Below are 113,153 nucleotides of genomic sequence, written 5' to 3' on the forward strand. Positions count from 1 at the left end.
ACCGACCGCGCCTACCGCATCGGCCAGACCCAGCCCGTCCAGGTCCACCGCATCATCGCCGAAGGCACCGTCGAAGACCGCATCGCGGAACTGCTCGACATGAAGCGCGCACTGGCCGACGCCGTCCTCGGCTCGGGCGAGACCGCGCTGACCGAACTGACCGACCGGGAACTGGCCGACCTCGTCTCCCTGCGCAGGCCGTCATGATCACCGCGCGGGAGGACCGCCGCCGGACCTTCGGTTCGGTGCCGCCCGGCGCGGAACCCACCACCTGGTGGGGCCGCGCCTGGACGGAAGCGCTGGAGCGGCTCGCGGACTCCGCCCGGCTGGCGCGCGGCCGCACCTACGCCGCGTCCGGGCAGGTCGACGCGATCACCGTCACCCCCGGCCGGCTGGTGGCGTACGTCCGGGGCAGCCGCCCCCGCCCCTACCGCACCGAGCTGGCCCTGACCGAGTTCACCGACCCCGAGTGGGACGACCTGCTCGGCTCCCTCGCGGCGGACCCCTCCGCACTCGCCGCGCTCGTGGAGCGCGAGGTACCGCGCTCCCTCGCCGACCGGATCCTGCCCGGCCCCCGGGAGCTCCTCCCGCGCTGCTCCTGCCCGGACACCGGCCGTCCCCCGTGCAAACACGCGGCCGCCCTCTGCTACGGCGCGGCCCGGCTGCTCGACCAGGACCCCTTCGTGGTGCTGCTGCTGCGCGGCCGGGGCGAGCGGGAGCTGCTGGACGAGCTCACCCGCCGCAACGCCGCCCACGCGGCTCGCGAACGGCCCTCCTCCGCACCGGACTTCCCGGGTGTCCCGGCCCGTACGGCACTGACCCGGGCACCCGCCCCGCTGCCCGCACCGCTCGGCCCGCCCCCGGCCGTCGGGACACCCCCGGCCTGTCCGGCCGACCCGGCCGCCCCGGACCCGATCGCCCTCGACCAGCTCGCCACGGACGCGGCGGCGCGCGCCCACGCCCTCCTCGGGACCGGGACGGATCCCCTGGCCGGGCTGGACCTGTGGCAGGACGCGGTCCGGCTCGCCTCCGCGCACCCGACAGCCGGACTCACCGGCACGGCCCGCCGCCTCTACCGCGACCTGGCCCGTGCCACCGGCCGCAGCACCACCGACCTGGCCCGCGCGGCGGCGGCCTGGCGCCAGGGCGGCCCCGCCGCACTCACCGTCCTCGAAACCCCCTGGGACCCGCCCGCCGGCCCCTTCGACCGGGCCCGCCCGGCCCTGCTCGCCGCCGGCCTCGGAGCCTTCCGCCCCCACCGCAACCGCCTGACCTCCCTCACCCGCCAACTCCGCCTGGGCCGCGACGGCCTGTGGTACCCGTACGAGTCCCGGCCCGCAGAAGACGACTGGTGGCCGGCCGGCGAGCCGTCCCCCGACCCCCTGTCCGCCCTCGGCCACCCCGTACGCAGCTGACCGCGTCGAACGGAATCAGCCTTATGCGAAAGGGAATTGACCGGGTGTGAGCAACGGTGCGCATGCGAAGCTGTGGCCATGACCTTCGAGGAAGAGTGGATACGCGCCAAGGGCGAAGCCGTCATGCGGCTCGCCTCCACGGACGGTCCCGACCCCGCCCCGGGGCCTGCGCCGGGACCGAGCCCGTCGGCCGGTGGAGGGGAGCTCGGCCTCGCCGACGGACCGGTCCGTTCCTCGGCCTCCGGCATCCGCGCGGCGAACGCCGAGGCACGGGGCAAGACCTCCCTGGACGACGCGGAGGCGGTCGGCAAGGCACACACGGGCTGGGCCGCCGGCCCGGCCAGCGATGACTGCGTCAGCGCCTGGCAGCGCCGGCTGCGGGACCTCGCCGACCTGGTCGATGCCGCGGCGGACGCCCTGACCGGCGGCGCGAACGCCACCACCGCCCAGGACCAGGACATCGCGAACCGGTTGCGCGCGGCCGGCGGAGTACTGGAGGACGCCTGATGGTCTCGGTACCCGAACTCGACCGGGCGGACCCGCAGAAGTGGCGTACCGCGGCCGATGACGCGGTCGCAGTGGCGAAGCAGTGCGACAGCCTCGGCACGTACGCGCGCGAGGACGTCGCCCGAACCGTCGACCGGTGCTGGACCGGCGAGTCCGGCCGCGCGGCCACTGCCGCCTTCGTCAAGCACGCCGACGACTACGAGGCCGCGGCCGTCGCCCTCCGCGGCATGGCGAAGGCCTACGACGCCCTCGCGGACGCGATCTCCGCCGCCCAGGGAGACCTGCGCAGCGCCCTGGCGTACGCGCGCAGCCACGAGCTCAAGGTCGACGACAGCGGCAGGGTGCAGCTCGCGAAGCCGGTGATGGTCCCGGCGGGCAGCACGGAGCACCTCGTCCCCGTCAACCACGCCCAGGGCATCATCACGGAGGCACTGCGCAGGGCCACGGAGGCCGACACCGAAGCCGCCCGCGTCCTGCGCACCGTCGAGGGCCTCACCGCCGTGTCCGATCCGAGGCTGGCCAGGGAAGCCCTCACCCCCGGCTCGCCCCTCGCCATCGCCCTGGCGCTGTCGGGCGGCACGGACGGCCTGCACCCGATCAACGTTTCCCCCGCGCAGTTCCGGGCGGTCGACCTGGCGGCCGCCGAGACCGGCATCAGCCGGAAGCTGCTGCTGGCCATCCTGTGGCAGGAACAGCAGTGGTACCAGAACTTCAGCCCCGGCCTCGGCGGCCCGCTCGCCCAGGCCGGCCGCATCTTCGACTGGGCGCTCCAGCAGACGGTCAAGCCGGACAAGTCCCTCGGGATCACCCACATGAAACCGGACACCGCGCGGGAGGTCATGAACGCCAACCGGCGGGCGTTCCTCCTGAAGGACGGCACCTTCCTGGGAGACCTCGATGACGCGCAGCTCACCAAGTACATCGAGGAGAACCCGAACGAGGACATCCGGCTGAGCGCCTACCACCTCAAGGGCCTGCAGCAGAACTCCTACGGTTCCGACACCGACAAGCAGCTGTTCGTCCTCTACGCGGCAGACACCCCGGACGTCCGGGAGAAGAACGAGCGGCACGGGGACGAGTCCGGGCCCCGCGGGGGCGACATCAAGGTCCGCGGACAGAACTGGGACCGGCTGGAGCCCCATCTCGACGACGCCATGGCCTGGCACGCCCTCACCGACGAACAGCGGGCCACGGCCCTTCGGCAACTCGAATCGCAGACCCCTGCCGGACACCACGTGTCCGTCGACCCGATCTACCACGAGGGCGGCGGCCCGCACACCGGGACGGGCACGGGCGAGCCCGAACCCGGAACTCCCAGTCCGAGCCCGGGACCCGCACCGACACCGCCGGGGAGCAACTGATCCATGAAGCGAACGACGGGCCTCGCCGCCGTCCTCTGCGTGCTGTCCCTGCTCGCCGGGGGATGCTCCCTCGGCCGGGACGGAGGGCGGCCCCCGTTGCGTCCGATGCCGGCCGAGGTGCCCACCGCTCCGGAGTTCGCCACGGCGGAAGACGTCGTCGCGGCGATGGAGAAGGGCGGACTCACCTGCTCGGTGCTGCGCCACAACGCGAACGACTTCGGCTCGGACATCGACTGCCTGGTGAAGTACGAGGGCATCGAGGTGGAGAACCAGATCTCGGTGCTCGGCACCGGGCGGTTCAGCCGTGACGAGGTCGGGGATTCGATCCAGAGCCGCCGTTCGGGACCGTACGGGCAGACGCTCGTCGCGGCAGGCAACTGGTACATCCGGGTGCTCCCCCGGGAGTACGCCTGGCACGTGGCCCGGTCGCTGCCCGGGGCCGTCGTGCTGGGGCCCCTGGACCGGAAGACGGCGCCTGGCGTTCAGTCATGAAGTAGGCGCGGCTCCGTACACGATGGAGTGAAATGCGTACCGGCCATATAACCCATTCGTGTCTACGGCGTTGTTTCCGGTGCGGGTGAACGCCCGCGAACTCGTGCAAAGGCAGGGAAACATGCGTCAGGGTCGTCGGAATGGCTTGATCGCGGCGGTCGTCGTGGGTGGTGCGGTCTCGGTCGGAGCCGGCGGGTTCGCCTTCGCCGACGCGGAGGCCGGTGGCAAGACGGAGCGGTCGCCGGGGCTGCTGACCGGAAATCTGCTGCAGCTGCCCGTGGATGCGCCGGTGAACGTGTGCGGCAACACCGTGAGCGTGGTCGGGCTCCTCAATCCCGCGGCGGGCAACCAGTGCGCCAACTCGGGCGGCGGACAGTCCTCCGGCGGATCTTCGTCGGGAGAGGCGAGCAGTACCTCCGGCAGGGCCGGCGGAGCCGTCGCCGAAGGCACCGCCAAGGATTCCCCGGGTGTGATCTCGGGCAACGCCCTCCAGCTGCCGGTCCAGCTGCCCGTGAACATCAGCGGGAACTCGGTGAACGTGGTCGGAGTGGGCAACCCGGTCTTCGGTAACGAGTCCGGGAACGTGACGACGCCCGCCAAGCCGGAGCAGCCCGTGCGCCCGCCCGTCGTCGTGCCGCCCAAGACCCCGCCCAGGACCCCGCCCACCCCGGTCGTGACGCCCCCGGTGACCACGCCGCCGCCCGCAGCCACGCCCGAGCCGGTGCGGCCCGCGGGTTCCTCGCTCGCGCAGACCGGTGGCGAAGGAGCCGGCTACCTGCTGCCGGCCGGCGGGGCCCTGCTGCTCGGCGGGACGCTGCTGTACCGCAGGTTCCGGGTCAACCAGGTCCCGTAACCGGGGGATTGCGCCAGGCGCCCAGGATCGCGTCGATCCGGGGCGCCAGCCGGGCCCGGGCCTGGAACCGCGGCACTCCGGCCATCAGGAGCTGGTCGTACTCGGTGTCGTCGTGCCTGACAGCCGCCCGCACGGCGACCGAAACGGCGAGCTCGTCCAGGGCCCGGCCGGCCGCGGTGCGGCCCACCCGGCCGCTGCCGCGCGCGGAGGCATGGGTGGCGATGGCCAGCGCGCGGTCGGCCGGGCAGCCGGGGAACAGCCGGAGTATCTCCGCCGTGAACGCCAGGGTGAACCGGCTGTCCTCGGCGGCCCGCCGGAGCCGGGCGCGGTCCCGCTGCCGGGCCCGGACCTCCGCGTCCGCACGGCAGGAACGCTCGGCGCGGGCCAGCGCGGCCGGCTCCACCAGAAGGCCCTGGCGCTCGTAGCGGCGGCGCCGCTTGTTGAAGCGCACCACGACCGCCGAACAGGAACTTCCCTGCCGGGCCCGGCGGGTGAGCGCGGCGTTGCCGCGCGGCAGGTAGACGAGGTGCCCGAGGCGGGCGCAGCTCAGGCAGCGCGGCACACCGGACTCACGCACCAGGTGCGGCAGCGGGCCGTGCCGGCACTGAGCGCAGTGGATCTGCTTGAGCGCTTCGAACACCACGAGGTTCATGGAGAGGTGATACCGCCGAAGGGTGCCTATATCACCTCGACGTGGTCCCCGGTGGGATGTTCGGAAAGTCGGCCGATACTCCTGGTGGTCGTCGTACGGTGTGACGATGCTCAGGACGATGTGGTCGGCGGACGTGGTGGTCGACGAGTTCACCCTGCGCCCTGGAGAGTCCACCGGATGGCATTACCACCTGGTCCCGATCCTGGCGGTCGTCCGCTCGGGAACGCTGACCCGGGTGCTGCACGACGGCTCCGTCGAAGTCAGCCCCGCCGGCGCGATGTTCGTGGAAGCCGCGGGTCGCGATCGCGTGCACATCGGCTGGAACCACGGTGCAGAAACCATCCTTCTCCAGGTCGCCTACGTCCTCCCCGAAGGCACCCCGCTGACCGTGGACGCGCCGCCCCCGCCGTGCTGCACCGCTGCCCTCCCGCCGTCGCGCCCGCCCGAATCCCCGTGGCCGACGGCCCGTACGGCATGACATGCTGACCCGGCCGGGAGGGGCGTAGCTCAATGACCAGAGCGCCGGTCTCCAAAACCGGGCGATGTGGGTTCAAGTCCCGCCGCCCCTCCCGGTCCAGGTCCTCGACGCGGACCGCCGCTCAGACCAATCGGCGTATCTCCCCGCGCACCCGGTAGAAGCCGCCCGAGGCCGCGTGCAGCCCGTCGACCACGTACCGCGCGCCCGCCTCCCGGATGCCCCGCGGGAACTGCACGTTCCACCCGTGCTCGAAGCCGTCCGAGATCACCTGCACCCGCAGCCGGCCGCCCTGCTGTACACACTCCACCACCACACCGCCGGCCGGCGCCGCGGCCGCCCGCACCGTGGCCACCGCGGCGGCCGAGGCCGCCGGCCGGTACACCGGAAGAGCCGCGGCCGACTTCACGTCCACCGCCGTCGGTACGGAACCCTGCTGCGCGGCCGCGATGGCGGCCTCGCTCGCGTCCACGCACAGCAGCGAGCCGTCCGTGGTGACCAGGTACAGCCGCTCGTCGAGGTACTGCATCGACAGCGCCGATCCGCTGCCCGTGCCCAGCTTCCACAGCCGGTTCCCGGCCGCGTCGAAGCAGTACACCGAGGAGGAGTAGTCACCGGCGAACACGTGCCGGCCGTCGGCGGAGGTGGCGCACGAGTACACCGCGGCGTCGCACCGGTACGTGGCCTCGATCGCACCCGTCGCCTTCGAGAGCCGCTGCACCTTGTTGCGGCCGGTCCCGGCGAACACGCTGTGCTCCTCCTGCCACCCGAACAGCACCCCGCCGTCGGTCGCCGTGTGCCACACCGTCGCGCCCCCCTCGGCGGCATACGCGGTCACCCCCTGCGAGTGCCCGTGGTAGACGGCCCGGTCGTCGGCCCGCACCATCCAGGCGTTGCTGCCGGCGGACTTCCGCGACCACTGGAACTCCTCCTCGTGGTCGATGACGGTCAGACCGCCGCTGCGGTCCGACACGTTCAGCACGCCCTCGCGGATGTCCAGCCAGAAGATGTCCACGTCCGGGGCGATGTCGTAGGCGCCGAACGGCACCTTCGCCGACAGGTCGTAGACGGTGCCGTCGTCGCATCCGGCGTAGATCCAGAAATCGTCGGCGACCAGGCACTTCACCCCGTCCGGCAGCGAGTACCGGGCCAGCACCTCGCCGCCGTGGCTCAGCGTGTAGACGTCCCCGGCCTGATTGCCCACCCAGCAGCGGTCCTCGTCCACATGGATGCCGAAGGCCGAGGCGCCGGTGCGGAACCGCCACAGCACCGGGGCAACCGCCCCGGCCGTGGAAGGCGCCGAGGTCACCTGCCTCCGCGTCACCGCCCGGGCGGAACGCTGCCCCCGCACCGCCGGCGCGTACCCCTTGCGGACCTTCTCGCCGATCTTCTTCGCGGCGGCCGCCCGCGCCTTCTCGGCCGTCGGGAACGAGGAACTCTGCAGCTGGCCCGCCGCGCCGATGCGGCCGTAGCGCACCGACACCGCCGTGCCGTCCACGGTGACCTCGTAGAACTTGTGGGCCCCGCCGCCGTCCTGCGACAGCTCCAGATACGTGGTCTCGCGCGCCATGACAGACCTCTCCCCAATGGCCGGACCCGACGGCCCTTTCCCGTCGGTGATCCCTCGTCAAGAACGCTAGGGGCAGGCACTGACAACGCCCGGGCTTGCGGACAATGGGGGTGTGCCGACGTTGGAACCGATCACCTGGGAAGGGCTGGCCGAGCGGATCGCCGGACGGCTCGCGGACCGCCTCGACCGCGGGGAGGCCGAGGGCGGGCGGCTGTGCGTGGCCGTGGACGGCGCACCCGCCGCCGGCACCGGACCGCTCGCCGAACTCCTCGCCGGAGCCCTGCGGCTGCGCGGACGCCCGTCCCTGGTGATCCCGGCCGAGGGTTTCCTGCGGCCGGCTTCCCTCCGCTTCGAGCACGGCCGCGAGGACGTCGACTCCTACCTCGGCGGGCGGTACGACACGGCAGCGCTCTGGCGCGAGGTCTTCGGTCCGCTGGAACCCGGCGGCAGCGGCCGGGTCCTGCCCGATCTGTGGGACCCGGTCACCGACCGGGCCACCCGCAGCCCCTATGCCGAACTCCCGCCGGGCGCCGTGGTGATCCTGCACGGCCCCCTGCTGCTGGGCCACTGGTTCCCGTTCGACTTCGTCGCGCACATCGCGCTCTCTCCGGGTGCCCTGGCCCGCCGTACTGCCGAGGCCGACTGGTGGACGCTCCCCGCCTTCGCGCGGTACGAGGCCGAGACCGGTCCGGCCGGGACCGCGGACACGCTGATCCGCGCCGACGACCCGCGCCGCCCGGCCTGGACGGGCCTGCCGGACTGACCGGCCGCACCGGGCGGACCGGTTGAACCGGCTGAAACGGCTGAAACGGCTGAACCGGCCTGCGGCGAGGGCCCGTCCGTGACGAAGGTCCGGGCTGGGCAACAGCCCGATCCCGGGTCGGTGACGAACGGGATCCGGCCATCGACCTGGCCGATTACCGCCCGTTACCGTGGTGGTGACGATTCGGTGGGCGAGTCGGTCGGCGATGCGGCGGCGGGTACCCGCCGAAGGCTTGGCAGAGGGAGACGGCAATGCGCGGACGTGGTGGAAGAGTCCTGGCCCGGAGCGGGTCCCGCCGGGCGGCGATGGCGGCCCTGGCCCTCTGCGGAACCCTGGCACTCGCCGGCTGCCAGGGGGACGACGGCGGCAACGGCGCCGGCGCCCCGGCCCCGGGCGCCGCCTCGCCCTCGGCCTCGGCCCCGGCTTCCGCGGCGCCTTCGGGCGCGCCCGCGCCGTCCGTACCGTCCGCGCCCAAGGGGACCCCGACGGGGACCGTCTCCAAGCCCGTGCAGGCGCCCAAGTCGACCGCCACCCCGGCCGGCAAGCCCAAGTCCCCGGCACCCGGGGCGAGCTGCGACCACAAGATGCCCATCTCGCCCGACGAGATCGCCGTCCACCGCTACACGCCCGAGGGCGGCTTCCACAGCCTGATCGTCCGGCACGGCAACTGGGGCTGCGGGACCCCCGACTCCGACGGCGCGCCGTTCGAGGAGGTCGGTGTGGAGACCTTCCTCCCGATCGCCGACGGCGCCGCCATCACGGCGGTCACCCCGATCGTGGAGAGCACCGAGAACCAGAAGATCACCCTCCAGCAGCTCATCGACTGGCTGGATGCCCACCCGAACCAGGGCCTGGTCTTCCGCTACCACCTCGGCGCCAAGGGCGCGATCGACAAGCTGGACCAGGTCTTCACCCCGTAGTTCCGCGCGCGGCTCACACCGGGCGGCCGCCCAGCCGGGTCACGGCGAGGCCCCCGGCCCGGCAGCCGGCCCGGGCGGCGGCCACCGGTGAGGCCCCGGCCAGCCGGGCCGCGAGGAAGCCCCCGGTGAACGCGTCCCCCGCGCCGGTGGAGTCCACCGCGCGGGCGGGCTCCGCCGGGACCTCGGCCGTCACCGCACCCCCTTCCGCCACCAGTGCTCCGGCAGCCCCCCGGGTGACCACGACCAGCGGGAACCTCCGGCTGAGCGCGGCGGCCGCCGCCGCCACGTCCTCCGTACCGGCCAGCAGCCGGGCCTCGTCCTCGTTCGGAAGCAGGACGGACGCGCCGTCGGCCGCTGCGAGGAAACGTTTCGCCCCCAGGGTGGCCAGGAACCCCGCCGAAGCCGGGTCCACACTCACCGGCACCCCGCGGTCCCGCGCCGAACCCAGTGCCCGTTCCGCCAGTGCCCGGCTGCTCTCCCCGAAGTACAGGTACCCGGACAGGTGCAGCTGGGCCGCCCCGTCCAGCAGGGCCGGGTCCCAGTCGGCCGGGCACAGGCGTAGCGCGGCCCCGCTGTCGGTCAGGAAGGTCCGCTCACCGTCCTTGTCGACCAGCGCCACCACCGTCCCGGTCGGCTCCACCGGATCGACCAGCAGGTGCGCCCGCACACCGGCCGCCGTCAGCGCCCGCTCGTGCCACGCGGCCCACTCCTCGCCCACCCGGGCCAGCAGCCGCACCTCCGCCGCGCCCCGGCCGGCCGCCGGATCCCCGCGGGCCGCCCAGCAGGCCGCGTTCGCCCCCGCGCCGCCCGGCAGGATGCGGATCCGCGCGGCCGTGTCCGTGGCCGGCGCCAGGGGGTCCGTGTGCACCGCCACGACGTCGGTCACCACATCCCCGACCACCACCAGGGACCCTCCTGCCGCGGACCCGTCCACCGGGGAACGGTTCACCGGGCCGCCCAGGCCGCCGCGATCCGGGCCCCGAGGCGGACGTTGCCGCGCACCGCCGCCAGGTTCGCCTCCAGCGAGGCGCCACCGGTCGCCCGCACCAGGAAGTCCAGCAGGAACGGGGTGACCGCCTGCCCGGTGATGCCCCGGTCCCGGCAGGCGCCGAGCGCCTCCGCCAGCACCCGGTCGTGGAGCGCGGGGTCCAACTGCTCCGGTTCCGGTACCGGCCGTGCCACCAGCAGCGCCGAATCCGGGCCGCCCAGCGCGTCCTGAGCGGCCATCACCCCGGCCACCTCCGCCGGGCCGTTCACCGTCCAGTCCACCGGCAGTCCCGAATCGGCCAGGTAGAACCCCGGGAACCGGTCCGTCCCGTAGCCGAGCACCGTCACCCCGAGCGTCTCCAGCCGCTGCAGCGTGGCAGGCACGTCCAGGATCGACTTCACCCCCGCGCAGACCACCGTGATCCGCGTCCGTGCCAGCAGCGGCAGGTCAGCCGACTCGTCCTGGGTCTGCGCCCATTCCCGGTGTACGCCGCCCAGCCCGCCGGTCGCGAAGACCCGCAGCCCCGCCCGGGCGGCGAGCAGGGCCGTCGCCGACACCGTCGTCGCCCCGGTGACCCCCGCCGCGACGGCCGGCGCGAGATCCCGGTGGCCCAGCTTCCGTACGCCGTCCCCCGCCGCGATCCGCTCCAGCTGGTCCTTGTCCAGCCCGGCCCGGGGAACCCCGTCGAGGACCGCGACGGTGGCCGGTACCGCGCCCTCCGCCCGTACGAGGTCCTCCAGTTCCAGGCCCACCGCGAGGTTGCGGGGGCGCGGCAGACCGTGCGCCAGGATGGTCGACTCCAGCGCCACGACGGGCTGCCGCCGCGCCAGTGCCTCACGTACCTCTTCGGACAGGACCGGGATCTCGGTGTGCTGTGGCATGTCCCCATCCATGGCACGGCGGCCCGGCCGCCAAACGCCCCCCGCGGCGGGCTGTCCGAGAATGATCAGGGCGGAGGTGGGCCCCGAACGCCGGCGGCATCGACAGGGTGACGTGCCCGGCACGCCGATCGTGGACGAAGTGGTCACCCTGCCCGGCGGTGCGCCCCGGCTAGGGTGACGCGCCATGAGCACCAGTGATCACACCGCACCCGCCTCCTTCGCCGTCACCGTCCCCGACCTCCCGGACTCCGAGCTGGAGACCGAGGAGCTCGACCCGGCCCAGATCGTCTCCGGCAGCCCGGTGGTGACCGGGAAGGTGCTGTGGGAGTCCGCGGACGGCACGCAGGTGCGCGGAATCTGGCAGATCACCCCGGGCGTGGTCACCGACACCGAGGCGGACGAACTGTTCGTGGTGGTCAGCGGGCGGGCCACCATCGAGGTGGAGGGCGGTCCGACGCTGGAGGTCGGCCCCGGTTCGGCCTGTGTGCTGCGCGAGGGCGACCGGACCACCTGGACCGTCCACGAGACGCTGCGCAAGGCCTACCACATCAATCTGTGACCGGCCGGAAGCCGTGACCGGCCGTCAGTCCGTGACGGGCCGCCGCCGTCCGGTGAACAGCAGCAGGGCCGCGAGCGGGACGAGCAGGGACGCTCCGATGACGTTCAGCCAGCCGTAGCCGGCCTGGGCCACGACCAGGCCGGCCGCCGCACCGCCCAGTCCGGCGGAGGCGTTCATGGTCAGGTCGGAGAGGCCCTGGACGGCGGCGCGGGCGGGTTGCGGCACCGAGTCGGTCAGCAGGGCGGACCCCGCCACCAGGCCGGCCGACCAGCCCAGGCCCAGCAGGAACAGGCCGGCCGCGGCCTGCCCGTGCGAATCCCCGGCCGTTCCCGCGAGGAGGGCCGCGAGGCTCAGCAGACCGGCCGCCAGCCCGATCACGGACAGCCGGCCGATCCGGTCGGCCAGCCAGCCCCACACCGGGGAAAACGCGAACATGCCCGCGATGTGCCCGCTGATCACCAGTCCGATCAGATCCAGCGAGGCGCCGTGGTGGTCGCGGTCCAGCGGGGTCATCACCATGATCGACACCATGGCGGTGTGGCACACCGCGACCGTCAGCAGCGCCAGCCTGGCCCGCGGCGACTCCTTGACGGCCGCGAGTCCGGCCCGCAGCGACCGGGCCTCGGCGGACTGTCCGGCGGGCCCCGCCAGGGCGCGGGCGGTGAGCAGCGGATCGGGCCGCAGCAGTACGGCGACCAGCGTGGCGGTCAGCAGGAAGATGCCGGCGGCCCACAGGAACGGGCCCGCCGTGCCGGGTATGGAGGTCCCCTCGAAGCTTCGGCTGGCCGGGGCCGACAGATTGGGGCCGAGGACGGCCCCCAGCGTGGTGGACCAGACGACCGTGGAGATCGCGCGCGCCCGGTGGTCGGGCGCGGCCAGGTCCGCGGCGGCGAACCGGGCCTGCAGGTTCGCGGAGGACGCGGCGCCGAAGGCGGCCATGCCGAGCAGCAGCAGCGGGAAGCTCGACGCCATGGCGGAGAGGACCACCACCAGCGCGCCCGTCGCGCCGATCAGGTAGGCCAGGACCAGCCCCGCCCGTCGGCCGCGCCGGGTCATCAGGGCGGCGAGCGGCAGGGACAGCAGGGCCGTGCCGGCCACCGACGCGCTGGAGGCCAGCCCGGACAGCGCCTCGGTGCCGCTGACCTCGGTGGCGAGGACGGGCGCCAGGGCGATGCTGATCGGGACCCCCAGGCCGCCGATGATCTGGCTGGCCATGAGCACGGCCTTGGTGCGGCGCTGGAGCCGGGGGAGGTCCTCGGGCGTCACGGTTACGGCCTTCCGCGCGCCGGCTGCTGCTGTGGTCACCCGGGCAGTCTCGCAGCCATGGAGCCACCGGCGGAACGGGATATCCCGCTGCCGCTGCCGTCGGCTGCGCCCGTGCCGGTGCACGCCCGGCGTCGGCCCGGGGTCCTCGCGGGGTCGGGGCGGAGGGAGGCTGCGCGCGCCCTCGCGGGACCGGGGTGCCGTGTGCCCACCCGTGCCGCCCTGCGGCACGCCTGCCCACACGGTGGCACGCCTGCCCACACGGCGGCACGCCTGCCCACACGGCGGCATGATTGCCCGCGCGGCGGGAGGGGTGCGGAGCGGCCGGTCAGAACAGTGGTTGTGGCAGCACGCCCTCCAGCGCCAGCAGGGCCCGCTTCGTCTCCAGGCCGCCCCCGAAGCCGCCGAGCCCGCCGTCGTTCTCCACGACCCGGTGACAGGGGACGACCACCGGCAGCGGGTTCGAGCCCATGGCCGCGCCCACCGCCTGGGCCGCTCCCGGCTGCCCGACCCGTGCGGCCAGCTCGCCGTACCCGACGATCGACCCGTACGGCACCGAGCTCGCCAGCTCGCGCAGTACCAGGCGGTTGAACCCGGCCGAGAGCCGCCAGTCCAGGGGCAGCTCGAACCGCCTCAGCGACCCCGCGAAATAGGCCGCCAGCTGGCGTATCGGCTCGGCGAGCAGCACCTCCCGGCCCGGGTCCGGACGCCAGGCACCGGCGCCCAGCCGGGACACCAGCGGACCGGCGAGGTCCGGCCGGTCCGGGTCGGCATGGAACTCCACCCGGACCAGACCCTCCTCGGTCGCGGCGAGGAAGAGCGGACCGATGTCACTTGGGACCACGGTCCATTCGAGGTGCGGCCCGCGGGGCCGCTCGGTGCTGTCCACGCCTCCACCGTACGGCCCGCCGCCGACGGGCCCGCCGCCCTGTGGACACCGGTCGGCGGCCCGCCCGGCCTCAGGCACTCCCCAAGGCCTCGCGGATCACGTCCGGAGCGTTGGTGATGATCCCGTCCACCCCCAGCTCCCGGACCTTCCGGGCCACGTCCGGCTGGTCCACGATCCAGGTGTCGATCTCCATCGGCCGCCCGTGCGCCCCGAGCAGGCCGTGCACCGCCGACACCCACTCGGCCGAGATCGTGGTGTGCCACGGGTTGATCCGGTCGGCGAACGCGGCGTACCCGGCCAGGTCGGCGACCGCCGGGGTACCCAGGAAGGCCGTGATCACGTCGGGCCGCAGCCGGTGCAGGGTCCGCAGGCAGTCCGCGTTGAAGCTCTGCACCACCAGGCGTCCGCTCACGTACCGCTGGTCCAGCCAGCCCGTCTCTTCCAGCACCCGCAGGGTGTCCTCCTCGATGCCCGGGTACAGCTCCGGCTTCTTGATCTCCAGGAGCAGCCGCTGCCGGTTCTGGCGCACCCGGTCGAGGTACTCGCGCAGCGTGGGCACCCGGGCCCCGGCGTACTCGGGGCGGAACCAGCTGCCCGCGTCGAGGCCGGAGATCTCCTCCGCGGTGAAGTCCTGGACCCGCCAGGGGCTCCGGTCCGGGAACAGCACCTCCACGTCCGTGGTACGGGCCAGGGTCTCGTCGTGGATGACCACCAGTTCGCCGTCCTTGGTGCGCTGGACGTCGTTCTCCACCCAGTCCACGCCCATCTCGTCGGCGAGGTCCACGGCGGCCAGGGTGTTCTCCGGGGCGTACGCCGAGGCCCCCCGGTGGGCGTAGAGCACGGGGACGGCCGGCTGGAGCCGTGCGGCGGCCTTCGGGCCCGCCGCCGGGGCGGTCCCCGCGGCGCTGCCCCGGGAGGAGGCGGTGGTGGTTCCGCCCGCCAGGGCGAGGGCGAGCCCGAGCAGGGCGGCCACCGCCGTGGCCACGGGTCGTACGTACATGCGCGATCCCCTCCAGACGTGACTGGTGCACTTGATCCGGATCATGGGGTTGGTGATCAACGGGCCGCCACCGAACTACGACAAACGGCCCAGAGTGTCACCGGTGGGCCGGACCCCTCCGCACAAACGCCTGAGTGTCAGTGGCGGGTCGTACGGTGGAGTCATGCGGCCCGTATCGAAGATCCAACGCACCGTGGCGCCTTTCGAGGTCGTCAGCCCCTACCGGCCCAGCGGCGACCAGCCCACGGCCATCGACGAGCTGGAGAAGCGCGTCCGCGCCGGCGAGAAGGACGTCGTGCTGCTCGGCGCGACGGGCACCGGCAAGTCCGCGACCACGGCCTGGATGATCGAGCGGCTCCAGCGGCCCACCCTGGTGATGGCGCCGAACAAGACGCTGGCCGCCCAGCTGGCGAACGAGTTCCGCGAACTGCTGCCCAACAACGCGGTCGAGTACTTCGTCTCGTACTACGACTACTACCAGCCCGAGGCGTACGTCCCGCAGTCCGACACCTACATCGAGAAGGACTCCTCCATCAACGAGGAGGTGGAGCGGCTCCGCCACTCCGCGACCAACTCCCTGCTCACCCGGCGCGACGTCGTGGTGGTCGCCTCCGTCTCCTGCATCTACGGCCTCGGCACCCCGCAGGAGTACGTGGACCGGATGGTCCCGCTCAAGGTGGGTGAGGAGATCGACCGCGACCAGCTGCTGCGCCGGTTCGTGGACATCCAGTACACGCGCAACGACCTGGCCTTCACCCGCGGCACCTTCCGGGTCCGCGGAGACACCATCGAGATCTTCCCGGTCTACGAGGAACTGGCCGTCCGCATCGAGATGTTCGGGGACGAGATCGAGGCGCTGTCCACCCTGCACCCGCTCACCGGCGAGGTGATCAGCGAGGACGAGCAGCTGTACATCTTCCCCGCCAGCCACTACATCGCCGGACCGGAGCGCATGCAGAACGCGATCCGCGGCATCGAGACCGAACTCGCCGCGCGGCTGACGGAGCTGGAGAAGCAGGGCAAGCTGCTGGAGGCCCAGCGGCTGCGCATGCGCACCACCTACGACCTGGAGATGCTCCAGCAGATCGGCTCCTGCTCCGGCATCGAGAACTACTCGCTGCACCTGGACGGCCGCGAACGGGGATCCGCGCCCAACACCCTCATCGACTACTTCCCCGAGGACTTCCTCCTCGTCATCGACGAGTCGCACGTCACCGTGCCGCAGATCGGCGCCATGTACGAGGGCGACGCCTCCCGCAAGCGCACCCTGGTCGACCACGGCTTCCGGCTGCCCTCGGCCCTGGACAACCGCCCGCTGAAGTGGGAGGAGTTCCAGCAGCGGATCGGCCAGACGGTCTACCTGTCCGCCACCCCCGGCCCGTACGAGCTGTCCCGCTCGGACGGCTTCGTCGAGCAGATCATCCGCCCGACCGGGCTCGTCGACCCCGAGGTGGTCGTCAAGCCCACCGAGGGTCAGATCGACGACCTGGTGCACGAGATCCGCACCCGTGTCGAGAAGGACGAGCGCGTCCTGGTCACCACCCTGACCAAGAAGATGGCGGAGGACCTCACCGACTACTTCCTGGAGCTCGGCATCCAGGTCCGCTACCTGCACAGCGACGTGGACACCCTGCGCCGGATCGAGCTGCTCCGCGAACTGCGGGCCGGCGAGTACGACGTCCTGGTCGGCATCAACCTGCTCCGCGAGGGCCTCGACCTGCCCGAGGTCTCCCTGGTGGCCATCCTCGACGCGGACAAGGAGGGCTTCCTGCGCTCCGGGACCTCCCTGATCCAGACCATCGGCCGGGCCGCGCGCAACGTCTCCGGCCAGGTCCACATGTACGCCGACAAGATGACCCCGGCGATGGAGAAGGCCATCGAGGAGACCAACCGGCGCCGGGAGAAGCAGATCGCGTACAACACGGCGAACGGCATCGACCCGCAGCCGCTCCGCAAGAAGATCAACGACATCGTCGCCACCATCGCCCGCGAGGAGGTCGACACCGAGCAGCTCCTGGGCACCGGGTACCGCCAGGGCAAGGACGGCAAGGGCGCCAAGGCGCCGGTGCCCTCGCTCGCCGCGCACGCCCCGAAGGGCGGCAAGGGGGCCGCCAAGCGCGGCAAGGCCGCCGCGGAGCAGGTGCTCACCGACCGGCCCGCCACCGAACTGGCCGGACTGATCGAGGAGATGACGGAGCGGATGCGGGCGGCCGCGGCCGACCTCCAGTTCGAGGTGGCGGCCCGGATCCGGGACGAGGTCAGCGAACTGAAGAAGGAGCTCCGGCAGATGAAGGAGGCGGGCCTCGCCTGAGTGAGCGCGGCTTCAGTAGGGTGGCCCGGTAGGTGGCGAACGAGAGGGGACAGCGCGTGACGGTCAACATGACCAAGGGCCAGGCCATCAGCCTCGAGAAGTCCGACGGGGGGTCGCTGAGCGCGGTCCGGATGGGCCTGGGCTGGCAGGCGGCGAAGCGGCGCGGACTGTTCGGGTCCCGCACGCGGGAGATCGACCTGGACGCCTCGGCGGTGCTGTTCGCCGGCCGGGAGCCGCAGGACGTGGTCTTCTTCCAGCACCTGACCAGCAACGACGGCTCGGTCCGGCACACCGGTGACAACCTGGTCGGCGGTGTCGGCCAGGGCGGGGACGACGAGGCCATCCTCGTCGACCTGGCACGGGTGCCGGTCCACATCGACCAGATCGTCTTCACGGTGAACTCGTTCACCGGCCAGACCTTCCAGGAGGTGCAGAACGCCTTCTGCCGGATCGTCGACGAGGCCAACGGCCAGGAGCTGGCCCGGTACACCCTCGACGGCGGCGGCCAGTACACCGCGCAGATCATGGCGAAGGTGCACCGGGTCGGTTCGGGCTGGAAGATGACGGCCCTGGGCAACCCGGCCAACGGCCGGACCTTCCAGGACCTGCTGCCGGCGATCATTCCGCACCTTTAGCGGCACCACCCGGTCACCACCGGAACCTGATGACCGGAACCTGAAGCACTCGAGGCAACACCGGCACCACCGGCACCACGGCACGGCGCGGACGAACGACGGGGGAGGGGCTGCACGATGACGGCCGAACTGGTCCGGGGGCAGAACCACCCCTTGTCCCGGACCGATGTGGAGATCACGGTCACGGCCGGCACCCCGGTGCTCGCCCTGGCCGCCTTCGGTGACGGGGCGGGCCTCCTCCCCGGTCCCGGCGGGCTCGCGCACCCCGGGGCCCGGTCCCTGGCCGGACTGGAGGTGCCCGAGGCCGCCGGTGTGGGACACCGCTTCACGGTGGACCTCGACGCCGTGCCCGCCGCGACCGAGCGGGTGCTCGTCCTCCTCGTGCTGCCCCCGGGCGGCCCGGGGAGGTTCGGCGCGGTCGCGGCACCGCACGTGCGCGTCGGGGAGCCCGGCGGGTCCGGGATCGCCGAGTTCACCCTGACCGGGCTGGACAGCGAGTCCGCCGTGGTGGCCGTGGAGCTGTACCGCCGCCAGGGCGCCTGGAAGGTCCGGGCCGTCGGCCAGGGCTACGCCGGGGGGCTCGGGGCGCTGCTGGCCGACCACGGGATCGGCGGCGGCGCCGCGGCCGAACTCGCCGCACTGGTGGAGACCTCGGCCGGAGTCCCGGCCGCCGCGGACCCGGTGCCGGTCTCCGGAGTCCCGTACGCCGGCACGCCCGGACCCGTGCCGACCGGGGCCCAGGCCGGCGTCCCGGCCCCGGCCGTACCGCCGGCCGCGGAGCCCCCGGCCGAGGGGCCCACCCTGGTCGCGGACGGAGGGAACGGCTCCGGCAGCAACGGATCCGGTATCGACTACACGCATCCCGGCCGTACCCGCACCCAGCCGCCCCCGCCCCCGCCGCAGGCCCCGTCCGCGGCCCCCGGGGAGCCGCCCCACCCGGTCGCCGGGGACGCCACCGGCTGGTCCATGGACGAGCGGCTCTACAACCAGGTCTGGGGGATGTTCGAGGACCTCGCCCGGGCGGTGGCCGCCTACCGCAGCGCGATCGACTTCGCCGACTCCCGGATGGACCGCGAGCTCGACGAGGCCCTGTCGGACCCCCGCGACCGCCTCGGCGGCTCGGGCAACGCGGCCCAGGACGCCGCCCGCGCCCGCCGCGAGGAGCTGGCCGAGCAGGCCCGGGCCGTACTCGACCGCGATCTGGCCCAGCTCGCCGCCGAGCTCGAAGTGGTCGAGCCGGCCCTGCCCAGCGCGTACGCCCGCTGGGACAATCCGGTCTGGCACGCCCACCGGATGACCGCCCCGGACGGGGACGGTGCGATGGCACTGCGCCTGGGCGACCTGCACCTGCCCGAGCGGCCCGACCTGCGGATCCCGATGCTGGTCAGGCTGCCCCTGCAGCGCGGCCTGTGGATCGACAACGGGCGGACGGGCTCCGAGGCCGCGATGGCCATGGACACCGACCGGCTGCGACGGGCGGCGCTGGACGCCGCCGTCGCCCACGTCGCGCGGGTGCTCGCCGTGCAGCCGGGCGGCCGGCTCTCCGTCCACGTCATCGACGCCGCCGGGGCCGGTGCCGCCGCGCTGGAACCGCTGGTGCGGTCCGGGGTGCTGGCGACCCCGCCCGCCGCGGGTGCCCAGGCCGTCACCGACACACTGGAACGGCTCACCCGGCGGGTCGACCTGGTCCAGATGGCCATCCGGGCCGGTGCATCGGAGTCCCTGCCGCCCGACGTCGACACCGACGAGCAGCTGCTGGTGGTCCACGACTTCCCGCACGGTTTCGACGACCGGTCGGTCACCCGGCTGCGCTACCTCGCCGACGAGGGCCCCGCGGTCGGGGTGCATCTGCTGCTGGTCGCGGACCGCGACGAGGCATCGGCGTACGGACCGCTGCTCGATCCGCTGTGGAAGTCGCTGATGCGGCTGTCCCCGGTGCCGGACGACCACCTCGCCGACCCGTGGGTCGGCCACGCCTGGACCTTCGAGCCGTCCCTGCCGCCCCGCGGCAGCGGCATCCTCGACCAGGTCCTGGCGGAGACGGCCCGGGCCCGGGGGTGAGGGTGTAGCGGCCAGCCGAGGGCGGTTCTCCGTGGCTGTTTCCGGCCGCGCCTGACCGATCGCTGACCAGTCCTTGGGTAAACCTTTACCTCGGCAAGATCCTCCCGTAAGCTTGTGCGTGCGGAGGGGAGTATTCCTGCTGTTTCCTGCGCGGCGTTCCCGTCAGTACGGACCGCTTCCGGCCGAATTCGAACGAATTCCGCCGGGTCGGCCCCGGGGCGCCGGCCCGCGGTCCCGATACGGGCCCGGGGTGGAAGAGACCTCCGGCAGCGATGACGCTGACCTTGTTGAGCCATCTGCCGGAGGCGTGAGCAGTAGTGGACGTTTCGTGGACCCTCTGGATGCTGACCATCGCCGGTCTCTGCATCCTCATCGGCGCCGACTTCTTCATCGGCCGCAAGCCCCATGACGTATCCATCAAGGAAGCGGGCACCTGGACGGTCGTCTGGATCGTCCTCGCCGTCCTCTTCGGCCTGGGCCTGCTGGTCTTCGGCAACGCGCAGGCGTCCGGCGAGTTCTTCGCCGGCTTCATCACCGAGAAGTCGCTCAGCGTCGACAACCTGTTCGTCTTCGTCCTGATCATGGCGAAGTTCTCGGTGCCCTCCCACCTCCAGCAGCGGGTGCTGCTGGTGGGCGTACTGATCGCGCTCGTCCTGCGCGCCGTCTTCATCGCCGCCGGCGCCACGATCATCACCAGCTTCTCCTGGGTCTTCTACATCTTCGGTGCGTTCCTGATCTACACCGCCTGGAAGCTCATCCAGGAGGCCCGGGCCGACGAGTCGGAGGAGGAGTGGGAGGAGAACCGCCTCCTGAAGTCCGTCGAGAAGAAGTTCGGCGTCGCCGACCGCTACCACGGCACCAAGCTCTTCATCCAGCAGAACGGCAAGCGCATCCTGACCCCGCTGATGGTGGTCATGCTCGCCATCGGCACCACCGACGTGCTGTTCGCCCTGGACTCCATCCCCGCGATCTTCGGCCTGACCCAGGACCCGTACATCGTCTTCACCGCCAACGCCTTCGCCCTGATGGGTCTGCGCCAGCTGTACTTCCTCATCGGCGGCCTGCTCAAGAAGCTGGTCCACCTCAGCTACGGCCTGTCCGTCATCCTCGGCTTCATCGGCGTGAAGCTGGTGCTGCACGCCCTGCACGAGAGCGGCGTCCACGTCCCGGAGATCTCCATCCCGGTCTCCCTCGGCGTCATCTGCGCCGTCCTGGTCGTCACCACCATCACCAGCCTGATGGCCTCGAAGAAGCAGGCGGCCGCAGAGGCCGCCCGCGAGACGGACGAGACGGGTGAGAAGGCCGAGAGCGTCGAGGCGTAACCGGCGCGACGGGCCCGACACGCCTGACAGCTCCACCGGCCCGCGAAGCGCGGGCTACGCGGGGGCGGCCGCTTCGGCTGCCCCCGTTCGCGTTGCCACGACGGCCGGACTGGTCTCCGGCAGCAGGGCGAAACAGCCGAGGCTGAGCAGCGCCACCCCGGCCAGGTACGCGGCCACCCCCCACGGCGGGCCCGAACCGTCCGCCACCGCCGTGGCCACGATCGGGGTGAGCGCACCCCCGATCACCCCGCCCAGGTTGTACCCGACGGCCGCCCCGGTGCAGCGGATCCGGGGCTCGTACAGCTCCGGGAGGTACGCCCCCACCACGGCGAACATGGTGACCATCCCGAACAGTGCGCCGGTGAAGCCCAGGGTCATCAGCAGTGGGTCGGCGGTCCGCAGCAGGGCGACGAACGGGAACATCCACAGCGCCGAGGCGGTGCAGCCCGCCAGGCACAGCGGCCGCCGCCCGTACCGGTCGCCGAGGACCGCGATCAGCGGGGTGGCCAGACCCTTCAGCGCCACGGCGATCATGATGCAGGCCAGCACCACCGTCCGGTCCACCCCCAGATGCTCGGTGGCGTAGGCCAGGGACCAGGTGGTCACGGCGTAGAACACCGCGTAGCCGACGGCCAGCGCGCCACCGCTGAGCAGCAGCAGCCGCCAGTGCCGGCGGAACACCTCGGCCAGTGGCGCGTTCGCGGTCTGTCGGCGTTCGGCGAGCTCGCGGAACTGCGGGGTCTCCTCGACGGCGTGGCGCAGCCAGAGGCCGGCCAGTGCCAGCAGGCCCGCCGCCCAGAACGGCACCCGCCAGCCCCAGGAGGCGAACTGCGCGTCGGTCAGGCCGGCCGACAGCCCCAGGGTGATCCCGTTGGCCAGCAGGAAGCCGACCGCCGGGCCGACCTGGGGGAAGCTCGCCCACAGCCCGCGCTGCCGCTCCGGGGCGTGCTCCGCGGTGACCAGGACCGCGCCGCCCCACTCGCCGCCCAGACCCAGACCCTGCACGAAGCGGAGCAGCACCAGCAGGACGGGTGCTGCCGCGCCGATGCTCGCGTAGGTGGGCACGCAGCCGACCGCGACGGTGGCGAAGCCCGTGAGGAGCAGCGAGACCAGGAGGACCGGGCGCCGCCCGTAGCGGTCGCCGATGTGGCCGAAGACGGCCGAGCCGAGGGGACGGGCGACGAAGCCGACGCCGAAGGTGGCGAAGGCCGCGAGGGTGCCGGCCAGCGGCGAGAAGGTCGGGAAGAAGAGCGGGCCGAGGACCAGGGCGGCGGCGGTTCCGTAGACGAAGAAGTCGTAGAACTCGATGGCGGTGCCGGCCAGTGAGGCCGAGGCGAGCCGGAGCATCGAGGGGCGGGGCGCGCCGGCCGGCGCTGCGGACCGGTCGGGCGGGGCGGGGGAGCCGGGTGCTCCGGCCGACGGGAAGTGATCATCGTGCATGGAGGTCCACTTACCCCTTCCCCCGCGCCCTGGCGGCAGGTTCGGTCGTCCTCGACCGGAAGGAGTGCACCGTATCCCGGGGTTGACGGGGGACCGTCGGCTTCCCGCCATGCCCGGTGCGGTGGCGGCCGGTCCGCCCGCCGGGTGGGCGGGGCGGACCGGCCGGGGCGGATCACCAGCCGCGCTCGTGCCACTCCGCGAGGTGCGGACGCTCGGCGCCGAGGGTGGTGTCGTTGCCGTGGCCCGGGTAGACCCAGGTCTCGTCCGGGAGCTGCCCGAAGATCTTCTCCTCCACGCCCTCGATCAGGCTCGCGAAGGCGGCCTTGTCGCCCCAGGTGTTGCCGACGCCGCCGGGGAAGAGGCAGTCGCCGGTGAACACGTGCGGGTGCCCGTGCGGGTCGTCGTAGACCAGGGCGATCGAGCCGGGGGTGTGGCCGACCAGGTGGCGGGCGGTCAGGGTGACCCGTCCGACCGTGATCGTGTCCCCGTCCTCCACCGGGACGTCGGTGGGCACCGGGATGCCCTCGGCGTCGTACCGGCCGGCGTAGGTCCGCGCGCCGGTGGCGGCGACCACCTCCTGGAGCGCGCCCCAGTGGTCCCCGTGCCGGTGGGTGGTGACCACGGAGGCGATGCCGTCGTCGCCGATCAGGTGGAGGAGGGTGGCGGGCTCGGCCGCCGCGTCGATGAGGAGCTGCTCGCCGGTGGTACGGCACCGCAGCAGGTACGCGTTGTTGTTCATGGAGCCCACGGCGACCTTGGAGATCATCAGGTCCGCGAGCTCGTGCACGTCGGCGGGACCGCCGACCTTGACCGCTCCGCTGTACGTCATGTCGGAATCCTAGAGCGCGGGGAGCTCGGGCAGGCCGTCGCCGGCCTCGACGGCGAGGTGGGCGCCCTTGGTGCCGCGGCCGGCCAGCCAGCCGAGCAGCTCGTCCTTGGGGCCGCTGAGGGTCACGGGGGTGCCCTCGGACCCGCCGGTGCGCGCGATCGGCCCGCCCTCCGGGAGGGTGAGGGTGACCGGCGGGACGTCGGGGCGTCCGGACCAGCGGTCGGCGAGGAAGGCGATCTCCCGATCGGTGAACTCCTCCGGGAGGTCGGAGAGCTCGTAGCCGATGTTCAGGTCGACGTGGTGGAGCTCCACCTCGACGAGCCGGCGGAAGGGCACGTTGGCGGCCAGGTCGGTGACCCCGTTGCGCAGCTCGACGGTGCGCTGCCAGTCCTGGTCGGGCTCGGTGGTGGCCAGGAAGCGGGCCCCGGAATCACGGAGGTCCCCCAGGTGTTCTTCCAAGGACCGGCCGGAGTCGCGCTCGATGTCCGCGTCGCGGGCGGCGGCGCTCTCGTACATGGGGCGGCCCTCGAAGACGTTGACGAGGGCGTCGGCGTTGCGCGCCAGGTGGGCCAGGATGTGGCCGCGGGTCCAGCCCGGGAGATGTGACTCCTCGGAGAGGGAGGCGTTGTCCAGTTTCGCGACCGCGGTCAGCAGTCGTTCGGTGGCTTCACGTACAGAGGCCAGGTCGTGCACATGATCAGTCATGGATCCGAGCCTAGTGGTCGCGAGGCCCCGGCCACACGATCGGGTGAAGCAGTCTTGCGCGTGCCGTAAATCGAATGTGCGTGCTATACGCTCGGAAGTCCAGACCCTCCCCCAGCTACCGCTGGGGGTGCCCCAGCGCAGAGGCGCCCCCCATACCCTGGACAGCCGGGGGCCCGTGCCCCCGCTCTCTCAAGAAAGGTGCGGACCGGCGTGACCGACCGTCTCATCGTTCGTGGCGCTCGCGAGCACAACCTGAAGAACGTCTCGCTCGACCTGCCCCGCGATTCCCTCATCGTCTTCACCGGACTCTCCGGCTCGGGCAAGTCCTCCTTGGCCTTCGACACGATCTTCGCCGAGGGCCAGCGCCGCTACGTCGAGTCGCTCTCCTCCTACGCCCGCCAGTTCCTGGGCCAGATGGACAAGCCCGACGTCGACTTCATCGAGGGCCTCTCCCCGGCGGTCTCGATCGACCAGAAGTCGACCTCGCGCAACCCGCGCTCCACCGTCGGCACCATCACCGAGGTCTACGACTACCTCCGCCTGCTCTTCGCGCGCATCGGCAAGCCGCACTGCCCGGAGTGCCGCCGCCCGATCTCCCGGCAGTCGCCGCAGGCCATCGTCGACAAGGTGCTCGCGCTGCCCGAGGGCAGCCGCTTCCAGGTGCTCTCCCCGCTGGTGCGCGAGCGCAAGGGCGAGTTCGTCGACCTCTTCTCCGACCTGCAGACCAAGGGTTACAGCCGGGCCCGGGTGGACGGCGAGACCATCCAGCTCTCCGAGCCGCCGACGCTGAAGAAGCAGGAGAAGCACACCATCGAGGTGGTCGTCGACCGCCTCACGGTGAAGGAGAGCGCCAAGCGCCGCCTCACCGACTCCGTGGAGACCGCGCTCGGCCTCTCCGGGGGCATGGTCATCCTGGACTTCGTCGACCTCGCCGAGGACGACCCCGAGCGCGAGCGGATGTACTCCGAGCACCTCTACTGCCCCTACGACGACCTGTCCTTCGAGGAGCTGGAGCCGCGCTCCTTCTCCTTCAACTCGCCCTTCGGCGCCTGCCCCGACTGCACCGGCATCGGCACGCGGATGGAGGTCGACCCGGAGCTGATCGTCCCGGACGAGGACAAGTCCCTGGACGAGGGCGCGGTCTCGCCGTGGTCGCTCGGCCACACCAAGGACTACTTCCAGCGGCTGATCGGCGCGCTCGCCGGCGAGCTGGGGTTCCGTACGGACATCCCCTGGGCCGGGCTGCCGCAGCGCGCCAGGAAGGCCCTGCTGTACGGGCACAAGACGCAGATCGAGGTCCGGTACCGCAACCGGTACGGCCGCGAGCGGGCCTACACCACGGCCTTCGAAGGCGCCGTGCCCTTCGTCAAGCGACGGCACTCGGAGGCCGAGAGCGACGCCAGCCGCGAGCGCTTCGAGGGCTACATGCGCGAGGTGCCCTGCCCCACCTGTGAGGGTTCCCGGCTGAAGCCGATCGTCCTCGCCGTCACGGTGATGGAGCGGTCCATCGCCGAGGTCTCCGCGATGTCGATCAGCGAGTGCGCCGAGTTCCTCGGCGAGCTGAAGCTGGACGCCCGCGACAAGAAGATCGCCGAGCGGGTGCTGAAGGAGGTCAACGAGCGGCTGCGCTTCCTGGTCGACGTCGGCCTGGACTACCTCTCGCTCAACCGCGCGGCCGGCACCCTGTCCGGCGGCGAGGCCCAGCGCATCCGGCTGGCCACGCAGATCGGCTCCGGCCTGGTGGGCGTGCTGTACGTGCTGGACGAGCCCTCGATCGGCCTGCACCAGCGGGACAACCACCGGCTGATCGAGACCCTGGTGCGGCTGCGGGACATGGGCAACACCCTGATCGTGGTCGAGCACGACGAGGACACCATCAAGGTGGCCGACTGGGTGGTGGACATCGGTCCGGGCGCCGGCGAGCACGGCGGCAAGATCGTGCACAGCGGCTCGCTGAAGGAGCTGCTGGCCAACGGCGAGTCGATGACCGGGCAGTACCTGTCCGGGAAGAAGGAGATCTCCATCCCGGACATCCGGCGGCCGGTGAACGGCGAGCGGAAGCTGGTCGTCCGGGGTGCCAAGGAGAACAACCTCCAGGACATCGACGTGGCCTTCCCGCTGGGTGTGTTCACCGCGGTGACGGGAGTCTCCGGGTCGGGCAAGTCCACCCTGGTCAACGACATCCTGTACACGCACCTGGCGCGCGAGCTGAACGGCGCCCGGTCGGTGCCGGGCCGGCACACCCGGGTGGACGGCGACGAGCTGGTCGACAAGGTCGTGCACGTGGACCAGTCGCCGATCGGCCGTACCCCGCGGTCCAACCCGGCGACGTACACCGGTGTCTTCGACAACGTCCGCAAGCTGTTCGCGGAGACGATGGAGGCGAAGGTGCGGGGCTATCTCCCGGGCCGCTTCTCCTTCAACGTCAAGGGCGGCCGGTGTGAGAACTGCTCCGGCGACGGCACCATCAAGATCGAGATGAACTTCCTGCCGGACGTGTACGTCCCCTGCGAGGTCTGCCACGGGGCGCGCTACAACCGGGAGACCCTGGAGGTCCACTACAAGGGCAAGTCCATCGCGGAGGTGCTGGACATGCCGATCGAGGAGGCCCTGCACTTCTTCGAGGCGGTGCCGACGATCGCCCGGCACCTGCGGACGCTGACCGAGGTCGGCCTGGGGTACGTGCGGCTGGGCCAGTCGGCGCCCACCCTCTCCGGTGGTGAGGCGCAGCGCGTGAAGCTCGCCTCGGAGCTGCAGAAGCGGTCCACGGGCCGCACGGTCTACGTGCTGGACGAGCCGACCACCGGTCTGCACTTCGAGGACATCTCGAAGCTGATCAAGGTGCTGTCGGGGCTGGTGGACAAGGGCAACTCGGTGATCGTCATCGAGCACAACCTGGACGTCATCAAGACCGCGGACTGGGTCATCGACATGGGCCCGGAGGGTGGTTACGGCGGCGGCCTGGTGGTGGCCGAGGGCACTCCGGAGGAGGTCGCCGCGGTCGGCGCCAGCCACACCGGCAAGTTCCTGCGGGACATCCTCGGGGCGGACCGCGTGCTGGACTCCGTCCCCGCCGCCCGCCGCGCCCCGGCGAAGAAGGCCGCGGCCAAGGCCCCTGCGAAGAAGGCGGTTTCGGCCAAGACCCCGGCCAAGAAGACGGCTGCGGCGAAGAAGACGACCACCCGGTCGCGCACGGCCTAGCATCCGGCCGGGGCGGTCGCGGACGGCGGAACACCGTCGGCCCGCGGCCGCCCCGTTCGCGTGTGCGGGCGAGGCGGGCGAGGCGGACGCGGGCCGTCTCCCGGGCCGTGCCCGGGGTCGTGCCTCAGGTGGCGACGCCCACGGCCTGGCGGGCCGTGGCGGGGTCCGTCAGCGCGGTCAGCAGGGCGTCCGCGACGTCCGCGCGGGCGATGGTGCGGCCGCCGCGGACATTGGCGCCGATGGCCCGCCGGTAGGTCCCGGTGCGCGGCTTGTCCAGGAGCATCGGCGGGCGGATCACCGTCCACTCGGTGGCGCTCGCGCCCATCGCCGCCTCCATCACGGCGAGGTCGGCGTAGAGGTCCCGCAGCAGCCGGCGCAGCAGCGGGTAGACCAGGGCGCGGGTGAGCACCGACTCGCCCTCGGGCAGGACCCCGACCGGGGCGGCGCTGACCGCGGAGACCCGGCTCACTCCCGTCCGGTCCATCGCCGAGACGATGGCCCGCAGCGCCGGCCCCGCGATCGGGGCCGCCTTCGCCTGCTTGTTGCTCGCCGCCCCCAGCGCCGAGACCACCGCGTCCCGGCCCGCGAGTACGGGGAGCAGCGCCTCCTCGTCGGTGACATCACGCACCACGGCCACCTCCAGGCGCTCCTGCGGCGGGATCTCCAGCCTGGCCGGGTCGCGGACCACGGCCGTCACCTCATGGCCGGCGGCCAGTGCCTGTCGTACGACCTGCCGCCCGACACCGCCGGTGGCCCCGAACACGGTGAGCTTCATGGTGGTCCATCCCTTCCCGGGTGGTGAGTGAGTACTCACTCACCCCTGTGGAAGGTATGGTGAGTGAATGCTCACCCCCTCGTCAAGCCCGCAGCCGCAGCGTCCGACCCCCGAGCGCCTGCTGGACGCCGCCGAGAAGCTGATGCGCACGGTCGGCCTGGCCCACACCACCACCAAGGCCATCGCCCGCGAGGCCGGCTGCTCGGAGGCGGCGCTCTACAAGCACTACGCGAACAAGGAGGAACTGTTCGTCAGGGTGCTGATGGAGCGCACCCCCAATGCCGGGCCGCTGCTCGCCGCACTCGCCGCCGATCCGGCGGAGGGCGCCGTCGAGGAGGGCCTGGCCGAGATCGCCCGACACGCCTCGCTGTTCTATGCCGACGCCATGACCATGGCCGCCTCGATCTTCGCCGAGCCCTCCCTGCTGTCCCGCCACCGCGAGGGGATCCGGGCCCGGGGCGTCGGCCCGCACATGGTGCGGGAAGCGCTCGTCGCACACATCGAACGGGCCCGCGCCCGCGGGGTGGTCGGGCCGGACGCCGATGTGCGCACGGCCGCCGCGCTGCTGCTCGGTGCCTGCTTCCAGCGGGCCTTCTTCCTGCACGCCGCGGGGGAGGAAGTGGTCGATCCGGTCGAGCGGTTCGCCCCGGCCGTGGCCCACGGGGTCTGGGCCGCGATCCGCTGAGCCCGCTGCGATCCCGCTGAGCCCGCCGCGCCCGCCGGGGGAGGGGCCGGCCGCGAGCCCCGAGGACCGTACCCGGGCCCCGCGGGCCGCACGCCCCTACACGCGGGCGGGGTCCGCGAGTTCCTCCGCGTACGGCGGCTCCGCGCCCGGACGGGTGCAGGTCAGGGCCGCGGCGCGGGCCGCGTACGCCAGGGTGGCTGGCCAGTCCACCGATTCCGGGCCGTCGGCCAGCCGGTGCAGCAGGGCGGCGTTCACCGTGTCCCCGGCCCCGATCGTGTCCGCCACCGCGACCCGCTGCGCCGGAACGAAGTGCTGCTCACCCGACGCGGTGCGCACGGTCAGCCCCGCCGCGCCCCGGGTCAGTACCACCGCCGAGGCCCCGGCCGCCAGCCAGTCCTCCGGCCGACCTCCCAGCCAGGCAGCGTCCTCCTCCGACAGCTTGAGCACCGACACGTACGGCAGCCAGGACCGGAACCGGGCCCGGTACGCGTCCGGCGCCGCGATCAGCGCCGGGCGGATGTTCGGGTCGAGCAGGGTGAGCAGGCCGCGCGCCGACTCCCGGCGCAGGAGCGCCTCGTACGCGCTCGCGCCCGGCTCCAGCACCAGCGAGCAGGTGCCCAGTGCCAGCGCCCGGGTCCGGGCGGGCAGCGAATCCGGCAGGGTGAACAGCCGGTCCGCCGTGCCCTCCGTGTAGAAGCCGTACGCCGCCGACCCGTCCGGCCCCAGCGAGGGCACGGCCAGCGTGGTCGGCTCGGGCCCGCGCTGCACCAGCGACAGGTCCACCCCGGCCGCCCGCAGTCCGGACAGCAGGGTCTCGCCGAAGCCGTCGGTGGACACCCGCGAGCAGAAGGCGACCTCGGTGCCGAGCCGGCCCAGGGCGAGCGCGGTGTTGTACGGTCCGCCGCCCGGCCGGGGCAGCAGCGCGCCCGCCGGCCGGTCCACCGGTACCAGATCGATCAGGGCCTCGCCGGCTACGACAATCACACCGGGGAACGTACCGCACGGAACGGGCGGAGCGGAGGGATAGGTACCGCTCGCGTCCGGCGTCGGCGCCGCACGTATCGTCGGGGTGTTCGCGCACCACCGCCGCACCGTTCCACCGGGAGATCCCATGCCGTCGCAGCCCGCCGCCCGCCGTACCGTGCTCAAGGGCGCCGCCGCCCTCGCGGGGGCCGCCGGCGCGGGCGTGACCCTCTCCGCCTGCTCGACCGCGACCAACAGCGGCGGCCGCACCCCCGCCACCCCCACCGCGCCCGTGGAACTGGGCGCGGCGGCCGACGTCCCGGTCGGCGGCGCGAAGCTGTTCCGGGAGGAGAAGCTCCTGGTGAGCTGCCCGGCCGAGGGCCAGTACAAGGCGTTCAGCGCCCAGTGCACGCACGCCGGCTGCGTCCTCGACAAGATCGAGGACGGCGAGGCCAACTGCCCCTGCCACCGCAGCCGCTTCGACGTCACCACCGGCAAGGTGCTCAGCGGCCCGGCGAGCGACCCGCTTCCCGGCGTCCCGGTCCGGGCCGAGGGCGGCACGCTCATCGCGGGCTGACGGCCGGCACCCCCGACGGCTGCCGCTCCCGGAACGCCCGCTCGTCGGCGTCCGCCAGCCAGAACAGGACCGGCGGGAGGACGAGCTCGATCACGGTCAGCACCACCTGGAACGAGTGCGGCCACCCGTGCACGGCCAGGGACAGCAGCCGCCCCGCGGCGCCCAGCAGGAACACCGCCGCGAGCCACCGCACCACGCGCGCCGGAACGGGATCCTGCCGGGCCGCCCACAGCCAGGCCAGCCCGTACCCGGCGAAGACCGCGCCGAAGAACCGGCCCAGGCTGTCCAGGGTGGGGCCGGCGTCGGCCCCGCCCGGAACCGCGGCATTGCCGGCGACCACGTGGAACAGCCCGATCGCGGTGCAGGCGAGGCCCATCGCCCACGCGAACAGCCGGAGTGCCTTGGCCATGACTCCACCCCACTTGGTTGACGTGTGTCTACTTAGGCTCAGGGTAGGTCCCCTTGGTAGACGCGTGTCAAGTAGTCTGGGCGGGTGCCGCCCCGCCGACGCCTCACCCCCGCCGACCGCCGTGCCCAGCTGCTCGCCGTCGGCGCCCGGTTCTTCGCCGCCGCCCCCTACGAGGAGGTGCTGATGGAGGAGGTCGCCCGGGAGGCCGGTGTCTCCCGAGCCCTGCTCTACAAGCACTTCCCGAGCAAGCACGCCCTCTTCGCGGCGGTCTACGGGCAGGCGGCCGACCGGCTGCTGGAGGCGACGCTGTTCGACCCCGGCGCCACGCTCGTCGAACAGCTCGCCCAGGGCCTGGACGCCCACCTCGACTACTTCACCGCCAACCGCCACGCCGTCCTGGCCGCGAACCGGGTGCTGGCGGGCGACCCGGTCATCCAGACGATCATGACGGACGAGCTCGACGCCCTGCGCTCACGCCTGCTCGGGGTGCTCCCGCTCGCCGACGAACGCACGCACGACGCCGTCTCCGCGGCGCTGAAGGCCTGGCTGGTGTTCGTCCAGGTGCTGTGCGTGGACTGGCTCACCCAGGAGACCTGCACCCGCGCCGAGCTCCGGGACGCCTGCATCGGCGCCGCGGTGGGCGCCCTGCGCCCCCTGCTCCCCGCGGACCCGGCCCCGGACTGGCCGCCCGCCGGTCCCGCATAGGCCGGCCGCAGGCCCTACTCCCAGTCCCAGCCGATGCCCAGGATGCCCCGCCGGACCGCCTGGTCCACCAGGTGCACGCTCCGGTGCGGGCCCGTCGCCGTGAGCTCGGCCAGGCCGGCGCGCGGCGCGGCCGGACCGGTCTGCCGGAAGCGCACGCAGCGCACCGGCAGCGCCGCCTCGTCGAAGCGGACCTGGAGCACGTACTGGCCGCCGGCGTAGCCGAAGCCGCGCAGGTACTCGCCGCTCACCCCGCCGGTGCCGTCCTCGAAGCCGTAGCCGAAGACGTACGTGTCCCCACTGCGCAGGCGGGTGTCGAAGAGCAGCTCCGCCACCACCACCCCGGCCTCGGAGTGCCGGCGGACCCGGCCCGTCCGGCAGTTCTCACCGGGCCGGACCCGCACCCGGGAGGGATCACAGCCCGGGTCGCCGTGGTGCACGGCCAGGTAGCGGTCGACCCCGTCGCGGTGGGCCCGTACGACGTGCCGGGAATCGCGCTCCCGGAGCTCACGGAGCGGACCGATCCGCACCCGCTCGTGGTGCCCCAGGGTGTGCAGACCGCCGTCGGCGGGCAGCCCCAGCCCGTCCAGCAGTTCCTCCACGGCCGCCCCGACCCCCAGCAGCGCGCGGTACGGGCGGGCGGTCGGGCGCCCCGGGTCGGCGGGGGCGACCGCCGGGGAGAGCAGCCGCACCAGCGAGCCGGCCGGCAGCTCCAGGATCTCCTCCAGGGCCCGGACCGCTTTCAGGGACTCGGGGCGGTGCGGCCGCCGGGCGCCCTGTTGCCAGTAACTCAGGCTGGTCACACCGAGCTTGATGCCGCGCAGGGCGAGCCGGTGCTGTACGCGGTGCAGCGGCAGCCGGCGCGCGGCGATCGCGGCGCGCAGGGCCGCGTGGAAGGGGCCGGCCCGGAGCAGCCGGGCCAGTTCGCCGCGGTCTCCGAGCCGGTGCTCCGGGGTCCCGGCTGTCCCTGGCATGGCGGCTCCCGCCCCTCGTGTGAACGTTCACGCCGGGTGGTGCGGGAGGGCGCGCCGGTGGCACCCGGTACCCAGGTGGCGGGACGGCCCGCGTTCACACCGCGGGCGGCTCGTTCACAGTGCGATGTCACGGCGTATTGAAGCGTGTTGACCTGATCGCGACAACACCCTGATGCTCTCGTGCACAGCGTCCGGACGCGCTCCTCCATCCCCGACTCCCCCGGCCCCACCCGGGGGACCCCCACACGGGAGGAACGCCATGCGTACCCGAAAGAGGCGGCTCTCGCCTGCCGCCTTCCTCTCCGTCCTGCTTCTCGCCCTGTCCGCGGGCACGGCCACCGCCACCGCCACGACGACCGCCGCCGAGGCCGGTCCGGACGGCGCGCTCGCCTGGAAGCGGCTGAACATCACCATGCAGGCCCAGCAGAAGACCAACTGGTGCTGGGCGGCCGGCGGCAACACCATCGCCACCTGGTACGGCCGCAAGCACAGCCAGAACCAGTTCTGCAACGCCGCCTTCAACCGGCAGCAGGGCACCGAGTGCCCCAACAACCAGGCCACCCTCGGCAACGTCCAGAACGGGCTGAGCTGGGCCGGCATCAACCCGGGCTCGTACGTGACCGGTTGGCTGCGTTACCCCACGGTGCAGACCGAGATCGACGCGAACCGCCCGGTCGAGACCCGGATCCAGTGGTCGGGCGGCGGCGGCCACATGCACGTCATCTACGGCTACGACACCGCCGACAACCGGGTGTACTGGGGCGACCCCTGGCCCTCCAGCGACCGCTACAACTGGGCCTCGCACGCCTGGTACGTGAACAACAGCTCCTTCTCCTGGACCCACTCGCTCTACCGGATCGGGGCGTGACCGCCATGGGCCTTCGTGCAGCCGTTGCCGGCGCCGCCGTCCTCGGTGCGGTCGTCCTTCCGGCGGTCGCGGTCGGGCAGGCCGCCGCCGCGCCCGTGCCGCAGCCGTCCGCCGTCACCGTCGAGGACCGGGCCGCGGCCCGGGTGGCGGCCGGGGCGCCCGGCACCCTGGACACGCTGTCGCGGTTCTTCGCCCGGGAGGGCAAGGTCTCCCCGGCCGGGGCGCGGCCCAGGATCGAGGGCGAGACCATACCCGTCCACTACCTGTCGCCCGAGTTCGTCGCGGGGCGGGCGGGCGCGCCGGTGTCCCGGCTGGAGTTCCTCGTCAGCGGGGCGGTGTCCTCCGACGGTCAGCAGGCGGCGCTCTGGACCGCGAAGACCGGGGCCGGTGCCGCGGCCGGGTGGGAGGTGGTCAACATCGCCACCGGCGACGACGAGTTCCGGTACGCCCGCGCGGGCGCGGAGCGGTTGCCCGGCGGGACGGTGTTCCGCGAGCCGCAGATCGACGCCTGGTACGTGGCCGGGGCAGGGCGGATCCTCCCGCTCGACGAGGACGCCGTACGGGCGGTGGGCGAGCGCGGCACCACGCTGGACGCGTACCGGGCCAGGGTGGTCAAGGCGTACGGGGACAAGCTGCCGGGGTCGGCGTACGCGCGGAGCGGTGAGGCGGGCGGGTACGGCGCGGCCGCCGGTCCGGCCGCAGCTCCTGCCCCGGCCCCCGCCGCGGTCCCGGCCCCGGCGGCCGGGCCGGAATCCGGCACGCCCTTCGGCGCCGGTGCCGGTGCTGTCTCCGTCGGAGCGGCCGTGGCGGCCGGGCTCGGTGCGATCGGGATCCGCCGCAGCCGCCGGGCCCGGACCACGGTGTAGCCGCGGGGCGGGAGAGGAGTGAGACATGCCCCTCCCCGCCCCTTTCCCGGAACCGGGCTCCGCCCGGACCCGCAGCCAACCGCCGGCAGGGCCGACAGGAGTGCCCGCCGGGCCGGGCGAAGGATGCCCTGCACCATGGCCCCACAGCCCGAGCGGGGTTCCGCAGCCGCGAGGCGGCTCCGCCCGGCACCGATCCGACGCCGCTCGGGCCGGAGTGCCGGGCACTCCCACCCGGCGGGGTGGCGGAAGTGCCTTGGTCCGGGGATCCGCGGCGCCCGCGGTGGCTCTGCCCGGGCGGAGCTCAAGCGCCGCTCGGGCTGGGATCGCTCCGCAAGCCGGCCCGGCGGTGCGCCCCGCCGCGGCCCGCGTGGGAGGGGCAGCGCCCGCCCCGCATGCTCCGCGCGGGCTCGGGACGGCGAAAAGCGGCCCGCCGGGCAGCCGCGGTGTCGGTGCCCGCCAGTAGGGTGGTTCGCATGGCCGACCCTTCCAGCTACCGTCCCCAGCCGGGGCAGATTCCCGACTCCCCGGGGGTCTACCGGTTCCGCGACGAGCACCGCCGGGTGATCTACGTCGGGAAGGCCAAGAGCCTGCGCCAGCGCCTGGCGAACTACTTCCAGGACGTGGCCGGGCTGCACCCGCGGACGGCCACCATGGTGACCACCGCCGCCTCCGTCGAGTGGACCGTGGTCTCCACCGAGGTCGAGGCACTCCAGCTGGAGTACTCCTGGATCAAGGAGTACGACCCCCGGTTCAACGTGAAGTACCGGGACGACAAGAGCTATCCGTCCCTGGCCGTCACGCTGAACGAGGAGTTCCCCCGGGTCCAGGTCATGCGGGGGGCCAAGAAGAAGGGCGTGCGGTACTTCGGGCCGTACGCGCACGCCTGGGCGATCCGCGAGACCGTCGACCTGATGCTGCGGGTGTTCCCGGTGCGGACCTGTTCCGCCGGGGTGTTCAGGCGCTCCGCGCAGATCGGCCGGCCCTGCCTCCTCGGCTACATCGGCAAGTGCTCCGCGCCCTGCGTGGGCCGGGTCAGCCCCGAGGAACACCGTGAACTCGCCGAAGAGTTCTGCGACTTCATGGCAGGCCGGACCGGCGCGTACCTCTCCCGGCTGGAGAAGGAGATGCACGCGGCCGCCGAGGAGATGGAGTACGAGAAGGCCGCCCGGCTGCGCGACGACATAGGGGCGCTGCGCCGCGCCATGGAGAAGAACGCGGTGGTGCTGGCGGACGCCACCGACGCCGATCTGATCGCCGTCGCCGAGGACGAGCTCGAAGCCGCCGTACAGATCTTCCACGTCCGCGGCGGCCGGGTCCGCGGCCAGCGCGGCTGGGTCACCGACAAGGTCGAGGCCGTCGACACCGCGGGCCTGGTCGAGCACGCCCTCCAGCAGCTCTACGGGGAGGAGAGCGGCGAGAGCGTGCCCAAGGAGGTGCTGGTGCCGGCGCTCCCGGAGGACGACCAGGCCCTCGCCGAATGGCTCGCCGGGCGGCGCGGCTCCCAGGTCAGCCTCCGCATCCCGCAGCGCGGCGACAAGAAGGCGCTGATGGAGACCGTCCACCGGAACGCCCAGCAGTCCCTGGCCCTGCACAAGACCAAGCGGGCCAGCGACCTCACCACCCGCTCCCGCGCCCTGGAGGAGATCGCCGAGGCCCTGGACCTGGACGGCGCCCCGCTGCGCATCGAGTGCTTCGACATCTCCCACCTGCAGGGCGACGACGTCGTCGCCTCCATGGTCGTGTTCGAGGACGGGCTGGCGCGGAAGAGCGAGTACCGCCGCTTCCAGATCAGGTCGTTCGCCGGGCAGGACGACGTACGGTCCATGCACGAGGTGGTCTCCCGGCGGTTCCGGCGCTACCTCCAGGAGAAGCTCAAGACGGGGGAGTGGAGCCCGGAGGAAGGGGAGGAGGCCCTCCCCGAGGACGACGGCCGCCCCAAGCGGTTCGCGTACCCGCCGCAGCTCGTCGTGGTCGACGGCGGACAGCCGCAGGTGGCGGCCGCCCAGCGGGCCCTCGCCGAGCTCGGCATCGACGACGTGGCCGTGTGCGGCCTGGCCAAGCGGCTGGAGGAGGTGTGGCTGCCCGGCGAGGACGACCCCGTGGTGCTGCCCCGCACCAGCGAGGGGCTCTACCTGCTGCAGCGCGTCCGTGACGAAGCGCACAGGTTCGCCATCCAGTACCAGCGCAACAAGCGCGGCAAACGCCTCAAGGCGGGCCCGTTGGACGAGGTGCCCGGCCTGGGTGACACCCGCAAGCAGGCCCTGATCAAACACTTCGGTTCGGTGAAGAAGCTGAGAGGGGCCACAATCGACCAGATCTGCGAGGTGCCGGGGATAGGCCGCAAGACGGCCGAGACCGTCGCCGCGGCCCTCGCAGCCGCCACCCCCGCGGGTCCCGCCGTCAACACGGCGACAGGAGAGATCATGGAAGACGAGAGGCCCGCAGCCGCGGAACCCTCGTCCGAACGGGGAGCCGAACAATGACCACGCACGACGGAGACGGAGCACAGGTGAGTACGGGCACGACCATGGAGCCCGGCGAGGCCGCCGAGGCGGCCATCCCCGAGCTGGTGATCATCTCAGGCATGTCCGGAGCCGGCCGGAGCACGGCCGCCAAGTGCCTGGAGGACCTCGGCTGGTTCGTCGTGGACAACCTCCCCCCGGCCCTGATCCCCACCATGGTGGAGCTCGGCGCCCGCTCACAGGGCAACGTGGCCCGGATCGCCGTCGTCGTCGACGTCCGCGGCCGCCAGTTCTTCGACGCCCTCCGCGAGTCCCTCGCCGACCTCGACACCCGCGGCGTCACCCGGCGCACCGTCTTCCTGGAGTCCTCCGATGAGGCCCTGGTCCGCCGCTTCGAATCGGTCCGCCGCCCGCACCCGCTGCAGGGCGACGGCCGCATCACCGACGGCATCGCCGCCGAGCGCGACCTGCTGCGCGAGCTGCGCGGGGACGCCGACCTGGTGATCGACACCTCCAGCCTGAACGTGCACGAACTGCGCGCCAAGATGGACGCCCAGTTCGCCGGCGACGAGGAGCCCGAGCTGCGGGCCACCGTCATGTCCTTCGGCTACAAGTACGGCCTGCCCGTGGACGCCGACCTCGTCGTGGACTGCCGCTTCATCCCCAACCCGCACTGGGTCCCCGAGCTGCGCCCCTACACCGGCCTGAACCAGGAGGTGTCGGACTACGTCTTCGACCAGCCCGGCTCCAAGGAATTCCTGGACGGCTACACCGAGCTGCTCCAGCTGATCGCCGCGGGCTACCGCCGCGAGGGCAAGCGCTACGTGACCATCGCGGTCGGCTGCACCGGCGGCAAGCACCGCAGCGTGGCCATGTCCGAGAAGCTCGCAGCCCGCCTCGCCTCCGAGGGAGTCGAGACCGTCGTCGTACACCGGGACATGGGGCGCGAGTGACCGGACGGAGCCTGCGGCTGCGCCGCCTGCGCCTGCTGACCACGGGCCGTGACGACACGGCCCGGTCGGCGCGGCGCCGCGGCGCCCAGCCCAAGGTGGTCGCCCTCGGGGGCGGCATGGGCCTCTCGGCCTCCCTGGCCGCGCTGCGCCGCATCACCGGCGACCTCACGGCCGTGGTGACCGTCGCCGACGACGGCGGCTCCAGCGGCCGGCTCCGCGAGGAGCTCGGCGTCCTGCCCCCGGGCGACCTGCGCAAGGCGCTGGCCGCGCTGTGCGGGGACGACGACTGGGGGCAGACCTGGTCCCGGGTGATCCGGCACCGCTTCGAGTCGGAGGGCGAGCTGCACGGCCACGCCGTGGGCAACCTGCTGATCGTGGCGCTGTGGGAACAGCTCGGCGACCCCGTGCAGGCCCTGGACCTGGTCGGCAAGCTGCTCGGGGCGCACGGCCGGGTGCTGCCCATGTCGGCCGTGCCGCTGGAGCTGCAGGCCCTGGTCCGCGGTCACGACCCGGCCCGCCCGCACACGGTGGACACCGTGCGCGGACAGGCCACGGTCGCCCTCACCCCGGGCGAGGTGCAGTCCGTGCACCTGGTCCCGGCCGACCCGCCGGCCGTCCCGGAGGCGGTCGAGGCGGTCCTCGACGCGGACTGGGTGGTGCTGGGCCCGGGCTCCTGGTTCTCCTCCGTGATCCCGCACCTGCTGGTGCCCGAACTGCTCGACGCGCTGACGCAGACCAAGGCCCGGCGAGTGCTCTCGCTGAACCTCGCGCCGCAACCCGGCGAAACAGAGGGCTTCTCTCCGCAGCGTCATTTGGAGGTTTTGGCCCGACACGCCCCTAAACTCGCCCTGGACGTGGTGCTGGCCGACCAGGCCGCCGTGCCCGACCGCGAGTCCCTCGCCGAGGCGGCCAAACGCTTCGGTGCCGCGGTCGAGCTGGCTCCGGTGGCCAGGGAGGACGGCTCCCCCAAGCACGACCCGGAGCTGCTGGCCGCCGCGTACGACCGTATTTTTCGGATGCATGGAAGGATCGGCCCATGGCGATGACGCCAGCGGTGAAGGATGAGATCTCCCGGCTCCCCGTCACCCGGACCTGCTGCAGGAAGGCAGAGGTCTCGGCGATTCTTCGGTTCGCGGGCGGGCTGCACCTGGTGAGCGGACGGATCGTCATCGAGGCGGAGCTCGACACCGGAATCGCCGCCCGGAGACTGCGCAAGGACATCCTGGAGATCTTCGGACACTCCTCGGACCTCGTGGTGATGGCCCCCGGCGGGCTGCGCCGCGGCAGCCGGTACGTCGTACGGGTCGTCGCGGGCGGCGACCAGCTGGCCCGCCAGACCGGGCTGGTGGACGGCCGCGGCCGGCCCATCCGCGGTCTGCCCCCGCAAGTGGTCTCCGGGGCCACCTGTGACGCCGAGGCAGCCTGGCGCGGCGCCTTCCTGGCGCACGGCTCGCTCACCGAACCCGGCCGGTCCTCCTCGCTGGAGGTCACCTGCCCCGGTCCGGAAGCCGCCCTGGCCCTGGTGGGCGCCGCCCGCCGGCTCTCCATCGCGGCCAAGGCCCGCGAGGTCCGCGGGGTCGACCGGGTCGTCGTACGCGACGGCGACGCGATCGGCGCCCTGCTGACCCGGCTCGGCGCGCACGAGTCGGTGCTGGCCTGGGAGGAGCGGCGGATGCGGCGCGAGGTCCGCGCCACCGCCAACCGGCTGGCCAACTTCGACGACGCCAACCTGCGCCGCTCGGCCCGGGCCGCGGTCGCGGCCGGCGCCCGGGTCCAGCGCGCCCTGGAGATCCTCGGCGAGGAGGTCCCCGAGCACCTCGCCGCGGCCGGCCGGCTGCGCATGGAGCACAAGCAGGCCTCCCTGGAGGAGCTGGGCGCGCTCGCGGACCCGCCGCTGACCAAGGACGCCGTCGCGGGCCGGATCCGCCGCCTGCTAGCCATGGCCGACAAGCGGGCCCAGGACCTGGGCATCCCGGGCACCGAGTCCAACCTCACCGAGGAGATGGCCGACAACCTGGCGGGCTGAGGCCCCCGGCCGCCCCTCCCGGCACCCCGCCGCCGCACCACCCCGAAGGGCCCGTACGCGTCACGCGAACGGGCCCTTCGGGCGGATGGCGCGGTACGCCCCATTGACATGGCCATGGGCGGTGGTGAGCCTGTCGTGCGTACCGCTTCGTGGCAGTCGACGCCCAGGGGGGCACATGAGGCACCGCGCGAGATCGATCCTCGCGGCCGGCGCGCTGGCGCTGGCATCACTGGCCACCGCACCGGTGGCCGAGGCCCGGCCCGGAGGCGACGCGGGATCCGCCGCCGACCAGGTCCGGGTCTACGACGCCGACATCACCCGGGAACAGGTACCCCTCGTCCTGGCCGTCGGCCAGGACGCCCACGAGTTGGGGGAACGCGCACCCGAGAAGGGCACCGCCCGCGTCGAGCTGTTCCTCACCGCCGCCCAGGCCCGGGACCTCGGCGACCGGGGGATCAAGCTCACCGAACGCCGCCTGCCGAACGGCGCCACCGCCCGGACCAAGGCCGCCGGAGACGGCGTCTTCCGCCCCTACAGCGGCAAGGGCGGTATCCAGGAAGAGATCGTCAGGGCCGGCCAGGACCCCCGCGGCATCGCCAAGGTCGTCTCCATCGGCAAGACCGTCCAGGGCAAGGACATGCTCGCCGTCAAGGTCAGCAAGGACGCCCGCCGCACTCGCGACGGCGCGAAACCGGCCACCCTGTACATGTCCAACCAGCACGCCCGCGAGTGGATCACCCCGGAGATGACGCGCCGGCTGCTCCACCACTACCTGGACAACTACGGCAAGGACCAGCGGATCACCCGGCTCGTCGACTCCTCCGAACTGTGGTTCCTGATCTCCGCCAACCCCGACGGCTACGACTACACCCACGCCCCCGACGGCGCCCGGCTCTGGCGGAAGAACCTCCGCGACAACAACAACGACGGGAAGACCGCCCCCGGCGACGGCGTCGACCTCAACCGGAACTTCGCCTACAAGTGGGGCTGGGACAACGAGGGCTCCTCCCCGAACCCGTCCAGCGAGACCTACCGAGGCGGCGGACCCGACTCCGAGCCCGAGACCGTCGCCCTCGACGCCTTCCAGAAGCGCATCGGCTTCGAATACGGCATCAACTACCACTCCGCGGCCGAGCTGCTGCTCTACGGAGTCGGCTGGCAGGTGGCCACCCCCACCCCCGACGACGTGCTGTACAAAGCCCTCGCCGGCACCCCGGAGAACCCCGCCGTCCCCGGCTACCACCCGCAGCTCTCCTCCGAGCTGTACACCACCAACGGCGAGGCCGACGGCCACGCCGCCAACGTCAACGGCATGATGATGTTCACGCCCGAGATGACGACCTGCCAGACCGCCTCCGCGGCCGACCCGAACGACCCCTGGAAGCCCGAGGACTGCGCCTCCGGCTTCAACTTCCCGGACGACGAGAAGCTCATCCAGGCGGAGTTCGCCAAGAACATCCCCTTCGCGCTCTCCGTCGCCGAGACCGCACTGCATCCCGACAAGCCCACCTCCTCGGTGGGCCTGACCGCCGCCGACTTCACCCCCGACCCCTTCACCACCTCCTACGCACGCCGCGGCCAGGACCAGCCGGTCGCGGTCACCGCCCGCAAGTCGCTGCACGACAAGCGGCTCAACTACCGGGTCAACGGCGGCCGTACGCAGGACGAGGAACTCGAGCCCTGGAAGGGCGGCGAGACCTTCGGGGGCGAGGACAACCACTGGTTCGACCAGTACCGGGCCGAGGTGGAGGGCGCCCGCCCCGGCGACAAGGTCGAGGTCTGGTTCACCGGCCGCGACCACGGCAAGCGGGTCTCCAGCGAGCACTTCACCTACACCGTGGCCGACCGGCCCCGCGCCGACGTCCTGGTGATCGCCGAAGAGGGCGCCAAGGCCCGGCACGCCCAGGCCTACGTGGACGCGCTGCGCGCCAACGGCCGGTCCGCAGCCCTCTGGGACGTGGCCGTCCAGGGCACCCCGCACCCGCTCGGCGTGCTGTCCCACTTCTCCACCGCCGTCCACTACACCGGCGCGACCGCCCCGGGCGGAGCCGTCCAGCTCGCCCTGCGCTCCTTCCTCAACGAAGGCGGCAAGCTGATCGAGGCCGGTGAACGCGCGGGCGGCAACAGCCAGATCGGCCCCGCCGTCACCAACGACTTCAGCCAGTACTGGCTCGGCGCCTACGGCCGTACGGCGGTCAAGGGCGCGACCGGGTTCGCCGGCGCGGGCGGCCTCGGCGGAGCGGGCGGAGGCCTCGCCGACGCGGCCGGCAACCCGCTGGACACCCCCGGCTCCTTCAGCGTCACCTCGGACACCCTGCCCGCCGCGCAGTACCCGCAGTTCCGCAGCGCCCAGGCGGGCGGGTACGCCGGTGTGGTCAACCCCTACGCCCCGTACGCCGGCTCGTGGATGGCCGCGGCCACCCACGAGGACGACGACTGGAAGCGGCTGGTCCGCACCGTGGACCTCACCGGGGTGACCGCCGCCGACCGGCCGGCCCTCAAGATGGCCCTCAACTGGAACACCGAACCCGGCTACGACCACGCCGTCCTGGAGGCCCGTACCGCCGGCGGCGACGACTGGACCACCCTGCCCGAGGCCGGCGGCCGGACCGCCGCCACGGTCCCGGAGGAGTGCGCCGCGGGCTTCTTCCTGCAGGGCCACCCGTTCCTGCGCCGCTACCTCACCCTGGACGCCGGAGGCTGCACGCCCGCCGGCACCAGCGGCCAGTGGAACAGCTTCACCGGTTCCTCCGGCGGCTGGAGTCAGGTCTCCTTCGACCTGAGCGCCTACGCCGGCAAGAAGGTCGAGCTGGCGCTGGCGTACATCACCGACCCCGGCTCCGGCGGACGCGGCGTCTTCATGGACCAGGCGCGGCTGTCCACCGGAGGCACCGACCAGGCCGCGGAGGGCTTCGAGACCTCCCTCGGCGTCTGGTCGGCCCAGGGCTCACCGGCCGGAAGCCCCGACATCCCGGGCGACTGGACCCGTTCCGGTGAGCTGTTCAAGTCCTACGCCGCGGTCACCACCCGTGACTCGGTGCTCCTCGGTTTCGGCCTCGAACACCTGCCGGCGGCCGGTGACCGGGAGGTTCTGATCGGCAAGGCGCTCCGCTCCCTGCACCGCTGACCCGGGTCCGTACGGCGAGTGACCGGGACCGAGGTCCCGCCCGGCCCGCACCGGCTGTTCCGGTGCGGGCCGGAGGCGGCGCACCCCCGGGTCGTCCCGGGCGGTCTACGCGCATCGTCGATGTCACTCAACGCCGCACGGAGAGGTAGGGTCGTAAGCGGTCGGGGACATCCCATACAGATCGCCGGCAGGACAGGCCGGCGTGACAACGAGGAGATCGGTTCGTGACGATCCGCGTAGGCATCAATGGTTTTGGCCGCATCGGGCGCAACTACTTCCGGGCGCTCCTGGATCAGGGGGCGGACATCGAGATCGTCGGTGTCAACGACCTGACCGACAACGCCACCCTGGTGCACCTGCTCAAGTACGACACCATCCTCGGCCGCCTCAACGTTGAGGTCAGCCACACCGAAGACTCCATCACCGTCGGCAACCAGACCTTCAAGACCTTCGCCGAGCGGGACCCCGCGAACCTCCCGTGGGGCGAGCTGGGCGCCGACATCGTCATCGAGTCCACCGGCATCTTCACGAAGAAGGCCGACGCCGCCAAGCACCTGGCCGCCGGCGCGAAGAAGGTCCTCATCTCGGCTCCGGCCACCGACGAGGACATCACCATCGTCATGGGCGTCAACCAGGACAAGTACGACGCCGCCAACCACCACGTCATCTCCAACGCGTCCTGCACCACGAACTGCGTGGCGCCGATGGCCAAGGTGCTCGACGAGAACTTCGGCATCGTCAAGGGCATGATGACGACGGTCCACGCCTACACGAACGACCAGCGCATCCTGGACTTCCCGCACAAGGACCTGCGCCGCGCCCGCGCCGCCGCGGAGAACATCATCCCGACCTCCACGGGTGCCGCGAAGGCCACCGCCCTGGTCCTGCCGCAGCTCAAGGGCAAGCTCGACGGCATCGCCATGCGCGTCCCGGTCCCGACCGGCTCGGTCACCGACCTCGTCCTGGAGCTCGACCGCGAGGTCACCAAGGACGAGATCAACGCCGCCTTCCAGAAGGCCGCGGAGGGCCAGCTCAAGGGCGTGCTGGACTACACCGAGGACGCGATCGTCTCCTCCGACATCGTGAACTGGCCGGCCTCCTGCACCTTCGACTCCTCCCTGACCATGGTCCAGGGCAAGCAGGTCAAGGTCGTCGGCTGGTACGACAACGAGTGGGGCTACTCGAACCGCCTCGTCGACCTCACGGTCTTCGTCGGCGGCCAGCTCTGATCGTCGGAGCGGTAACCACGATGTAAGGCTCAGGGTCCGGGTGGCGCGAAGATGCGCAGCCCGGACCCTGTAGTTTGCCTGTCGTTCTTCGCCTGCACACATGGGCGCCTAAGGAGTCAGAAACAACATGAAGACGATCGACGAACTCCTCGCCGAGGGTGTGGCCGGCAAGCGGGTCTTCGTCCGCGCCGACCTGAACGTGCCCCTCGCGAACGGCGAGATCACCGACGACGGCCGCATCCGCGCCGTCCTGCCGACCATCGCGAAGCTCGCCGCAGCCGGCGCCCGCGTGGTCGTCGCCTCGCACCTCGGCCGCCCCAAGGGCGAGCCGGACCCGGCCTTCTCCCTCGCCCCGGCCGCCGCGCGGCTCGGTGAACTGCTGGGCCAGGACGTCGCGTTCGCGACCGACACGGTCGGCTCCTCCGCCAAGGAGACCGTCGCGGCCCTCGCCGACGGCCGGGTCGCCGTGATCGAGAACCTGCGCTTCAACGCCGGCGAGACCTCCAAGGACGACGCCGAGCGCGGCGCCTTCGCGGACGAGCTCGCCGGACTCGCCGACCTCTACGTCGGCGACGGCTTCGGCGCCGTCCACCGCAAGCACGCCTCGGTCTACGACCTGCCCGCACGCCTCCCGCACGCGGCCGGCGGCCTCATCGAGACCGAGGTCGGCGTCCTGAAGAAGCTCACCGCCGATGTCGCGCGCCCGTACGTGGTCGTGCTCGGCGGCGCCAAGGTCTCCGACAAGCTCGCCGTCATCGACGAGCTGCTCGGCAAGGCCGACCGGCTGCTGATCGGCGGCGGCATGGCGTACACCTTCCTCTACGCCAAGGGCTACGAGGTCGGCATCTCCCTGCTCCAGAAGGACCAGGTGGAGAAGGTCAAGGAGTACATGTCCCGCGCCGAGGCGAACGGCGTCGAGCTGGTCCTCCCGGTCGACGTCCTGGCCTCCGCGGACTTCCCCGACCTGAAGACCAAGGCCCCCGCCGACTTCGAGGTCGTCGACGCGGACAAGATCCCCGCCGACAAGGAGGGCCTGGACATCGGCCCCAAGACCCGCGAGCTGTACGCGTCGAAGATCACCGACGCCGCCACCGTCTTCTGGAACGGCCCGGTGGGCGTCTTCGAGCACCCCGACTACGCCGGCGGCACCACCGCCATCGCGCGGGCGCTGCTCGACAGCGACGCGTTCACCGTGGTCGGCGGCGGCGACTCCGCCGCGGCCGTCCGCACCCTGGGATTCGACGAGAACGCCTTCGGTCACATCTCGACCGGTGGCGGCGCCAGCCTCGAATACCTCGAAGGCAAGACGCTTCCCGGCATCGCCGCACTGGAGGACTGAACCACCGTGACTGACCGTACCCCGCTGATGGCGGGCAACTGGAAGATGAACCTCAACCACCTCGAGGCCATCGCCCACGTCCAGAAGCTCGCCTTCGCCCTGTCGGACAAGGACTACGACGCGACCGAGGTCGCGGTGCTGGTCCCCTTCACCGACCTCCGCTCGGTGCAGACCCTGGTCGACGGCGACAAGCTGAAGATCAAGTACGGCGCCCAGGACGTCTCCGCGCACGACTCCGGCGCCTACACCGGCGAGATCTCCGGCCCGATGCTCTCCAAGCTGAAGTGCACGTACGTGGCCGTCGGCCACAGCGAGCGCCGCCAGTACCACGGAGAGTCCGACGAGCTCTGCAACGCCAAGGTCAAGGCCGCGTACAAGTACGGCCTCACCCCGATCCTGTGCGTCGGCGAGGGCCTGGACGTGCGCAAGGCCGGCAACCAGGTCGCGCACACCCTCGCCCAGGTCGACGGCGGCCTCAAGGACGTCCCGGCCGAGCAGGCCGAGTCCATCGTGATCGCCTACGAGCCGGTCTGGGCCATCGGCACCGGCGAGGTCGCCACGCCCGACGACGCCCAGGAGGTCTGCGGGGCGATCCGCGGCCGCCTGGCCGAGCTGTACTCCCAGGACGTGGCCGACAAGATCCGCATCCAGTACGGCGGCTCCGTGAAGTCCGGTAACATCGCCGCGATCATGGCGCAGCCGGATGTGGACGGCGCCCTCGTCGGCGGCGCCGCTCTGGACGCGGACGAGTTCGTCAAGATCGTCCGCTTCCGCGACCAGTGACGATCGCTGTGAGTATGCGGTAAGGCGGATCCGTCGTACCCTTGCGGGGGCCGGAGGTGCTGAACCACCAGCCGTCGGCCCCCGCATCATCGAATCCAGGAAGTAGGGTCCAGCCGTGGTTATGGGGTTCTCGATCGCCCTGATCGTGTTCAGCCTGCTGCTGATGCTGCTCGTGCTGATGCACAAGGGCAAGGGCGGCGGCCTCTCCGACATGTTCGGCGGCGGCATGCAGTCTTCCGTCGGCGGCTCCTCCGTCGCCGAACGGAACCTCGACCGCATCACCGTCGTGGTCGGTCTGCTCTGGTTCGCCTGCATTGTCGCTCTCGGCCTGCTGATCAAGTCCAGCAGCTGACCCCAACTCGGGTACAGCGCGGTACACTCACGCTTCGCGGCACCATCACGCAGGGAGTTACGACCGTGGCAAGTGGCAACGCGATCCGTGGCAGTCGGGTCGGAGCGGGGCCGATGGGCGAGGCCGAGCGCGGCGAGTCCGCACCCCGCCTGCGCATCTCCTTCTGGTGCTCCAACGGGCACGAGACCCAGCCCAGCTTCGCCAGCGACGCACAGGTACCGGACAGCTGGGACTGCCCGCGCTGCGGGTTCCCGGCAGGTCAGGACCGGGACAACCCCCCGGCGCCGCCGCGCACCGAACCGTACAAGACGCACCTGGCGTACGTACGGGAACGGCGTACCGATGCCGACGGCGAGGCGATCCTCGCCGAGGCCCTCGCCAAGCTCCGGGGCGAGATCTGAGCGCGACCCGCACCGTGTGAACCAAGGGCCCGGCCCGCTGGAGGCATTCTCCAGCGGGCCGGGCCCCTTTGTGTGCAGTGTGGGCCTTTCGATCCTTTAGGTTGGTCCCTGGCGGGGCACAACAGGACGGAAGAAGTGGGTTGATGTCCGAGATGAACGCAGGCGGACGAACGAGCCTCAACCGGACGCCGGAGTGGCTTGCCCTGGGCAAGCACCGCGAGGCGCTGGGCCAGACGCATCTGCGGGAGCTGTTCGCGGCGGACCCGGGCCGCGGCACCGGCTACACCCTGCGGGTCGGAGACCTGCACATCGACTACTCCAAGCACCTCGTCACCGACGAGACCCTCGCGCTGCTGCGGGACCTCGCGGCGGCCACCGGGGTGGCGGAGCTCCGCGAGGCCATGTTCCGTGGCGAGAAGATCAACACGACCGAGGGGCGGGCGGTCCTGCACACCGCTCTGCGCGCCCCGGCCGACGCGGTCGTCGAGGTGGACGGCGAGAACGTCGTACCCGGCGTCCACGCCGTGCTCGACAAGATGGCGGACTTCGCCGACCGCGTCCGCTCGGGGGAGTGGAAGGGCCACACCGGCAAGCGCATCCGCAACGTGGTCAACATCGGCATCGGCGGCTCCGACCTCGGCCCCGCCATGGCCTGTGAGGCCCTCCGGGCCTTCGGCGACCGGGACCTGACGGTGCGTTTCGTCTCCAATGTGGACGGCGCGGACCTGTACGAGGCGGTACGGGACCTGGACCCGGCCGAGACCCTGTTCATCGTCGCCTCGAAGACCTTCACCACCGTCGAGACCATCACCAACGCGACCTCGGCGAAGACCTGGCTGCTCGGTGGCCTGGACGCGGAGGGCGACCACGCGGCCGTGGCCCGCCACTTCGTGGCCCTCTCCACCAACGAGGAGAAGGTCCGCGACTTCGGCATCGACACGGCCAACATGTTCGAGTTCTGGGACTGGGTCGGCGGGCGCTACTCCTTCGACTCGGCCATCGGGCTCTCGCTGATGACCGCCATCGGCCCGGACGCCTTCCGCGAGCTGCTGGCCGGCTTCCGGACCGTCGACGAGCACTTCCGCACCGCCCCGCCGGAGGCCAACGGACCGCTGATGATGGGTCTGTTGGGCATCTGGTACGGCGCGTTCTTCGATGCCCAGTCGCACGCGGTGCTGCCCTACAGCCATTACCTGTCCCGGTTCACGGCCTACCTGCAGCAGCTGGACATGGAGTCCAACGGCAAGTCGGTGGACCGCAACGGCAATCCGGTCGAGTGGCAGACCGGCCCGGTGGTGTGGGGCACGCCCGGCACCAACGGCCAGCACGCCTACTACCAGCTGATCCACCAGGGCACGAAGCTGATCCCGGCGGACTTCATCGGCTTCGCCCGGCCGCTGCCGGAACTGCCGCCGTTCCTCGCGGCCCAGCATGACCTGCTGATGGCGAACTTCTTCGCGCAGACCCAGGCGCTGGCGTTCGGCAAGACCCCGGAGGAGGTCCGTGCGGAGGGCGTCGCGGAGGAGCTGGTCCCGCACAAGACCTTCCGCGGCAACCACCCGACCACGACCATCCTGGCCCCGGAGCTCAGCCCGTCCGTCCTCGGGCAGCTGATCGCGCTGTACGAGCACAAGGTGTTCGTGCAGGGCGCGGTCTGGAACATCGACTCCTTCGACCAGTGGGGAGTGGAGCTCGGCAAGGTGCTCGCCAAGCGGGTCGAGCCGGCGCTGAGCGAGGGCGCCGAGGTGCCGGGGCTCGACGCGTCGACGCGGGCGCTGGTGGCGGCGTACCGGGAGCTGCGCGGCCGCGCCTGACGGGACGGCAGCCGATGCGCTGACAGGAGAGGGCCCCGCACGCGCGGTCTGCGCGTGCGGGGCCCTTCCTGTCGCGGGACGGCTCAGGACAGCGCGGGCGGGTACATCCCCGAGGGCAGCTTCGCGGCGGCCGACCGGTCCAGCAGCCAGAGCGTGCGGCTCCGGCCGTACGCCGCGGCGGCCGGGGCCTGGACCTGGCCGGCCCCGCCCAGCGCGATCGCCACCGCCCCGGCCTTGTCCTCGCCGGCCGCCAGCAGCCAGACCTCGCGGGCCGCGCGGATGGCGGGCAGGGTCAGCGAGATCCGGGTGGGCGGCGGCTTGGGCGACCCGTGTACGCCGACCACGGTGCGGGAGGTCTCCCGCGTCGCGGGGTGCTCCGGGAACAGGCTCGCGACGTGGGTGTCGGGGCCGACACCGAGCATCAGCACGTCGAAACTCGGGACCGGCCCGTGGTCCTCGGGGGTGGCCGCCCGGCGGAGCTCCTCCGCGTAGGCGGCGGCCGCCGCGTCCACGTCCGGGCCGTACGGGCCGTCGGACGCGGGCATCACGTGCACGCGCGCCGGGTCCAGCGGGACCGAGTCGAGGAGGGCCTCGCGGGCCTGGGTGTGGTTGCGCTCGGGGTCGTCGGCGGGGACGTAGCGCTCGTCGCCCCACCACAGGTCGAGGCGCGTCCAGTCGATGGCGTCGCGGGCCGGCGCGGCGGCGAGCGCCGCGAGCAGGCCGTTGCCGTTGCGGCCGCCGGTCAGCACGACGGAGGCGGAGCCGCGGGCCGCCTGCGCGTCCACGATCCTGGTGATGAGGCGGGCCGCGGCGGCCTGTGCCATCAGTTCCTTGTCCCGGTGGACGACGACCTGGGGTGTCGTCATGCCCATGTTGCTGCCGCCTTCTTTGTTTGTGCGGGTGGTGGTGCGCGCGGTGGTGCGGGTGTGGTGCCGCTGCGCGGAGCCTTTCCCCACCCCGCCCCTTCCCGAAACCGGGGCTCCGCCCCGGACCCCGCGCCCCTGACGGGGTTGCGGCAGAGCCGCGCCCCGTCAGGGGCGCGGGGAACTGCGCGACCAGCCCCCGCCGGCCCGCAGGTGCGGGGTCCGGGGCCGCGGCCCCGGTTTCGGGAAGGGGCGGGGAGGGGAAAAGAAGGCCCCGCAGGGTCCGCCACGGGGATGGCGGACCCCGGCGGCTACTTCGTGGCCGGCTTCTTGGCAGCCTTCGACCCGGTCGGCTTGGCGGAGCCGGAGTCCGAGGCCGGGGCCTCGGCTTCCGCCCCGGCCGCGGGGGCGGCGGTGGAGGCCGGCTGCGGCGCGGACGCCTTCGACAGCCTCGCCACGCCGAACTTCAGCGAGGCCGCGTACGTGTTGTCCGGGTCGAGCCGGCGGAGTTCCTCCGCCAGGAGCTCGGCGGTGTCACGCCGCTTCAGCGCCACCGCGCGGTCCGGCTGCCCCGGCATGCACAGCGTGGCCAGCGAGCCGTCGGCCCGGTCCAGGACGATGTCGCCCTCCTTGGTCTCCAGCCGGACCGCGGTCAGGCCGGGGCCCGCGGAGACGGTCCGCCGGACGGGCACCTGCAGCCGGTCCGCCAGCCACATGGCGAGCAGTTCGCAGCTGGGGTTCTCGTCCTCGCCCTCGACCGTGGCCGAGAGGACCTTCAGGTGGCGCTGGTCCAGCGCGGCGGCCAGCATCGAGCGCCACGGCGTGATCCGCGTCCAGGACAGGTCCGTGTCGCCCGGCGCGTACGCCGAGGCCCGGGCCCCCAGGTAAGCGCCCGGCTCCTCGCACGCGTAGGTGTCGGTGATCCGGCGCTGGCCCAGCGAGCCCAGCGGGTCGCCCGCCAGGTCCGAGGGAGCGTCCTCCGGCCACCACACGACCACCGGCGCGTCCGGCAGCAGCAGCGGGAGCACCACCGACTGGGCGTGGTTCACCAGTTCGCCGTAGAGGCGGAGGATAACCGTTTCGCCGGTCCCCGCGTCCGCCCCGACCCGGATCTCCGCGTCGAGCCGGGCGTCCCGCCGTGCCCGCGGAGACTTGCTGACCCGGCGGATCGCCACGATGATCCGCGACGGGTGCTCGTGCGAGGCGTCGTTCGCCGACTTGAGCGCGTCGTACGCGTTCTCCTCGTCGGTGACGATGACCAGGGTGAGGACCATGCCGATGGCAGGCGTGCCGATGGCACGGCGCGCCTGCACCAGCGCGGCATTGATCTTGCTGGAGGTGGTCTCCGTGAGATCGATCTTCATGGCCGGCGCCAGCTCCGTCCGTCTCGTGCGAGCATCTCGTCCGCCTCGACCGGCCCCCAGGTGCCCGCCGGGTACTGCGCGGGCTTGCCGTGCTTGTCCCAGTACTCCTCGATCGGGTCGAGGATGTTCCAGGACAGTTCGACTTCCTGGTGGCGCGGGAAGAGGTTCGCGTCACCCAGGAGCACGTCGAGGATGAGGCGCTCGTACGCCTCGGGGCTGGACTCCGTGAAGGACTCGCCGTAGGCGAAGTCCATGGTCACGTCCCGGACCTCCATGGAGGTGCCCGGCACCTTGGAGCCGAACCGCACCGTCACGCCCTCGTCCGGCTGTACCCGGATGACCAGGGCGTTCTGCCCCAGCTCCTCGGTCGCCCCGGACTCGAACGGCAGGTACGGCGCCCGCTTGAAGACCACCGCGATCTCCGTCACCCGGCGGCCCAGGCGCTTGCCGGTCCGCAGGTAGAAGGGGACGCCCGCCCAGCGGCGGTTGTTGATCTCCAGCTTGATGGCCGCGTAGGTGTCCGTCTTGGAGTTCGGGCTGATCCCGTCTTCCTCCAGGTAGCCGACGACCTTCTCGCCGCCCTGCCAGGCGGAGCTGTACTGGCCGCGCACCGTGTGCTTGCCCAGGTCCTCCGGGATCTGCACGGCGCTGAGCACCTTGAGCTTCTCCGCCACCAGCGCCTTGGGGTGGAAGGAGCCCGGCTCCTCCATCGCGGTCAGCGCGAGCAGCTGCAGGAGGTGGTTCTGGATGACGTCGCGGGCGGCGCCGATGCCGTCGTAGTAGCCGGCCCGGCCGCCGATGCCGATGTCCTCGGCCATGGTGATCTGCACGTGGTCGACGTACGACCGGTTCCAGATCGGCTCGAACATGGTGTTGGCGAAGCGGAGCGCCAGGATGTTCTGGACGGTCTCCTTGCCGAGGTAGTGGTCGATCCGGAAGACCTCGTCCCGCGGGAAGACCTCGTGGACGATCTTGTTGAGCTCCTCCGCGCTGGCCAGGTCGTGGCCGAAGGGCTTCTCGATGACGGCGCGCCGCCAGGAGCCCTCCTGCTGGGCGAGCCCGTGGTTCTTGAGCTGCTGGACCACCTGGGGGAAGAACTTCGGGGGCACCGACAGGTAGAAGGCGAAGTTGCCGCCCGTGCCCTGCTGCTTGTCGAGCTCCTCGATCGTCGACTTCAGCGTCTCGAACGCCGCGTCGTCATCGAAGTCGCCCTGCACGAACCGGCAGCCCTGCACCAGCTGCTGCCAGACCTCCTCCCGGAAGGGGGTGCGCGAGTGCTCCTTGACGGCCTCGTACACCTCCTGGGCGAAGTCCTCGTGCTCCCATTCCCGGCGGGCGAAACCGATCAGCGAGAAGCCCGGCGGCAGCAGCCCCCGGTTCGCCAGGTCGTAGACGGCGGGCATCAGCTTCTTGCGGGACAGGTCACCCGTAACGCCGAAAATGACCAGGCCGGACGGCCCCGCGATACGCGGGAGCCGCCGGTCCTGTGCGTCACGAAGCGGGTTGCTCGCTCCGTTCACTGACAAAATACTCAGTCCTCCGCGGGGGCGAGGCGCGCCAGCTCCGCCTCGGTCGACTTCAGCAGGTCGTTCCAGGACGCCTCGAACTTCTCGACGCCCTCGTCCTCGAGCAGCTGAACCACATCGTCGTACGAGATGCCCAGCTTGGCGACCGCTTCGAGCTCGGCGCGGGACTGGTCGTACGTACCACGAATGGTGTCACCGGTGACCTCGCCGTGGTCGGCGGTGGCCTCCAGCGTGGCCTCCGGCATCGTGTTCACGGTGCCCGGGGCGACCAGGTCCACCACGTACAGGGTGTCCTTGTACGACGGGTCCTTGACGCCGGTGGAGGCCCACAGCGGGCGCTGCTTGTTGGCCTGGGCCTTGTCCAGCGCGGCCCAGCGGTCGGAGGAGAAGACCTCCTCGAACGCCTCGTAGGCCAGGCGGGCGTTGGCGAGGGCGGCCTTGCCCTTGAGCTCCTTCGCCTCGGGGGTGCCGAGGGCGTCGAGGCGCTTGTCGATCTCGGTGTCCACCCGGGACACGAAGAAGGAGGCGACCGAGTGGATCTTGGACAGGTCCAGGCCGGCGGCCTTGGCCTTCTCCAGACCCGCCAAGTACGCGTCCATGACCTCGCGGTACCGCTCCAGCGAGAAGATCAGCGTGACGTTGACGCTGATGCCCTTGCCGATGACCTCGGTGATCGCCGGCAGGCCGGCCTTGGTCGCCGGGATCTTGATGAGCGTGTTCGGGCGGTCCACCAGCCAGGCCAGCTGCTTGGCCTCGGCGATGGTGGCGGTGGTGTCGTGGGCCAGTCGCGGGTCGACCTCGATCGACACCCGGCCGTCCTGGCCGTCCGTCGCATCGAACACCGGGCGGAGGATGTCCGCCGCGTCCCGGACGTCCGCCGTGGTGATCATCCGGATGGCCTCGTCGACCGTCACCTTGCGGGCCGCCAGGTCGGTCAGCTGCGGGCCGTAGCCCTCGCCGCCGCTGATCGCCTTCTGGAAGATCGCCGGGTTGGTGGTGACGCCCACCACGTGCTGCTGGTCGAGCAGCTCGGCCAGGTTGCCGGACGTGATGCGCTTGCGGGACAGGTCGTCCAGCCAGATCGCCACGCCTTCGTCCGAGAGGCGCTTCAGTGCGTCTGCCATGGGATTACATCTCCTACTGGTACTTGTACGGGCGTCAGCGCGCGGCGGCGGCGAGCGATTCCCGGGCGGCGGCGGCCACGTTCTCGGGCGTGAAACCGAACTCGCGGAACAGCACCTTGGCGTCCGCCGAGGCACCGAAGTGCTCCAGCGAGACGATCCGGCCGGCGTCCCCGACGTAACGGTGCCAGGTCAGGCCGATGCCCGCCTCGACCGCCACTCGAGCCTTGACGGAAGGCGGCAGGACGCTGTCCTTGTACGCCTGTTCCTGCTCCTCGAACCACTCCACGCAAGGCATCGAGACCACGCGGGTCGGGATGCCCGCGGCCTGGAGCTGCTCGCGGGCCTCGACGGCCACGTGCACCTCGGAGCCGGTGCCGATGAGCACGACCTGGGCGTCGCCGCCGTCCGCCTCGAACAGCACGTAGCCGCCCTTGGCGGTGTCCTCGTTGGCCTCGTACGTCGGCACGCCCTGGCGGGTCAGCGCCAGGCCGTGCGGGGTGCCCTTGCCGTACACCTTGGTGTGCCGCTTGAGGATCTCGCGCCAGGCCAGTGCGGTCTCGTTCGCGTCGGCCGGCCGGACCACGCTCAGGCCCGGGATGGCGCGCAGCGAGGCCAGGTGCTCGACCGGCTGGTGGGTCGGGCCGTCCTCGCCGAGGCCGATGGAGTCGTGCGTCCACACGTAGGTCACCGGCAGGTGCATCAGCGCCGAGAGGCGGACCGCGTTGCGCATGTAGTCGGAGAACACCAGGAAGGTGCCGCCGTAGATGCGGGTGTGGCCGTGCAGCGCGATGCCGTTCATGGCCGCGGCCATGGCGTGCTCGCGGATGCCGAAGTGGATGGTGCGGCCGTACGGGTCGGCCTCCGGCAGCGGGTTGCCCGTCGGCAGGAACGAGGAGTTCTTGTCGATGGTGGTGTTGTTGGAGCCGGCCAGGTCGGCCGAGCCGCCCCACAGCTCCGGGATGACCCCGCCGAGCGCCTGCAGCACCTTGCCGGAGGCGGCACGGGTGGCGACACCGGTACCGGACTCGAAGACGGGGAGCTTCTGCTCCCAGCCCTCGGGCAGCTCGTTGGCGTTGACGCGGTCGAACCGCTCGGCGTGCTCCGGGTTGGCGGTGCGCCAGGCGGAGAAGTCCTTCTCCCAGGCGGCCTTGGCCTCGCGGCCCCGGTCGAGCGCCTTGCGGGTGTGGGCGATGACCTCGTCGGCCACCTCGAAGGCCTGCTCCGGGTCGAAGCCGAGGACGCGCTTGGTGGCGGCCACCTCGTCGTCGCCGAGCGCCGAGCCGTGCGAGGCCTCGGTGCCCTGGGCGTGCGGGGCCGGCCAGGCGATGATCGAGCGGGCGGCGATGAAGGACGGACGCCCGGTCTCGGCCTTGGCCGCCTGGATCGCGGCGTACAGGGCCTTCGGGTCGAGGTCGCCGTTCGGCTGCTGGGCCACGCGCTGGACGTGCCAGCCGTACGCCTCGTAGCGCTTGCAGGTGTCCTCCGAGACGGCGGTCTCGGTGTCACCCTCGATGGAGATGTGGTTGTCGTCCCAGAGCAGGACCAGGTTGCCCAGCTTCTGGTGACCGGCCAGGGAGGAGGCCTCGGCGGAGATGCCCTCCTGGAGGCAGCCGTCACCGGCGATGACGTAGACCATGTGGTCGAAGGGCGAGGTGCCCGGCGCGGCCTCCGGGTCGAACAGGCCGCGCTCGTAGCGGGCGGCCATGGCCATGCCCACGGCGTTGGCGATGCCCTGGCCGAGCGGGCCGGTGGTGGTCTCGACGCCGGCCGTGTGGCCGTACTCCGGGTGGCCGGGGGTCTTGGAGCCCCAGGTGCGGAACGCCTTCAGGTCGTCCAGCTCCAGCCCGAAGCCGCCCAGGTAGAGCTGGGTGTACAGGGTGAGGGAGGAGTGGCCCGCGGAGAGCACGAACCGGTCGCGGCCGACCCACTCCGGGTCCGCCGGGTCATGTCGCATGACCTTCTGGAAGAGGGTGTACGCGGCGGGCGCGAGGCTCATCGCCGTGCCGGGGTGTCCGTTCCCGACCTTCTGGACCGCGTCCGCGGCCAGGATGCGGGCGGTGTCAACAGCCCGCCGGTCCAGTTCGGTCCATTCGAGCTCTGTGGTGGTCGGCTTGGTGCTCACCGTGGGTCAGGGCTCCTCTCCACATGTTTGGTTGTCCCGGTGACGAACGGTGCACCGGCGCGATTCCGAGCCTACCCTCGCCGCAGCGTGCAGCTATTCGAGTGCCTCCGCTCCGTCACCACCCTGTCACCTTTGGATCACCGGACCGGGTGCTGAGGTTCGTGTTGCGGCGCTCGGCCCAACACGGGACGACCCCCGCGCGGGGCGACGCAAGGGCAGCGTCTAGAGTGGCGTGGTACGCGCAAGTCTTTACCGGACCGTCATGCCATCTCCCCACGAGTCCGGATGGAGTCTTGCTGGGAGTCTTTCGTCAGGGGTGTGCGTGACGGCCGTCGAATCCCGTCCAGCGGGGGTACTCGGGACGAGCCCCGATCACCGGCCGCTCGGGGCCCGGGTCATGGCTTTCGTGGCGCTGACCAAGCCGCGGATCATCGAGCTGCTGCTCATCACCACCGTGCCGGTGATGTTCCTGGCCGAGCAGGGCGTGCCCTCGCTCTGGCTGGTCCTCGCCACCTGCATCGGCGGTTACCTGTCGGCGGGCGGCGCCAACGCGCTGAACATGTACATCGACCGCGACATCGACGCGCTGATGGACCGCACCGCGCAGCGGCCGCTGGTGACCGGCATGGTCAGCCCGCGCGAGGCGATGGTCTTCGGCATCACCCTGGCGGTGGTGTCCACGCTGTGGTTCGGCCTGCTGGTGAACTGGCTCTCGGCCGCGCTCGCGCTCGGCGCGCTCCTCTTCTACGTGGTCGTCTACACGATGCTGCTGAAGCGGCGCACCACCCAGAACATCGTCTGGGGCGGGATCGCCGGCTGCCTGCCGGTGCTCATCGGCTGGTCCGCGGTGACGAACTCGATGTCCTGGGCCGCGGTCATCCTCTTCCTGGTCATCTTCTTCTGGACCCCGCCGCACTACTGGCCGCTGTCCATGAAGGTGAAGGACGACTACGCGCGGGTCGGCGTGCCGATGCTGCCGGTGGTCGCCGGGAACAAGGTGGTCGCCCGGCAGATCGTCCTCTACAGCTGGGTGATGGTGGCCGTCTCGCTGCTGCTCACCCCGCTGGGTTACACCGGCTGGTTCTACACCTCGGTGGCGCTGGTGGCGGGCGGCTGGTGGCTGTGGGAGGCGCACGCGCTGCAGGCGCGCGCGAAGGCGGGCGTGACCGGCGCGAAGCTCAAGGAGATGCGCCTGTTCCACTGGTCGATCACGTACGTGTCGCTGCTGTTCGTGGCGGTGGCCGTGGATCCCTTCCTCCGCTGATTACTCACCGGTAGCATGCCTGTCATGGCAGCAGACACGAAGCAGGAGCGCACCGCGGCGAAGCTCGCCAGGCAGATCGGTGCGTTCTCCAAGGAGCACGGCGGCGCCGAGGGGCAGCTCGCGCACATCGGTCAGGCGGGCACCCGGATCGTGCTCGTCGGAGAGGACGGGGGCTGGGGCGACCTGGTGGCCCCGACCTACGAGGTGGCGCAGCTCGCGGCGGAGAAGGCGGGGCTGAGCCTTCAGGAGGCCTTCGACGGCGAGATGGCCGCGAAGGTGAAGACCGGGCCGTACGAATGGACCCGGATGGCGGGCATCCAGCTGGGCGGGCGGCCCAATCCGGTGGACGTGCCGGTGGCGGTCGAGCCCGAGCCCGAGCCCGAGCCCGAGGCCGTGGCGGAGCCGGCCAAGGAGGCCGAGCCCGAGGCGGCGGCCGCCTCCGCCGAGGCGAAGCCCGAGTCTGCCGACGAGGCGGAGCCGAAGAAGCCCGAGGCTTCGGCCTGAGCCGCTGACCCCTTTGGCGGCGGGCGGGGTCCCGGTGCGGTAAGGCTGCGCGAGCCCTCGGCGGACCGGGGTGCCATGTGCCCACCCGTGCCCTGCGGCACGCCTGCCCACACGGCGGGGCGACTGCCCGCACGGTGGTGCGAACGCCCCCGCGCGGCGGAGCAACACTTTGGGGCGGGTCACCCGTTAGGTGGGTGGAAGTGCTGTCCGCTGCCGCAACGGGATGACCCGATGATCGAAATGCCGCCCCTGGTGGACCAGTACTGTCATGGCGTGCTGCGTACGGAGCTCGGGCTCGGGACGTTCGAGGCCGCGCTGGGGCGGGGTGCGCCGGCCGCCGGGACGACCTTCTTCGACAGCCAGCTCGGCTTCGCCGTGCGCCGCTGGTGTCCGCCGCTCCTCGGGCTCGAAGCGCACTGTCCGCCGGCGCGCTACCTCGCGCGGCGGCGGGAGCTCGGGGTGCTGGAGTCGGAGCGGCGGCTGCTGCGCGGCTCCGGGACCGGGACGTACCTGGTGGACAGCGGCGGGCCGGGCGATCTGACCCGGCCCGCGGAGCTCGCCGCCGCGGCGGAGGCCGAGGCCTACGAGATCGTCCGGCTGGAGCCGCTCGCGGAGCGGGCGGCGGACGGTGCGGACGGCGTCGCCTCGTTCCTCGCCGCCCTGGCCGAGGCGGTGCACTCCGCCTCCCGTTCCGCCGTCGCCTTCGCCGGTACCGGGGCCGGCTGCACCGCCGTGGCCCTCGCACCCGAGCCGCCCGGTCCGGGCGAGGTGCGCGGTGCCGCCTCCCGGTGGCTGGCGCTGCGTACCCGGGGCGGGCCGGTGCGGGATCCCGTACTGCTGCGGCACCTGCTCTGGAGCGCGGTCGCGACCGGGCTGCCGCTGCAGCTGCACCCCGACCCCCGGGAGCGGCTCGACCACATCGATCCGGCCCTGCTGACCGGGTTCGTACGGGCCGCCGCCGGGCTGGGCACGGACCTGGTGCTGCGGCACGGGCATCCGTACCACCGGCACGCGGCGCAGCTGGCCGCCGTCTTCCCGCACGTGTACGCCGACCTCGGGCCGGCCCTCGCGCACACCGGGGCCCGGGCCGCCGCGGTGCTCGCCGAACTCCTCGAACTCGCGCCCTTCGGCAAGCTGCTGTTCTCCAGCGCGGGCCGGCGGCTGCCCGAACTGCACGTGGTGGCCGCCCGGGCCTTCCGCGAGGCGCTGGGCCGGGTACTCGGCGGCTGGGTGGCCGACGGCGCCTGGTCCCGGCAGGACGCGGACCGGGTGGCGGCGATGGTGGCGGCGGGGAACGCCCGCCGCCTCTACCGTCTGGAGGACACGGCCGGGGGCTGCTAGGCCGCGGCCAGGGCCTGGTCCGGCCGGGCCGGGATCTCGGGCCCGTCGGCCGGGCGCTCGCGCAGGCTCAGGGCCAGCCGCACTACGGCGATCCACACCAGGCAGGAGCCGAGCATGTGGGCGCCCACGAGGACCTCGGGGAGCTGCGTGAAGAACTGGACGTAGCCGACGGCCCCCTGGGCGAGCAGCACGACCAGCAGGTCGCGGGCCCGGGCCCGGGTGTCCGCGGGGGCGTCCACCACGCGCAGCACCAGCCACATCGCCACGGCCAGCGCGCAGACCGCCCAGGCGGCGATCGCGTGCACGTGCGCGGTGGTCTCCCAGTCGAAGGCCATCCGCTTGACCTCGCTGCTGTCACCGGCGTGCGGCCCGGAACCGGTCACCACGGTGCCGACCGCGATCAGCACCAGGGTCACGGCCGTCAGCGCCCAGGACAGCTTGCGCACCGGGCCGGGTACCCGCGGACGCGGAGCGCCGTCGCCCTCGCGGGTGCGCTGCCAGGTGACCGTGGTCACCGCGATCAGCGCGGTCGCGAGCAGGAAGTGGCCGGCCACGCTGTAGGGGTTGAGGCCGGTCTTCACGGTGATGCCGCCGAGGACGGCGTTGCCCAGGACCACGAAGAACTGCGTCCAGCCGAGCCGGGTCAGCGAACGGCGCCACGGCTTGGCCGAGCGGGCGGCCAGGATGCACCAGCCGACCGCGGCGCTCACCACGTAGGTGAGCATCCGGTTGCCGAACTCGATGACGCCGTGGAAGCCCTGGGCCTGGGTGGTGATCAGGCTGTCGTCGGTGCACTTGGGCCAGGTGTCACAGCCGAGACCGGATCCGGTCAGCCGGACCGCGCCACCGGTCACGACGATGGCCACGCTCATGACGAGCGCGGCCAGCGCGGCCCGCTGGACGATCCGGGGTGACGGGGTCCAGCGGGTGGCGATGAATGCGAGGGGGTTCAACACGCCCCATATCGTAGGCGAACCCTTGTGCAAACTTTCACGAGGGGTCAGGCGGGGGCGCCGCCCGACTCCGGCCCGACGAGCAGCCGGAACCGCGCCCCGGCCGGGTCGCCCTCCTCCTGCCACCAGAGGTGGATGCGCCAGTACCCGGAGGAACCGGGGTAATCAGGGGAATTCCGCCAGCCCTGCATCAGTTCGGATGCCACGTCCTCCGCGGTCCGGTTCCGCACTTCCGCCGCGCTGTGCCACGGGTGGGCAAGGGCGGTCCACAGCCCGTCCGCGCCCCGCACCTCGAACCGCCACACCGCCAGCCACGGGGTGACCTCCAGCATCGTGGCCACGTGCTCCGGGTCCAGCCGCAGCCCGGCGGCGATCCGGTCCTCCGGCACCCCCTGGATGCGGCCCGCCACCACCGCCTGCGGCAGCAGCCGTTCGGGCAGCAGGCCCTGCGACCGCAGCTGCACCAGCGCGTCGAAGGACAGGAAGCGCAGCCGCAGTTCCAGCTGGCGCGCGAGGTGGTCGAGGGCCTCCTCGGCCTCCTGCGCCGCCTCCGGGCCCGGGCCCGACAGCAGCAGCGCGCGGAACCCGCCCTCGGCGTCCACCGCCCAGGCCACCGCCTCCTCGGTCCGGCCGAGCTCGGCGAGCCGGTCCCCGAGGAACACCTTGGCCTGTGCCAGCCCCCGCCGGTTGACCACCTCGTGCTGGTCCAGGCCGGCCCAGACGTCCACGGCCGTCCTGGTCAGGCCCAGCGCCCGTTCCCCGGCCGCCCGCTCCATCGGGCTCGGCCCCTCCTCGGCCGCCGCGCCCAGCGGGTAGCGCGGCCACCGCAGCCCGTCGCTGAGCGGCCAGGACAGCCAGACCGCCTGGTTGATCAGCCCGCGTGCGTACCAGCGGGTGTACTCCGGAGCGTGCGCCGCCGCCTGCTCCCCGTACCGCAGGGCCTCCTCGACGGCGGACAGCGCCCCGGGCCGGTCCCCTTCGGCGAACCGGCGGGCCGCCAGGTCGCCGAGCCGCAGGCCCAGCCGGGCCGCGCACTCGGGATCGCTGCGGGCCGGCTCCCGCAGCGCGCCGATCAGCTCGGCCAGCAGCCGGTCGGCCTCCGCCGCCTCCGCGTGTTCCTCCCCCGAACGGATGCGTGCCCATTGTTCGTCCAGCCGAAGAACGGCCTCTCGCTGCGCCATGCCGCCCCCCGGCGTCAACTCATGTGGTCAGGCGTACATCCTCCGGCACGGTCAGGCCGGGTGGAAGGGATTCATTCCCAGCGGAACCAGCGGGCCGCCGCACCCAGCCCCAGCACCGACCAGCCGGCCAGCACCGCGACGTCGCCCCAGGGCGGCGAGGCCCCCTCCCGGAGCACCTCGCGCAGCCCGTCGGACAGCGCCGAGATCGGCAGCAGGCCGAGCACCGCCTGGACCGCGCCGGGGAACTTCTCCAGCGGCACGATCACCCCGCCGCCCACCAGGAGCAGCAGGAAGACCAGATTGGCGGCGGCCAGCGTCACCTCGGCCTTGAGCGTGCCGGCCATCAGCAGCCCGAGCCCGGAGAAGGCGGCCGTGCCGAGCAGGAGCAGCAGCGCCACGGACAGCGGGTTCCCCTGCGGGGACCAGCCCAGCGCCAGGGCGATCACCGTGAGCAGTGCGACCTGGAGCACCTCCGTGACCAGCACGGACAGCGTCTTGGCGGCCATCAGCGCCCAGCGGGGCAGCGGCGAGGCGCCGAGCCGCTTGAGCACCCCGTAGCGCCGGTCGAAGCCGGTGGCGATGGCCTGCCCGGTGAAGGCGGTGGACATGACGGCGAGCGCGAGCACGCCGGGGGCGAGGAAGTCCACGGACTTCCCCTCGCCCGTGTCGACGATGTCCACCACCGAGAACAGGCTCAGCAGCAGGGCCGGGATGATCACGGTGAGCAGCAGCTGTTCGCCGTTGCGCAGGAGCATCCGGGTCTCCAGCGCCGTCTGCGCGGCGATCATCCGGGCCACGGGTGCGGCCCCCGGTGCGGGGGTGAACGTGCCGGCGCTCATCCGCGCAGCTCCTTGCCGGTCAGTTCCAGGCTGTGTCCTGCCGGGGGGCAACCCCGGGACCCCCGGCAGGGCCGAGTCGTGTGCCGGGTCATGCGCGCAGCTCCTTGCCGGTCAGCTCGAGAAAGACGTCCTCCAGGGTGTGCCGCTCCACGGAGAGGCTGTCCGGCATCACGCCGTGCTGGGCGCACCAGGAGGTGACGGTGGCCAGCATCTGCGGGTCGACGTCCCCGGTGATCCGGTAGGCGCCGGGGAGGAGCTCCGCGGCCTGGGTCCCGTCCGGCAGGGCCTTGAGCAGCGAGGCCAGGTCCAGGGCGGGGCGGCCGGTGAAGCGCAGGGTGTTCTCGGCACCGCCGCGGCACAGCTGCTCGGGGCTGCCGTGGGCTATGACCCGGCCCGCGTCGATGATCGCGACCTCGTCGGCGAGCTGTTCGGCCTCGTCCATGTGGTGGGTGGTGAGGACGACGGTGACCCCGTCGGAGCGGAGTTCCTCGACCAGGTCCCAGGTGGCGCGGCGGGCCTGCGGGTCCATGCCGGCCGTGGGTTCGTCGAGGAAGACGAGCTCGGGGCGGCCGACCACCGCCAGGGCCAGCGCCAGGCGCTGCTGCTGGCCGCCGGAGAGCCGGCGGTACGGGGTCCGGCCGCAGCCGCCCAGGCCCAGCCGTTCCACCAGGGAGTCCACGTCGAGCGGGTCGGCGTGGAGGCGGGCCATGTGGCGGAGCATCTCGACGGCGCGGGCGCCGGAGTAGACCCCGCCGGACTGGAGCATCACGCCGGTCCGGGGGCGCAGGGCGGCGGCGTCGGCGACCGGGTCGAGCCCGAGGACGCGGACGGTGCCCGCGTCGGGGCGGAGGTAGCCCTCGGCCGTTTCCACGGTGGTCGTCTTGCCCGCGCCGTTGGGACCGAGGACCGCGGTGACCGAGGACGCCGGGACGGTGAGGTCGAGTCCGTCCACCGCGGTCTTGGGTCCGTACCGTTTCACCAGTCCGCGGATCTCCACGGCGGGGTCATTGCTCATGCCGGTGAGTCTACGGAGCCGCGGAAGGGCGCCTTCGCGCCGGGGGAGGGGCCATTTCCGGCCGCCGTCGGGAATTCGACGTTCCTTCACGGCCCGTCACGCCGGCGAATTCCACCGTTGCGGAATCCCCGGCGAAGGCTTCGGAATGTCAACCTCCGTTTAACTCTCTGTGCATAGATTAGGTAACCCTTAGTGATGGAGGACACCAGGAGTGGCATCCGTCACGGGTTGTCGGGCCTCAGGTAATTACGCAACAATGGCGTTGTGAAAAACGGCGAACGGCTGACCGAGGCCCCCCAGGGGGAACTCGCGACCGGGGAGCGGTCCACCCGCAACCGGGTCGCGCGGTCCATCCTGGACCACGGTCCGTCCACCGTCGCCGACCTCGCCCAGCGTCTCGGCCTCACCCAGGCCGCCGTCCGCCGCCATCTCGACACGCTCGTCGCCGACGACGTGGTCGCACCCCGTGAGCAGCGCGTGTACGGCACGCGCACCCGTGGGCGACCCGCCAAGGTGTTCGCGCTGACCGACTGCGGACGTGACGCCTTCGACCAGTCCTACGACAAGCTCGCCGCGGACGCACTGCGCTGGATCGCGCAGGCCGCCGGCGGAGGCGAGCAGGGCGAGGCCGCGGTGGCCGCGTTCGCGAAGGCGCGACTGGACGCACAGGCGGAGGCATACCGGGAAGCCGTCGATGCGGCCGCCCCCGCGGAGCGCACCGAGGCACTGGCCAAGGCGTTGACCGTGGACGGGTACGCTGCTACAGCGAAGAGCGCTCCCGGTCCGCACAGCGGTGAACAGCTCTGTCAGCACCACTGCCCGGTCGCGCACGTCGCCGAGCAGTTCCCGCAGCTGTGCGAGGCGGAGACCGAGGTCTTCTCGCGCCTGCTCGGGACGCATGTGCAGCGTCTCGCCACGATCGCCCATGGCGACGGGGTGTGTACGACCTTCATTCCGCGAAGCGCCGCACAGGCACACACGTCAGTATCTGCAAGCACGGCCGGGAGGAAGCCCGCATGACCACGGAGATTGCTCACCCTGAACTTGAGGGCCTGGGCAAGTACGAGTACGGCTGGGCCGACTCCGACGCGGCCGGTGCCGCGGCCAAGCGGGGTCTGAACGAGGATGTCGTCCGCGACATCTCCTCGAAGAAGAACGAGCCCGAGTGGATGCTCAAGCTCCGCCTCAAGGGCCTGAAGCTCTTCGACAAGAAGCCCATGCCGACCTGGGGTTCCGACCTCTCCGGCATCGACTTCGACAACATCAAGTACTTCGTGCGTTCCACCGAGAAGCAGGCCGCTTCCTGGGACGAGCTGCCCGAGGACATCAAGAACACGTACGACAAGCTCGGCATCCCGGAGGCGGAGAAGCAGCGCCTCGTCGCCGGTGTCGCCGCCCAGTACGAGTCCGAGGTCGTCTACCACCAGATCCGCGAGGACCTGGAGGAGCAGGGCGTCATCTTCGTCGACACCGACACCGCGCTGAAGGAGCACGAGGAACTCTTCAAGGAGTACTTCGGCACCGTCATCCCGGTCGGCGACAACAAGTTCGCCTCGCTGAACACGGCCGTGTGGTCCGGCGGCTCCTTCATCTACGTGCCGAAGGGCGTGCACGTCGAGATCCCGCTGCAGGCCTACTTCCGGATCAACACCGAGAACATGGGCCAGTTCGAGCGGACGCTGATCATCGTCGACGAGGACGCCTACGTCCACTACGTCGAGGGCTGCACCGCCCCGATCTACTCCTCGGACTCGCTGCACAGCGCCGTGGTCGAGATCATCGTGAAGAAGGGCGGCCGCTGCCGCTACACGACCATCCAGAACTGGTCGAACAACGTCTACAACCTGGTCACCAAGCGCGCCGTGGCGTACGAGGGCGCGACCATGGAGTGGATCGACGGCAACATCGGTTCCAAGGTCACCATGAAGTACCCGGCCGTCTACCTGATGGGCGAGCACGCCAAGGGCGAGACCCTCTCCATCGCCTTCGCGGGCGAGGGCCAGCACCAGGACGCCGGCTCCAAGATGGTCCACATGGCGCCGAACACCTCCTCCAACATCGTCTCCAAGTCGGTGGCGCGAGGCGGCGGCCGCACCTCCTACCGCGGCCTGGTCGAGATCGGCGAGGGCGCCCCGGGCTCCAAGTCCAACGTGCTCTGTGACGCGCTGCTGGTCGACCAGATCTCCCGCTCGGACACGTACCCGTACGTCGACGTCCGCGAGGACGACGTGACCATGGGCCACGAGGCGACCGTCTCCAAGGTCTCCGACGACCAGCTCTTCTACCTGATGCAGCGCGGCATGACCGAGTTCGAGGCCATGGCCATGATCGTGCGCGGCTTCGTCGAGCCCATCGCCAAGGAGCTGCCGATGGAGTACGCGCTGGAGCTGAACCGGCTGATCGAGCTGCAGATGGAAGGCGCGGTGGGCTGACGCCTCCCGGTTCCCGCAGCTAGCGGCCCGCTCCACCAGGCGGGCCGAGGATCGCAATACGTAGGAAGAGAGCAAGACGACAGCCATGGCTGAGGCTCAGAACATTCCGGCGGGTTCCACCACCGCCGGCGCGATCGCGGTGGCCGCCGAGTCCACCGTCGCCACCCGGATGAGCGCGCCCCCGTCCTTCGACGTGGCCGACTTCCCCGTGCCGCACGGCCGCGAGGAGGAGTGGCGGTTCACCCCGCTGGAGCGCCTCCGCGGCCTCCACGACGGCACCGCGGTCGCCAACGGCACCATGAAGGCCCAGATCGACGCGCCCGAGGGCGTCACCGTCGAGGCCGTCGACCGTGACGACGAGCGCGTCGGCAAGGCCGGAACCCCGGTGGACCGGGTCTCCGCCCAGGCCTTCTCCGCGTTCGCCAAGGCCACGGTCGTCACCGTGCCCAAGGAGACCGTCCTCGCCGACCCGATCCGCGTCGCCCTGCACGGCGAGGGCGGCACGACCTTCGGCCACACGGTCTTCGACATCAAGCCGTTCGCCGAGGCGGTCATCGTCATCGACCACACCGGTGACGGCGTGCGCGCCGCCAACGTCGACATCCTCGTCGGCGACGGCGCCAAGGTCACCTTCGTGTCGGTGCAGGACTGGGACGACACCGCCGTCCACACCTCCCAGCACAACGCGCTGGTCGGCCGCGACGCCTCCTTCAAGTCCGTGGTCGTCACCTTCGGCGGCGACCTGGTCCGCATCCACCCGCGGGTGAACTACGCGGGCACCGGTGGCGAGGCCGAGCTCCTCGGCCTGTACTTCACCGACGCCGGCCAGCACCAGGAGCACCGCCTCCTGGTCGACCACGACGTGCCGCACTGCAAGTCCAACGTGACCTACAAGGGCGCGCTCCAGGGCGAGGGCGCGCACGCGGTCTGGATCGGTGACGTCCTCATCGAGAAGACCGCCGAGGGCACCGACACCTACGAGCTCAACCGCAACCTCGTCCTCACCGACGGCGCGCGGGTCGACTCGGTGCCGAACCTGGAGATCGAGACCGGCGAGATCGTCGGCGCCGGCCACGCCTCCGCGACCGGCCGCTTCGACGACGAGCAGCTGTTCTACCTCCAGGCCCGCGGCATCCCGGCCGGCGAGGCCCGCCGTCTGGTGGTCCGCGGCTTCTTCGCCGAGCTCGTCCAGCAGATCGGCGTCCCGGACGTCGAGGAGCGCCTGATCGCCAAGATCGAGGACGAACTCGAGGCGTCCGTCTGATGACCTACGTCAAGGCCTGCGCGCTGAGCGAGCTCGAGGAGAACACCCCCAAGCGGGTGGAACTCGACGGTACGCCCGTGTCCATCGTCTCCACCGAGGGCGAGGTGTTCGCGATCCACGACATCTGCTCGCACGCGAACGTCTCCCTGTCGGAGGGCGAGGTCGAGGACTGCCAGATCGAGTGCTGGCTTCACGGATCGGCCTTCGACCTGCGCACCGGCAAGCCGTCCGGGCTGCCCGCGACGCGCCCCGTCCCCGTTTACCCCGTAAAGATCGAAGGGGACGACGTGCTCGTCTCCCTCACCCAGGAGTCCTGAGGCACCCATGGCAACGCTTGAAATCAACGACCTGCGCGTTTCCGTCGAGACGGAGAACGGCTCCCGCGAGATCCTCAAGGGCGTCGACCTGACCGTCAAGCAGGGCGAGACGCACGCCATCATGGGCCCCAACGGCTCGGGCAAGTCCACCCTGGCCTACTCGCTGGCCGGTCACCCGAAGTACACCATCACCGGTGGCACCGTGACCCTCGACGGCGAGGACGTCCTGGAGATGTCCGTCGACGAGCGCGCCCGCGCCGGCGTCTTCCTCGCCATGCAGTACCCGGTCGAGGTCCCCGGCGTCTCGGTCTCCAACTTCCTGCGGACCTCGGCCACCGCCATCCGCGGCGAGGCCCCCAAGCTGCGCACCTGGGTCAAGGAGGTCAAGGAGGCCATGGAGCGTCTCTCCATGGACCCCTCCTTCGCCGAGCGCAACGTCAACGAGGGCTTCTCCGGCGGTGAGAAGAAGCGCCACGAGATCCTCCAGCTGGAGCTCCTCAAGCCGAAGATCGCGATCCTCGACGAGACCGACTCCGGCCTCGACGTCGACGCCCTGCGCATCGTCTCCGAGGGCGTCAACCGCGTCCGCGAGACCGGCGAGGTCGGCACCCTGCTGATCACGCACTACACGCGCATCCTGCGCTACATCAAGCCCGACTTCGTGCACGTGTTCGCGAACGGCCGCATCGCCGAGTCCGGCGGCGCCGAGCTCGCCGACCAGCTGGAGGCCGAGGGCTACGACAAGTACGTGAAGGGTGGCGCGACCGCGTGACACAGCTGCCTGGCCTCCTCGACATCGAGGCGATCCGCAAGGACTTCCCCCTGCTGGATCGTGTGGTCCACGACGGGAAGAAGATCGTTTACCTGGACAACGCTGCGACCTCGCAGAAGCCGCGCCAGGTGCTCGACGCGCTGAACGCCTACTACGAGCGGCACAACGCGAACGTGCACCGCGGCGTGCACGTGCTCGCCGAGGAGGCCACGGCACTGTACGAGGGCGCCCGCGACAAGGTGGCCGCCTTCATCAACGCGCCGAGCCGCGACGAGGTGATCTTCACCAAGAACGCCTCCGAATCGCTCAACCTGGTCGCGAACATGCTCGGCTGGGCCGACGAGCCCTACCGGGTCGACCGCGACACCGAGATCGCCATCACCGAGATGGAGCACCACTCCAACATCGTTCCGTGGCAGCTGCTCGCGCAGCGCACCGGCGCGAAGCTGAAGTGGTTCGGCCTGACCGACGACGGCCGGCTCGACCTGTCCAACATCGAAGAGGTCATCACGGAGAAGACGAAGATCGTCTCCTTCACGCTGGTCTCCAACATCCTGGGCACGGTCAACCCGGTCGAGGCGATCGTCCGGCGCGCCCAGGACGTCGGCGCCCTGGTGCTGATCGACGCCTCGCAGGCCGCCCCGCACATGCCGCTGGACGTGCAGGCCCTCGGAGCCGACTTCGTGGCCTTCACCGGCCACAAGATGTGCGGCCCGACCGGCATCGGCGTCCTCTGGGGCCGCCAGGAGCTGCTGGAGGACCTGCCCCCGTTCCTCGGCGGCGGCGAGATGATCGAGACCGTCTCGATGCACTCGTCCACCTACGCCCCGGCGCCCCACAAGTTCGAGGCGGGCACGCCCCCGATCGCCCAGGCCGTCGGCCTCGGCGCGGCCGTGGACTACCTGACCTCGATCGGCATGGAGCGCATCGCGGCCCACGAGCACGCGATCACCGAGTACGCGGTGAAGCGCCTGCAGGAGGTTCCCGACCTGCGGATCATCGGCCCCACCACGGCCGAGGACCGCGGCGCGGCGATCTCCTTCGTGCTCGGCGACATCCACCCGCACGACGTCGGCCAGGTCCTGGACGAGCAGGGCATCGCGGTCCGCGTGGGACACCACTGCGCCCGCCCGGTCTGCCTGCGGTACGGAATTCCGGCGACCACGCGAGCGTCGTTCTACCTGTACTCCTCTCCGGCGGACGTCGACGCGCTGATCGACGGGCTGGAGCACGTACGGAACTTCTTCGGCTGACCGGGCCGGATCAAGGACCACGAGGCGACGAGGACAGGACGACGAGGCCGCTGTGAAGCTGGATTCGATGTACCAGGAACTGATCCTGGACCACTACAAGCACCCGCACGGGCGTGGCCTGCGCGACGGTGACGCCGAGGTGCACCACGTCAACCCGACGTGCGGCGACGAGATCACGCTGCGCGTGAAGTACGACGGCGACACGCTGACGGACGTCTCGTACGAGGGCCAGGGCTGCTCGATCAGCCAGGCCAGCGCGTCCGTGCTGAACGAGCTGCTGGTGGGCAAGCAGCTCGCCGAGGCGCAGAAGATCCAGGCGACCTTCCTGGAGCTGATGCAGTCCAAGGGCAAGATCGAGCCCGACGAGGCGATGGAGGAGGTGCTGGAGGACGCGGTCGCGTTCGTCGGCGTCTCCAAGTACCCCGCGCGCGTGAAGTGTGCCCTGCTGAGCTGGATGGCGTGGAAGGACGCGACGGCCCAGGCGATGGGTGACGGAGCGGAGAGGAATTCGGCATGACCGAGAACGCGGCGCCCGAGGCGTCCATCAAGCCGGCCACGGAGGAGGAGGTCCGCGAGGCCCTCTACGACGTGGTCGACCCCGAGCTGGGCATCGACGTCGTCAACCTGGGCCTGATCTACGGCATCCACATCGACGACGCCAACATCGCGACCCTGGACATGACGCTCACCTCGGCGGCCTGCCCGCTGACGGACGTCATCGAGGACCAGGCCAAGTCCGCGACCGAGGGCATCGTCAGCGAGCTCCGGATCAACTGGGTCTGGATGCCGCCGTGGGGCCCGGACAAGATCACGGACGACGGCCGCGAGCAGCTCCGCGCGCTCGGCTTCAACGTCTGAGTCTGAGGGCCCTCCCGCCCTCCCCGAAGGCCCCCGGTGGTTTCCGCCGGGGGCCTTCGGCGTGTGCTGCCTTCGGCGTGCGCTGTTCGTCTGCCGTACGGACGGCGTGTGCCACGTGTTGGGATCCGGATCGGAGCCTTCTCCTCGGCATTCACGCCGACGGTTCGAGGAGAGGCTCCCGGTGCAGGTTTTCGTTTCGCAGGTGGCCCGGCGGGGCGCGGTGACAGCGGGAGCGGCCGTGCTGGCCCTGGCGGGTTTCGGGGCGCCGCCCGCGCAGGCCGTGACGTACGGGACGCCGACGATCTCGCTGTCGGCCGGATACCTGACGGGTGCCGTCGGCGCGGTGGGCGACCCCGTCGTGAACGTGACCGTCGGGCAGAGCGGGGCCGATGCGTCGGCCCTGACCGTGGCCGCGTCGGCGAGCAGCAAGACCTCCGTGGCCGGCACCGCCGACGTCACCGTGACCGGCACCGGCGCGGTCCGGCAGCTCGCCGTCAGCGCGCGCGGCCGCGGCTACACCAACCTCACGATCAAGGTGACCGGGCTCGGCGGCAAGACCGCCACCAAGACCCTGTCCTACGCGGCCTCCGCCGCCGTGCAGAACCCGGCCGACGTCCGCTACCTGACCGGGGCCTCGGACTCCTCGGCGGCCGTGGACCTCGGCGGCGGCTACGCCGTCGTCGCCGACGACGAGTCCAACGTGCTGCGCCTGTACAACCGTTCCGTCTCCGGCGCGCCCCTGCGGACCTGGGACTTCAGCTCCCGGCTCGGGGTCACCAAGGAGGTCGACATCGAGGGCGCCACCCGGGTCGGCAACACCATCTACTGGACCGGCTCGCTGGGCAACAACAAGGACGGCGAGTACAAGGCCCCCCGCAACACCGTGTTCACCACCACGGTGACGGGCTCCGGCTCCGGCGCCCAACTGACGTTCGGCGGTGCGTACAAGAAGCTCCGCGAGGACCTCGTCGCCTGGGACACCGCGAGCGGCGGCCGCTACGGCTTCGCGGCCGGTACCGCCACCGGCCAGGTGCCCAAGCAGATCGACGGGTTCAACGTGGAGGGCCTGGAGTTCGCGCCCGGCTCCACCACCACCGCCTACCTCGGCTTCCGCGCCCCGCTGGCGCCGACCGTCCCGGGCGGCAAGGCGCTGCTGGTGCCCGTCACCAACATGGACAAGGTCGTCGGCGGGGCCAAGGCCGTCTTCGGCGCACCGGTCGAGCTGGACCTCGGCGGCCTCTCGGTCCGCGACATCCGCAAGAACGCCGCCGACCAGTACCTGATCCTGGCCGGCTCCTGGGCCGCGGACGACAACACCGACCCGTACGCCGTCTACTCCTGGGACGGCGTCGCCGGCCACGTGCCGGTCAAGCGTGCCGACCTGCCGACCACGGACCCGGGCGGCTGGGAGGCCATCGTGGACGTGCCCGACCTGTCGGTGGCGGGCGCCCGGGTGCAACTGATCACGGACAACGGCTCGGCGGACCTGTACGGGGACGGCGTCGAGGCCAAGGACCTCACCCACCCCGAGTGGAAGAAGTCCCGGGCCGCGTGGTTCACCCTGTCCTGAGGTCCGTGCCGGGCTCGTCGGCCGTGTCGGGCGTGACCCCCGCCGCGGCCGCGAGCAGGCCCGAGACCAGGTCCTCCTGACGGATGCGCTGGTCGACGTAGAGGAGCGTGGTGGCCAGCTGCGTCAGGCCCGGGAAGGCGAGCTGGCTCAGCGCGCTGCCGGCGACGGAGAGCAGCATGGTCACGGCGAAGACGATGATGATCCCGGCGGTCCCGTCGTCCCCCGCCGTCACGGCCCCCATGGTGGGGACCATGAGCACCATGGTGACGATCGCGACCAGGAACTGGATGACGTACGACAGCACCACGGCCACCAGCGAGACCAGCAGGACGGTGCCGAAGGTCCGCCACCAGTTGCCGCGGACCAGCTTCGCCGAGCGGCGCATGGCGGTGACCGGGCCGAGCGCCTCGCAGACGGCGGCGGCCGGGGCCAGGCAGTAGCGGATCCAGACCCAGGCGGCGTAGGGGCTGCCGAGCAGGAGCAGCAGCGGGAACAGCGTGACCGGCGAGGCATCGTCCCCGCGGGACACGAACAGGATCGTGAGCAGCCCGAACGCCGCCAGGGGAGCGGCGGCGAGCAGCCCGGTCAGCAGCAGGGTGCCGAGCACCGACCACACCCGGGGCCAGGCCCGGGCGAACATCATGCGGACGGTGACCGGGTTGCCGACCACCGCCTCCTGGACCAGGGCCGTCAGTCCGGCACTGGCCAGGGACATGACCCAGAACACCAGGAGGACGGCCACCACGCCCAGCGGGATGAAGGTGGCCAGCACCGCGGGTGTGTGCTCGGGCGCGGGACCCCGGGAGTCCGCGGTGAACCACTGGTCGAAGTGGTCGCCGGCGATGGCCACGCCGATCGCGATGAGCGCCACGACGGCCAGGACCAGGGCGAAGTACAGGGCCAGCACGAAGCCGGCGATCTGCTTCCGGTGGCGGAACAGGATGGTGAAGGAACCGCCGAAGACGTCGCCGACGCCCAGCGGCCGCAGCGGGATGATCCCGGGCTGCGGCGGCAGCCAGGCGGGGGCGCCCCATCGGGGCGCGGCGTACGGCTGCGGTTGCGGGTGCGGCTGTCCCGGCTGTTCCGGGATGCCCCCCTCGTTCTGTGACACGTCCTGCTCCGTTTGCTTCCCGTCCCCTGATCTGCGGGGACACCCTATCCCCCGACTTTGCGTACGGTCGTACATAACGTTGTGTACGCTTGTACGCATGCCTTATGTACTGCTCGCCCTGGCCATCACGGCAGAGGTCGCCGGGACCACCGCCATGAAGTACAGCGACGGCTTCACGAAGCTGTGGCCCTCGCTGGGCACGGCAGTGGGCTACCTGCTCGCCTTCACCCTGCTCGCGCAGACCCTGAAGTCCATGTCGGTGGGCACCGCCTACGCCATCTGGGCGGGCGTCGGCACCGCCGCGATCGCCGCCATCGGCGTGCTCTTCCTCGGCGAGACCGCCACCGCCGCGAAGATCGCCGGAATCGTGCTGGTCATCGCCGGAGTGGTGCTGCTGAACCTCGGCGGGGCGCACTGATGGCCGGCGCGGTCCGCCGCTACGACCCCGCCCGGCGGGACCGGATCATCGACGCGGCGATCCGGGTGGTCGGGGCCAAGGGCATCGCCGGCCTGAGCCACCGGAGCGTGGCCGCCGAGGCGGACGTACCGCTCGGCTCCACCACGTACCACTTCAGGACCCTGGACGAGCTGCTGGTGGCGGCCCTGCGCCGGGCCAACGAGGGCTTCGCCGCCGCGGTCGCGGCGAGCCCCGTGCTGGCCGATCCGGCGGCGGACCTGCCCTCGGCACTGGCCCGGTTCCTCGGCGAGCTCCTCGCGGCGGACCGCGGGCGGGCGGAACTCGAGTACGAGCTCTACCTCGCGGCCCTCCGGCGCCCGGCCCTCCGCCCGGTCGCGGCGGAGTGGTGCGAGGCCATGGCCGGCGCGCTGGCCGCCCGTACCGACCCGGCCACGGCGCGGGCGCTGGTGGCCGTACTGGACGGGATCACCCTGCAGGTGCTGCTCACGGACATGCCGTACGAGGAGGAGTACGCCCGGGAGGTCCTGGCGCGGGTGCTGCGCGCCTGAGGTCCGCCGCGCCCCCGGGGTGCGTCAGGCGGCGGCGCGGACCGCGGCCAGGGCCGCCGCCACGCTCGCCTCGATGTCCTGGATCGGGTACAGCACCTCCCGCACCACCCGGTCCCGCCCCACCACCAGGGTCAGCCGCTTCAGCCGGCTCACCCCCGCGGCGCGGAAGGTCGGCAGCCGGAGCGCCGCGGTCAGGTCCAGTTCCGCGTCCGAGAGCAGCGTGAACCGCAGCCCCTCCTGCTCGGCGAACTCCCGCTGCTCGTCGGGGCGCTGGGTGGACACCCCGTGCACCGTCGCGCTGGCCGCGGTGAACTCCGCCAGCTGGTCGCGGTAGGTGCAGGACTCGAAGGTGCAGCCGCGCGCGCCGGGGATCGAGCCCCAACCGGGCGGGTACGCCTCGGCGCGCGCATAGGCGCCGGGGAAGCAGTACAGGACGGTGAAGTCCGTGTCCGCGGACACCGGATCCGTCATCCCGCCGAACCGGTCCGGCAGCAGCAGCTCCGGCAGTTCGCTCCCGCGCAGTCCGTGCACCCGGGCCGCCTCCCGCGAGGCCGCCTGTGTGGTCGCCGTCATCTCTCCCTCTCCCAGGATCCAGGTGTCTCCCCAGTCCTGGAGGGCGACCAGGACCGGGAGCAGCGCGCGCCCGCGCGGGGTCAGCCGGTACGCGTGCCGCACCGGGCGGTCCTGGTACGGCTCCCGCACCAGGACCTCCGCCTCCACCAGCAGCCGCAGCCGCTCGGCGAGCACCTTCCGGGACACCCCCAGCTCGCGCTGGAAGTCCTCGAAGCGGTGCGTGCCGCGCGCCGCGTCGCGCACGATCAGCAGCGTCCACCAGTCGCCCACCACGTCCAGGGCCTGGGCGATCGAGCAGTCGGCGTCGTCGAGCCGGGTGCGCTGGGCCATGGCCGTTCCCTCCGTCGTCCGTTGACCCGAGGCTGTCATGTTGGCATAGTCAGTTCCCAAAAGGAACTCACTAGTCGGGCGGGCGGTGCCCGTACCTGACCACCGGGGGGTGGCAGCAGCGTGCTGCAAGGACTCAAGGACGTACCGAGAGCGGTCTGGCTGCTCTCGGTCGGGACGTTCGTCAATTCCGCGGCGGCCTTCACCTTCGTCTTCGTCTTCGTGTACCTGACGGGGCCGCGCGGGCTGGGGCCGGCCGAGGCCGGCCTCGTCAGCGGCATCGGCGGCCTCGGCACGGTCGCCGGGAACTTCACCGGCGGCTGGTTCGGCGACCGGTTCGGGCATCGCCGGGTGCTGCTCGGCGCCGCCACCCTCGGCGGAGCCGTGCTGACCCTGCTCCCCCTGCTGCCCACTGCCGCCCTGTACGCGGCCCTGCCCCTCGCCCAGTACGCCCTCGGCGTGCTGCGCGCCGCGAACTCCGCACTGGTCGCGGTGATCGTTCCGGAGGGGGCCCGGCGACAGGCCTTCGCCGTCGTGCGCTGCGCGGGCAACGGCGGCTTCGCCCTGGGGCCGCCGCTGGGCGCGCTGATGGCGACCGGCCTCTCGTACGGCTGGCTGTTCGTCGCGGACGGGCTGGGCACCCTGGCGATGGCGTTGTGGACCGCCCGGGTCGTACCGGCGCGCGGCGCCGCCCGAGTCTCCGCGGCCCCGGACGGGGGTCGGGGCCGCGGGATCCTCGCCGAACTCCGGGCCCGCCCCGCCCTGCTCGTGCTGCTCGGCGCGATCCTGGTGACGGACGTGGTCTACCGGCAGCAGTACTCGACCTTCCCCGTCGTCCTGGCCGGGCACGGCCTGGACATCGGAGCCTTCGGCCTGATCATCGCGCTCAACGGGCTGGTGATCCTGCTCCTGGAACTGCCCGCCGCGGTGGCCCTGCGGAACCTGCCGCCGCTACGGGTCGTGGGCACCGGCCTGCTGCTCGTCGGCGCCGGGTACGGAGCCCTGCTCCTGGGCGTCGGCACCGCCACCGCCGTCACCATGATGGTGCTGCTCAGCCTCGGCGAGATCCTCTACAAGACCACCGCCACCGCCTATGTGGCGGACCAGGCCCCCGCTCATGCCGTCGGGCGCTTCCAGAGCCTGTACGCCGGGGTCTCCGTCAGCGGTGTGGTGCTCGCCGCGCCGCTGGGCGGAACCCTCTACTCGGCGGCGCCGGGCCTGCTCTGGCCGCTGTGCGCCCTGCTCGCGGCGGGGGCCGGCGTGGCCGTGCTGGCGACGGGCGCGCGACCGGACCGGCGGCCGACACGACCGGCACATGAGACCGGTTCGCGACGGCGGGCCGTCGCCGGTTAGGTTTCCCGTATGACTGCTACGCGTACCACCGGCGCCGTCGCCGCCGGACTTGCCACCATCGCCGCCGACGGCACCGTTCTCGACACCTGGTTCCCGGCCCCCGAGCTGGTCGAGGAGCCGGCCGCCCCGGCCGGCACCGAGCGCCTCTCCGCCGACCAGGCCGTGGAGCTCCTGGGCGCGGCCGCCGCCAAGGCGATCCGCTCGGACGCCGTCCGCGGTGTCGAGGTCGTGGCCGTCCGCACGGTGATCGCCTCCCTGGAGGACAAGCCGCTGGACGCCCACGACGCGTACCTGCGCCTGCACCTGCTGAGCCACCGCCTGGTGAAGCCGCACGGCCAGAACCTGGACGGCGTCTTCGGCCTGCTGGCCAACGTCGCCTGGACCTCGCTGGGCCCGGTCGCCGTCGACCAGGTCGAGACCGTCCGCCTGAACGCCCGCGCCGAGGGCCTGCACCTGCAGGTCACCTCGATCGACAAGTTCCCGCGGATGACCGACTACGTCGCCCCCAAGGGCGTGCGCATCGCCGACGCCGACCGCGTCCGCCTCGGCGCGCACCTCGCCGAGGGCACCACCGTGATGCACGAGGGCTTCGTCAACTTCAACGCGGGCACCCTCGGCACCTCCATGGTCGAGGGCCGGATCTCCGCGGGCGTCGTCGTCGGCGACGGCTCCGACATCGGCGGCGGCGCCTCCACCATGGGCACCCTGTCGGGCGGCGGCAAGCAGATCATCTCGATCGGCGAGCGCACCCTGATCGGCGCCGAGGCGGGCATCGGCATCGCCCTGGGCAACGAGTGCGTCGTCGAGGCCGGCCTCTACGTCACCGCCGGCACCCGGGTCACCCTGCCGGACGGCCAGGTCGTCAAGGCCCTGGAGCTCTCCGGCGCCGACAACATCCTCTTCCGCCGCAACTCGGTCACCGGTGCCGTCGAGGCCCGCCCGTACAAGGCGAACTGGGGCGGCCTCAACGAGGTCCTGCACAGCCACAACTGACCCGCGGGGCCGGATCCGGTCCGCTGGGAACGAGTACGGGAGACGCCCTTCCGCGGCCTGCGCCGCGGGAGGGCGTCTCCCGTTCGGGATGTGGGGAGCGCCGGGTCGTGCCCGCGCTCGGTCGTGCCTGCGCTCGGTCGTGCCCGCGCGGCGTCGGGTCAGCGCAGCGGGGAGATGCGGCGGACCAGGCCCGCGAACGCCTGCTCCTCGGCCTCGGTGAGTTCCACGGATTCCATCGGGTGGCCGGCGGAGGTCCGCTGGGCGGGGATGGCCGGTATCACCGGTATCACCGGTACGGCAGGGGTCGCCGGGAGGTTCTCGGCGGGAGCGGCGGTGGCCCGCTCGGGGTGCTGGAGGCGCCTGTCCCGCAGCATGTGCCCCAGGCCGAGGAGCCAGACGACGGCGGCCGTGAACAGGACGGCCAGCCCGATCTCCTGGGCGAGGGATGTGGAGGGGAACACGAGGGCCTCCAGGGGGAGTACGGACGGCGCAAGATCGTGCGTGGAGCCACTCAACACCACAAAACGCCCGCTGTGGACGGATGTGGTCAGTATCACGCCACTACTGCATCGCGATTCCGCCAGGGCCGAAGGTCCCCCGGGATCAGTCGTTCCGGGAGGGCGGTGCGGAAGGGCGTGGGCGGGGATATGGCAGGGGCCCCGGCCGGGACGGCGGCCGGGGCCCCTCATCCGCCCGTCGTGACTACGGGCGGAAGCGCAGGACCTGCGGGTCGTGGTCGCTGTTCTGGTCGGCGAACTCGGCGTTGATGTGGACGCTGTCGTACGTGAACTTCTTGATCGCCGGGCTGGTCAGGATCTGGTCCAGCACCTGAGAGTTGCCCTGGAAGACGTACGAGTAGCGCTCGGACTTCGGCAGCGACTGGATCGCCGGGTACAGGGCCCCGCCGTCCGTCAGCGCCTTGGTGGTGTCCGAGAAGTCGAAGTCGTTGATGTCACCGAGGACGACGACGTTCGCGTTCTTCTGCGCGGCCAGGATCTCCTTCACGAAGCCGTTGACCGCCTGCGCCTGCAGCAGTCGCTTGGCCTCCGAGGAGCGGACCGGCGGCTGGTGGTGCGAGGTGATGGACTCGTCGCCGCCCTTGGAGCCGAAGTGGTTGGCGATCACGAAGACCGTGCGGCCGCGGAAGACGAACTCGCCCGCGAGCGGCTTGCGGCTGGCCTCCCAGGCGGCGTTCGCCGGGTCGATCCGGCCGGGGGAGTGGCTCAGGGTGGCCTTGCCGCCCTCCTGCACCACACCGGTCGGGGCGGTGGCGTTGCCGGCGTCGCGGTCGGTGAAGGAGACCCGCTCGGGGTTGAACAGGAACACCTGGCGGATGTTGCCGCCGGGCTCGCCGCCGTCCTTGTTGTTCTCCGGGTCGATGGACCGCCACTGGTACGCCGGACCGCCCGCGGCCTTGATGGCCTCGGTGAACTTGGTCAGGGTCTGGTCCGCGGCGACGGTTCCGTCGTTCTTCGCGCCCGTGTTGTCCTGGATCTCCTCCAGCGCCACGATGTCGGGCGAGGCCAGGTTCTCGACGACCGCCTTCGCGAGCGCGTCGAACTTCTCCTGCGGGTCGCTCGGGTCCAGGTTCTCGACGTTGTACGTCGCGACCGCGAGCTCGCCCTCGGCCTGCGCCTTGGTCTTCTCGGGCTGCAGGCCCTTGGACACCACGGTGCCCAGGGTGCGCGCGGTCAGCGTGTAGCCGCCGAACTGGTTGAAGTCGAGCGGGCCCTCGGTGGTGCCGGTCAGCCGGTCGCCCACGTTGGCCACCGGGAACGGCTGCTGGGCGAGCGGGGTCAGCTGCTGGACCATCAGCCGGCCGGTGTTCTGGGACTCGTAGGAGCCGTAGAGGGTGCCGCCGCGACGGGTCGGGTTCTCCCAGCCCTTCACGGTGACCCACAGCTCGGCGTACGGGTCGGTGGCGCCGACCACCCGGGAGGTGCCGATACGGACGTTGCTGCCCTCCAGGGACTCGTAGTAGTCCAGGGCGTAACGGCCGGGCTCCAGGGTCAGCTTGTTGATGCTGCCGCCGTCGGCCGGGTCGCCGGCCGGGGCGTACTCGGCGGGCACCGAGTACTCGTTGATGTGCACGGCCTCGGGAAGCGCGTTGCCCGAGGAGACCACGGTGACCGTGGGCTTGGAGATCTGGGTCACCGACTGGTTGCCCGAGTTCAGGCCGCCGGGGACGTACTCGCCGACCAGGCCGGAGACCTTGACCGCGTCGCCGACGGCCACGGTGGGGGCGCTGCTGGTGAAGACGAAGACGCCCTCGCTGGTCGCGTCGTTGTCGTCGGCGTCCGGGTCCTGCATCCAGAAGCCGCGCGAGCCGTAGGTCCGGACGCCGGTCACGATGCCCTCGACGTCGGCAACCTGCTTGCCCACCAGGGGCGATATACGAGTGGTGCCCTGGATGTCGTGGATGCGGACAGGTCCGGCGGACGCGGCGTCGGCCGCCGCCGCGGTGTCCGCGGCGTCGGCGGTGCCCGCGAGGAGGCCAGTGGCGAGTGCGGCGGCCACGACGGCCGCGACCGCGGCGGAACGGGGGTGGGAGGAGCGCATGGTCAGGGAACTCCGGGTACTGGATGAGGGAAAACGGGAAAACAGGGCAAAGTCGTGAAAGCTGTAAGCGGCGGTGCGATCGTCAGAAAAGATGGCTGAGATCTACGCGCGTCAATGTCCTGTGTGGGCGCCGAACTTGTCAAGGCCTCCAGGGAAGACGCCGTCTGACTGTCGGATGAACCGACGGCTCCGGTCGGCCGAACGGGTCCGGAATGCGTCTACTCTGGACCGCGCTGACCCCCCACCTGCTGCTTCCTGTTCCGCGAGGAGACCTCCCATGTCCGCACAGCCGCGCCAAACGCTGCCGCCGGTACGGCTGCACCCCGAGGCGGAACTGGCCCGCGCTGCCCTCGCCGCGCCCCTGCTGTCCCGTGCCGTCCGGCTGGCCCGCTGGGCCGGACCCGCGACCCGGGTCGGCGCCGGCGGCGAACTCCTCGACGAGCAGCTGCCGCAGGCGGCCGAGGTGCTCGGCCTCGGTGCGGACCCGGAGGGGCCGGCGTACGCGAGCCAGGCATGGCGGGTCGCCGTCGACGCGGGCCTGGTCGAGGTGACCGAGCCGGAGGACGTGGAACGGGACGCCGACGAAGGCGGGTTCGCCAGCGCCGAGCCCGGCGAGGACCTGGCCCTGGTGACCGGCGGCGCACCGGCGGACGTGCTGGAGCTGTGGCTGGCCGCGCTGGACTCCGTACTCGCCGACGCGGCCGTACCGGACCTCGACGACCTGGTCGACGCGCTGGACGCGGGCGGCGGGATCGACTTCGAGCAGCTGGACTGGGACCCGCAGCGCGAGGCGGACTTCCTGGAGGGGGTGCTCGCCAACCTCTACCTCCTCACCGTCACCGAGGGCGGCGCGGGCGAGGCCCCGGTGCCGCTGCCCGTGCTCGCCGCGTCCATGGTGGTGCCCGAGGAGATGGGCGAACCGACGGAGGAGGTGCTGGAGCGGGTGTCCGACGCGATGATGCGACTGGACGACCAGTTCCGGCAGCTGGCGCCCATCGGACTGGTGGAGTTCCGGCCGGTGGACGAGGCCCTGCTGGCGGAGGCCGACGAGGAGGAGTCCGGCGGGTCCGGCGAGGGCGACGGCGCCGAGGAGGACGTCTCCCGGTACGGGCTGGTCCGGCTCACCCCGCTCGGCCTCTACGGCATCCGGAGCCGGATGCTGGACGCCGGGGTCGAGGCCCCGGCGATCGGGGACCTCGCGGACAAGGGTGCGGAGGCGCTGCTCGACACGGTGTCGGGCTTCTCCGAGGAGGCCGCGCAGGCCGAGATCGAGCTGTGGCTGGCCCGCCGGGACGGCGGGGACCTTCCGGCGGCCGTCGCCGAGCTGCTGGCCGCGGCCCGCGGCGGGGACGAGGGCGGACCGCTGCGCCGGCTGCGCTGCCAGCAGGCGCTCGCTCTGGCCGGGGCGGTGGCCGAGCCGGTGGTCCGCGGGGTGCTCGCCGATCCGGAACTCGGCGGTCTGGCCCGGGTCTGGCTCGCCGAACAGGGTGCGGCCGACGTGCCCGCCCCGGACGGGGCCCTGGTGTTCTGGCTGACCGTGGACACCATCGCGGCCCAGCTCGCCGCGGGCGGCGAGACCGAGGACCTCTCCGGGCTGATGGCGAACCTGACCGACCGCCACACCGGCTTCTTCGACGAGGTGTGGCGGGTGGAACACCCCGCCACCGCCGAGGTGCTGGAGGCGATGGGCCGGCTGCACCCGGACCGTACGGCGGCGAAGGAGGCCCGCAAGGCGGCCTTCAAGGCGCGCTCCCGGCACCACTGACGCGACGGCGGGGGCGAGGCGGGGCTTGACGGCGCTGATGGCGCTGACGGGTGGCGTGGGCCGGACGGGTGGCGTGGGCCGGACGGGTGGTGCGGGGCGGAAGAGGACCCCGGACATGGCCGGGAAAGGACGTTCCCTCGGCCGGAGTCGGCCATTCCGGCATTCGGAAGGGGATGCCGGGTGGCCGAGGGGAATTCAGCGTTCGTTCATGTGCGGCCGGGAGGGTGTGCGCCGACCGCACGACAGCGCACCAACTCCCCACCCCTGGAGACTCGATGCCGCTCAGCCGTAGAGATTTCACCGCCCGCACCGTACTCGCCGGTGCCGGAGTCGCCCTCACCGGAACCGTCGGCGCCCTGGCCACCGCCCCCGGCGCCCTCGCGGCAGAGGAGGGCGGGGCCCTGCGCGACGAGCAGGGCCGGCCCTGCGAGCCCGGTTACGGCCCGCTGCTGCCCGACCCCAAGGGCATCCTCGCGCTGCCCGCCGGCTTCTCCTACCGCATCCTCACCCACTCCGGGGTGACCCGCCTGGACTCCGGTGAGCACACCCCTTCCAACCACGACGGCACGGCCGCCTTCGCCGGTCACCGCGGGGTCACCCTGCTGGTGAACAACCACGAGCTGAAGGGCCCCCGTTCGGCGTGGCCGCACCCGGTGCCGCTCACCGAGGGGCTCGTCTACGACCCGGCCGCGGCCGGCGGCTGCACGGTCGTCGAGGTCCGGCACGGCGGCGAGGTCGCCGAGTGGGTCGGCATCGCCGGCACGTCGACCAACTGCGCGGGCGGCGCCACCGCCTGGGGCACCTGGCTGACCTGCGAGGAGAACTCCGACCTGGCCGGCAAGAACGGCATGACCAAGGACCACGGCTACGTCTTCGAGGTCGACCCGCACGACCGCCGAGCCAACCGGGACCCGCGGCCCGTCAAGGCGTTCGGCCGGTACGACCACGAGGCCGTGGTCATCGATCCCCGGACCGGCCACGCCTATCTGACCGAGGACGCCTCGGGCCCCAACGGACTGCTCTTCCGCTGGACTCCGCCGACGGGCTTCCGGCACGGCCGCGGCAAGCTCCGCACGCTCGCCGACGACGCCGGTGTGCTCCAGGCGTTCAAGTGCTTCGACAGCAGCGGTCGGTTCGTCGACGACCTTTCGAGGGCGACCCGGACCGGCACCGTGTACGGGGTCGACTGGGTCGACGTACCGGACCGGGACGCCCGTACGACCCCGGTGCGCAAGCAGTTCGCGGACGGTGCGGTGACCCGGGCCCGCAAGCTGGAGGGCATGTGGTGGGCGGACGGAGGCGCGTACTTCGTCTCCTCCTACGCGCGCTCCGAGAGCCCCGGCGCCGCGCACGACGGCCAGGTGTGGTTCTACGACCCCAAGCGGCGCACGGTCCGCCTGACCGTGCTGCTGGGCGTGAACGCCGACCCCTCCGCCGACGGCGGCCTGGACGGACCGGACAACATCACCGTGTCCCCGTACGGCGGGCTGATCATCGCCGAGGACGGCGAGGGCCTCCAGCACCTCTTCGGAGCCACCGAATCGGGCCGTACGTATCCGCTGGCGCGCAACGACCTGAACATCGGCACCGCGGAGGAGCCGGAGTACTCCGAGTTCACCGGGGTCTGCTTCTCCCCGGACGGACGCACCCTGTTCGCCAACATCCAGGACCCGGGCATCATGCTCGCCGTCACCGGCCCCTGGCGGCGCAAGCACCACTGACGGCCTGACGCCGGAAACGGGGTGATGCCGGGACCCGGCACCGGGTACCCGCGTGATGCCGGAACCGGCATCACGCGGCGGTGCCGCTCACCGGAGGCCGGGGGAGGCGCGGGCGGGTGAGGCTCAGGGGGCCGCGCTGCCCGCCGGCTCGGCCAGGTGGGCGGCCGCCCACTCCGCGAGCAGGAACTCGTACGCCTCCGCGGGCCACTCCTCGCCCTCCGCCCGGCTGTCGACGAGCTGCCGTATCGCCTCGTTCGCCTCGGCGGCGGACGGACGCGCGGGACCCTCGGGCGGGGGTGTCTCGTACATGCTTCCAAGGCTACGGGCGGGCACGGACAGGTACCTCCGGTTTGGGGGTGGGATGGGTCACGAAGGGCCCACGGAGGGTCACCCCCCGGCGGACCGCGGGCGGTACCCGCGGCCCGCCCACCTGCTCAGAGGGCCTGGGCAGCGGGCTTGACCAGGTCGCGCACTGTGCGGGACTTCACAAACTGGCCCATGGCCGTCATCTCCCACTCGCCGGAGAACTGGCGGATGAACTTCGCCATCATCACCCCGGTCTGCGGTTCGGCGCCGGTGAGGTCGAACCGGACGAGCTCCTCGTCGGTCGCCGCGTCGATCAGACGGCAGTAGGCGTTGGCCACGTCGGTGAACTTCTGGCCGGTGAAGGAGCTGACGGTGAAGACCAGGCCGGTGACCTCGGCGGGCAGCCGGCCGAGGTCCACGACGATCACCTCGTCGTCCCCGGCACCCTCACCCGTCAGGTTGTCACCCGAATGCTTGACCGAGCCGTTCAGGATGGACAGCCGGCCGAAGTAGCAGCTGTCGAGGTGGTTGCGCTGCGGGCCGTAGGCGATGACCGAGGCGTCGAGGTCGATGCTCCGCCCGCGGTGCGCGGGCTCCCAGCCGAGGCCCATCTTGACCTGGGAGAGCAGCGGCTTGCCGCCCTTGACCAGGGACACCGTCTGGTTCTTCTGCAGGCTGACCCGGCCCTTGTCGAGATTGATCTTCCCGGTGCCGGGTGCGGGTGCGGGTGCCGCAGGGGGTGCGGGGGGTGCGGGCGGTGCGGCCACGGGTACGGGCGGGGGCGTGAAAGAGGGGGCGGCCGCGGCCTGCGGCTGGGCGGCCTGGGGCGCGGCCGGCTCCTCGTCCACCGACACGCCGAAGTCGGTGGCGATCCCAGCCAGCCCGTCGGCGTACCCCTGGCCGACCGCCCGCACCTTCCACTGGCCGTTGCGCACGTAGACCTCGACGACCACCAGGGCGGTCTCCGTGGCCAGCTGCGGCGGGGTGAAGGTGGCGATGACCCCGCTGTCGTCCGCGTTGCGCACGGTGGCCGTGGGCTCGATGCCCTGGAAGCTCTGCCCGGCGGCGTCCGGGCTGGCCGTGACCACGATCCGTTCGATGCCGGGCGGCAGGGCGGAGGTGTCCACGGTGATCGAGTCGGGCGCCGTCCCGCCGCCGGAGCGGTAGCTGACGCCGGGCCCGGACGGCTGGTTGTAGAAGATGAAGTCGGCGTCGGAACGCACCTTGCCGTTCGCGGCGAGCAGCAGCCCCGATACGTCGAGCCGTACCGGAGCGGCCACGTCGACCGTCACCCGGACGGCGTTGAGCGGCAGGTTCGAACCAGGGGTCATGGCGGTCATGACCGGTGAAACGAGCGGGGTGCCTTTGCCGTTCCCTTACCCGCGGGACATTTCGGCGGTCGAGGGCCGTACGGGTGAGGTGTCAGCGGCGTCCGGCGTTGCGCGGGTGGTTCCTGGCGGTGCGCTCGTTGCCGAACTTGTAGGCGCCGGTCCAGCGGGCCATGACCAGCTGCTCGTCCCCCTGGCCGAGCTCGGCCAGGAACTTGGCCGCCCGGTCCCCGCGCAGGGTTCCGGCGGCCCGGCCGCGGTGGGTGATGACGACGTTTCCGTCGGCGCGCTGCTCGTACGTGAATCCGTTGGCTCTGGGCATGCGGCGAAGCCTGCCCCGCGCAGGGCGGGGCGGGCAACGGGATTACCGGGCGCGGGCGGGCTCCGCTCAGGAGGCGGCCGTCGTGGTGCGGCGCGGCAGGCCGAGCGGGTTGGCGTCCCTGAGCTCCGGCGGGAGCAGCGGGTCCGGCACCGACTGGTAGGCCACCGGGCGCAGCCAGCGCTCGATCGCGGTACCGCCGACGGAGGTGGAGTGGGAGGTCGCGGCCGGGTAGGGGCCGCCGTGGTGCTGGGCCGGGGCCACCGCCACCCCGGTCGGCCAGTTGTTCACCACCACCCGGCCGGCCAGGGCCGTGACCCGGCCGATCAGCTCCGCGGCCGGGCCCGGGCCGCCGTCCGCCTCGGCGGAGGACAGCTGAAGGGTGGCGCTCAGGTTCCCGCCGAGCCGGTCCAGCACCGCACCGGCCTCGTCCTGGCCGGAGTACCGCGCGAGCACCGTGACCGGGCCGAAGCATTCTTCGAGCAGGACCTCGTACGCCGGGTCGGTGAGCAGGGCGGCCCGGAGCGAGAGGTAGCCGGGCCCCACGGTGAATCCGCCGTTGCCGTTGCCGCCGGGGCCGGCCGCGACGGGCGCGGTGACCTCGGGCAGCGCGGCCCGCTCGGCCACCCCGGCGAGGAAGTTCTCCCGCATCCGGTGGTCGAGCAGCACCCCGGGGGCGGTCTCGCCGAGCGCCTTGCCCAGCGTGTCGGCGAGGCGGTCGCCGTCCGGGCCCTCGGGGACCAGGACCAGGCCCGGCTTGACGCAGAACTGACCGACGCCCAGGGTCACCGAGGCCGCGAGGCCCGCGCCGATCTCCTCGGCGCGCTCGGTGGCGGCGGCCGGGGTGATCACGACGGGGTTCAGGGAGCCGAGTTCGCCGTGGAAGGGGATGGGGACGGGCCGGGCGGCGGCCGCGTCGAACAGCGCGCGGCCGCCCCGGATGGACCCGGTGAACCCGGCGGCGGCCACCAGCGGGTGGCGGATCAGCTCCAGGCCCGCGTCGAAGCCGTGGACCACGGCGACCGCGTCGGCGGGGAGCCCGGCGGCGACGGCGGCCCGGCGCAGCAGCGCGCCGCAGAGTTCGGAGGTGGCGGGGTGGTCGGGGTGGGCCTTGACCACGACCGGGCAGCCGGCGGCCAGGGCGCTGGCGGTGTCGCCGCCGGGCACCGAGAAGGCCAGCGGGAAGTTGGAGGCGGCGTAGACGGCGACCACGCCGAGCGGCACCTTGTAGCGGCGCAGCGCGGGGCGCGGCGGGGTCAGGCCCGGGTCGGCGTGGTCGATCCGGACGTCCAGGTACGAGCCCTCCTCGACGGCGTCGGCGAAGGCGCGGAACTGGTAGGTGGTGCGGGCCAGCTCGCCGGTGAGGCGGGCGGTGCCCAGGGCCGTCTCGGCGTCGGCCGTCTCCACGATCCGCTCGGCCGCCCCGTCGAGGAGGTCGGCCGCGGTGCGCAGGAAGGCGATCCGCGCCGTGCGGTCCGTCAGGGCGGCGCGGGCGGCGTGGGCCTCCCGGACGACGGCGTCGACCTCCTGGGATGTGGCCTCCGCCGCAACCTGCCCGCGCTGCTTCCCGGTGCGGGGGTCCACACTCCAGACTGGTTTCGCTGCCATGCCCACTGCCTCCTGGAGCGTTCAGTATTCTGAACGCCGTTCCGGTGGATGAATGATCGCTGCCGCTGCGGACTCTATTTCCGCCTCCTGAAGGTGACAAGTGGCGACAGAGGTCGTCTGAGGACGGCAGAGGTTGTCTGACCGACGGCAGAGGTCGTCGGAGGGCGCCGGAGGGCGCCAGAGGGGAAGAGCAGTCGATGACCACAGCCGAGTCGGCGACCACGCCGGTCAAGTCGGCCGTCCGCACGGTCCTGTTGCTGGAGCACTTCGCGGCCCGGCCGGGACTGCACAGCCTGGCCGACATCCAGAACGACCTGGGACTGCCCAAGTCCAGCCTGTACATGCTGCTGCGCACCCTGGTGGACCTGGGCTGGGTGGAGACCGACGCGACCGGCACCCGCTACGGGATCGGCGTACGCGCCCTGCTCGTCGGGAGTTCGTACATCGACGGGGACGAGGTGGTGGCGGCCGCCCGGCCCACCCTGGACCGGCTGTCGGAGGAGACCACGGAGACCATCCACCTGGCCCGGATGGACGGCACCAGCGTGGTCTACCTGGCGACCCGGCAGTCCCAGCACTACCTGCGGCCGTTCACCCGGGTCGGGCGGAGGCTGCCGGTGCACTCCACCGCGCTCGGCAAGGCACTGCTGTCCACGCACACCGACGAGGAGGTGCGGCGGCTGCTGCCGGAGCGGCTGGAGGCGGTCACCGAGCACACGGTCACCGACCGGGAGCAGCTGATCGAGGAGCTGGCGCTGGTGCGGGAGCAGGGGTACGCGGTCGACCGCGAGGAGAACACCCTGGGGCTGCGCTGCTTCGGGGTGGCCGTGCCGTACCGCTCGCCCGCCCGGGACGCGGTGAGCTGCTCGGTGCCGGTGGCCCGGCTGACCACCGAGCACGAGCAGACCATCAGGAGCGCGCTGTTCGAGGCGCGGGACCGGCTGGCGCTGGTGGCCCGGCGCATGTGAGCGGCCCGCGCTCCGGCTCCGCCCCCGGCGCGCGTGACGTGGGCGTGCGCCGGGGAGGTGGGGGTTTCTCCCCCGCGCGGGGGAGCGGGTTCCCCACCAAGGGGGAGGTGGCGCGGCGCCGCCGACGGGATCGTTGAGGCATGACCTCGGGATACGTGAACCAGACGCACGCGGCACCCGCCTCCACCTCCGCCTCCGACCCGGCCTCCGCTCCTGCCACGCCGGGCGCCGTCCGGCGGACCCTGAGCTTCGTCGCCGTCGCGGCGACCCTGCCGTACCTGACCCTCAAGGCCGCCTGGCTGGCGGGGAGCCGGATCGGCATACCGGACGGCAGCATGCTGCTGGAGCCCGGCCCGTTCTTCACCGTCGCCAACGCGGTGACCCTGCTGATGGACGCCACGCTGGTGGTGATCGTGCTCGCGCTCACCCGGCCGTGGGGCCGGCGCATACCGTCCTGGCTGCTGGCGGTGCCGGTGTTCACCGCGACCGGCCTGCTCACCCCGATCGTCCTCGGGTTCCCGGGCGTGACGCTGATGCGGCTGCTCGGCGGCGGGCCCGACCCGGCGCAGGCCGAGGCGGCCGAGCCGTTCCTGGACCCCTGGGTCTACAACGTCGTCTACACCGGCTTCGCGATCCAGGCACTGGCCCTGGCCGGGCTGTTCGTCCCGTACGCCCGGGAGCGCTGGGGCCGGCTGTGGCAGGGGGCCCTCGGGGCGCCGGCGAGCGGCGGCATACGCGCGGTGGCGGTGGCCGGGGCGGCCGGCGGGCTGGCCATGACGGCCGTGCAGGTCTACTGGGTGGCCGGCGGCACCGCCGGGCTGAGCGCCGATCAGATCGAGAACTGGTCCTCGGACTCGGTCGTCATGGCCGTGGTGAACGTGCTGTGCGCACTGGGCGGCGCGACCGGCGGCCTGCTGCTGGCCCGCGGCGGGCGACGCGACGCGCGCGGCCCGCTGGCCCTGGCCTGGGTGGGCGGTTCGGCGGCGGCGTGCTGGGGCGCCTGGCTGAGCATCGCCGCACTGGGCCCGTCGGACGATCCCGCCAAGGACCCCACGGCCCTGCTGCATCTCGCCTACGCTGGCCAAATGATCACCGGCCTGCTGGTGGCCGCCGTGGTGACCCGGTACCTCACGGCCCGCCGCACCGGCTGAGCCGGCGGGCGTGGGGGCGCGGGCGTGGCGACGGGGGAGCGGGACGGCGGACATGGGACGACTGCTGGGCAGCCGCGCACGGCTGCGCTGGGTGCACCAGATCCTCGGCGGAGCCCTGCTCATGCCCTACTTCCTGCTCGCCTCCGTGGCGGTCGGGATGGTGTCGGACGGCAGCAACGCCTTCGCCTCCCTCCCGCTGTTCCTGGCCTCCTACGCGCTGGCCCTGCCGCTCGCCGCCGTCACCGGACTGTTCCCGCTGGTCCGGCCGATGTCGGTGGCCGCGGTGCGGTCCCTGTGCGGGGTGCCGGGGGAGCGGCTGGCCGACGGTCCGGCCCGCGGCCGCGCGGCCCGCGGGCGGACCGCCGCCTGGTGGACCCTGCACCTGGGGATCGGGGCGCTGGTCAGCGGGATGACGCTGGCGGCCACGCCCATGGCGGTGGTGCTGCTCGTACTGCCGTTCGTGGCCCGGCTCCGGCGGGCGGAGCTCGGGTTCGGCTGGTTCGGCACGCAGGTCTCGGCGTTCCTCGCGCCGCTCCTGGGACTGGCCCTGATGGCGGCGGTGGTCCTGTGCGCGGCCGGCGCGGGGGCGCTGCTGGCCCGGGTGGCACCGGTGCTGCTCGGGCCGACCCCGGCGGACCGGCTGGCCGCGGCCGAGGAGCGGGCCGCGGACCTGGCCGTCCGCAACCGGCTGGCCCGGGAGCTGCACGACGCGGTCGGGCACGCGCTGAGCGCGGTCACGCTGCAGGCCGTGGCCGCCCGCCGGGTGCTGGACACCGACCCGGAGTTCGTCCGCGAGGCGCTCGCCGCCATAGAGGACACCACCCGGCGCACGGTGGGCGAGCTGGACACCGTACTGGGTCTGCTGCGGGACGGCGACGCGGCCGGCACGGGCACGGCGCCCGCGCCGACCCTGCACACCGATCTGGCCGGACTGCTGGACCGGACCCGGGCCGCCGGGACCGCCGTCGCGGACCGCCAGCGGCCGGGGCCGTCCGGGAGCTGGGAGCAGCTCCCGGCGATCGTCTCGCGGGAGGCGTACCGAATCGTCCAGGAGGGACTGAGCAACGCCATGAAGCACGGGGAGGGGCCGGTGGAGCTGAGCATGGCCGTACGGCCCGCACCGGGGGAGCAGGACCGACGTGAACTGGAGATCACCATGACCAACCGGCCGGACCGGTCCGGCGGAGGCCCCGAGCGCACGGGCGGCGGACGCGGACTGCACGGGACCGCCGAACGGGCCGCGCTGCTGGGCGGCACCGTGGAGGCGGGGGAGCACGAGGGCAGCTGGCGGCTGCGGGCGCTCCTCCCGCTCGCCGGCGCCGACGAGGCGCGGGTCGGGGACACCGGAGGGGGACGCCGATGAGCCGCCCGCCGCTGCGCGTGGTCCTCGCCGACGACGAACGCATGGTCCGCACCGCGCTGCGGGTCATCCTGGAGGCCGAGCCGGACCTGACGGTCGTCGGCGAGGCCGCCGACGGGCCCGAGGCCGTCTCCGTGGTCCGCTCCCTCGCCCCCGACGTGGTCCTGATGGACGTCCGGATGCCCGGCATCGACGGCATCCGCGCCACCGAGCAGATCCTCGCCACCATGGACGCGCCGCCGAAGATCGTGGTCGTCACCACCTTCGAGAACGACGCGTACGTGTACGACGCGCTGCGCGCCGGCGCGGCCGGCTTCCTGCTCAAGCGGGCCGACCCGGAGGACCTGATGGCCGCCGTCCGGCTGGTGGCCCGCGGGGACTCGCTGCTGTTCCCGGCCGCCGTCCGGGACCTGGCCGAGCGGCACCGTGAGGCCGGCCGGTCCACGGCGGCGTCCTGGGTGGCCCGGCTCACCGACCGGGAGGCGGACGTGCTGAAGCTGATGGCCGGCGGGCTGTCCAACCACGAGATCAGCGCGCGGCTGGGCGTCGGCCCGCAGACCGTCAAGAGCCATGTGGCGGCGGTGCTGGCCAAGACCGGCTCCCGGGACCGCACCCAGGCGGTCATCGCGGCGTACGAGGGAGGGTTCCTGGCCGCGCGGGCCGACCGGTGAGCAGGGCGACCGGTGAGCAGGATGGCGGGTGAGCAGGGCGGCGGGTGAGCAGATGAGAGATCCCTGAGAATCCGGCCACAACCGGGGCAGAGCGGAACGCGCGGAGCGGCGGTTACGTCCTCCAGGGGGATGAACAAGACAATCAGGCGCGCGTCGGTCTTCTGTCTGCTGCTGGTCCTGGCCCTGCTGGTCCGGGTCACCTGGGTGCAGGCGTACAAGGGCCAGGCCCTCGCAGACGACGACCACAACCAACGGAACACGATCGCCCGGTACGCGGGCCCGCTCGGGAACATCATCGTGGCCGGCCAGTCGATCACCGGGTCCAAGAAGGTGGACCAGGGCGACTTCGGCTACAAGCGGACGTACACCGACGGGGAGCTGTACGCGCCGGTGACCGGGTACAGCTCGCAGGCGTTCGGCAAGACCCAGCTGGAAGGCGTCTACAAGGACGTCCTCGACGGCTCCGACAACCGCCTGAAGAGCCCCCTCGACGTGTTCACCAACAAGCGCGCCGACCCGGGCAACGTCCTGACCACCATCGACCCCGAGGTCCAGAAGGCCGGCCACGAGGCGCTCAAGGGCAAGGAAGGCGCCGCGGTCGCCATCGACCCGGCCACCGGCGAGATCCTCGGCATGGTCGCCAACCCCTCCTTCGACCCGAACCGGATCACCGCCGCCTCCGACGGCGCGGCGTGGAAGGAGCTCTCCGCCGACAACGGCAGGGCGATGGAGAACCTCGCCGCCCGCAAGCCGATGGCGCCCGGCTCCACCTTCAAGCTGGTCACCCTCGCCGCGGCGCTGGAGAACGGCCTGTTCGACTCGATCGACACACCCACCGGCATCAAGGACCCCTACGTCATCCCGGGCACGGTCACCCCGCTGAAGAGCGAGGCGGCACCTCCCGCCTGCGACAACGTCTCGCTGCGCACCGCCCTCCGGCTGTCCTGCAACAACGTGTTCGCCGAGCTCGCCCACCGGCTCGGCCAGCAGAAGATGCTGGAGATGAGCGAGAAGCTCGGCTTCAACGACAAGAAACAGGACATCCCCTTCCGCGCGACCCCCAGCAAGTACCCGTCGCAGAAGATGTCCAAGGACCAGGTGGCACAGACCGGAATCGGCCAGTTCGACGTGCAGGCCACCCCGCTGCAGATGGCGATGGTCGTGGCCGCGATCGAGAACGAGGGCAAGCTGGTCGCCCCGCACGTGGTCTCCGAGGTCACCGACGGCAGCGGTACCGTGCTGGAGAGCTTCAAGGACCCGAAGAGCAAGCAGGTCATGAGCGAGCGGACCGCCTCGATGCTCCGCGACGCCATGCGCACCGTGGTCAGCGAGGGCGGCGGGAAGCCGGCCAAGGTGGCGGGGGCCGAGGTCGGCGGCAAGACCGGAACCGCCCAGCGCGGGGTCAACAACAGCATTCCGCCGCTGGCCTGGTTCGCCTCGTACGCCACGATGAACGGCAAGCAGGTCGCCGTGGCCGTGATGATCGTCAACTCGGACACCGACCGCTCCGAGATCGGCGGCGGCAGGCTGGCCGCACCGGTCGCCCAGAAGATGATGGCGGCGGCCCTGAAGAACTGAGCGGATGACGGCGGCAGCCCGGAAGGAACGAGCCACCGCGGGCCCGTGCCGGGAACCTTCACCGTTCCCGGCACGTCTCGCCCTTCATGATCAGAGCAGCGCTCCCCACGGACCTGGACGCCATCGCCGCCCTGCACGCCCGGGCCCGCGCCACCTACTACGCGGGCCGGATACCGGAAGAGGCGTATGCCGGTGCCGCCGAACTCGCCCGTACCCGGGAGGGCTGGTCCGCGGCCCTGCGGCGCACCGAGGGCGGGGTCCTCTGCGCCGAGCAGGACGGTGAGCTCACCGGAGTCGCCGCCTTCCGGCCCGTCGACGGCCGGATGACCCTCACCCAGCTCCACGTCGAGCCCGCCCACTGGCGCCGGGGCATCGGCGCCGCCCTCCACGAGAGCTGCCGCGCCGCCTGGCTGCGGGCCGGAGCGGACCGGGTCCGACTGGACGTCTACGAGCACAACCTGCGGGCCCAGGCCTTCTACGCCGCCCACGGCTGGCGCCCCGACCCGGCCGTCCCGCCGACGGGCTCCCACCTGGTGCTCTGGCTCACCCTCGGCCCGCGGCCGGAAGCGGATCCGGCCCAGGCGCCGGGGCCCTCCTCCGGGGAATGAGACGCTCCGGCCTGGCGTTCCAGCTCCTGACCCCCCGCCGCATCGGAGAGAAGAAGGAACATGCGCGTCGAAATTTGGTCGGACGTCGCCTGCCCGTGGTGCTACATCGGCAAGGCCAGGTTCGAGAAAGGGCTGGCCGCGTTCGCGCACCGGGACCGGGTCGAGGTGGTCTTCCGCTCCTTCGAACTCGACCCGCACAGCGACCCGGCCGTCACCGCGCCCGTCACCGAGATGCTCGCCAAGAAGTACGGCCGGACCCTCGACGAGGCCCGCGCCATGGAGCAGCACGTGGCGGCCACCGCGCACGCCGAGGGCCTGGCCTACGAGCTCGACGGCCGGGACCACGGCAACACCTTCGACATCCACCGGCTGCTGCACCTGGCCGCCGCCCGCGGACGCCAGGACGCGCTGCTGGACCTGGCGTTCCGCACCCACTTCGCGGACGAGCGGTCCCTCTTCGACCCCGAGGTCCTGACCGCCACCGCCGTCGGGGCCGGACTGGACGAAGCGGAGGTGCGCGCGGTGCTGGCCGACCGCACCGCCTACGCGGACGCCGTCCGCGCCGACGAGCGCGAGGCCGCCGAACTGGGCGCGAACGCCGTCCCGTTCTTCGTCCTCGACCGCCGCTACGGGATCTCCGGCGGACAGCCCGCCGAGGTCTTCACCCGCGCACTGGAACAGGCCTGGGCCGGGCGCGAGGTCGAGGAGCCGGAGGCCGGTGCGGAGGCGTGCGAGCCGGACGGCGCCTGCGCGGTGCCCGAGGCCCAGTAGGCCCCCGAACCCCCCGCCCATAAGTACATCTTTGAGATGTCGCGCAATATCGGGGAATGGACTTTGGGTTCGGGGTGGCGCACAGTTGAAGACATGGATCTTCCGCTGACAGAGCCGGTCCCGGACCTGGCCCAGGAGTTCTCCCCCACGACGACCTACCTCAACACCGCCACCTGCGGACTGCTCCCGGACGGCGCCGTGACCGCCGTCCGGGAACTGGCCGACGCCGCGGCAGCCGGAACGGCCGCCGGATTCGGCGACTTCGACCTGGTGGAAGCGGCCCGCGAACGCTTCGCCCGCCTGGTCGGCGTCGGCCCCGACCGGGTGGCGGTCGGCTCCGCAGTCGCCACCCACGTCGGACTCGTCGCCGCGGCGCAGCCCGCCGGAGCCGAAGTGCTCTTCGCCGAGGGGGACTTCGCCTCGGTGATCAACCCGTTCGTGGTCCGGGGAGACCTCCGGACGCGGTTCGTCCCGCTGGAGGAGCTCGCCGGGGCCGTCGGTGCGGACACCGCTCTGGTCGCGGTCAGTGCGGTGCAGTCCGCCGACGGGCGCACCGCCGACCTCGCCGCGATCCGCGAGGCCGCCACCCGCCACGGCGCCCGGATGCTGGTGGACGCGAGCCAGGCGGCGGGCTGGCTGCCGTTCGACGCCTCGCCGTACGACTACGTGGTCACGGCCGGGTACAAGTGGCTGCTCGGCGCGCGCGGTGCCTCGTACCTCACGGTGTCGGAGGAGGCCCAGGGGACGCTGGTCCCGCTGCACGCCGGCTGGGTGGCGGCGAAGTCCATGTGGGACGCCACCTACGGGCCGATGCCGGAACTGGCTCCGGACGCAAGGCGGTTCGACGAATCCCCTGCCTTCCTGGCCTACCACGCGGCGGAACGCTCGCTGGCCCTGCTGGAGCGCGTCGGGATCGAGGCCGTGCACGCGCACGACACCGCACTGGCCGCGCGGTACCGGGCGGGCCTCGCGCACCTGGGGATCGAACCCGTGCCGGGCGACTCGGCGATCGTCTCGGTGCCCGGGCTGGCCACGCGCCAGCAGGAGCTGGCGCGGGCGGGCGTCCTCACCGCCGCACGCGCGGGCTCGCTGCGGGTCTCCTTCCACCTGTACAACACGGAAGCGGATGTGGACCGCGTCCTGAACGTCCTGGCGGACTGAGCCCGGGGCCGCCTCCCGCCCCGCAGCGGGAGGCGGCCGGCCCGGCGCGAGCGGCGGAGATCAGCCCCGCCGGACCGCCGCCCAGGCGGACTCCGCCGCGGCCGGTGCCGGGGCCCGCCGGCACGGACAACGCGCCCGCGAGGGCGCCCAGCACCGCGGGCAGCGCAGCCGCCGCACGCTCCGCGGTCAGCGGCGGCAGGTCCAGCAGGGGGTGGGTGATCAGGGTGCGCTCTCTTCGTCCGGGGTTGCCGGGGTTGTCCGGTGATACCCCCGAGAGGGTGCCGACCGCATGCGTACAGTGCGTTCATGAGCGACGGCAGCTACCGGACGACCGGAACGGCCGGAACGGTGGCAACGACAGGAGCGACGTGGTCGGCGTGAGCGAAGTGCTGCATGTGAAGGGGCGGGTGCTGGTCGGACCCGAGGAGGTCCGCGACGAGCTCTGGGTCGTCGGCGGCCGGATCACCTACGAGCGGCCGCGCGCGGCCCGCACCGAAGGGGTGACCACGGTGAACGGCTGGGTGCTGCCCGGCCTGGTCGACGCCCACTGCCACGTCGGCCTCGACGCACACGGCCCGGTCGACGAGGCGACCAGCGAGAAGCAGGCGCTGACCGACCGGGACGCCGGAACCCTGCTGATCCGGGACGCCGGCTCGCCCTCGGACACCCGCTGGATCGACGACCGCGAGGACCTTCCGAAGATCATCCGGGCGGGGCGGCACATCGCCCGCACCCGCCGCTACATCCGCAACTACGCCCATGAGATCGAGCCCGCGGACCTCGTCGCGTACGTGGCCCGGGAGGCGGTCCGCGGCGACGGCTGGGTCAAGCTGGTGGGCGACTGGATCGACCGCGAGGCCGGGGACCTGACGGCCTGCTGGCCGCGTGCCGAGGTCGAGGCGGCCATCGCCGAGGCGCACCGGCTGGGCGCCCGGGTCACCGCGCACTGCTTCGCCGAGGACTCGCTGCGCGACCTGGTCGAGGCGGGCATCGACTGCATCGAGCACGCCACCGGCCTGACCGAGGAGACCATCCCGCTGTTCGCGGAGCGCGGGGTGGCGATCGTGCCGACCCTGGTCAACATCGCGACCTTCCCCAGGCTCGCGGACGGCGGCGAGGCCAGGTTCCCGCGCTGGTCGGCCCATATGCGGCGGCTGCACGAGCGGCGCTACGACACCGTGCGGTCGGCGTACGACGCGGGCGTGCCGGTGTACGTCGGTACGGACGCGGGCGGCTCGCTGCCGCACGGCCTCGTCGCGGCCGAGGTGGCCGAACTGGTGAAGGCCGGCATCCCGGTCCTGGACGCCCTGTCCGCGACCACCTGGGGGGCCCGGCGATGGCTGGGCCGGCCGGGGCTCGCGGAAGGGGCGCCGGCGGACCTGGTGGTCTACGGGGCGGATCCGCGCGAGGACGTCGGGGTGCTGGCCGACCCGCTGCGGGTGGTGCTGCGCGGGCAGGTGCGGGGTTGACGCGGGCGTGACGCGGCGGAGCCGGCGGTCGTTGTGACTGCCCGCGCCGCCCGGCCCGCGGGGCGGGAAAGAACTCCCGTTCCGAATGGGACCAGAAGAATCGAATATCCACCCGAAAACCACCCCTTGGGGTGAACTCACCTCAGGTGCCTGTCCGTTCACTCTCGGTGCGTAAAGATTCCGGGGTCGAGGTCGTCGGCGCGCGCGATGTCCCCCATTGGCGGCGCGACGGCTCCAAACTCCTTGGGGGTTCCACCCGTGAACAGCAACACCTTCCGCATGCCCGCACTCCTGCTCGCCGCGGTGGCGCCCGTCGCCGTGCTCGCCGCCGCTCCGGCCGCCCACGCCACCGGCGGCGCCGGCAGCGGCAAGGCCAGTGCGGTGGTCCTGCGCACCGGACTCGACGTGGGCCTGCTCAACAAGACCGTCCACGTGCCCCTGAAGGCCACCCTGAACGAGGTCAGCGCGCCGGCCACGGCGCAGCAGACCGCGCTGACCGTCACCCTCGACGGGGTCGACCAGGGCAAACCCGTCCAGGTGCTGCGCGCGGACGTGGCCACCACCAAGGCGACCGCCGACCGGGCACGGGCCGCCGCCGAGGTCAACCTGGTCAATGCGAAGGTCCATGTCCCCGGACTGCCGCTGCTGTCGCTGATCCAGGTGGAGAAGGTCACCTCCAAGGCCCTGTGCGAGGCGGGCAAGCAGCCCACCGCGAGCTCCAACGTCCTCGGCTCGGTGACCGTGCTCGGCAAGAAGACCACCCTGTCCGCGGGCGGCACCACCAAGGTGGCCGTGCCCGGGGTCGGCGAGGTCGGCCTCACCCTGTCCGGTACCGAGACCACCTCGCGCAGCGCCGCCGCGACGGCGCTCCGCCTCAAGGTCTCGGTCAACCCGCTGAACCTGAACGTGGCCCAGGTGGACGGCGAGGTGGTCCTCGCCGAAGCGCGCTGCGAGGCCCCCGCGGCCGCCTCGCCCTCCCCGCAGCCCACGCCGACGCCGTCCACACCGCCCGGCCTGAAGCCGCAGACCTCCGGAACCCAGGCCAACCTGGCCGAGACCGGGGGCAGTTCGGCCACCCCCTACGTCGCGGGCGGCGCCCTGCTCCTGCTCGGCGTAGGGGCGGGCGCACTGGTCATCGGCCGAGCCCGGAACCGCGGCGGGGCGTGACCCGAACGGCCTGAGGGGGACCTCGACCGGGGGGACGGGGAGGGTCAGGGGCGGGTGGCGCGGGTGAGTCCCTGCGCCCCCGCCCCGCGCGACATCACGGCCTCGGTCACCTGCCGGTCCACGGCCTTGTAGTCGGCCCGGCCACCGGTGCCCTCGCACGAGGTGCACACCACGCGGAACGGCGGCCCCATGTCCGAGTACTGGGTGAAGTACTCGGCCTTCACCACCTCCCAGCGGCCCGGGTGCGCGGTGGACGGGTTCAGCGTGAACCGGGGCACGGAGGACTGGTTGCCGCGCTTCTTGTCGGCGGGAACGAAGCTCGCGACCTGGTCGCCCATGCCGAAGACCACCCAGGTGCCGTTGATCTTCTCGTACGGCTGCGGCACGTGGTTGTGCGTACCGATGATCAGGTCGATGTCGGGCAGCCCACCGGTACGGGCGGCGGTCAGCGCCTCGGCCAGCTCCCGCTGCTGCTGGTCCGGGGCGGTCTGCCACTCGGTGCCCCAGTGGATGCTGAGCACCACCACGTGGGCGCCGGCCGCCCGGGCCGCGCGGGCGTCGGCGAGGATCCGGTCCTTGTCCGTGATGTTCACCGCCCAGGGCTTCCCGGCCGGCAGCGGAATGCCGTTGGTGCCGTACGTGTACGAGAGCTGGGCGATCTTCGCGCCGCCGGCGCCGACCCACCCCGGTGTCCGGGCCTCCTCCGGACTCCGCGCCGAGCCGGTGTGCTTGACGCCCACCCGGTCGAGGTGCTCCAGGGTGCGGGCGAGGCCCTCGTAACCGGCGTCCAGGGTGTGGTTCGAAGCCGTGGAACAGCCGTCGTAGCCCGCGTCCTTGAGGGCGTCGGCGAGCTGGTGCGGTGCCTTGAAGGTCGGGTAGCCGGTGTACGGCCCACCGGGCCGGCCGTACGGTATCTCGTGGTGGCAGAGCGCGACATCGGCTCCGGCGACGATGGGTTTGACTCCCGCGAGTATCTTCCGGAAGTCGTGCCCCTTCCCACCCGCATCGTCCGCGGCGCGCTGAATGATCGACGGGTACGGGATGATGTCGCCGGTCGCCACGAGCGTGAACGGCCGCGCGTCCGCGGGCGCGTCCGGCGCGCCCGAAGGCTGCTTCGCCCCGAGCCGTTGCGTGGCCGGTGCCCCGCCATCGTCGCCGATCCGCGGCACGACGAGCGCCGCCCCCACGACCACGGCCACCCCGGCGACCGCCACGGCGGCCTTCCCCACTGTCCTCATCGTTCCCCCCGCCTTCCAGACGCCCACACTCGCACACCGGTTCCACCCCGGCCCCGCCCGGGGCTCCGCCCCAACACCCCTGAACGGAGCCGGGCTCCGGGGACCACGTACCCGGTGCTGCGGCCCCGGCACTGCGCCCAGGGCAGCGTTCCGGGCCGGCTCCGAAAGGCCGGCTTCGGGTGGGGCGGGTTTGGGCCGCTGAGCGGCGGTGTCCCGGTGTGCCCACCCTCCCCCAAGCTCTCGACTTCGCTCGAGCAGGGGGGACCCCCATCGCCCTGCGGGACGCCTGCCCACACCGAGGTACGTCGGCTGCGCGCATCTCGCGGGGGCGGAGTCTCCCGGGAGGGGGTCGGGGGTGGAGGGTGGGGGTGTCCGGGACACTCAAGCGTGATTTGTGGCGCGCCCCCCGCCCGACAACCGGACTCCGCGCAACGCGCCGTAAATCATGCCGTCCCGGACGCCCCCACCCGGAGCCCACGGCCCCCGCACCCGAAGCCGCCCACCCCCGCCTGGGCCCGGCCCGGCAGCCATGACCTCCGGACCCAGAGCCGACCATCCCCCCAGCCCGGCCCGGCCCAGCCGGGCCAAGAGCTACCCCGCGGTCAAGGCCAGCGCAGCGTCAAGCGCCTGGAGGAAGCCCCCCGTCGTACGCCGATCGCGCACCGCCACGCGCAGCCAGTCCGGCCCCAGCCCCGGAAACGTGTCCCCGCGCCGTACCGCGAACCCCAGCGCCCGCAGCCGCAGCCGGACCTCCGCCGCCCGCCGCACCCGGATCAGCACGAACGACGCCTCCGCCACACCCACCGAGACGACCTCCTCGAACTCCGCGAGCCCGGCGAGCAGATGCGCCCGGTCCACCGCGATCTGCCGCGCCGCCGCATCCGCCTCCGCCAGCGCCGCCGGCGACACGCACGCCTCCGCCGCGACCAGCGCCGGCGTGGACACTGGCCACAGCGGCCGGACGCGTTCCAGTGCCGCGATCACCTCAGGTTCCGCCAGGACGTAGCCGATCCGCAGCCCGGCCAGCCCCCAGGTCTTCGTCAGGCTCCGCAGGACGACCAGGCCCGGTACGTCCGTGCGCCCGGCCAGCGCCTCGCGCTCGCCCGGCACGGCGTCCATGAACGCCTCGTCCACCACCAGCGTCCGCCCCGGCCGCGCCAGCGAGGCCAGGACCGGCGCCGGGTGCAGCACCGAGGTCGGGTTCGTCGGATTGCCGATGACGACGAGGTCCGCCTCCTCCGGCACCGCCGCCGGGTCCAGCCGGAAACCGTCCGCCTCCCGCAGCAGCACCCGCTCCACCCGGTGCCCGGCGTCCCGCAGGGCCGCCTCGGGCTCGGTGAACTGGGGGTGCACCACGACCGGCCGTACGGCGGCCAGCGCCCGCGCGATCAGGACGAACGCCTCGGCGGCTCCCGAGGTCAGCAGCACCCGTTCCACCGGCAGCCCGTGCCGCGCCGCGACCGCCGCCCGTGCGGTCCGCCCGTCCGGGTACGAGGCGAGGGTGTCCAGAGACCCCGCGATCCGCTCCTTGAGCCAGGCCGGCGGCGTGTCCGACCGTACGTTGACGGCCAGGTCGACGAGCCCGGCGCCGGCGTCCACCACCTCCGCGTCCCCGTGATGCCGCAGATCGGGCCCTGCCTCGGCCCCCTCAAGGGCCGCGGCCCCGGCCCGGGCCGCCGCTTCAGGCCGCGCTCCGACGCCGGCCGAGGCACCGGGACCGGCCGAGGCACCGGGACCGGCCGAGGCACCGGCCCCGGCCGAGGCACCGGCCCCGGCCGAGGCACCAGGGCCAGCCGAGGCACCGGGACCAGCCGAGGCACCGGGACCAGCCCCGCCCGGAGCAGCGGTACCCGCCCCGCCAGGGGCACCGGCAGGTCCCAGCGCCCGCGCCACCGCACAGGTCGCCGACGGCGACTTCCGTTTCGGGACGAGGAGTTCGCCGCCCCCGGCGAGTGCCGCCGCCTCCGCCACCGAGGGCGTGGCCACCGCCGCGGCGGCCGCCGCGGAGGGGAGGCCCGGCACCGCCACCCGTGCCAGTTCCTCCGCCGGATATGTCAGCAGCGGTACGCCGAAACGTTCCGCCGCGCCCGCGATCCCGGGCTCCGCGGCCTTCGCCGCCACCGTCGCCAGCGCCGAGACCGCACCGGGCGCCAGCCCGGCCTGCCCCAGGGTCTCCTCGACCAGCTTGCAGACCTCCTCCACGGACACCCCGGACCGGCCGCCGACCCCGACGACCACCCGCTCACTCTCGCCCATTCGGGGCCCCTCCTCCGTGTTCTCCGCAGTCGTATGCCTGTCGGGTCGATCCCGTTCGGTCCCGTCCCGGTCGGCCGCCACCCCGCGCGCGGACGTGCGCCCGCCGCCCGCAGTCTGTATGCAGGGGCACATGGCGGTGATCGTGGCTCTGGGCGCGTTCCTGATGACGCTGGCCGGCGGGTGGACGGCGCAGCGCGTCACCGACCGCCGCCACCTCGTACTCGGCCTGGCCGGCGGGCTGATGCTCGGCGTGGTCGGGCTGGACCTGCTGCCGGAGGCGCTGGAGGCCGCCGGCCACCCGATCTTCGGAGTGCCGCTCGCCCTGCTCCTGTTCGTGGCCGGCTTCCTGGTCGCGCACGTCGTGGAACGGCTGCTGGCGGTCCGTCAGGCGGCTCACGGCGCCGAGGCGGACGGGCACGGCGGCCGGACCCCCGAGGTCGGCCTGACCGCGGCCGCGGCCATGGTCGGCCACAGCATCGCCGACGGCGTCGCCCTGGGCGCCGCGTTCCAGGTCGGCGGGGGCATGGGCGCGGCCGTCGCGCTGGCCGTGGTCACCCACGACTTCGCCGACGGCTTCAACACGTACACCCTGACCCGCCTCTACGGGAACGCCCGCCGCAAGGCGCAGCTGATGCTGTTCGCCGACGCGCTCGCCCCGGTCGTCGGCGCGGCCTCCACCCTGCTGTTCACCCTGCCCGAGGAACCGCTCGGCGCGTACCTCGCGTTCTTCGGCGGGGCGCTGCTCTACCTCGCGGCCGCGGAGATCCTCCCGGAGGCCCACCACCGCCACCCCGCGCTGTCCACGCTGATGTGCACGGTGGGCGGGGTGGCGGGCATCTGGCTGGTGGTGGGCATCGCGGAATGAGCCCGTGGCCGTGGTCACGGCCGGGCTGCCGGGTCGGCAGCCGCAGCCGCAGCCGCAGTCGCCGCCGCGACGAAGCGGGCCGCGACCGCCGGTTCCGCCGCCCAGTGCGTGTGCAGGTAACTGGCGTGCACGCCGCCCTGGACGAAGCCCTCGACCCGGCGCTCCGGATGCGTGAACCCCCACGCCGGAGCAGCCCCGGCGCCGGGCTCGATCACGGTCCGGTGGAACTCGTGCCCGCGCAGCCGGCTCCCGGCGGCGGCGAGCGCGCTGTCCGACACCGCGACGGCCTCGCGGTAGCCCAGCGTCAGCCGCTCCGACATCCGCGCGTCCGCGTCGAGCACCCCGCACATCGGCGTGCCGTCGAGGGAGCGGGCCAGGTAGAGCAGGCCGGCGCACTCGGCGGCCACGGGGGCGCCGCTCGCGGCCAGTTCCGCCACGGCCTTGCGGAGCGGCTCGTTCGCCGCGAGCTCGGGAGCGTACATCTCGGGGAAGCCGCCGCCGATCACGAGCGCGCTGGTGCCGTCCGGCAGGGCTTCGTCGTGGAGGGGGTCGAAGGTCACCACCTCCGCTCCGGCCGAGGTGAGCAGCTCGGCGTGCTCGGCGTAGGAGAACGTGAACGCCGGGCCGCCGGCGACGGCGATACGAGGTGTCCCGCCCCGCCCCCCGGATCGCCCGCCCGCCAGGGGCGAGGCTGGGCCGGCCACAGCGGCGGCGGGGTCCCACGCCACCGCGTCCAGCGGCGGCGCGCTGCGCGCCAGGGCGAGCAGACCCTCCAGGTCGCAGCCCTGGCGGACCTGGTCCGCCAGCGCGCGTACGGAGGCCAGCGCGTCCGCGCGGCGTTCGGCGACCGGCACCAGGCCGAGGTGCCGGGACGGCGCGGACACCTGGGGGGCCCGGCGCAGGACGCCGAGCACCGGCATGCCGGCTTCCTCCAGGGCCTCCCGGAGCATCGCCTCGTGCCGGTCCGAGCCGACCTTGTTCAGGATCACGCCGCCCAGCCGCACCTGCGGGTCGAACGAGGCGAAGCCGTGCACCAGCGCCGCCACCGAGCGGGACTGCGAGGAGGCGTCGACGACCAGGACCACCGGCGCCCGCAGCAGCTTCGCGACGTGCGCGGTCGAGGCGAGCTCACCGCGCCCGGCGGCACCGTCGTAGAGACCCATCACGCCTTCGACCACGGCCAGGTCGCAGCCCCGCGCCCCGTGCGCGAACAGCGGGGCGACCAGCTCCGGGCCGCACATGAAGGCGTCCAGGTTCCGGCCCGGCCGCCCGGTGGCCAGCGCGTGGTAGCCGGGGTCGATGTAGTCGGGGCCTGCCTTGTGCGGGGACACGGCGAGGCCGCGCTCGGCGAACGCGGCCATCAGCCCGGTCGCGACCGTGGTCTTGCCGCTCCCCGAGGAGGGGGCGGCAATCACCAGACGGGGGACGGACGTCACCACTCGATGCCCTTCTGGCCCTTCTGGCCGGCGTCCATCGGGTGCTTGATCTTGGTCATCTCGGTCACGAGGTCCGCGAACTCGCACAGCTTCTCGGGGGCGTTCCGGCCGGTGATCACCACGTGCTGGGTGCCCGGACGGTTCCGCAGCACCTCGATCACCTCGTCGACGTCGATCCAGCCCCAGTGCATCGGGTACGCGAACTCGTCGAGCACGTACAGCCGGTGCGTCTCGGCGGCCAGGTCGCGCTTGACCTGCTCCCAGCCCTCCTTCGCGGCCTGCTCGTTGTCGAGCTGCGCGTCGCGCTGGACCCAGGACCAGCCCTCGCCCATCTTGTGCCAGACGACCGTGCCGCCCTCGCCGGAGGCGCCGAGCACCTTCAGCGCGTTCTCCTCGCCGACCTTCCACTTCGCCGACTTGACGAACTGGAACACCCCGATCGGCCAGCCCTGGTTCCAGGCGCGCAGCGCCAGCCCGAAGGCCGCCGTCGACTTGCCCTTGCCGGGCCCGGTGTGGACGAACACCAGCGGCCGGTTGCGGCGCTGCCGCGTGGTGAGACCGTCGTCGGGGATGACGGTCGGCTGTCCCTGAGGCATTTAGGCGGCCCTCCTGTGGCTTCCTGCCGAAACGGACGTGACGGATGTGCGCGACGCACCGGACATGCCGGATGTTCGCGATGTGCCGGACGTGCCGGATGTGACGGACGTACGGACGTGCTTGACGAGGCCGGCCAGCGAGTCGGCCCGCAGCCCGTCGAGGGTGACCGCCGGCCCGCCGAGGTCCGCGGCCAGTTCCCCGGCCAGGCCCAGCCGGACCGGACCGGACTCGCAGTCCACGACCACCGACGCGATCCCCTCGGCGGCCAGCAGGCGCGCCGCACGGCCGGCGGCCTGCCGCGGGTCCCCGCCGAGGGAACCCGCCGAGGTGGCCCGGCCGTCGGTGACGACCACCAGCAGCGGTCGCCGCGAGGGGTCGCGCAGCCGCTCGACGCGCAGCACCTCGTGGGCCTTGAGCAGCCCGGCGGCGAGCGGGGTGCGGCCCCCGGTGGGGAGCCGGTCCAGACGGGCGGCCGCCGCGTCCACCGAGGAAGTGGGCGGCAGCGCCAGCTCGGCGCCCGGCCCCCGGAAGCTGATCATGCCGACCTTGTCCCGCCGCTGGTAGGCGTCCAGCAGCAGGGACAGCACGGCGCCCTTGACGGCGCTCATCCGCTGCCGGGCGGCCATCGAACCGGAGGCGTCCACGACGAACAGCACCAGGTTGCCCTCGCGGCCCTCGCGGGTGGCCTGCCGCAGGTCGTCCTTGCGGATCACCAGGCCGCGGCCGGACCGGCCGCGCGCCCGCTGGTGCGGGGCGGCGGCCTGCACGGTCGCGGCGAGGTGCAGCTTGGTCAGGTGCCCGCGCGGGCGCTGGGCGCCGGTGGTCCGGCCGTGCGCCGTCCGGGCCCGGGACCGGCGGCCGGACGCGCCCTCGCCGAGCCCCGGCACGCTGAGCATCCGGGTCTTGAACGGGTCGGCGGCGCGTACGGCGGCCTGGGTCGCGGCGTCGCCGGCCGGCTCGGGGGCCTCGCCCCGGGCGGGGGCCGGCTCCGGTTCGGGCTGCTCCGGGGCCGCGTCGGGCTGCTGCTCCTGCTCCGGCTGCTCGGGGCCGGCCTGCGGCGGAACCCCGCCGCCCCCGTCCGTTCCGCCGTCACCGCCGCCGTCCGGACCTCCGTCCGGACCTCCGTCCGGGCCCCCGTCGGGGTCCGGCTCCGGCTGCTCCGGCTCCGGCTCGGGCTCGTCGTCGGGGAAGCCGTCGAGGATCCGGTCGAGCATCTCCTCGTCCAGCCCCGGGGCGTCGAAGGGGTTCCGGCGCCGCCGGTGGGGGAGCGCCAGCAGGGCGGCCTGCCGGACGTCCTCCTTCCGCACGGCGGTACGCCCGGCCCAGGCGGCCAGCGCGGTCGCCGTACGGGCCATCACGATGTCGGCCCGCATGCCGTCCACCTCGAACCCGGCGCACACCGCCGCGATCTGCAGCAGCGCGCCGTCCCCGAGCCCGACCCGCGGCAGCAGCGACCGTGCCGCGACCACGCGTGCCCGTACGCCGTCCTCGTCGCCGGCCCAGCGGGCGGCGAAGGCGGCCGGGTCGTCCTCGTAGGCGAGCCGGCGCCGGACCACCTCGACCCGCTGCTCCGGCTCCCGGGAGGCCGCGACCTCCACGGTCAGGCCGAACCGGTCGAGCAGCTGCGGACGCAGCTCGCCCTCCTCCGGGTTCATGGTGCCCACCAGGAGGAACCGGGCTGCGTGCCGGACCGAGACGCCTTCACGCTCCACGTAGGAGGCGCCCATCGCGGCGGCGTCCAGCAGGAGGTCGATCAGGTGGTCGTGGAGCAGGTTGACCTCGTCCACGTAGAGGATCCCGCGGTGCGCGTCGGCCAGCAGGCCGGGCTCGAAGGCCTTCACGCCCTCCGCGAGGGCGCGCTCGATGTCGAGCGCGCCGACGAGGCGGTCCTCGGAGGCGCCGACGGGCAGCTCCACCATCCGGGCGGGGCGCGCGGTGCCCTCGGCCGCGTCGTGCGGGCCGTCCGGGCAGGCAGGGTCGGGCGCGCCCGGCGCGCACGAGAACCGGCACCCGGGGACGACCTCGACCTCCGGCAGCAGCGCGGACAGGGCGCGTACGGCCGTGGACTTGGCGGTGCCCTTCTCGCCGCGCACGAGCACGCCGCCGACCGCGGGGCTGACGGCGTTCAGCAGCAGCGCCAGGCGGAGGTCCGCCTGGCCGACCACCGCGGTGAACGGGTAGGGCGTACTCACGTGTTGCTCACTCCTTCGTACGGCAAGGTGGCTGCATTTATGGCGGGCTCGGTGGGGGTCCGCTGCGCGGGGCCTTCCCCCACCCCGCCCTCCCCCTCGCTGCGCTGGGGGGAGGGCGGGGTGGGGGAACAGCCCTGCAGGGCAGACGGCCCGCTCACGGCGCGCCCGGCGGAATGAACGGCAGGCCCGACGGGGCGCCGGACTCGATCAGCCGCAGCAGGGCGTCCGTGTCCGCGTGCTGCTCGATCAGGTCGCCCAGCAGGTCGAGCTGTTCCTCGCGCAGTGCGGCGAAGGACGTGTCCGGGGCCGGGACGAAGCGCCGGCCCGCCGCGGCCGCGACCTGCCGCAGGAAGGCCCGCCGGAAGCCGTCGGACTCCAGCGAGCCGTGCCAGTGGGTGCCCCACACCGAGCCGACCCGGCAGCCGTCCAGGAACGGCTCCCCGCCCAGCACCTCGGCCACGCCGTGGTGGATCTCGTACCCGTCGACGGTCTCGCCGAGCGCCGTGCCCGTGGGCCGGGCCAGGGTCTTCTCCCGGGCGAAGCGGACCCGTACCGGCAGCAGCCCGAGGCCCTCCACCACGCCCGCCCGCGACTCGACCTCGTCCTCGATCCGCTCGCCGAGGGCCTGGAAGCCGCCGCAGATGCCCAGCACCGGCCGCCCCTCGGCGGCCCGCCGGGCGAGAGCGTCCGCCAGGCCGCGCGCCCGCAGCCACTCCAGCGCCTTCACCGTGCCGCGGGTGCCCGGTACGACGACCAGGTCGGCGTCGGCCAGCTCCTCGGGCCGGTCCACGAACCGCACCACCACGCCCGGCTCCGCCGCGAGCGCGTCCACGTCCGTGAAGTTGGACATCAGCGGCACCGCGCACACCGCGACCCGCAGCACGTCCTCGCCCACCGGAGGGGCGACCACCGACTCGCGCACCGCGCCGCGCAGCGACACCCGCAGGCCGTCCTCCTCGTCGATGCCCAGGCCGTGCTGGAAGGGCAGCACCCCGTACGTGGCGCGCCCGGTCATCGACCGGAGCATCTCCAGGCCGGGCTCCAGCAGGGAGACGTCGCCGCGGAACTTGTTCACCAGGTAGCCGACGACCAGCGACTGGTCCCGCTCCGACAGCAGGGCCGTGGTGCCGAAGAAGGACGCGAAGACCCCGCCCCGGTCGATGTCCCCGACCACCACCACGGGGAAGTCCGCGGCCCGCGCGATCCCCATGTTCACGATGTCCGTCCGGCGCAGGTTGATCTCGGCCGGGCTGCCCGCCCCCTCGCAGATCACGGCGTCATACGTGCCCCGCAACTGCTCCAGGCAGTCCGTGACCACACCGAGCAACTGCTCCCGTCCGCCGTGCAGTGCCTTCCCGGGGGACACTGCGCCTGATGGCGGCTGCGCCGCGGGCCCGGACCCCCCGAAGAACCCACGGGCGCTCATCTCGCCCACCGGCTTGCCCAGCAGCACCACCTGGCTGCTGCGGTCGCTGCCGGGCTTGAGCAGCACCGGGTTCATCAGCGCGGTCGGTTCCACCCGGGCCGCCTGGGCCTGCATGGCCTGAGCCCGGCCGATCTCCGCGCCCTCCCGGGTCACGAAGGAGTTCAGCGACATGTTCTGCGCTTTGAAGGGCGCCACCTTCACGCCCTGCCGCGCCAGCCACCGGCAGATGCCGGCGGTGACCACGCTCTTGCCCGCGTCGGAGGTGGTGCCCGCGACGAGCAGCCCCCCGCCCCGCTTGCCCGTCCCGCTCACCCGCGCCCCTTCCGTACCGCTCGTACCGCCCGTGCCGCCAGCAGCCGGCCCGCCACGCAAGCGCCCAGCGCCAGCCAGGTCACCTGCCGGGAGAGCCGGACCGCCCGTTCGATGTCCGCGACCTCCACCGGCCGCCCCTCCGCGCCGTTGAGCACCGCCCGGTGCTCCACCCGCCCGCCGTAGGCGAGGGTGCCGCCCAGCCGCACCCCGAGCGCCCCCGCGAAGGCGGCCTCGACCGGGCCGGCGTTGGGGCTGGGGTGGGCCGCGGCATCGGTACGCCAGGCCCTGACCGCCCCCCGACGGTCAGGGCCGGCGAGTACGGCGGCCAGTGCGGTCAGCCGGGCCCCCGGCCAGCCCGCGAGGTCGTCCAGCCGGGCCGAGGCCCAGCCGTAGTTGAGGTGGCGGGGGGACTTGTGGCCCACCATCGCGTCGAGGGTGTTCACGGCGCGGAACGCGACCAGTCCCGGGACCCCGGCCGCGGCCCCCCACACCAGCGCGCCGACCACGGCGTCGGAGGTGTTCTCGGCGACCGACTCCACCACGGCGCGCGCGATCTGCTGCTCGTCCAGGGAGTGCGGGTCCCGCCCGCACAGGTGGGGGAGCCGCTCGCGGGCCACCTCGGTGTCACCGGCGGCCAGGGCACCGCCGATCGCCCGGGCCTCCCGGCCCAGCGAGGTGCCGCCGACGACGGCCCAGGTGGCGGCGGCGGTCAGGGCGATCCGGAGGGCTGCGGGGCGGGAGCGCACGGCGCGGGCGGCGACCGCGCCCAGCGCCGCTGCGCCGCCGGCGCACACCGCGGCGTGCACCACGCCCCGGGTGCGCCGGTCGCGCCAGAGGGCGCGCTCCACGGCGGCGGCGGCTCGTCCGAAGGCTGCGACGGGGTGCCCGCGGCGCGGATCACCGAGGATCCGGTCGCCGATCAGGCCCGCCGTCACGCCGTACGCGAAAACGCGATCGGCACGCATGGGGCAGGTATGTCCTCACTCAGGGTCCGCGCCCTGGTTCGACGTGTCCGGTGGCGAGAGTTCCTGGCTCCCGCGAGGCACGGGGCCCGGTACGAAGGACCGGCCGTGCTCCGCGGTGACAGTGGCGGGACCGCGCCGGATTCGCACCGGACTTCCTCTGCTGCCGCCGTGATGGCTCCGGCAGTCCACCACGCACCGCGATCGCCCGTCAACTTGCCGTTGACCTGCGGCGGAAGTGGGGTGCGGACGGGGCAGGGCATGCGAAAGCTCCCCCCGGGACAACCGGGAGGAGCCTTCGGACGCGGTGGGTGCCGCGGTGCGTGCCGCGGGGCGTGCCGCGACGGGTGCCGCCTCGGGTCAGACGACGATCAGGTAGATCCCGTAGGCCACGGCCGCGGCGCAGAGCGCGAAGGCGGCGTAGGCGCCGGTCCGGGCCAGGGCGGCGGTGCCGCCCTGCTCGGTGGCGGCCTCGTGCTTGGAGAGACCCACCAGGCCCAGGGTGAACAGGGCGACCAGGAGGACGGTGGCGGAGAGGCTGACTCCGAAGACGGAGCCCAGGGCTGCCCAGTCGATCTTCATGCTGCGAAACCTTCTCTGCTGGTCAGACCGCGGCGGCCGGAGCCGTCGGGGTCTCGCCGGACGCGTGGGCGTTCGGGGCGGGGATGGTGGCCTTCAGGTCCTCGTCGGTGACCGCGGCGGTGGTGCCCGCCGGCGGCACGGCGACGGCCGCGATCGCGGTGGTGACCACGCCCGGCTCCTCGCCGTCGACCTCGTTGACGTTGTGGTGGTCGACGACCTGACGGCGGGAGATCAGCCAGATGGCGAGGCAGGAGCCCACCAGGAAGACCGTGACGGCGGCGACGCCGATGTCACCGATGCGCATGACGTACTCGGCGCCCGCGCCGACGGCGGCGGCGGCCGGCAGGGTCAGGCCCCACGCGACGAACATGCGGGTCGCGGTGGACCAGCGGACCACGCCGCCCTTGCGGCCGAGGCCGGCACCCATGACCGCGCCGGAGCACGAGTGGGTGGTGGAGAGGGAGAAGCCCAGGGTGGAGGAGGCGAGGATGACGGACGCGGCCGAGGTCTGGGCGGCGAAGCCCTGCTGCGGCTGCAGGTCGGTCAGGCCCTTGCCCATGGTCCGGATGATCCGCCAGCCGCCCAGGTAGGTGCCGAGCGCGATGGCCATACCGGCGGAGACGATGACCCAGACCGGCGGGTTGGAGCCGGGCGCGAGCGCGCCGCCGGCGACCAGGGCCAGGGTGATGATGCCCATCGTCTTCTGCGCGTCGTTGGTGCCGTGCGCCAGGGAGACCAGGCCGGCGGAGGCGATCTGGCCGGCCTTGTAGCCCTTGGCCGAGGTCTTCTCGCCGACGTTGTTGCCGAGCTTGTACGTGAGGCGCGCGGCCAGCATCGCGGCGACGCCGGCGACGATCGGCGCGGCGACCGCGGGGATGAGGACCTTGGTCACGACCACGTCGCCGTTGACCGCGCCGATGCCGGCAGAAGCGACCGCGGCACCGATCAGGCCGCCCATCAGGGCGTGCGAGGAGCTGGAGGGCAGGCCGACCAGCCAGGTCAGCAGGTTCCAGAGGATGGCGCCGACGAGCGCCGCGAAGATCACCTCTGGCTGGATGCCCTCTTCGTTGACGAGACCCTTGGAGATCGTCTTGGCGACCTCCACGGACATGAACGCGCCGACGAGGTTGAGCACGGCGGACATGGCCACCGCCGTCTTGGGCTTGAGGGCGCCGGTCGAGATGGTGGTAGCCATCGCGTTGGCGGTGTCGTGGAAACCGTTCGTGAAGTCGAACACGAGAGCGGTGATGATCACGATCCCGAGGAGAAGCGTTATGTGCTCCATTTACCCAGGCTTCTGTTTGGCGTCAGTGGCTCGGCGAACGTAAGCAACCTAGGTGAACGAAAAGTGAACTGACTCGGGCCTTGCGGTGTACCCGCGCGGTTCGACTTAGGGACGCTCGTCCTGATACTGCCGCCAATGCACCGATTCGCGCACGTCATCGAGGGGTGAACGGAACCTTACGCATGCGACTTCAGGCATTCCGGACGCCCGCCCGGCCCCGCCGAAGAGACGTACATCACTCCAGGCCGGACGCTTCCGGAGGCACCTCCTCCGTGTGTCCTCCGCTGGCCGGGCCCCAGCCCGCCGCCGAAACTGGAACGGTGCGCACAGCGACAGCGACGGCAGCGGCCGTCACCACCACCCTCCTGGGCGCCGGAGCGGCCGCCGTCGTGGCCGGGCGGTACGCCGCCGACGCCGCGCTGCGGCCCGAACCGGGGCGCCCGCTCCCCGGCGGCCCCCGGCTCACCGTCCACTCCACCGCGCCCGGCCGGATCGCCCTGACCCGCACCCTGGCCACCCTCCGCCCGGGCACCCACGGACTGGACGCCCCCGGGGTGCACGCCGTGGTCGGCCGGGTGCTGCGGGACGTCCCGCACGACCCGGACACCGTGGTCCGGGAACTCGTCCGGATCACCCACGGCACCCTGGAACCCGGCACCCGGGTCCGGCTCACCCCCCAGGTCCACCTCGGCAACCCGCGCTCCGCGCTCGGGCTCGACCACGCCGACGTGGACGTCCCCGGCGAGCTGGGCGGACTGCCCGCCTGGTTCGTGCCCGGCGCCCGCGACACCTGGGTGATCACCGTCCACGGGCTCGGCAGCACCCGCGAGCACCCGATGGTGGTCATGCCCTTCCTCCACCGGTACCACCTGCCGGTGCTCGACCTGGCCTACCGCGGCGACCTCGGCGCCCCCGCCTGCCCCGACGGGATCAGCCACCTCGGTGCCTCGGAATGGCGCGACCTGGACGCCGCCATCCGCTACGCGCTCCGCTACGGAGCCCGCCGGGTGATCCTGCACGGCTGGTCCACCGGCGCCACCATGGCCCTCTACGCCGCCCAGCGCTCGGCCCTCGCCGACCGCATCGCCGGGCTGGTGCTGGACTCCCCGGTGCTCGACCGGCACACCACCCTGCGCAACCTGGCCCTCGCCCGCGGGGTGCCCGCCGCCCTGCTGCCGCTGGCCGTCCGGGCCGCCGAGGCCCGGACCGGGCTGCTGGCCGGCCACCGGAACCCGGTGGCCGACCCGGCCGCCCTGCGCGTGCCGGTGCTGGTCTTCTCCGGCCCGGACGACCGGATCGCCCCCTGGGAGCCGGCTCGCCGGCTCGCCGCGCTGCGCCCCGACCGCGTCACCCTCTATCCCGTCCGCGACGCCTCGCACGGGGGAATGTGGAACGCCAACCCGGCCCGCTACGAGGAGGTGCTCCGGCGCTTCCTGACCCCGCTCATGTGAGGCTGGGCTGAGGCCCGGCCCCGCTCGCGTGCGCGGGCCGGCCGGGGCCCCGTCGCCCGCGGGCGGACCCGCCCTCCCGCGTCCCCCCGGAGGCGGGCGGCTTGTCCTGGTCTGTCCCGCCGGTGCCACCCCGCCCGACCAGCGGTAACGGCTGGTTCCGTTTGGGCTTTCGGCCTGTCACGGGCGAGACTGATTCCGTGACGTCCCGAAAGCCTGATGAGCAGTTGGCTCGCGCTTCCAGACTCCGACTCGTCTCCCCGCGCTCCGTCGCCACCGCCCGCAAGGCGGTGACCAACCGGCGCACCCGGCCGGCCTCGCGCCCGCCGGAGGGCACACCTGCCGCGCCCGAACTCGCGCACCGCGCCCGGGCGTCGCTCTCCGACGCGGTCAGACTGGCCCGCTGGGCCGAGGGCAACCTCGGGACCGCCGACGGACCGCGCCCCACTCCGGCCGGGGCGCTGGCCGCCCCCGACGTCGAACGGGCCTCCGGGGACCTCCGCCTGACGCACGGCCAGGTCCGGGCCGGCTGGGACCGCGCCCGCCTCGCCGGGCTGGTCGAGATGCACGGCGGCAGCGCCCGCCCCGGCTGGCGGCTGCGGGCCTGGGACCGCGACGACGCGGCCGTGCTCCGCGGCTGGGTGGCCCTGTTCGACGCCTGGTCGCTGGTCCACCCCGCGCCCGCCGACATCGCCCCCGAGCTGGTCGCCGAGGTCGTCGAGGCCATGCCGCAGGTCCTCTCCCTGCTCCAGCTCTCGGCCGGCCCGGTCGGCGTACCCGCCCTGCTGGACCTGCTCGGGCAGCGTGTCGCCGAACTCCGCGAGGAGCGCTGCGAGGTCCCGTACGACGCGGAACCCGCGGCCGCGCCGCACCCCGAACCGGCCGCACCCGAAACGGGCACCCCGGACGCCCGCGCGCAGGACGCCCGCACCCCGGACGCCCGCACCCCGGACGCCCGCACCCCCGAGGGCCGTACCGCGCCGCTCGCCCGGCTGCTGCGCTGGGCCCTCGGCGGGCTCGCCGCCGTCGACGCCGTCACCCTCGGCCCCGCCGAGGCCGGACTCACCCCGCTCGGCAGCTGGGCCGTCTGGGTCAAGCTGGAACAGATCTGCGTGGCCGCGCAAAGCCCCGCCGGGAACATCGAGCAGTCCGCCGCCGCGATGCTGCACGGCTGCGCCCGGCTCACCCCCGGCCCCGCCCGCGCCGAGTACCGCGCCTGGCTGGCCGCCCGGCCCGTGGGACACGCCGTCAGCGAGCTGCTGCAGGCCGCCCGCGGGGAGGACGCGTTGCTGCGCGGCCTCGCCTTCGAGGCGCTCCGGGTGGTCGGCGCCCCCGCCGAGCCCGAGGTGCGCGCCGCCTCCCGCGAGCCGGCGCTGCGGCCCTACGCGCTCCTCTGGCTGGCCGAGCACGACGGGGCGGACCCGGAAGAGGCCCACGAGGTCCTCACCCCGGAGGAGCAGACCTGGCTCTGGGTGGACACCGCGGCCGCCATCGCCGATCACGGCGAGGCCGACCTGCTGGCCCGCCACCTCGACTCGGCGGTCCGCACCACCGTCCCGCGGCTCCTCGACGAGGTCCGGGCGGTCGGCCATCCCCGCACGGTGCAGGTCCTGGTCGCGCTGGCCGCCGCGCACCCCGACCCCTCGCTCGCCAAGGCCGTCCGGAGGGCCGCCTTCCAGGTCCACACCGGCGGGGTCTGAAACGTCGGCACCGCCTGGATCCGGGGCCGCCGTCCGGCGGCGCCCCGGACCCAGGCCGCCGG

Annotated in this window: 100 protein-coding genes, 1 tRNA gene, 2 pseudogenes and 1 riboswitch; of the genes and pseudogenes, 63 read left to right on the forward strand and 40 right to left on the reverse strand. The window is 72.8% G+C overall.

Annotation, left to right across the window (positions count from 1 at the left end):
• From AC067U_RS32155 to AC067U_RS32180, 6 genes and pseudogenes are all read left to right on the forward strand, one after another.
• Nucleotides 1–207, forward strand: a pseudogene (locus AC067U_RS32155) (DEAD/DEAH box helicase); the annotation flags it as partial.
• Nucleotides 204–1,415, forward strand: a complete 1,212-nt coding sequence (locus AC067U_RS32160; RefSeq protein ID WP_478833348.1) for an SWIM zinc finger family protein — start codon at nucleotides 204–206, stop codon at nucleotides 1,413–1,415. The pseudogene AC067U_RS32155 and the gene AC067U_RS32160, both read left to right, overlap by 4 nt.
• Nucleotides 1,416–1,493: 78 nt before the next feature.
• On the forward strand, nucleotides 1,494–1,922 hold the full coding sequence (locus AC067U_RS32165; RefSeq protein ID WP_478833349.1) for a hypothetical protein: 429 nt from the start codon (nucleotides 1,494–1,496) through the stop codon (nucleotides 1,920–1,922).
• The gene (locus AC067U_RS32170; RefSeq protein WP_478833350.1) at nucleotides 1,922–3,283 is read left to right on the forward strand and encodes a hypothetical protein; all 1,362 of its coding nucleotides are present in this window, start codon (nucleotides 1,922–1,924) and stop codon (nucleotides 3,281–3,283) included. Before AC067U_RS32165 ends, AC067U_RS32170 begins: the two co-directional genes overlap by 1 nt.
• A 3-nt stretch (nucleotides 3,284–3,286) precedes the next feature.
• Nucleotides 3,287–3,775 (forward strand): hypothetical protein, encoded by a 489-nt coding sequence (locus tag AC067U_RS32175; RefSeq protein ID WP_478833351.1) that lies wholly within the window; start codon nucleotides 3,287–3,289, stop codon nucleotides 3,773–3,775.
• A gap of 145 nt (nucleotides 3,776–3,920) precedes the next feature.
• Nucleotides 3,921–4,628: a chaplin gene (locus AC067U_RS32180; RefSeq protein WP_478833352.1), complete on the forward strand. Its 708-nt coding sequence runs from the start codon at nucleotides 3,921–3,923 to the stop codon at nucleotides 4,626–4,628.
• Here the strand turns inward: AC067U_RS32180 and AC067U_RS32185 are convergent.
• Nucleotides 4,612–5,280, reverse strand: coding sequence for a DUF2293 domain-containing protein (locus AC067U_RS32185; protein ID WP_478833353.1), 669 nt, complete (start codon nucleotides 5,278–5,280; stop codon nucleotides 4,612–4,614). The two genes, AC067U_RS32180 and AC067U_RS32185, sit on opposite strands and share 17 nt — an antisense overlap.
• 106 nt (nucleotides 5,281–5,386) lie before the next feature.
• Between AC067U_RS32185 and AC067U_RS32190 the strand changes: the two genes are divergently transcribed.
• Together AC067U_RS32190 and AC067U_RS32195 are read left to right on the forward strand one after the other, a co-directional pair.
• Nucleotides 5,387–5,758 carry a cupin domain-containing protein gene (locus AC067U_RS32190; RefSeq protein ID WP_478833354.1) on the forward strand — a complete coding sequence of 124 codons (372 nt, stop codon included), beginning with the start codon at nucleotides 5,387–5,389 and terminating at the stop codon, nucleotides 5,756–5,758.
• An 18-nt stretch (nucleotides 5,759–5,776) separates the two neighbouring features.
• Nucleotides 5,777–5,849 (forward strand) — tRNA-Trp (locus tag AC067U_RS32195).
• Nucleotides 5,850–5,879: 30 nt separating this feature from the next.
• Here the strand turns inward: AC067U_RS32195 and AC067U_RS32200 are convergent.
• Nucleotides 5,880–7,325 (reverse strand): WGR domain-containing protein, encoded by a 1,446-nt coding sequence (locus AC067U_RS32200; RefSeq protein ID WP_478833355.1) that lies wholly within the window; start codon nucleotides 7,323–7,325, stop codon nucleotides 5,880–5,882.
• A gap of 112 nt (nucleotides 7,326–7,437) precedes the next feature.
• On the opposite strand from AC067U_RS32200, the gene AC067U_RS32205 reads away from it, so the two are divergent.
• Nucleotides 7,438–8,088 (forward strand): nucleoside/nucleotide kinase family protein, encoded by a 651-nt coding sequence (locus AC067U_RS32205; protein WP_478833356.1) that lies wholly within the window; start codon nucleotides 7,438–7,440, stop codon nucleotides 8,086–8,088.
• 251 nt (nucleotides 8,089–8,339) lie between these two features.
• Nucleotides 8,340–9,008 carry a hypothetical protein gene (locus tag AC067U_RS32210; RefSeq protein WP_478833357.1) on the forward strand — a complete coding sequence of 223 codons (669 nt, stop codon included), beginning with the start codon at nucleotides 8,340–8,342 and terminating at the stop codon, nucleotides 9,006–9,008.
• A gap of 13 nt (nucleotides 9,009–9,021) precedes the next feature.
• On the opposite strand, the gene AC067U_RS32215 is transcribed toward AC067U_RS32210, so the two are convergent.
• Entirely contained in the window at nucleotides 9,022–9,915 is an 894-nt protein-coding gene (locus AC067U_RS32215; protein WP_478833489.1) for a carbohydrate kinase family protein, read from the reverse strand.
• Nucleotides 9,916–9,953: 38 nt separating this feature from the next.
• Nucleotides 9,954–10,877 carry a pseudouridine-5'-phosphate glycosidase gene (locus tag AC067U_RS32220; RefSeq protein ID WP_478833358.1) on the reverse strand — a complete coding sequence of 308 codons (924 nt, stop codon included), beginning with the start codon at nucleotides 10,875–10,877 and terminating at the stop codon, nucleotides 9,954–9,956.
• Nucleotides 10,878–11,061: 184 nt separating this feature from the next.
• Between AC067U_RS32220 and AC067U_RS32225 the strand changes: the two genes are divergently transcribed.
• Nucleotides 11,062–11,436 carry a cupin domain-containing protein gene (locus AC067U_RS32225; RefSeq protein WP_478833359.1) on the forward strand — a complete coding sequence of 125 codons (375 nt, stop codon included), beginning with the start codon at nucleotides 11,062–11,064 and terminating at the stop codon, nucleotides 11,434–11,436.
• Nucleotides 11,437–11,460: 24 nt separating this feature from the next.
• Here AC067U_RS32225 and AC067U_RS32230 read toward each other — a convergent pair whose 3' ends face one another.
• The 3 genes from AC067U_RS32230 to AC067U_RS32240 form a co-directional block, all read right to left on the reverse strand.
• Nucleotides 11,461–12,651 carry an MFS transporter gene (locus AC067U_RS32230; RefSeq protein WP_478833490.1) on the reverse strand — a complete coding sequence of 397 codons (1,191 nt, stop codon included), beginning with the start codon at nucleotides 12,649–12,651 and terminating at the stop codon, nucleotides 11,461–11,463.
• Between the two features lie 376 nt (nucleotides 12,652–13,027).
• Nucleotides 13,028–13,588, reverse strand: coding sequence for a methylated-DNA--[protein]-cysteine S-methyltransferase (locus tag AC067U_RS32235; protein WP_478833360.1), 561 nt, complete (start codon nucleotides 13,586–13,588; stop codon nucleotides 13,028–13,030).
• A gap of 70 nt (nucleotides 13,589–13,658) precedes the next feature.
• Nucleotides 13,659–14,588: a glycerophosphodiester phosphodiesterase gene (locus AC067U_RS32240; protein ID WP_478833361.1), complete on the reverse strand. Its 930-nt coding sequence runs from the start codon at nucleotides 14,586–14,588 to the stop codon at nucleotides 13,659–13,661.
• 163 nt (nucleotides 14,589–14,751) lie between these two features.
• Here AC067U_RS32240 and uvrB point away from each other — a divergent pair, with 163 nt between their 5' ends.
• The 4 genes from uvrB to AC067U_RS32260 all read left to right on the forward strand — a co-directional run bounded on the left by uvrB (nucleotide 14,752) and on the right by AC067U_RS32260 (nucleotide 20,917).
• A complete protein-coding gene (gene uvrB / locus AC067U_RS32245) occupies nucleotides 14,752–16,899 on the forward strand; it encodes an excinuclease ABC subunit UvrB (RefSeq protein WP_478833362.1) in 2,148 nt (715 codons plus the stop codon).
• Nucleotides 16,900–16,955: 56 nt separating this feature from the next.
• On the forward strand, nucleotides 16,956–17,534 hold the full coding sequence (locus tag AC067U_RS32250; protein WP_478833491.1) for a TerD family protein: 579 nt from the start codon (nucleotides 16,956–16,958) through the stop codon (nucleotides 17,532–17,534).
• 117 nt (nucleotides 17,535–17,651) lie between these two features.
• A complete protein-coding gene (locus tag AC067U_RS32255; protein ID WP_478833363.1) occupies nucleotides 17,652–19,595 on the forward strand; it encodes a TerD family protein in 1,944 nt (647 codons plus the stop codon).
• 317 nt (nucleotides 19,596–19,912) lie between these two features.
• Nucleotides 19,913–20,917 carry a TerC family protein gene (locus AC067U_RS32260; RefSeq protein ID WP_478833364.1) on the forward strand — a complete coding sequence of 335 codons (1,005 nt, stop codon included), beginning with the start codon at nucleotides 19,913–19,915 and terminating at the stop codon, nucleotides 20,915–20,917.
• A 54-nt stretch (nucleotides 20,918–20,971) separates the two neighbouring features.
• Here AC067U_RS32260 and AC067U_RS32265 read toward each other — a convergent pair whose 3' ends face one another.
• The 3 genes from AC067U_RS32265 to AC067U_RS32275 form a co-directional block, all read right to left on the reverse strand.
• Nucleotides 20,972–22,264 (reverse strand): MFS transporter, encoded by a 1,293-nt coding sequence (locus AC067U_RS32265; protein ID WP_478833492.1) that lies wholly within the window; start codon nucleotides 22,262–22,264, stop codon nucleotides 20,972–20,974.
• A 265-nt stretch (nucleotides 22,265–22,529) separates the two neighbouring features.
• Complete coding sequence (locus AC067U_RS32270; RefSeq protein WP_478833365.1) at nucleotides 22,530–23,186, reverse strand: MBL fold metallo-hydrolase; 657 nt, start codon at nucleotides 23,184–23,186, stop codon at nucleotides 22,530–22,532.
• 9 nt (nucleotides 23,187–23,195) lie between these two features.
• Complete coding sequence (locus tag AC067U_RS32275) at nucleotides 23,196–23,891, reverse strand: maleylpyruvate isomerase family mycothiol-dependent enzyme (protein ID WP_478833366.1); 696 nt, start codon at nucleotides 23,889–23,891, stop codon at nucleotides 23,196–23,198.
• 210 nt (nucleotides 23,892–24,101) lie between these two features.
• Here AC067U_RS32275 and uvrA point away from each other — a divergent pair, with 210 nt between their 5' ends.
• Nucleotides 24,102–27,092: an excinuclease ABC subunit UvrA gene (uvrA, locus tag AC067U_RS32280; RefSeq protein WP_478833367.1), complete on the forward strand. Its 2,991-nt coding sequence runs from the start codon at nucleotides 24,102–24,104 to the stop codon at nucleotides 27,090–27,092.
• Between the two features lie 124 nt (nucleotides 27,093–27,216).
• Here uvrA and AC067U_RS32285 read toward each other — a convergent pair whose 3' ends face one another.
• Nucleotides 27,217–27,867 (reverse strand): NAD(P)-dependent oxidoreductase, encoded by a 651-nt coding sequence (locus AC067U_RS32285; protein ID WP_478833368.1) that lies wholly within the window; start codon nucleotides 27,865–27,867, stop codon nucleotides 27,217–27,219.
• Between the two features lie 67 nt (nucleotides 27,868–27,934).
• Here AC067U_RS32285 and AC067U_RS32290 point away from each other — a divergent pair, with 67 nt between their 5' ends.
• Nucleotides 27,935–28,552 carry a TetR/AcrR family transcriptional regulator gene (locus tag AC067U_RS32290; RefSeq protein WP_478833369.1) on the forward strand — a complete coding sequence of 206 codons (618 nt, stop codon included), beginning with the start codon at nucleotides 27,935–27,937 and terminating at the stop codon, nucleotides 28,550–28,552.
• A 96-nt stretch (nucleotides 28,553–28,648) separates the two neighbouring features.
• On the opposite strand, the gene AC067U_RS32295 is transcribed toward AC067U_RS32290, so the two are convergent.
• Nucleotides 28,649–29,536 carry a carbohydrate kinase family protein gene (locus AC067U_RS32295; protein ID WP_478833370.1) on the reverse strand — a complete coding sequence of 296 codons (888 nt, stop codon included), beginning with the start codon at nucleotides 29,534–29,536 and terminating at the stop codon, nucleotides 28,649–28,651.
• A gap of 127 nt (nucleotides 29,537–29,663) precedes the next feature.
• On the opposite strand from AC067U_RS32295, the gene AC067U_RS32300 reads away from it, so the two are divergent.
• Complete coding sequence (locus tag AC067U_RS32300) at nucleotides 29,664–30,092, forward strand: Rieske (2Fe-2S) protein (RefSeq protein WP_478833371.1); 429 nt, start codon at nucleotides 29,664–29,666, stop codon at nucleotides 30,090–30,092.
• On the opposite strand, the gene AC067U_RS32305 is transcribed toward AC067U_RS32300, so the two are convergent.
• The gene (locus AC067U_RS32305; RefSeq protein ID WP_478833372.1) at nucleotides 30,079–30,501 is read right to left on the reverse strand and encodes a DUF4345 domain-containing protein; all 423 of its coding nucleotides are present in this window, start codon (nucleotides 30,499–30,501) and stop codon (nucleotides 30,079–30,081) included. The genes AC067U_RS32300 and AC067U_RS32305 overlap by 14 nt on opposite strands.
• Before the next feature lie 84 nt (nucleotides 30,502–30,585).
• On the opposite strand from AC067U_RS32305, the gene AC067U_RS32310 reads away from it, so the two are divergent.
• The gene (locus AC067U_RS32310; protein WP_478833373.1) at nucleotides 30,586–31,206 is read left to right on the forward strand and encodes a TetR/AcrR family transcriptional regulator; all 621 of its coding nucleotides are present in this window, start codon (nucleotides 30,586–30,588) and stop codon (nucleotides 31,204–31,206) included.
• A 14-nt stretch (nucleotides 31,207–31,220) separates the two neighbouring features.
• Here AC067U_RS32310 and AC067U_RS32315 read toward each other — a convergent pair whose 3' ends face one another.
• The gene (locus AC067U_RS32315) at nucleotides 31,221–32,177 is read right to left on the reverse strand and encodes a hypothetical protein (protein WP_478833374.1); all 957 of its coding nucleotides are present in this window, start codon (nucleotides 32,175–32,177) and stop codon (nucleotides 31,221–31,223) included.
• Between the two features lie 259 nt (nucleotides 32,178–32,436).
• Between AC067U_RS32315 and AC067U_RS32320 the strand changes: the two genes are divergently transcribed.
• The 13 genes from AC067U_RS32320 to pgi all read left to right on the forward strand — a co-directional run bounded on the left by AC067U_RS32320 (nucleotide 32,437) and on the right by pgi (nucleotide 48,397).
• Nucleotides 32,437–33,045 (forward strand): papain-like cysteine protease family protein, encoded by a 609-nt coding sequence (locus AC067U_RS32320; protein WP_478833375.1) that lies wholly within the window; start codon nucleotides 32,437–32,439, stop codon nucleotides 33,043–33,045.
• A gap of 5 nt (nucleotides 33,046–33,050) precedes the next feature.
• The gene (locus AC067U_RS32325) at nucleotides 33,051–33,911 is read left to right on the forward strand and encodes a hypothetical protein (protein WP_478833376.1); all 861 of its coding nucleotides are present in this window, start codon (nucleotides 33,051–33,053) and stop codon (nucleotides 33,909–33,911) included.
• Nucleotides 33,912–34,384: 473 nt separating this feature from the next.
• Nucleotides 34,385–36,394 (forward strand): excinuclease ABC subunit UvrC, encoded by a 2,010-nt coding sequence (gene uvrC / locus AC067U_RS32330; protein ID WP_478833377.1) that lies wholly within the window; start codon nucleotides 34,385–34,387, stop codon nucleotides 36,392–36,394.
• Nucleotides 36,391–37,326, forward strand: a complete 936-nt coding sequence (rapZ, locus tag AC067U_RS32335; protein ID WP_478833378.1) for an RNase adapter RapZ — start codon at nucleotides 36,391–36,393, stop codon at nucleotides 37,324–37,326. The genes uvrC and rapZ overlap by 4 nt, the downstream gene beginning before the upstream one ends.
• Nucleotides 37,323–38,372, forward strand: a complete 1,050-nt coding sequence (locus tag AC067U_RS32340; protein WP_478833379.1) for a gluconeogenesis factor YvcK family protein — start codon at nucleotides 37,323–37,325, stop codon at nucleotides 38,370–38,372. The genes rapZ and AC067U_RS32340 overlap by 4 nt, the downstream gene beginning before the upstream one ends.
• On the forward strand, nucleotides 38,363–39,352 hold the full coding sequence (whiA, locus tag AC067U_RS32345; RefSeq protein ID WP_125639393.1) for a DNA-binding protein WhiA: 990 nt from the start codon (nucleotides 38,363–38,365) through the stop codon (nucleotides 39,350–39,352). The genes AC067U_RS32340 and whiA overlap by 10 nt, the downstream gene beginning before the upstream one ends.
• 175 nt (nucleotides 39,353–39,527) lie before the next feature.
• Nucleotides 39,528–42,479, forward strand: coding sequence for a M14 family metallopeptidase (locus tag AC067U_RS32350; RefSeq protein WP_478833380.1), 2,952 nt, complete (start codon nucleotides 39,528–39,530; stop codon nucleotides 42,477–42,479).
• 224 nt (nucleotides 42,480–42,703) lie between these two features.
• Complete coding sequence (gap, locus tag AC067U_RS32355) at nucleotides 42,704–43,708, forward strand: type I glyceraldehyde-3-phosphate dehydrogenase (RefSeq protein WP_478833381.1); 1,005 nt, start codon at nucleotides 42,704–42,706, stop codon at nucleotides 43,706–43,708.
• A 127-nt stretch (nucleotides 43,709–43,835) separates the two neighbouring features.
• Nucleotides 43,836–45,047 carry a phosphoglycerate kinase gene (locus tag AC067U_RS32360; RefSeq protein ID WP_478833382.1) on the forward strand — a complete coding sequence of 404 codons (1,212 nt, stop codon included), beginning with the start codon at nucleotides 43,836–43,838 and terminating at the stop codon, nucleotides 45,045–45,047.
• Nucleotides 45,048–45,053: 6 nt separating this feature from the next.
• The gene (gene tpiA, locus AC067U_RS32365) at nucleotides 45,054–45,830 is read left to right on the forward strand and encodes a triose-phosphate isomerase (protein ID WP_478833383.1); all 777 of its coding nucleotides are present in this window, start codon (nucleotides 45,054–45,056) and stop codon (nucleotides 45,828–45,830) included.
• Between the two features lie 115 nt (nucleotides 45,831–45,945).
• Entirely contained in the window at nucleotides 45,946–46,182 is a 237-nt protein-coding gene (gene secG, locus AC067U_RS32370; RefSeq protein ID WP_478833384.1) for a preprotein translocase subunit SecG, read from the forward strand.
• A 65-nt stretch (nucleotides 46,183–46,247) separates the two neighbouring features.
• Nucleotides 46,248–46,583, forward strand: coding sequence for an RNA polymerase-binding protein RbpA (locus AC067U_RS32375; protein ID WP_403972672.1), 336 nt, complete (start codon nucleotides 46,248–46,250; stop codon nucleotides 46,581–46,583).
• Nucleotides 46,584–46,735: 152 nt separating this feature from the next.
• Nucleotides 46,736–48,397, forward strand: coding sequence for a glucose-6-phosphate isomerase (gene pgi, locus AC067U_RS32380; protein WP_478833493.1), 1,662 nt, complete (start codon nucleotides 46,736–46,738; stop codon nucleotides 48,395–48,397).
• Between the two features lie 83 nt (nucleotides 48,398–48,480).
• Here the strand turns inward: pgi and pgl are convergent, their stop codons facing one another.
• The 5 genes from pgl to tkt form a co-directional block, all read right to left on the reverse strand.
• Nucleotides 48,481–49,263: a 6-phosphogluconolactonase gene (gene pgl / locus AC067U_RS32385; RefSeq protein ID WP_478833385.1), complete on the reverse strand. Its 783-nt coding sequence runs from the start codon at nucleotides 49,261–49,263 to the stop codon at nucleotides 48,481–48,483.
• A gap of 308 nt (nucleotides 49,264–49,571) precedes the next feature.
• On the reverse strand, nucleotides 49,572–50,624 hold the full coding sequence (gene opcA, locus AC067U_RS32390; RefSeq protein ID WP_478833386.1) for a glucose-6-phosphate dehydrogenase assembly protein OpcA: 1,053 nt from the start codon (nucleotides 50,622–50,624) through the stop codon (nucleotides 49,572–49,574).
• Nucleotides 50,621–52,150 (reverse strand): glucose-6-phosphate dehydrogenase, encoded by a 1,530-nt coding sequence (zwf, locus tag AC067U_RS32395; RefSeq protein WP_478833387.1) that lies wholly within the window; start codon nucleotides 52,148–52,150, stop codon nucleotides 50,621–50,623. The genes opcA and zwf overlap by 4 nt, the downstream gene beginning before the upstream one ends.
• Nucleotides 52,151–52,155: 5 nt before the next feature.
• Nucleotides 52,156–53,274 carry a transaldolase gene (gene tal / locus AC067U_RS32400; RefSeq protein WP_478833388.1) on the reverse strand — a complete coding sequence of 373 codons (1,119 nt, stop codon included), beginning with the start codon at nucleotides 53,272–53,274 and terminating at the stop codon, nucleotides 52,156–52,158.
• 34 nt (nucleotides 53,275–53,308) lie between these two features.
• Nucleotides 53,309–55,396 carry a transketolase gene (gene tkt, locus AC067U_RS32405; RefSeq protein ID WP_478833389.1) on the reverse strand — a complete coding sequence of 696 codons (2,088 nt, stop codon included), beginning with the start codon at nucleotides 55,394–55,396 and terminating at the stop codon, nucleotides 53,309–53,311.
• Between the two features lie 322 nt (nucleotides 55,397–55,718).
• On the opposite strand from tkt, the gene AC067U_RS32410 reads away from it, so the two are divergent.
• The 3 genes and pseudogenes from AC067U_RS32410 (at nucleotide 55,719) to AC067U_RS32420 (ending at nucleotide 58,505) form a co-directional block, all read left to right on the forward strand.
• Entirely contained in the window at nucleotides 55,719–56,660 is a 942-nt protein-coding gene (locus AC067U_RS32410) for a heme o synthase (RefSeq protein ID WP_478833390.1), read from the forward strand.
• Nucleotides 56,661–56,675: 15 nt separating this feature from the next.
• Nucleotides 56,676–56,999: pseudogene (locus AC067U_RS32415) on the forward strand (hypothetical protein); the annotation flags it as partial.
• A 396-nt stretch (nucleotides 57,000–57,395) separates the two neighbouring features.
• A complete protein-coding gene (locus tag AC067U_RS32420; RefSeq protein WP_478833391.1) occupies nucleotides 57,396–58,505 on the forward strand; it encodes an amidohydrolase family protein in 1,110 nt (369 codons plus the stop codon).
• Here AC067U_RS32420 and AC067U_RS32425 read toward each other — a convergent pair.
• The 4 genes from AC067U_RS32425 to AC067U_RS32440 all read right to left on the reverse strand — a co-directional run bounded on the left by AC067U_RS32425 (nucleotide 58,502) and on the right by AC067U_RS32440 (nucleotide 62,493).
• Nucleotides 58,502–59,461 (reverse strand): COX15/CtaA family protein, encoded by a 960-nt coding sequence (locus AC067U_RS32425; protein WP_478833392.1) that lies wholly within the window; start codon nucleotides 59,459–59,461, stop codon nucleotides 58,502–58,504. The genes AC067U_RS32420 and AC067U_RS32425 overlap by 4 nt on opposite strands.
• Before the next feature lie 44 nt (nucleotides 59,462–59,505).
• Complete coding sequence (locus tag AC067U_RS32430) at nucleotides 59,506–60,639, reverse strand: hypothetical protein (RefSeq protein WP_478833393.1); 1,134 nt, start codon at nucleotides 60,637–60,639, stop codon at nucleotides 59,506–59,508.
• A gap of 71 nt (nucleotides 60,640–60,710) precedes the next feature.
• Nucleotides 60,711–61,478: an ABC transporter permease gene (locus AC067U_RS32435; protein WP_478833394.1), complete on the reverse strand. Its 768-nt coding sequence runs from the start codon at nucleotides 61,476–61,478 to the stop codon at nucleotides 60,711–60,713.
• A gap of 88 nt (nucleotides 61,479–61,566) precedes the next feature.
• The gene (locus AC067U_RS32440) at nucleotides 61,567–62,493 is read right to left on the reverse strand and encodes an ABC transporter ATP-binding protein (protein WP_478833395.1); all 927 of its coding nucleotides are present in this window, start codon (nucleotides 62,491–62,493) and stop codon (nucleotides 61,567–61,569) included.
• A 264-nt stretch (nucleotides 62,494–62,757) separates the two neighbouring features.
• Between AC067U_RS32440 and AC067U_RS32445 the strand changes: the two genes are divergently transcribed.
• The 9 genes from AC067U_RS32445 (at nucleotide 62,758) to AC067U_RS32485 (ending at nucleotide 70,959) form a co-directional block, all read left to right on the forward strand.
• On the forward strand, nucleotides 62,758–63,513 hold the full coding sequence (locus AC067U_RS32445; RefSeq protein ID WP_478833396.1) for a helix-turn-helix transcriptional regulator: 756 nt from the start codon (nucleotides 62,758–62,760) through the stop codon (nucleotides 63,511–63,513).
• Nucleotides 63,510–64,925 (forward strand): Fe-S cluster assembly protein SufB, encoded by a 1,416-nt coding sequence (gene sufB, locus AC067U_RS32450; protein ID WP_478833397.1) that lies wholly within the window; start codon nucleotides 63,510–63,512, stop codon nucleotides 64,923–64,925. Before AC067U_RS32445 ends, sufB begins: the two co-directional genes overlap by 4 nt.
• An 85-nt stretch (nucleotides 64,926–65,010) precedes the next feature.
• Nucleotides 65,011–66,189 (forward strand): Fe-S cluster assembly protein SufD, encoded by a 1,179-nt coding sequence (gene sufD, locus AC067U_RS32455; RefSeq protein ID WP_478833398.1) that lies wholly within the window; start codon nucleotides 65,011–65,013, stop codon nucleotides 66,187–66,189.
• Nucleotides 66,189–66,506, forward strand: coding sequence for a non-heme iron oxygenase ferredoxin subunit (locus tag AC067U_RS32460; RefSeq protein ID WP_393579114.1), 318 nt, complete (start codon nucleotides 66,189–66,191; stop codon nucleotides 66,504–66,506). The genes sufD and AC067U_RS32460 overlap by 1 nt, the downstream gene beginning before the upstream one ends.
• Nucleotides 66,507–66,513: 7 nt before the next feature.
• A complete protein-coding gene (gene sufC, locus AC067U_RS32465) occupies nucleotides 66,514–67,278 on the forward strand; it encodes a Fe-S cluster assembly ATPase SufC (protein ID WP_478833399.1) in 765 nt (254 codons plus the stop codon).
• Nucleotides 67,275–68,531, forward strand: coding sequence for a cysteine desulfurase (locus AC067U_RS32470; protein WP_478833400.1), 1,257 nt, complete (start codon nucleotides 67,275–67,277; stop codon nucleotides 68,529–68,531). The genes sufC and AC067U_RS32470 overlap by 4 nt, the downstream gene beginning before the upstream one ends.
• A 52-nt stretch (nucleotides 68,532–68,583) precedes the next feature.
• Nucleotides 68,584–69,048, forward strand: coding sequence for a Fe-S cluster assembly sulfur transfer protein SufU (sufU, locus tag AC067U_RS32475; protein WP_478833401.1), 465 nt, complete (start codon nucleotides 68,584–68,586; stop codon nucleotides 69,046–69,048).
• A complete protein-coding gene (locus AC067U_RS32480) occupies nucleotides 69,045–69,389 on the forward strand; it encodes a metal-sulfur cluster assembly factor (RefSeq protein WP_393579108.1) in 345 nt (114 codons plus the stop codon). Before sufU ends, AC067U_RS32480 begins: the two co-directional genes overlap by 4 nt.
• Nucleotides 69,390–69,570: 181 nt before the next feature.
• Complete coding sequence (locus tag AC067U_RS32485; protein ID WP_478833402.1) at nucleotides 69,571–70,959, forward strand: DUF3616 domain-containing protein; 1,389 nt, start codon at nucleotides 69,571–69,573, stop codon at nucleotides 70,957–70,959.
• Here AC067U_RS32485 and AC067U_RS32490 read toward each other — a convergent pair.
• Complete coding sequence (locus tag AC067U_RS32490) at nucleotides 70,946–72,070, reverse strand: DUF7544 domain-containing protein (RefSeq protein WP_478833403.1); 1,125 nt, start codon at nucleotides 72,068–72,070, stop codon at nucleotides 70,946–70,948. The genes AC067U_RS32485 and AC067U_RS32490 overlap by 14 nt on opposite strands.
• A 97-nt stretch (nucleotides 72,071–72,167) precedes the next feature.
• Between AC067U_RS32490 and AC067U_RS32495 the strand changes: the two genes are divergently transcribed.
• Both AC067U_RS32495 and AC067U_RS32500 read left to right on the forward strand, forming a co-directional pair.
• Nucleotides 72,168–72,488, forward strand: a complete 321-nt coding sequence (locus tag AC067U_RS32495; RefSeq protein WP_478833404.1) for a DMT family transporter — start codon at nucleotides 72,168–72,170, stop codon at nucleotides 72,486–72,488.
• Nucleotides 72,488–73,036 (forward strand): TetR/AcrR family transcriptional regulator, encoded by a 549-nt coding sequence (locus AC067U_RS32500; protein ID WP_478833405.1) that lies wholly within the window; start codon nucleotides 72,488–72,490, stop codon nucleotides 73,034–73,036. Before AC067U_RS32495 ends, AC067U_RS32500 begins: the two co-directional genes overlap by 1 nt.
• Before the next feature lie 24 nt (nucleotides 73,037–73,060).
• Here AC067U_RS32500 and AC067U_RS32505 read toward each other — a convergent pair whose 3' ends face one another.
• The gene (locus tag AC067U_RS32505) at nucleotides 73,061–73,939 is read right to left on the reverse strand and encodes a winged helix-turn-helix transcriptional regulator (protein ID WP_478833406.1); all 879 of its coding nucleotides are present in this window, start codon (nucleotides 73,937–73,939) and stop codon (nucleotides 73,061–73,063) included.
• 123 nt (nucleotides 73,940–74,062) lie between these two features.
• Here AC067U_RS32505 and AC067U_RS32510 point away from each other — a divergent pair, with 123 nt between their 5' ends.
• Both AC067U_RS32510 and dapD read left to right on the forward strand, forming a co-directional pair.
• Nucleotides 74,063–75,289: an MFS transporter gene (locus AC067U_RS32510; RefSeq protein ID WP_478833494.1), complete on the forward strand. Its 1,227-nt coding sequence runs from the start codon at nucleotides 74,063–74,065 to the stop codon at nucleotides 75,287–75,289.
• A gap of 9 nt (nucleotides 75,290–75,298) precedes the next feature.
• The gene (gene dapD, locus AC067U_RS32515) at nucleotides 75,299–76,282 is read left to right on the forward strand and encodes a 2,3,4,5-tetrahydropyridine-2,6-dicarboxylate N-succinyltransferase (RefSeq protein WP_478833407.1); all 984 of its coding nucleotides are present in this window, start codon (nucleotides 75,299–75,301) and stop codon (nucleotides 76,280–76,282) included.
• Between the two features lie 158 nt (nucleotides 76,283–76,440).
• Here the strand turns inward: dapD and AC067U_RS32520 are convergent, their stop codons facing one another.
• Both AC067U_RS32520 and AC067U_RS32525 read right to left on the reverse strand, forming a co-directional pair.
• Nucleotides 76,441–76,743, reverse strand: coding sequence for a hypothetical protein (locus AC067U_RS32520; protein WP_478833408.1), 303 nt, complete (start codon nucleotides 76,741–76,743; stop codon nucleotides 76,441–76,443).
• 241 nt (nucleotides 76,744–76,984) lie between these two features.
• Nucleotides 76,985–78,841 (reverse strand): endonuclease/exonuclease/phosphatase family protein, encoded by a 1,857-nt coding sequence (locus AC067U_RS32525; RefSeq protein ID WP_478833409.1) that lies wholly within the window; start codon nucleotides 78,839–78,841, stop codon nucleotides 76,985–76,987.
• A gap of 277 nt (nucleotides 78,842–79,118) precedes the next feature.
• Between AC067U_RS32525 and AC067U_RS32530 the strand changes: the two genes are divergently transcribed.
• Both AC067U_RS32530 and AC067U_RS32535 read left to right on the forward strand, forming a co-directional pair.
• The gene (locus AC067U_RS32530) at nucleotides 79,119–80,606 is read left to right on the forward strand and encodes a hypothetical protein (protein WP_478833410.1); all 1,488 of its coding nucleotides are present in this window, start codon (nucleotides 79,119–79,121) and stop codon (nucleotides 80,604–80,606) included.
• Between the two features lie 275 nt (nucleotides 80,607–80,881).
• Nucleotides 80,882–82,327, forward strand: a complete 1,446-nt coding sequence (locus AC067U_RS32535) for an alkaline phosphatase PhoX (protein WP_478833411.1) — start codon at nucleotides 80,882–80,884, stop codon at nucleotides 82,325–82,327.
• Nucleotides 82,328–82,450: 123 nt separating this feature from the next.
• On the opposite strand, the gene AC067U_RS32540 is transcribed toward AC067U_RS32535, so the two are convergent.
• The 4 genes from AC067U_RS32540 to AC067U_RS32555 form a co-directional block, all read right to left on the reverse strand.
• Nucleotides 82,451–82,636, reverse strand: coding sequence for a hypothetical protein (locus tag AC067U_RS32540; protein ID WP_478833412.1), 186 nt, complete (start codon nucleotides 82,634–82,636; stop codon nucleotides 82,451–82,453).
• Between the two features lie 125 nt (nucleotides 82,637–82,761).
• Entirely contained in the window at nucleotides 82,762–83,973 is a 1,212-nt protein-coding gene (locus AC067U_RS32545; RefSeq protein ID WP_478833413.1) for a TerD family protein, read from the reverse strand.
• 82 nt (nucleotides 83,974–84,055) lie between these two features.
• On the reverse strand, nucleotides 84,056–84,283 hold the full coding sequence (locus tag AC067U_RS32550; RefSeq protein ID WP_478833414.1) for a hypothetical protein: 228 nt from the start codon (nucleotides 84,281–84,283) through the stop codon (nucleotides 84,056–84,058).
• Nucleotides 84,284–84,349: 66 nt separating this feature from the next.
• Entirely contained in the window at nucleotides 84,350–85,888 is a 1,539-nt protein-coding gene (locus AC067U_RS32555) for an aldehyde dehydrogenase (NADP(+)) (protein ID WP_478833415.1), read from the reverse strand.
• Between the two features lie 197 nt (nucleotides 85,889–86,085).
• Here AC067U_RS32555 and AC067U_RS32560 point away from each other — a divergent pair, with 197 nt between their 5' ends.
• The 10 genes from AC067U_RS32560 (at nucleotide 86,086) to AC067U_RS32605 (ending at nucleotide 96,792) form a co-directional block, all read left to right on the forward strand.
• The gene (locus AC067U_RS32560; RefSeq protein WP_478833416.1) at nucleotides 86,086–86,856 is read left to right on the forward strand and encodes an IclR family transcriptional regulator; all 771 of its coding nucleotides are present in this window, start codon (nucleotides 86,086–86,088) and stop codon (nucleotides 86,854–86,856) included.
• A gap of 140 nt (nucleotides 86,857–86,996) precedes the next feature.
• Nucleotides 86,997–88,007, forward strand: coding sequence for a hypothetical protein (locus AC067U_RS32565; protein ID WP_478833417.1), 1,011 nt, complete (start codon nucleotides 86,997–86,999; stop codon nucleotides 88,005–88,007).
• A 52-nt stretch (nucleotides 88,008–88,059) separates the two neighbouring features.
• Entirely contained in the window at nucleotides 88,060–89,370 is a 1,311-nt protein-coding gene (locus tag AC067U_RS32570; RefSeq protein ID WP_478833418.1) for a sensor histidine kinase, read from the forward strand.
• Nucleotides 89,367–90,038, forward strand: coding sequence for a response regulator transcription factor (locus tag AC067U_RS32575; RefSeq protein ID WP_478833419.1), 672 nt, complete (start codon nucleotides 89,367–89,369; stop codon nucleotides 90,036–90,038). Before AC067U_RS32570 ends, AC067U_RS32575 begins: the two co-directional genes overlap by 4 nt.
• Nucleotides 90,039–90,167: 129 nt before the next feature.
• Nucleotides 90,168–91,616, forward strand: coding sequence for a peptidoglycan D,D-transpeptidase FtsI family protein (locus AC067U_RS32580; protein ID WP_478833420.1), 1,449 nt, complete (start codon nucleotides 90,168–90,170; stop codon nucleotides 91,614–91,616).
• 86 nt (nucleotides 91,617–91,702) lie between these two features.
• Nucleotides 91,703–92,224: an N-acetyltransferase family protein gene (locus AC067U_RS32585; RefSeq protein WP_478833421.1), complete on the forward strand. Its 522-nt coding sequence runs from the start codon at nucleotides 91,703–91,705 to the stop codon at nucleotides 92,222–92,224.
• Between the two features lie 60 nt (nucleotides 92,225–92,284).
• Entirely contained in the window at nucleotides 92,285–92,995 is a 711-nt protein-coding gene (locus AC067U_RS32590) for a DsbA family oxidoreductase (RefSeq protein ID WP_478833422.1), read from the forward strand.
• 93 nt (nucleotides 92,996–93,088) lie between these two features.
• Nucleotides 93,089–94,156, forward strand: coding sequence for an aminotransferase class V-fold PLP-dependent enzyme (locus tag AC067U_RS32595; RefSeq protein ID WP_478833423.1), 1,068 nt, complete (start codon nucleotides 93,089–93,091; stop codon nucleotides 94,154–94,156).
• Nucleotides 94,157–94,533: 377 nt separating this feature from the next.
• Nucleotides 94,534–95,625, forward strand: a complete 1,092-nt coding sequence (locus tag AC067U_RS32600; RefSeq protein WP_478833424.1) for an amidohydrolase family protein — start codon at nucleotides 94,534–94,536, stop codon at nucleotides 95,623–95,625.
• A gap of 258 nt (nucleotides 95,626–95,883) precedes the next feature.
• Nucleotides 95,884–96,792 (forward strand): SCO1860 family LAETG-anchored protein, encoded by a 909-nt coding sequence (locus AC067U_RS32605; protein WP_478833425.1) that lies wholly within the window; start codon nucleotides 95,884–95,886, stop codon nucleotides 96,790–96,792.
• A gap of 44 nt (nucleotides 96,793–96,836) precedes the next feature.
• On the opposite strand, the gene AC067U_RS32610 is transcribed toward AC067U_RS32605, so the two are convergent.
• Complete coding sequence (locus AC067U_RS32610; protein WP_478833426.1) at nucleotides 96,837–98,030, reverse strand: CapA family protein; 1,194 nt, start codon at nucleotides 98,028–98,030, stop codon at nucleotides 96,837–96,839.
• 591 nt (nucleotides 98,031–98,621) lie between these two features.
• The gene (cobC, locus tag AC067U_RS32615; protein WP_478833427.1) at nucleotides 98,622–100,286 is read right to left on the reverse strand and encodes an Rv2231c family pyridoxal phosphate-dependent protein CobC; all 1,665 of its coding nucleotides are present in this window, start codon (nucleotides 100,284–100,286) and stop codon (nucleotides 98,622–98,624) included.
• A 130-nt stretch (nucleotides 100,287–100,416) separates the two neighbouring features.
• Here cobC and AC067U_RS32620 point away from each other — a divergent pair, with 130 nt between their 5' ends.
• Entirely contained in the window at nucleotides 100,417–101,151 is a 735-nt protein-coding gene (locus AC067U_RS32620) for a ZIP family metal transporter (RefSeq protein ID WP_478833428.1), read from the forward strand.
• A gap of 14 nt (nucleotides 101,152–101,165) precedes the next feature.
• Here AC067U_RS32620 and AC067U_RS32625 read toward each other — a convergent pair whose 3' ends face one another.
• From AC067U_RS32625 to AC067U_RS32655, 7 genes are all read right to left on the reverse strand, one after another.
• Nucleotides 101,166–102,587, reverse strand: coding sequence for a cobyrinate a,c-diamide synthase (locus AC067U_RS32625; RefSeq protein ID WP_478833495.1), 1,422 nt, complete (start codon nucleotides 102,585–102,587; stop codon nucleotides 101,166–101,168).
• The gene (gene cobO / locus AC067U_RS32630) at nucleotides 102,584–103,183 is read right to left on the reverse strand and encodes a cob(I)yrinic acid a,c-diamide adenosyltransferase (RefSeq protein WP_478833429.1); all 600 of its coding nucleotides are present in this window, start codon (nucleotides 103,181–103,183) and stop codon (nucleotides 102,584–102,586) included. The genes AC067U_RS32625 and cobO overlap by 4 nt, the downstream gene beginning before the upstream one ends.
• Nucleotides 103,184–105,376 (reverse strand): putative cobaltochelatase, encoded by a 2,193-nt coding sequence (locus AC067U_RS32635; protein ID WP_478833430.1) that lies wholly within the window; start codon nucleotides 105,374–105,376, stop codon nucleotides 103,184–103,186.
• A gap of 154 nt (nucleotides 105,377–105,530) precedes the next feature.
• Entirely contained in the window at nucleotides 105,531–107,114 is a 1,584-nt protein-coding gene (locus AC067U_RS32640) for a cobyric acid synthase (RefSeq protein WP_478833431.1), read from the reverse strand.
• Nucleotides 107,111–108,079, reverse strand: a complete 969-nt coding sequence (locus AC067U_RS32645; RefSeq protein ID WP_478833432.1) for a cobalamin biosynthesis protein — start codon at nucleotides 108,077–108,079, stop codon at nucleotides 107,111–107,113. The genes AC067U_RS32640 and AC067U_RS32645 overlap by 4 nt, the downstream gene beginning before the upstream one ends.
• A 35-nt stretch (nucleotides 108,080–108,114) precedes the next feature.
• Nucleotides 108,115–108,284: riboswitch (cobalamin riboswitch) on the reverse strand.
• Nucleotides 108,285–108,436: 152 nt separating this feature from the next.
• Entirely contained in the window at nucleotides 108,437–108,658 is a 222-nt protein-coding gene (locus AC067U_RS32650) for a hypothetical protein (protein WP_478833433.1), read from the reverse strand.
• A 22-nt stretch (nucleotides 108,659–108,680) separates the two neighbouring features.
• Nucleotides 108,681–109,943, reverse strand: coding sequence for an inorganic phosphate transporter (locus AC067U_RS32655; protein ID WP_478833434.1), 1,263 nt, complete (start codon nucleotides 109,941–109,943; stop codon nucleotides 108,681–108,683).
• 320 nt (nucleotides 109,944–110,263) lie between these two features.
• Here AC067U_RS32655 and AC067U_RS32660 point away from each other — a divergent pair, with 320 nt between their 5' ends.
• Together AC067U_RS32660 and AC067U_RS32665 are read left to right on the forward strand one after the other, a co-directional pair.
• On the forward strand, nucleotides 110,264–111,394 hold the full coding sequence (locus AC067U_RS32660; RefSeq protein WP_478833435.1) for an alpha/beta hydrolase: 1,131 nt from the start codon (nucleotides 110,264–110,266) through the stop codon (nucleotides 111,392–111,394).
• A gap of 287 nt (nucleotides 111,395–111,681) precedes the next feature.
• Nucleotides 111,682–113,091 (forward strand): hypothetical protein, encoded by a 1,410-nt coding sequence (locus AC067U_RS32665; RefSeq protein WP_478833496.1) that lies wholly within the window; start codon nucleotides 111,682–111,684, stop codon nucleotides 113,089–113,091.
• The last annotated feature ends 62 nt before the right edge of the window (nucleotides 113,092–113,153 follow it).

The sequence above is a fragment of the Streptomyces sp. NPDC043853 genome (assembly GCF_056436025.1).

What these genes read in the sequence shown, in the direction of transcription:
- AC067U_RS32160 (WP_478833348.1), top strand. Translation starts at nt 204, where the DNA reads ATGATCACCGCGCGGGAGGACCGCCGCCGGACCTTCGGTTCGGTGCCG.
- AC067U_RS32165 (WP_478833349.1), top strand. Translation starts at nt 1,494, where the DNA reads ATGACCTTCGAGGAAGAGTGGATACGCGCCAAGGGCGAAGCCGTCATG.
- AC067U_RS32170 (WP_478833350.1), top strand. Translation starts at nt 1,922, where the DNA reads ATGGTCTCGGTACCCGAACTCGACCGGGCGGACCCGCAGAAGTGGCGT.
- AC067U_RS32175 (WP_478833351.1), top strand. Translation starts at nt 3,287, where the DNA reads ATGAAGCGAACGACGGGCCTCGCCGCCGTCCTCTGCGTGCTGTCCCTG.
- AC067U_RS32185 (WP_478833353.1), bottom strand. Translation starts at nt 5,280, where the DNA reads ATGAACCTCGTGGTGTTCGAAGCGCTCAAGCAGATCCACTGCGCTCAG.
- AC067U_RS32190 (WP_478833354.1), top strand. Translation starts at nt 5,387, where the DNA reads ATGCTCAGGACGATGTGGTCGGCGGACGTGGTGGTCGACGAGTTCACC.
- AC067U_RS32200 (WP_478833355.1), bottom strand. Translation starts at nt 7,325, where the DNA reads ATGGCGCGCGAGACCACGTATCTGGAGCTGTCGCAGGACGGCGGCGGG.
- AC067U_RS32210 (WP_478833357.1), top strand. Translation starts at nt 8,340, where the DNA reads ATGCGCGGACGTGGTGGAAGAGTCCTGGCCCGGAGCGGGTCCCGCCGG.
- AC067U_RS32220 (WP_478833358.1), bottom strand. Translation starts at nt 10,877, where the DNA reads ATGCCACAGCACACCGAGATCCCGGTCCTGTCCGAAGAGGTACGTGAG.
- AC067U_RS32225 (WP_478833359.1), top strand. Translation starts at nt 11,062, where the DNA reads ATGAGCACCAGTGATCACACCGCACCCGCCTCCTTCGCCGTCACCGTC.
- AC067U_RS32230 (WP_478833490.1), bottom strand. Translation starts at nt 12,651, where the DNA reads ATGGCCAGCCAGATCATCGGCGGCCTGGGGGTCCCGATCAGCATCGCC.
- AC067U_RS32240 (WP_478833361.1), bottom strand. Translation starts at nt 14,588, where the DNA reads ATGTACGTACGACCCGTGGCCACGGCGGTGGCCGCCCTGCTCGGGCTC.
- uvrB (WP_478833362.1), top strand. Translation starts at nt 14,752, where the DNA reads ATGCGGCCCGTATCGAAGATCCAACGCACCGTGGCGCCTTTCGAGGTC.
- AC067U_RS32255 (WP_478833363.1), top strand. Translation starts at nt 17,652, where the DNA reads ATGACGGCCGAACTGGTCCGGGGGCAGAACCACCCCTTGTCCCGGACC.
- AC067U_RS32265 (WP_478833492.1), bottom strand. Translation starts at nt 22,264, where the DNA reads ATGCTCCGGCTCGCCTCGGCCTCACTGGCCGGCACCGCCATCGAGTTC.
- AC067U_RS32270 (WP_478833365.1), bottom strand. Translation starts at nt 23,186, where the DNA reads ATGACGTACAGCGGAGCGGTCAAGGTCGGCGGTCCCGCCGACGTGCAC.
- AC067U_RS32275 (WP_478833366.1), bottom strand. Translation starts at nt 23,891, where the DNA reads ATGACTGATCATGTGCACGACCTGGCCTCTGTACGTGAAGCCACCGAA.
- AC067U_RS32285 (WP_478833368.1), bottom strand. Translation starts at nt 27,867, where the DNA reads ATGAAGCTCACCGTGTTCGGGGCCACCGGCGGTGTCGGGCGGCAGGTC.
- AC067U_RS32290 (WP_478833369.1), top strand. Translation starts at nt 27,935, where the DNA reads ATGCTCACCCCCTCGTCAAGCCCGCAGCCGCAGCGTCCGACCCCCGAG.
- AC067U_RS32300 (WP_478833371.1), top strand. Translation starts at nt 29,664, where the DNA reads ATGCCGTCGCAGCCCGCCGCCCGCCGTACCGTGCTCAAGGGCGCCGCC.
- AC067U_RS32305 (WP_478833372.1), bottom strand. Translation starts at nt 30,501, where the DNA reads ATGGCCAAGGCACTCCGGCTGTTCGCGTGGGCGATGGGCCTCGCCTGC.
- AC067U_RS32315 (WP_478833374.1), bottom strand. Translation starts at nt 32,177, where the DNA reads ATGCCAGGGACAGCCGGGACCCCGGAGCACCGGCTCGGAGACCGCGGC.
- AC067U_RS32320 (WP_478833375.1), top strand. Translation starts at nt 32,437, where the DNA reads ATGCGTACCCGAAAGAGGCGGCTCTCGCCTGCCGCCTTCCTCTCCGTC.
- AC067U_RS32325 (WP_478833376.1), top strand. Translation starts at nt 33,051, where the DNA reads ATGGGCCTTCGTGCAGCCGTTGCCGGCGCCGCCGTCCTCGGTGCGGTC.
- uvrC (WP_478833377.1), top strand. Translation starts at nt 34,385, where the DNA reads ATGGCCGACCCTTCCAGCTACCGTCCCCAGCCGGGGCAGATTCCCGAC.
- rapZ (WP_478833378.1), top strand. Translation starts at nt 36,391, where the DNA reads ATGACCACGCACGACGGAGACGGAGCACAGGTGAGTACGGGCACGACC.
- whiA (WP_125639393.1), top strand. Translation starts at nt 38,363, where the DNA reads ATGGCGATGACGCCAGCGGTGAAGGATGAGATCTCCCGGCTCCCCGTC.
- AC067U_RS32350 (WP_478833380.1), top strand. Translation starts at nt 39,528, where the DNA reads ATGAGGCACCGCGCGAGATCGATCCTCGCGGCCGGCGCGCTGGCGCTG.
- AC067U_RS32360 (WP_478833382.1), top strand. Translation starts at nt 43,836, where the DNA reads ATGAAGACGATCGACGAACTCCTCGCCGAGGGTGTGGCCGGCAAGCGG.
- pgi (WP_478833493.1), top strand. Translation starts at nt 46,736, where the DNA reads ATGAACGCAGGCGGACGAACGAGCCTCAACCGGACGCCGGAGTGGCTT.
- pgl (WP_478833385.1), bottom strand. Translation starts at nt 49,263, where the DNA reads ATGACGACACCCCAGGTCGTCGTCCACCGGGACAAGGAACTGATGGCA.
- opcA (WP_478833386.1), bottom strand. Translation starts at nt 50,624, where the DNA reads ATGAAGATCGATCTCACGGAGACCACCTCCAGCAAGATCAATGCCGCG.
- tal (WP_478833388.1), bottom strand. Translation starts at nt 53,274, where the DNA reads ATGGCAGACGCACTGAAGCGCCTCTCGGACGAAGGCGTGGCGATCTGG.
- AC067U_RS32420 (WP_478833391.1), top strand. Translation starts at nt 57,396, where the DNA reads ATGATCGAAATGCCGCCCCTGGTGGACCAGTACTGTCATGGCGTGCTG.
- AC067U_RS32430 (WP_478833393.1), bottom strand. Translation starts at nt 60,639, where the DNA reads ATGGCGCAGCGAGAGGCCGTTCTTCGGCTGGACGAACAATGGGCACGC.
- AC067U_RS32435 (WP_478833394.1), bottom strand. Translation starts at nt 61,478, where the DNA reads ATGAGCGCCGGCACGTTCACCCCCGCACCGGGGGCCGCACCCGTGGCC.
- AC067U_RS32440 (WP_478833395.1), bottom strand. Translation starts at nt 62,493, where the DNA reads ATGAGCAATGACCCCGCCGTGGAGATCCGCGGACTGGTGAAACGGTAC.
- sufB (WP_478833397.1), top strand. Translation starts at nt 63,510, where the DNA reads ATGACCACGGAGATTGCTCACCCTGAACTTGAGGGCCTGGGCAAGTAC.
- sufD (WP_478833398.1), top strand. Translation starts at nt 65,011, where the DNA reads ATGGCTGAGGCTCAGAACATTCCGGCGGGTTCCACCACCGCCGGCGCG.
- AC067U_RS32460 (WP_393579114.1), top strand. Translation starts at nt 66,189, where the DNA reads ATGACCTACGTCAAGGCCTGCGCGCTGAGCGAGCTCGAGGAGAACACC.
- sufC (WP_478833399.1), top strand. Translation starts at nt 66,514, where the DNA reads ATGGCAACGCTTGAAATCAACGACCTGCGCGTTTCCGTCGAGACGGAG.
- AC067U_RS32480 (WP_393579108.1), top strand. Translation starts at nt 69,045, where the DNA reads ATGACCGAGAACGCGGCGCCCGAGGCGTCCATCAAGCCGGCCACGGAG.
- AC067U_RS32495 (WP_478833404.1), top strand. Translation starts at nt 72,168, where the DNA reads ATGCCTTATGTACTGCTCGCCCTGGCCATCACGGCAGAGGTCGCCGGG.
- AC067U_RS32500 (WP_478833405.1), top strand. Translation starts at nt 72,488, where the DNA reads ATGGCCGGCGCGGTCCGCCGCTACGACCCCGCCCGGCGGGACCGGATC.
- AC067U_RS32505 (WP_478833406.1), bottom strand. Translation starts at nt 73,939, where the DNA reads ATGGCCCAGCGCACCCGGCTCGACGACGCCGACTGCTCGATCGCCCAG.
- dapD (WP_478833407.1), top strand. Translation starts at nt 75,299, where the DNA reads ATGACTGCTACGCGTACCACCGGCGCCGTCGCCGCCGGACTTGCCACC.
- AC067U_RS32525 (WP_478833409.1), bottom strand. Translation starts at nt 78,841, where the DNA reads ATGCGCTCCTCCCACCCCCGTTCCGCCGCGGTCGCGGCCGTCGTGGCC.
- AC067U_RS32530 (WP_478833410.1), top strand. Translation starts at nt 79,119, where the DNA reads ATGTCCGCACAGCCGCGCCAAACGCTGCCGCCGGTACGGCTGCACCCC.
- AC067U_RS32535 (WP_478833411.1), top strand. Translation starts at nt 80,882, where the DNA reads ATGCCGCTCAGCCGTAGAGATTTCACCGCCCGCACCGTACTCGCCGGT.
- AC067U_RS32540 (WP_478833412.1), bottom strand. Translation starts at nt 82,636, where the DNA reads ATGTACGAGACACCCCCGCCCGAGGGTCCCGCGCGTCCGTCCGCCGCC.
- AC067U_RS32545 (WP_478833413.1), bottom strand. Translation starts at nt 83,973, where the DNA reads ATGACCGCCATGACCCCTGGTTCGAACCTGCCGCTCAACGCCGTCCGG.
- AC067U_RS32550 (WP_478833414.1), bottom strand. Translation starts at nt 84,283, where the DNA reads ATGCCCAGAGCCAACGGATTCACGTACGAGCAGCGCGCCGACGGAAAC.
- AC067U_RS32555 (WP_478833415.1), bottom strand. Translation starts at nt 85,888, where the DNA reads ATGGCAGCGAAACCAGTCTGGAGTGTGGACCCCCGCACCGGGAAGCAG.
- AC067U_RS32560 (WP_478833416.1), top strand. Translation starts at nt 86,086, where the DNA reads ATGACCACAGCCGAGTCGGCGACCACGCCGGTCAAGTCGGCCGTCCGC.
- AC067U_RS32565 (WP_478833417.1), top strand. Translation starts at nt 86,997, where the DNA reads ATGACCTCGGGATACGTGAACCAGACGCACGCGGCACCCGCCTCCACC.
- AC067U_RS32570 (WP_478833418.1), top strand. Translation starts at nt 88,060, where the DNA reads ATGGGACGACTGCTGGGCAGCCGCGCACGGCTGCGCTGGGTGCACCAG.
- AC067U_RS32575 (WP_478833419.1), top strand. Translation starts at nt 89,367, where the DNA reads ATGAGCCGCCCGCCGCTGCGCGTGGTCCTCGCCGACGACGAACGCATG.
- AC067U_RS32580 (WP_478833420.1), top strand. Translation starts at nt 90,168, where the DNA reads ATGAACAAGACAATCAGGCGCGCGTCGGTCTTCTGTCTGCTGCTGGTC.
- AC067U_RS32585 (WP_478833421.1), top strand. Translation starts at nt 91,703, where the DNA reads ATGATCAGAGCAGCGCTCCCCACGGACCTGGACGCCATCGCCGCCCTG.
- AC067U_RS32590 (WP_478833422.1), top strand. Translation starts at nt 92,285, where the DNA reads ATGCGCGTCGAAATTTGGTCGGACGTCGCCTGCCCGTGGTGCTACATC.
- AC067U_RS32595 (WP_478833423.1), top strand. Translation starts at nt 93,089, where the DNA reads ATGGATCTTCCGCTGACAGAGCCGGTCCCGGACCTGGCCCAGGAGTTC.
- AC067U_RS32610 (WP_478833426.1), bottom strand. Translation starts at nt 98,030, where the DNA reads ATGAGGACAGTGGGGAAGGCCGCCGTGGCGGTCGCCGGGGTGGCCGTG.
- cobC (WP_478833427.1), bottom strand. Translation starts at nt 100,286, where the DNA reads ATGGGCGAGAGTGAGCGGGTGGTCGTCGGGGTCGGCGGCCGGTCCGGG.
- AC067U_RS32620 (WP_478833428.1), top strand. Translation starts at nt 100,417, where the DNA reads ATGGCGGTGATCGTGGCTCTGGGCGCGTTCCTGATGACGCTGGCCGGC.
- cobO (WP_478833429.1), bottom strand. Translation starts at nt 103,183, where the DNA reads ATGCCTCAGGGACAGCCGACCGTCATCCCCGACGACGGTCTCACCACG.
- AC067U_RS32645 (WP_478833432.1), bottom strand. Translation starts at nt 108,079, where the DNA reads ATGCGTGCCGATCGCGTTTTCGCGTACGGCGTGACGGCGGGCCTGATC.
- AC067U_RS32650 (WP_478833433.1), bottom strand. Translation starts at nt 108,658, where the DNA reads ATGAAGATCGACTGGGCAGCCCTGGGCTCCGTCTTCGGAGTCAGCCTC.
- AC067U_RS32655 (WP_478833434.1), bottom strand. Translation starts at nt 109,943, where the DNA reads ATGGAGCACATAACGCTTCTCCTCGGGATCGTGATCATCACCGCTCTC.